This window comes from Sediminibacterium sp. KACHI17 (assembly GCF_040362915.1).
Lineage (GTDB): Bacteria > Bacteroidota > Bacteroidia > Chitinophagales > Chitinophagaceae > Sediminibacterium.
The window spans coordinates 1,672,470-1,787,812 of record NZ_AP029612.1 but is presented as its reverse complement, the minus strand read 5'-3'; the positions used below and the strand labels follow the sequence as shown (position 1 = coordinate 1,787,812).

Here is a 115,343-nt window from a genome sequence, read left to right as displayed (position 1 = left end):
TTCAAATCCAGATTCTGATCCAGCACTTTTGTTATCATTAATTTTCCCTCTATCAAGTCCCACTGAATGGGTAAATAAAAATCCGGGTAGAGGGTAGAAGAATAATACATGGTCATGTGGCTATCATTCAAATCCCTGACCATTTGAGTAAGTGTTTCACGATGATCTTCTATACTGTTATCGGTCAAACTTCTTTTGATAGCGTTTTTAAGTTTGACATCCCATTCCGCAGTTTGGAATGGATTATCAGGATGAAAATGTTGTAACCTGTTCCATAACAAAATAACGTTTGCAATTCTTGTATTAATAGAAACATTGGTGAGTGAAGTGTCGCTGATAGCCGCTAGTTCATTTTTTAAGAGTGCTAACTTTGATAAAGGAACTTGCGGAAAAGTATGTTCATTTTTAAGTTGTAGCACCAAGGGAAATCCAATTTGTAAATTTGTTCCGATATTCTTGATGAGGTATTGTTGTTCAGGAATAGAAATTTTAAACAAAGGCGGGTGTATTTGTAATGCGCCCGAACTCCGAGTGAATCGTATAACTTTTTGATTCTTTATATGTAAGACCTCAATATCTTGATTGGGACCAAATGGTTTCCATTCTGTAGATAGTTTTTCTTTTTCTACTTTATTAAAATCATAGCTATCTGTTAAAACCCATTTTTTGTCTATTTCGGTATCAATCTCAAGGTTATTTATCATAACTGATCCGGTCTGTAATATAGTGGTGATACCTACTTGACATTTTTCTGTGTTATCCGGGATATCTGTTATCAGTTCATGAGTCTCCCATTGGCCAACCGTTAATTTTTGACCTTGTGTTGTTATTGATCTGCTGTCGGCTCCTGATGGTTTATATGCAATAGTGAGATATGCGGCACCAATAAAAGAGCCATCTATCTGAAGATGAGTTCTCACCCTCACTTTTTTGCCCTTGTATTTTTCTGCAAGAAGTAGTTTGCTAATAGAGCCAAAATCGTTGCTGCTTTCAGGAAGTTTTTTGGCCAACCTGTTTACCCTCATACTTTTAAACGGATACCTGATGCTTTCTTTCCCATCTCCGAGATGTTGCCAGAAAACAATTGTAGAAGTGTCGTTGAACAGACGTGGGCTTGATTTTATAGAGCCAGTTGGTGCAAAAGAAATATTTGATCCTATTGAAGAGAAGAGTTCGGATAGTTCAAGTAATACAGGCAGCCGGCTATTTGTGATTTTACTAGCGCCATACCAAGCAAAACGATCCCAATCAATGAGGGATGATTCATCACTCGGATAGAAATATCTGATGTAGCCATATGCTTTCGCAAATGAAAAATAAGCTTCTGCTTTATCAGTTATTTTTTGCTGCTGAAACGGACGATCAGCGTCAATAAAAGAGGATACAACTAACAGGAAAGCAGTAATGGAAATGCATAAACTGAAGTATCGAAGGTTTACTAAACGCATGTATTACATTGGATTGATGAATCGATAATCACAATACGCAGAAAGAGGAAGTATGTTACCTCGATACAATAGACACCCTGCTGCAAATAATAAATGACCAGAATAGTGGGTCGATCGGATGGGATACAGGTAACAGCTAAAACTATCGGTTGTTAGTCTATTGTGATTTCCTTATCATGTTCAAATGCACTGAATTAATATCTTTACCGCATGTCTATTGAAGTTAGCGGTATTACCAAAATGTATGGCACACAGAAAGCGGTGAATGCTATTTCTTTTACAGCTCATAAAGGAGGAGTGGTTGGATTTCTTGGTCCAAATGGCGCAGGGAAGAGTACAACCATGAAAATGATCACCGGATATCTATCGCCCGATGCAGGTACTATTCAGGTTTGTGGGATGGATGTACAAAAAGATCCCGTAGCCACTAAAAGAAGAATTGGGTATCTGCCGGAAGCAAATCCTCTCTATTATGATATGTATGTAAAAGAATACCTGGCATTTATTGCAGGTGTTCATCAATTGGATCAGATTCCTAAAGCAGTAGCGCGCGCTATTCAATTAACAGGACTAGGTCCTGAAGCGCATAAGAAGACTGGACAATTATCCAAAGGCTATAAACAACGTGTTGGACTTGCAGCAGCATTGATCCATGATCCCGAAGTGTTGATCTTGGATGAACCGACCAGTGGATTGGATCCCAATCAGATCATTGAGATTCGAAATGTGATCAAAGAGCAGGGGAAGGGAAAGACGATTCTGTTTTCGTCGCATATTCTGCAGGAAGTACAAGCGATTTGTGAGCGGGTGATCATCATTCATAAAGGCAATATTGTGGCAGATGATCAGGTAAGTAACCTGCTGGGCAGTAAGGGAAACACACTAGAAGACGTGTTCCGTAGTCTTACAGCGACGCAACCAACCGCCTAATTCCGTAAATTGCAAATTCATTTATCAACCCTATTGATCATTTAAACAAGCAACCGAAATGAGCTACATTATTGAAGTACATGCCCGTCAGATACTCGACAGTCGTGGTAACCCCACTGTAGAAGTAGATGTATTAACTGATGACGGAGCCCTGGGCCGTGCCGCTGTTCCAAGTGGTGCAAGTACCGGTATTCACGAGGCGGTAGAACTCCGCGATAACGACAAAAAGAAATACGTAGGTAAAGGCGTTCTTAAAGCCGTAAAGAACGTGAATGATATCATTGCAGATGCCATTGTTGGTTTTGATGTGGCTGCACAAGCTGCTATTGATGATGCAATGATTGCATTGGATGGTACTGCCAATAAAAGCAAATTAGGTGCAAATGCAATGCTGGCCGTAAGTATGGCTGTTGCTAAAGCAGCTGCAGAGGAAGCAGGATTGCCACTGTACCGCTATATCGGTGGTACCAATGCAAAAACATTACCCATCCCGATGATGAATATCCTGAATGGGGGTGCGCATGCGGATAATAAGATCGACTTTCAGGAATTTATGATCATGCCTGTTGGAGCTTCTTCTTTCAGTGAGGGCTTACGTTGGGGCGTTGAGATTTTCCATACGCTGAAAAGTGTATTAAAGAAAAAAGGATATAGCACGAATGTGGGTGATGAAGGTGGTTTTGCTCCTAATATTCAAAGTAATGAAGAAGCGATCGAAACCGTATTGGAATCAATTCAAGCAGCAGGTTATAAAACAGGTTCACAGATTGTAATCGCAATGGATGCGGCGAATAGTGAATTGTGGGATGCCAAAAAGAAAAAATATGTATTCCATAAGAGCAATGGTAAGATCATGAGCAGCGATGAACTCGTGAAATACTGGGAAAAATGGGTAAAACAATATCCTATCGTGTCTATTGAAGATGGTATGGCGGAAGATGACTGGAATGGTTGGAAAGCCCTTACGCAAGCTATCGGCAGTAAATGTCAGCTGGTGGGTGATGATCTGTTTGTTACAAACGTAAATCGTTTACAAACAGGAATCGATAAAGGTATTGCAAATGGACTGCTGGTTAAAGTGAATCAGATCGGTACTTTGACAGAAACCATCAATGCCGTTACGCTGGCTCAACACAATGGATACAATACCATCATGAGTCACCGCAGTGGTGAAACTGAAGATACAACGATCGCAGACCTAGCTGTAGCCTTGAATTGCGGACAAATTAAGACAGGTTCCGCTTCACGTACCGATCGTATCGCTAAATACAACCAACTGATCCGTATTGAAGAGATGTTGGGAGAAACAGCAGTATATCCCAAGGGAAAAGTGAAGTTTGGGAAATAAAAAATTAGCTGCAAGCTGCAAGCTACAAGCTTCAAGTAAGGGAAATATTTCTACTTGTTGCTTGAAGCTTGCAGCTTGCAGCTTTTCTCCTAATTTTGATTTATGAAAAAATTCACTTCTGTCATCACAAACAAATACTTCCTGGCCGGAGGTTTTTTTGTGGTTTGGATGCTGTTCTTTGATCAGCGTGATTTTTTTCAGCAGCGAGAGCGAAATGCCGAACTGAAAAAACTGGAAGCCAAAAAGCAATACTATCTCGACGAGATCAATAAAACCAAACAGGAGCTGAACGATATACAAAGTAATCCTGCCGCACTTGAAAAATTCGCCCGCGAACGCTATCTCATGAAAAAAGACGGGGAAGATATTTTTATCATTGAAGATTCAGTGATATCAAAATAGACCGTAAGAGCAAAACTTGCTCCTAAGTTTTTTATAAAATCAAACTGTTGATTATCAATATTTTATTTACTTTTCTCAGTAATTCTTTGATTTGAATTACTAAATTACTGATTACAGAAAGGCTTCCCGCAATAATATCCTTTCGCCTCCCGTTTTAATACATACCGTATCCTCTCAGTTCAATTAATATAACCCTGTTATGAAAAAGTTCAAAGAAGAGGATTTGATATTGTACCTGTATAAAGAGTGTTCTCCTGCTATACAAAAAGCGGTAGACGAAGCGCTGGAAGAGGGAGATATTGAATTAACAGAACAATTAGCCGTTTTAGAAAGAAGCATTCGTCAGTTAGACCAACTGAAAATGAAATCACCTTCAAAAATTTCTATCAAAACGATTATGGATCATGCTCATGCAGCTGTAAAGAAGAAGTAAACTTCTTGCTTGCATGGATGTTAATAAAGCCGCAGATTCGCAGATAAAAATAAATATTTGTGTATCTGCGGCTTCCTCATTTACATACTTCGAACGCTTAATTTTGAAGCAGTTTATGACAAAAAAAGAACGATACGGTCAAGTCATCGATTACTTCAGCAAACAAATACCCGTTGCTGAAACAGAATTGATCTACGATAATCCTTTTCAATTATTGGTAGCAGTGATATTGTCTGCTCAGTGTACGGATAAGAGAGTCAATATGACCACTCCCGCAATCTTTGCCAGATATCCATCACCACAGGCCATGGCTCAAGCTAGTTTTGATGATCTGTTTCCTTTGATCAGAAGTATCTCTTACCCGAATAATAAAACCAAACACCTGATCGGTATGGCCAATATGTTGCTCGATCAGTTTCAAGGGGAAGTGCCGATGACTGTTGAAGCGTTGGTAAAACTTCCGGGCGTTGGAAGAAAAACAGCAAATGTCATTACTAGCGTGATCGATCAACAACCCAATATGGCTGTTGATACACATGTGTTTCGGGTGAGTAAACGACTAGGCTTGGTTCCGGAAAAAGCAAGTACACCCTTGGCTGTAGAAAAGGAACTGATCAAATATATTCCGGAGGAACTGGTTCACAAAGCACATCACTGGTTGATACTTCATGGAAGATATACTTGTCTTGCACGTAATCCGAAATGTGAATCATGTGGACTAACAGCGCTTTGCAGGTATTATGCAAAAGCAGCAAAAAAGAAAGTTTGATGTTTTGATCTTTGATTTCTTGATTCGGGCATTTATTTAAATCAAGAAATCAAAGATCGAAACATCAAACCTAACTGTAGGAAACAGGGATTAAAAATCGAATCCAATTGCAAAGTAATAAACAGGAGCACCTTTGAATATTCCTTTCATTGGCCAACCTGCATCAAACTTCATAAAGTAGCCGAGTAATGTACTGCGTGCTCCAAATCCGTAACCACCGGCAAAAGGTCCGAGTCCACCAGCATCAATACGCACAACTACAGGTGATGTAGGATCACTGATAACTTCACCCGGACGCTTGATACCATTGTATTTGCCATTCCAAGCAGTTCCCAGATCAAGGAATTGAACCAATTGGAAATTACGTAAGAATGCATTGTTGATCGGTCTGTTGATCAGTGTTGAGAACAATGGGAATCTGAATTCACTGTTGATCACAAAAGCATTATTTCCATTCGCAATATTTTGTCTGTAACCACGCATGTTCACAGCAAGTGATTGGAAAGCATAAGACTGATCTGGTGCAGGAGTATTCTGTCCATTGAATTTAGGTCCAATCCACCCATCTACACCACCGAGGTAGTAAATAAGTTTTTGTCCACCCCAAGAGAAATCTGCAGCAGCACGACCTGCCCAAATAAAGTTGCGATAGATTTTGTGATAGTATCTGCCATCAAAACCAAAATTGAAAGTACCTTTTCCGTTATTCAAAGAGGTTTTGAATGTAGGCATATTCACGTCGAAATAGACTTTATATCTCAACCCGTTCCAGATATTCTGAGTAGGATTGATGGTATTGTCATGTACATACTCAATTCTGGAAACAATATATCTACTGATGGTGTCTTTGAAAGCCAAAGCTCCCGGATCTGGTATTCCACTGGCATTATCAAACGAACGTAAAATACCTCGATCGGTTCTGAGTGCAACAGTAGCTCTCAAGCTCTTCACCTCATTAAAAGGATATGTAATATTACCCTGATACAAATTAGTGATCAGCATACTGTTGAATGGTGTATTAAAGAAGTTGGTGACATTGCTTCTGTAATAGGTCATTCCCCAGTCAAATCGTTTGCGTAAATTTTGATAAGAGAAGAATACATCCTTATCACTCAAGTTGGTTCCAAATCGGAAGCCACCTACAAATTTTTGGTCTTCAAATAAATCACTTACCCCTACACGGAAAGTGAAGTTGAAATCATTACCGTTATTCAGTTGGATAGGTCCTGAGCCTCCGCCATAAGGCTGATACCTGTTCACAAGTACATTGTTTGTGAATCCGCTGAGGATATAATCACTGCTGAACTTCAATCTGTAATCATACAGTCTTGATCTTTCTAAAACAGATTTCTTTTGCGGGATGATCTCAGTATCAAATCTGCGGGTAGTATCTACTTTTTCATTTGAAAATTCATTTTGGAAAAAGTCTTTCGCCGCACGGCTCGTAGTATCATTGGTTGCAACACCATTATTATAAATGATCGCTTTGCCTTCTATCGCTTTTTTCTCATCTATGATCCGCTTCATGTATTCTGTTGGGCGACTGTTGACATTTCGCTTATTCAATGCCTGTTCATCAACACGGAGTTTGTACAAGAATTTGAAATCACCTTCTCTTCTTACTTCACTTACTTGTCCGTTATCACCGGCAATCCTCGTTTCAAGTAATGAGCTTTGATAATTGGTGATTGGGAATGTATATGTAGAATCTTTGTACACCTGAAAATAACTAACGCTATCCGGCTCATCTTTTTGCCATGCTCTCAGCGTAGAGTCAAATTCTTTTGGTGAAGGATTTCTGAGTAGTTCTTCACCGATGTAATACAAAGTATCCAATCCATCTCTCTTGGTGGAGAAGAATCCTGCCCAACGGTTACCAATACCATTCTCATCTGCCACAAATGTGAAGTGATTGGTATTGTATTGCATCGGATAAGATGCATTGCCAAATTTCAAGTTGGTCAGCTGCGTGATCTGTTTTTGTTTACTTGTATTCAGGATGTCTACCATGAATACATTGAAACGATAGTTGCTCGGTAATATCGTATCAGCATTCAGTGCCTGTGGTGAAGGTCTGTTGGAACTAAAGATGATACCGGAACGATTAGGGAATGAAACAAAAGTTGGATTAAGATCATCGTACACATCATCCGTTATTTGCTCCAATTTGTTTTGCTCAATCTTATAAGTGAAGATATCTGTATGACCATTCTTCACAGCACTGAAAATAAGAGAGTTTGCATCCAGCATAAAACTCGCATCCAGTATTTGGTCTACACCTTCGATTTCCTGCTTATATCTTTTAATGCGAGCAATAAGATCATACACAAACATTTTGATCTTACCATCTTCCCAATAAGCAACCAATAATCGGGTTCCTTTTCCATCCCAAGCGAGAATCGGGTAATTCGGATTAATGTCTCCCTGATTGGTTCTCACACCACTTTTCAATAAAGTTTTTCCATCATAGAAGTTCTCCATCAGTTTCACACTATAAATACCCTTATTGAATTCTACGACTGCATAAGTTGTACTGCGTGGATTTGGATTGGCTTGGAAACGGAAGAAATCTTTCTTAGTGACTTCTTCTGAAACATTCAATTGTCCTCTTGGTGCATTTCTGCGCTGACGAATATCTCTGGAATAACGTTCTTGCTGAAATTGCATGAACTCTTCCAATACTTCTTTGAATTTCTTTTTACATACCCGCATACAAGCCTGGTTCAGGTTTTTGTAAATACGTGCGAGGTATAAGAGATAGGTAATATTTTCCTTACGATATTTCTCACCGATATACTGCCAGAATGAATGTCCGGCAAGAGTAGGTTTTTCAAATGCAAACTGATAGAAAGAGCGATAAGTGCCACTCAGCATAGCACTTTTTAGTTCATCATCTTTGGTGGTACTCCATGGTTCTGCTGCATACGAAACATAGCCATCTACCAACCATTTTGGTAGATCTAACAAAGCCTGATTACTGGCGAATTCACCAATATCATCTCCAAATAATAAATTATCTGTCAAAACCTTGGCAATTCCTTCTCTGATTTGTCTTTTCAGGTTAGCATGATTGCCATCAAAATACACAACGATCTTATTGTTGACCAGTTTGGTGAGTCCGCCTGAGTTTTGCCAGTCAATCCCTAAACCAATATTGCTGCTTTTATAATCATTGTAGTTGTTGTAGACAACAATATTTGCACGGCGTTGTAAGGAGTATTCAATGAAATTCTCCAAAGAGCGAAGCTCTTCTTCAGCAAGTTGGGCCGCAAATTTGCCAAGTTCAAAACCACCCTGACTGGTATATGTGTTGAAGTTGGGAGACTGATAGAACTTCCATACCAGTTTTTTATGTTGCACCCTGTTTTTCCCAAATTCAACTGAGTTTACCTGGGCCATGGAAAGGACTGGAAATAAAAAAATGGCTAAAACCCATCCTTTCATCATTCGATTCAATTGCATATCCGAACTTTAGTGTTTTAAAATTAGTCAATTACCCTGTAAAACCTTCATAAAAAACGTTATGCTCAAGGTAAAGGCCTTTATTTTCAGCCCTGTTCAAGAAAACACCTATGTGTTGTATAATGAACAAGGCAAAGCTATTATAATTGATCCCGGTTGTTACTTTTCCGCTGAACAGGAAACGTTAAAAAACTTTATAAAAGATACGCAGCTTGATCCTGTTCAGTTGCTTAATACACATTGTCATCTCGACCATGTTTTTGGTAACAAATGGGTGTATGATGAGTTCAATCTCGAGCTGTATTTACATCCTTTGGAAGAACAAGTATTGGCTCATGCTCCTCGCTCAGGAGAGCGTTGGGGGCTTCCTTTTGAAAACTACAATGGGCCTTTGCACTTTCTTCAGGATGGAGATACCGTAATGCTCGGAAATGATGCTTTGCAGGTGATATGGGCACCCGGACATTCACCGGGAAGCATTTGTTTTTACCATCAGGAGCAAAAAATACTGATTGGTGGCGATGTCTTGTTTCACCAAAGTATTGGCAGAACAGATCTTCCCGGAGGAGATCATCAGACCCTGCTTAACAGTATTCGGGAAAAATTATGGGTATTGCCGGATGAGGTCAAAGTTTACTCCGGTCATGGCATCACCACTACCATTGGGTATGAAAAAAGGAACAATCCATTCTTAGTTTAAAGGACTTTCTTTTTCCATGGCTTTATTGAAAGCCATTATGAATATGGCGCCAAGGTTTTTGTGTGGCGGTATATAATCTTCAAATTTTTCCTTGTAACCGCCTGTTACACGGGTTTGAAGCTTTTGCCAGATCTCCTCCCAAACCAGGTCTTTGTTGAGCCTGATCTGATCGGTGATCGCATCAATCAATGCCTGATTGAGGACACCTGCAGCTACTTGTTTTGAGGAGATGATGTGGGCTGTTGGACAAATATCCAATACCAGATTGAGTTTTTGGTATCCTCCGCAACTGCCTAATAACACTACTTTGGCGGATGGAGCCAACTGATCGATGGTTTGTTGGAGATAATAACTGTGTCCCCGATGTATCACCATTGTTGGTTGTAGCCCATTTGTTTCCAGATAATAGTTTAGACTGTCTTGGGCCATTGCGTCCAGATCTTTAGTTTCATCTAGGGGCAGGTTGGCATAAATGGTTACAGGCGTACCACGTGCAGAACTGATCTCAACCCAATAAGGTTTTCGAACAATACGCCAGTTGCTGTTACTGAAACGAGCTAAAAAAGCACCAAAATAACTTTCAGCATCCTTATCACCATAAGCGTATTGCTGTATGATAATTCTTCCCGAAGCATTTTGCAATTCCTTCAATGGCATATTGTATACCGTATTGATACCAAGTGAAGCAGAAAGATTTGTTTTGCCGGAAGAGTCTGCAGAAACGAAAATGGTATTCAGTAAATGATAAATGACTTCACCTCTTTTATCTTTTTGTGTCTTACTGTTTTTAAGATTTTGTTGTACCTGTGATAAGATAAGCTTTCTGATATCTTTATTATAAATGCTGGCATAAGAATCAGCCACATCAACGGCATCTTCTAATGAGCCTGTTTTTTCCAAACCATTCACAAAATTCCGCATCAATTTTTGAGCAGCAGGTTTGCTCATACGTTTTAGAAAATCATCAAGCGTGTTATATGCTGCTGACATTTTCAAAAACTTCCGATAAAAATCATAATGCAATGTTTGCAAAAGAGAGTCAGCATCTCCGCTTTTAAAACGTGCGAATATGCGCGGATAAACACCTGATACAAAACTGGAAGTATAGATCTCCTCTTCACCCAATACTGCGAGATAATAGAGCTCTTGAGGGTTCAAAGAATCTATTTTTTTGAAGCGAATATTGGGATTTGACTCATCATGCAATGCATTGATCTCATTGATATAGAGTTCTACAGCTTTGCCACGAAGCTTACCTACTAAGGTTTTGGCAGCCATAGGAGTATCACCCTTTCTCATTCTCTCTGCATAACCTATTCTTGTTTTGACCAGTAATTTGTAGTAACTGTCAGAAGATTCATTATCCAATATCGGTGCTATTTGACCGATGGTTATTTTGTTTTGATACAGGTCATCTAAAAAAGGAAAATACATTCTTCCATTCTTTGATCTTGCCAGTGTAGCGATCAGTTTTACCAAAGGATGTTCTACCTGTTGAATTTTTTGTCCAAGTGTATTTGGAGCTGCAGCATAATTGTATAACTCTTCTTGATTTCTGAATGCACTGATGGTGATCAAGCTATCTGCATAGCGGTTATTTGGATAGCGGGTAAGTATCTTAAGAATATTTGAAGGTTCTCGTTGACAGGTTTTTAATACCAGTACATCTTTCGCTGCTTCTATGCCGACGTTGTTTTTAAGACAATAATTTTGGATCAATACATTTCCGATCTCCAATTCATTTTGTTCGATGATAGGAAGAATGGATTTGCCTTCCAGTTCTAGTTGCATGCATTCATAAAAAGCTTTAATGAGCCCCGGATACATGATATTACGAATGATGCGAGCCTGCCATGCTGATTGAAAGCCGGTGAGTAAATCATTGATGCCTCTTAACCAGATGTATTTTTCGTTATCACTCAGTTTCGTGCTTGATTCTACGATCGCACGCATATTGTGGACATAGGTTCGAATGCTTTTATGGATCGATTGATTGAGTTTTGGGTCATTGGTGACCGGAAAGACAGAATCAGCGACACTGCTTAGTTTGGTAATATTGCGAAGACTGGTTTCTATATAGGAATGGTGCACTTCGCGCATCAATGGAATAGGAGGCATGGCCATTTCCTGCTGTGCAAAAGAAGCGATGGATACAGCCAATAACAGAACGATCAGGTAAAATTTCTTCATGCTCATACACTTATGCAAAAATACTGCCAAATGATCGAATCGAGGGATTTGCCCAAAAACGCCCAAAACTCCTTCATTTAGACAGCTTAAAAACAACTTAATCAGTTAACAATAACATAATAGTGCCAAAAACCTTTTATGCCAATGTTTAAAATTAATTTTGTGTAAACATAAGGTTAACAATGGAAGGCAAGCCGAAACAGATTTTGATCGCAGACGATGAGCAGGACATATTGGAGATTATCTCTTACAATCTCACCAAAGAAGGGTATGAGGTCTATACCGCCAAGGATGGAAATGAAGCAATCGAAAAAGCCAAACAAATTCATCCTGATCTGATCATTTTGGATATCATGATGCCCAAAAAGACGGGAGTAGAAGTTTGTCAGATACTCCGTTCACAACCTTTGTTTCAAGATACCTTGATCATCTTTCTCACTGCACTGAGTGACGAAGCATCCCAGATCAAAGGATTAGAAACCGGTGCTGATGATTATGTCAGCAAACCGATCAGTCCGAAAGTATTAGTGAGTCGCGTCAATGCCTTGTTCAGACGTCTCAACTCAAAAGATACAGGTAAAACCATCAAAATTGCGAATATTCAGATCGATCCGGTAAAGTTCAATGTTACCATTGATGATCAGGAAGTGATCTTGGCAAAAAAGGAATTCGAATTATTGTATCTGTTGGCTTCTCGTCCGGGACGTGTGTTCCTTCGTAATGAGATACTATCACAGATCTGGGGAAATGATGTGATCGTTGGTGACAGAACCATCGATGTTCATATTCGTAAAGTGCGTCAAAAATTGGGGGTTGATTGCATTACAACAGTGAAAGGGGTAGGATATAAGTTTGAGTTATAAGCAGCAGGCTACAAGCTTCAGGTTATAAGTCTTACAGCATTTTCTTGCTTTTTCATTTCTCATTTATGATTTCTTTTTTCTCTGTTCTTCATTCCTCTGTTTCCCTACCTTAGTGGTCATGTTCAAGACCAAAAATCTTTCGCCGCAACAACTATCGGCATTTACTGCATTGATTTTGTCGATGCCCATTTCATTGGGCATTTGGTTCATTCGGCCGGATTGGAAAATTGCTGTAGGCTCTTTGATACTTACTTTTTTAGGTAGTTATCTATTGATCAGAACGGTATTGGAATCTTTCATTTATCGCAAGATCAAACTGATCTATAAATTCATTTATCAAACCAAGGCTAGTAAAAGAGAGGAGACCTATTACAAATATATCTTACCGCAAAAGGGTATCGATGAAGTAAGGGAGGATGTTGAAAAATGGGCAGAGCAAAGAAGTGCAGAGATCGAGTTGCTTAAAAACAATGAAGCGTATCGAAAAGAATTTTTACAGAACCTTGCACATGAATTCAAGACGCCCATTTTTGCGATACAAGGTTATGTAGATACTTTGTTGAGTGGGGCCATGGACTCACCGGAAATCAGCAAACGTTTTCTTGAAAATACCGCTAGGAATGTGGATCGTATGGTGAATCTTGTAGAAGATCTGGATGAAATATCAAGACTGGAAAGCGGTGAACAACCTTTGTATAAAGAGAATTTTGTGATTCAGGAGTTGATCAGAGAAGTATATGAAACACTCTCGATCAAAACAACCGCCAAGAATATCAAGTGTTCCATCAAAAAAGGCTGTGAGTATCCGATCACTGTTTTTGCTGATCAGGAGAAGATCAGACAGGTCATAAATAACCTGTTGGAAAATGCAGTGAAATATGGAAAGCAGGATGGAACGATCGTAGCGAGTATTTATCGTACCGATGATGAACATGTATTGATCGAATTCAGTGATGATGGAATTGGTATCGCCGAAGAACATCTACCCCGCATATTTGAAAGATTTTATAGAACGGATAGGGGTAGAAGCAGAGATAAAGGAGGTACCGGACTTGGGCTAGCCATCTGCAAACACATTATTGAAGCCCATGGACAAACCATGCATGTACGTAGTAAATTGGATGTAGGAACTACGATCGGCTTTACCTTGGATGCGAGGCGCGAGTAATCAAAAACCAAGCCCCCTTTTCCTACCATGGACTATGGTCCATAATAAGGTTTCCCGCTATACAAAAGCCCCGATAGAAATCGGGGCTGACACATGAGAAAATCTACTTTCGTTGCTCAATTACGATAAACTGTGCTGCAAAATTGAAGGATGCGTGTTAACCGGATATGTCCTAATTAAGAAGAAACCGTTAACGATTGCATTGGTTACATATACAGAAATTAAGCAAATTTCAATGTTACCTAATTATTAATTCCTTGTTTTCCTTTCTACATCGGTACCGTAAGCCTATTTTTGCATAAATTTTAACCTATGGGTATCAATACTTTTGGTCGTTTGTTCATGCCAAAAAACAAAGTTTTCTATGAGTTATTCGAAGATGTAGCAGAAAAAGTGCACGAAATGGGCTTGAAACTCAAGGAGATGGTAAGCGAGCCCGACAATAATAAGCGTGCTGCAGTGCTGGCTCAGATCGAAGACCTTGAGCATAAAAACGATGATAATACCCACCGTATTTTTACCGAACTAGGCAGAAACTTCATCACGCCATTCGATCGTGAAGACATACACTATCTGGCAACAGCCTTGGATGATATTGCTGATTATATTTTTGCTTCTTCTAAGAAGATCAATTTCTACAGTGTTAACCCCAATGATACAGGAATCCAGAAAATGGCAGATCTTATTCTACAGGGTACAGTAGAGATCAAAAAAGCAGTGAATGGCTTACGTGATATGAAGAACCTGCGTGAAATGACCGAAGCCATGGTTAAAGTGAACAGCATCGAAAATCAGGCTGATGATGTATTTGATATGAGTATTGAAATGCTCTTCCAGCAAGAGAATGATTTCAAGGAAGTGATCAAGAAAAGAGAAATTTATCAGGTAATGGAAATCGCTACTGATAAATGTGAAGACGCTGCCAATGTCATTGAATCTATTATTATTAAGTATGCTTAGTGTGAAAAAGGAAAGGTCAAAACTGAAATCGTTTTATTTCAATTTTGACCTTTCGCCTTTCACTTTTTCTTCCCAGAAAAATTAACCCTATGTTCACCCTCCTGGTCATCATCATTGTTCTGGCTTTTATCTTTGATTATATCAACGGCTTCCATGACGCGGCAAACTCTATCGCTACTATTGTTTCAACAAAAGTATTGACGCCATTTCAGGCTGTACTTTGGGCTGCAGTATTCAACTTTGCTGCATTTTTTATTTCCAAGTACCTGATCGGTGAATTTAAAATCGGGAATACGATCGCAAAATCTGTCAACGAAAATTTTATCACACTTGAAGTGATCTTCGCAGGTTTATTAGCTGCTATCACATGGAATCTTGTTACCTGGTGGTTTGGGATTCCTTCAAGTTCGTCACATACTTTGCTGGGTGGTTTTATGGGAGCTGCATTAGCACATGCCGGCGGGTTTAGTGAGAATGGTATTGATGTGGTGAACTATGCAAAAGTGATTCCCACTTTCATGTTTATTTTTCTTGCTCCATTGATCGGTATGTTCATAGCATTTGCCATTACAATTCTGATCGTTCATCTGTGTAAGCGAGCCAATCCTTATAAAGCGGAGACTTGGTTCAAGAGGTTACAGCTGGTTTCTTCAGCTGCATTTAGTTTGGGTCATGGAGGTAATGATGCACAAAAAGTAATGGGGATCATTGGTGCTGCTATCATTTATTATGAAAGTTCTTTAGGGGTAGACATGTCTTTCAATCAGTTCGTAACAGAATACAGTTGGGTTCCTTTCTGTAGCTTTTTAGCCATTGGTTTGGGTACTTTAAGTGGTGGATGGAAGATCGTTAAAACGATGGGTACCCGTATCACCAAGGTAACACCACTGGAAGGTGTAAGCGCTGAAACAGCCGGTGCCATTACTTTATTCCTGACCGAAAAGCTTGGTATTCCTGTGAGTACGACACACACTATTACCGGTTCTATCATTGGTGTAGGTGCTACAAAGAGATTGAGTGCCGTTCGTTGGGGTGTTACGGTAAATCTTTTATGGGCATGGATCTTAACCATTCCGGTATCAGCAGCAATGGCAGCATTGTTTTACTATCTCGTTAAATTATTTATCTGATTTTACAGTAACGCATTGTATTTTGCCGTATCAATAAATAGGCATGACTAAAGTATTGGTTACGGGAGGATGCGGTTATATCGGTTCACATACGATTGTGGACCTGATCGAGAATGGTTATGAAGTGATCTCTATTGATGATCAGTCGCGCTCCACTCCTTATCCCCTTACCGGCATACAACTCATTACCGGCAAACGTATCAAGAACTATAAGGTTGATCTTAAAAATTTTGATGAAACACTGGCTGTTTTCCAGGAGAACCCGGATATCAGTGCTGTTATTCATTTCGCCGCTTATAAAGCTGTAGGTGAATCAGTTGAACAACCCTTATCATACTATGAAAATAATATGGGTTCACTGGTGAGTATTTTGAAGTGTGTAAAGGAATTTAATATTCAACATGTTGTATTCTCTTCTTCTTGTACTGTTTATGGTAATCCTGATCGTTTTCCTGTAACGGAAGCAACTGCTTTGCAACCTGCAGTTTCACCTTATGGGGCTACCAAACAAATGGGGGAACAGATACTTCGTGATTTTTCACTGGCTTCGAATACCAGAGTGATCTTATTACGCTATTTTAATCCGGTTGGAGCTCATCCTTCATGCTTGATCGGTGAATTGCCGTTGGGCAAACCACAAAATCTGTTTCCTGTAATTACACAAACAGCCATCGGAAAATTACCTAAGATGATGGTATACGGCAGCGATTACAAAACACGTGATGGCAGCTGTATCCGCGATTATATTCATGTATCAGATATTGCGCATGCACATACACTCGCTGTAGATTACCTGCGTGCCGACAAGATGCAAAATAAGTGTGAAGTATTTAATCTGGGCACCGGTAATGGTATTACTGTACTTGAAGCCATTCATATGTTTGAAAAAGTCAGTGGTCTGCAACTCAATTATGAGATCGGTCCGAGACGATCGGGTGATATTGAGGCTATATATGCCAATAATGAGAAAGCGATACAGCAACTTGGCTGGACAATTCGCTACGACTTAGAGCAGATGATGCAAACTGCCTGGGCCTGGGAACAAAAGATCAAGAAAGAAGAAGATAGTATCAGTAAGAACTGACGATTAGTTTGCTTTTTTAAGCGTGTTGTAATGCGCGAATAATTTGATCAGGTCAGCTTCTTTTTTAGCTTTCAGTTTGTGTTTGTTTGCAAATTCAGCCATTAATACTGCATCTTTCTCAAATAACCTTATCAGCGCCTCTGTTTCAGAAGGTAAGGCCATCAAGCCCTTTGAAGGGATATAAGAATAATACACTTCTTTTTTATTGTAAGTTCTTATGATATTCACTCCGTTATACGGTTGCTTGTCTTGAAAACTCACTGAAGTGTATTTCAATAAAACAGCCGCACCTGAGTCTATCATTTCATAGAGTGTAAACTCATTTTGTTTATCAATAGCAGGAAAACCACTTCTGAAGACATAGGTTTGTCCATCTTTTGTCAAAGCAACTCGTTGAAAAGGCTTGATCACACTCATTTCTTGTCCATCTTCAGTTTTAAACAAGAGCTCACCGGTGAGATAGTTGATCTTCACAGGAATACGATGATAGCTTTTGCCGTTCATTAACTGAATGGTACTTTCCAGATATTCGTTGGAAAAAAAAGGAGAACCTTCTTCTTCAAATCCACGTGTTGGCTTGAATGGTTGCCCATTACCATCACTCATGAACTGAATTGTTTCTTTGGCATGACGAAGGGGATCAATTCTTTCAAAGCTTTGAGCAGAAAGTAGATGACCTGTCAGACAGAAAGCAGCTGCTAACAAAAGATGTTTTCTCATATGCATACTTTATGATCACTTGACTGCGGAACGATTGTACAGGCTAATGATCTTGATCAAATCTGTTTCTTTTCTCAATTTCAGTTTTTCTTTATAGATAGCATCATTCAGTGTTTTTTGTTGGTCTGATAATAATGCAATCAGTTCCGTTTCATTGCTCGGCACCTTTAACATGTCCTTGCCGGGCATCCATAAATAATAGCTGGGTAGTTGGCGATAACTTCTTGTCATATCATTACTGTTGTACGCTTTTGAGTCTTTAAAACGAATCTCTGTATACTTCAAAAGCAATACTTTTCCTGAATCAAGTACTTGGTATAATGAGCGATCATTTTGTTTATCGATGGCAGTAAATCCCGATCTGAAAATTGTGGGTTGTGATGACGCATTACATCCCAACTCAACACGTGCAACCGGAATAGAGAGAACAAATGCTTTACCATCTTCCACTTCAAAGATGATCTTCTGATCTTCAAGGTTCAATTTGAGTTTAATACCGTTATAGGTTTTTCCATTAGGCAATTGAAGAGAACCCATGCAAAAAGAGGTATCATAGAATGGTGAGCCTTCTGTATTGTATAGAACAGGGTTGGACCAAGGGATGCCATATCCATCATTGTATAAGACATTAGATCCGCGGGAAAAAGAATAGGAGCCGAGCTGTGCCTGACTACTGTTGCTTAAACCGATCAATAAGCAGATGACTAAAAGGGTCCTTAGCATAACAGATTTTTTCTATATAAATATAGACAACCTCTGTTATAGAATCGTTGCAAAGGGGATAAAAGAGAAAACTTATTGCACCAGCATCTTTTCAGCGTTCTCCGCTACTTGTAATGCCTCAATGAATTCATCGATCTCTCCATTGATCACTGCATCTAAGTTATAGGATGTCAGTCCAATACGATGGTCGGTTACACGCCCTTGTGGCCAGTTATAGGTTCGGATCTTGGCGCTACGATCACCGGTGCTTACCAATGTTTTTCTATGACGGGCAATTTCTTCTTCTTGTTTACGTACTTGCTCTTCATATAACTTGGTACGCAACATCGCCATTGCTTTTTCACGGTTACCTAACTGTGAACGTTCTGTCTGGCAAACCACTACTACACCGGTAGGAATATGGGTCAAGAATACTTTGGTCTCTACTTTGTTTACGTTTTGTCCACCTGCACCACCACTTCGTGCAGTTTCCATCTTCACATCACTCTCTTTCAATTCAAAATCTACTTCTTCAGCTTCAGGCATTACGGCAACAGTGGCTGCAGAAGTATGTACACGGCCTTGTGTTTCTGTATCCGGTACACGTTGTACGCGGTGAACCCCGCTTTCAAATTTCAAAGTGCCATATACGTCTTCACCGGTTACTTCAACCACTACTTCTTTATATCCACCAACTGTTCCTTCACTTTCACTCACAACAGAGGCTTTCCATCCTTTCTTTGCGCAGTAACGTAAATACATGCCTAGAAGATCACCTGCAAATAAACTCGCTTCATCACCACCGGTACCCGCACGTATTTCCAGTATCGCATTTTTATCATCCTGAGGATCCTTTGGTATGAGTAGTTTGGTCAGTTCTTTTTCGAGGGCTTCTTTCTTCTCTTCCAGCTCGGGCAATTCCATCTTAGCCAGTTCACGCATATCCGGATCACTGCTATTCTGATTGTCTTTGGCAAAAGTATAATCAGCCATCACCTTTTGATATTCTTCATAAGGTTTCACGATCTTCTCCAGTGAGCGATACTCCTTACTGTAAGCACCAAACTGTTTTTGATCATTGATGATCTCAGGATTGGTAAGTGCTATACCTACTTGTTCAAATCTCGCTTTTATGGCGTCGAGCTTATCCAGCATATCCGTTTTTTTATGGAGTGCAAAATTACAGGTTTCAGACTGAGATTCAGCCGTTCATGTCACCTATCTTTAAATTCACCGGGTTGTATGATTCATGGCTTACGGCTTTCAATCTGCCTATAAACCAGTCTGTTAAGATTGCTTATCTTTCAGCATAATCTTTTTACATGCGTTTATCGGTCATTCTTCTTCTTTTGCTGACTTATTCCTCTCGTGCCCAACAGGCTGATCTATTGATCAAAAATGGCCGCATCTTGGATGGTACAGGCAATTCATGGTACTATGGTGATATAGCCATCAGTAATGGAAAAATATTGCGTATCGGACATCTAAAAGAATGGACTGCCAATCGTGTGATCGATGCACAAAAAAAAATCGTAGCACCCGGTTTTATCGATGTTCATACGCATATTGAAGACGATGAAAAGAAACATCCCGAAGCTGCAAACTTTATTTATGATGGTGTTACCACTGTGATCACCGGTAATTGCGGATTGTCAGAAGCAAATATCGATGCTTATCTGACTATGATCGATAGTCTACGTACTTCTGTAAATGTAGCGGCATTGATCGGGCACAATGATGTGCGCAAAGCTGTAATGGGCACTGTGAAAAGAGATCCTACTGAGCAGGAGATGTTACAAATGGAACAACTCGTGGAGAAAGCCATGAAGGGTGGTGCAGTTGGGATTTCTACCGGACTCATCTACATTCCCGGTACATATTCAAAAACAGAAGAAGTGGTTCGATTGGCAAAAATCGCAGCCAGGTATCAGGGCGTTTATGCGAGTCATATGCGTGATGAAGGAGATAGTGTATTGCAGGCGATTCAAGAAGCATTGTATATCGGAAAAGAAGCCGGTTTGCCGGTTCAGTTATCTCATTTCAAATTGAGTGGACAACAAAACTGGGGCAGAAGTAAGGAAACCATTCCGATGGTCATGAAAGCAAGAGAAGAAGGGTTGGATGTAACGATCGATCAATATCCTTATACAGCATCCAGTACTTCACTCAGTACATTATTGCCTGATTGGGTTTTGGCAGATGGTAAAGATTCGATCAATGCCAGACTGAAAAAAACAAAGATCCGCGAAGAAGTCAAACAATACATGTTGCAAAAACTTGCGAAAAGAAAACTGCAACATTTCAGTTATCCTGTCGTGGCTTATTTTGAGGCAGATACCACATTGAATGGAAAGAGTATTGAGCAAGTGAATATATTAAAGGGTAATCCACATACCGCTGCATCAGAAGCAGAAGTTATCATTCAAATGATGGAACAAGGGGGTGCAGGTATGGTGTTTCATGGAATGAGCGAAGAGGATGTGAAAAGCATCATGCAATACCCGTTCAACATGATAGCATCTGATGCCAGTATTCGTATTTATCAGCAAGGCAATCCACATCCGCGCGGATATGGAACCAATGCCAGGGTTTTGGGAAAATATGTTCGGGAAGAAAAAGTGATCGGCTTGGAAGAAGCCGTTCGCAGAATGACTTCTTTGCCTGCAACAAAATTCAAACTAAAAGATCGTGGATTATTATTGGAAGGAATGGCTGCGGATATTGTGGTCTTCGATGAACAGACAATCATCGATCGCTCTACTTTTGATAAACCCCATCAATATTCATCAGGCTTTAGTTATGTACTCGTGAATGGACAAATAACTGTAGATCAGGGCGAGCACACCGGAACACGTGCGGGTAAGGCGTTACGTAAAGCGATGGAATAAAATATCTTTACTTTAAGTTCATGCTATGAAAAAAATATACTTCCTTTCTATGTTCTTTGTGCCATTATTCTCGATGTCACAATCCTACCAAAAACTACACCAGCGATCCATCGTTATTGATACCCATAATGATTTTCCTACACAAGCAGCGGATAAAGGAGTGCTATTCGATCAAAACCTGAAAGGCAAAACACATTCTGATCTGTTGCGTATGAAAGAAGGCGGAATGGATATACAGGTTTTCTCTATTTTTTGTGATGGTGGTTTTGGTAAAGGGGCAGCATACAAACGAGCAAATCAGGAAATCGATTCGGTTTATGCATGGGTAACCAGAAACCCATCAGCAATGATGTTGGTGAAAAATCCTGCTGACCTACAGCGTGCGGTAAAAGATAAAAAGCTGGGTGCAATGATGGGCGTAGAAGGCGGACATATGATCGAAGATGATCTGCAGAAGTTAGATCAGCTTTTTGAAAGAGGTGTACGCTATATGACATTGACCTGGAATAATTCAACCTCTTGGGCTACTTCTGCGGCTGATGAAGTGAAAGATACCATTCCCATGGAAAAAAGAGGACTTACAGCATTGGGTAAACAGATCGTTCAGCGAATGAATCAGTTAGGGATGATTGTAGATGTGTCGCATGTAGGAGAACGCACGTTTTGGGATGCGATAGCTACAACTACAAAACCTGTGATCGCTTCGCATAGTTGTGTGCATGCAATTTGTCCGGTTTCACGTAACCTAAAAGATGATCAACTGAAGGCCATTGCTAAGAATAAAGGTGTGGTTCATTTGAATTTTTATTCCGGTTTTTTAGATAGTGGTTTCAATGCGCGAAACAATGCCTTTTTACAAGCGCATAAGGCAGAGCGCGATTCATTGCGAAAGATCAATCCTGAACCCTATTATGCTTCGCAGGTTTTGTTTGAAAAATATCCTGATGAAGTAAAAAGTTTGCGTCCACCATTATCGTTATTGTTAGATCATCTGGATTATATCGTACAACTGATCGGTGTAGATCATGTTGGATTGGGTTCTGATTTTGATGGTATCAGCTCTTCGCCACAACAGTTGGATGATGTAACAGGACTACCCTTGATCACGAAAGCATTAATGGAAAGAGGATATAAGAAACGTGAGATCCAAAAAATATTGGGAGGTAATTTTATCAGGGTCTTTAAAGCAAATATGAAATCTTAAACCATTAGCTTTACAAAAATCAAACACATGAGAGTTATAAGTCTGTTGGCATTCGCCCTTTTTGCAACTGCCTGTAACAGTAATGAAGGAGAGGGAAATGTAGAAATGAATACTGTAGCACCTCCACCGCAAACTGTGGCGATACCTGTTACCACTGATTCAGCTAATAAAGCACCTTCAGCAACTCAAGCACCTGTAGCCCTCAATCCTGCACATGGTTTGCCCGGACATCGTTGTGATATTGCTGTGGGAGCTCCTTTGAACAGTGCTCCAAATGCGAGTTCAGCACCTTCAGTACAAATGAATCCAGCCCCACAAACAGCTCCAATGATGCAGTCAGCGCCAAATGCCGGAGGTAAAATATTGATCAATCCACCACATGGTCAGCCTGGACATGATTGTTCTGTAGAAGTAGGAAAGCCATTACCGGTTCGTCAGTAACGAACAAGTGTAGTTGATTTTTTCTTTATCTCTTCAAAAGAGGAGCGGGCGATCTGTTCTAAAACTGTAATATCAATATCTGCTAGTTTATTGATGTACAAGCAACCCATGCCTGTTTTATGTTTGCCCAATTGTTTCAGTAATGATTCATATTGCTCAAAACCGGCCATGGTATAGATGCTGATGTTTGATTTGCGTGGAGAGAATCCTGCCAGAAACCATTCGCCTTTTTGTCCACCCTTTTGCTGATATTCATACTTGCCAAATCCAACAATGGCGCCGCCCCAGAGCTGAGGAGCTAGACCTGTGATCTTTTCAAAGAGTGCCAATAACTGAAAAGCGTCTTTCTTTTTATTTTCAGGTGTGATAGTATTCAGGAAATCGGTGATGTTTTCCTGTCCGGGTTTGGTTTTGATCTCGGCCATTGTAAGGGTTATTGATGAATTACCCTAAGTTAGAAATTAATTTGCGCTTGTAATCGAAGTAAATTCCCGCGTTGTAAATTATTCTGCAAAGTAAAATCTTCATACCTGCGGGAAGAGATTGTATACATCGCTACTAATTCAAACTGTTTTACAGGCTGCCATTCTACACCAATTTCCAGTTCTCTCACACGGTGACTGCGTGCATCTAACTCATGTTTCTTACCCCCGTTGTAGTATTGTGCACGGATAAAAGGGATATAGACCTGCTCTTTATTCTTCAGCATATAAGACAATGTGATATAGCCGCCATGTAAAGACCTTGTCTCAATAGAATCAGTAGCCGGATTGAATTCAGGTCCTTTACCGATCGTATATTCAGTAAGGATACCAAAGGGTTTCGGATACAATACAAATGTAGCTGCAGCACGCTGATCAAGGTAATTACGATCGGCTCTGAATTTAGTACCGGCAGAGATTTGATCTCTTGTTACTACATATTGGCCTGTATAAGCCTGAATGCCGGGTTCGATGATCTGGTCTCCAATTTTCATAGGATAGGAAAAACGGGTAACCACATGTAGTTTATCATTTTGTTCCGGTCTGTTGGCAGTTTGTCCATTGTACACACCAAACGCAAAAACACCGTAATCACCAGATCCTTTTAAACCATCTCTTACCAGTGAAGAGAACAGTTCTCTTTGTTCCGTAGGAGCCCAGTAAAAAAATGCACCAATATCACGCTCATTTGCTACAGCACTGTTCAATGCATCGTTTCGATCTAGTGGTAAACGGTTTTGACTTGATTGCATATTCTCAAAACCATAGGGGATCTTACTCTGTCCGATTCTGAAACGAAATTCATTTTTCTTATCTACACCCAAATCAAAATAAGCATCTCTTAACTGACCATAATGTAGGTTGGTAGAAGAAGCCGAACTCGCAAAGTCAGGTTGGATATAGAAGTAAACTTGTTTGCTGATTTGTCCAAAAAGTATCACGCGCATCCGGCGAAGAAAAAAACCGCCGCCTTTTCCCCAGCTACGGTCACCCTGTTCATTACCCAGATTGGGATTGGTTTCCAGTAAACGATTATAACGGGCTTGTACATAACCCCGGATCGAGAAATTCTCAAACCATTTCTTTTCAGTAGTTGGTTTGGAGGTCGACTTCACTGCTTCACTCAGTGATTGCGTAAAGCCAGTCTGGATCCATAGCAAGCAAATGATCGCCCCGTAAACTGGTTTCATATAAGAAGGTTTAACGCCGGCAAAACTACTCGTTAACTATTTAGTAACTATTTCATAATGATTTGGTAACTATTTGGTAACATTGATATAGTATCTGAGAATAGCCTATGGGTGATGGCTTATGGCTGGGTACATGGTCGATAGTTTATAGTCTATGAGGATGGGGTAAATAGGCCATAGCTGATAGTGAACCCTGTCTCCCCCAATCACCCAACACCCGGTACCTAGTGCCCAGTACCCAGCACCTAATAACAATCTCCCATACCCTTATCTTCCCCTTTGCACTCTTCTAATCCTAAAGTCCTGTATTTGGGCGGGATTGGTGGGCGTTAGGGTAAAGAAAATCTGGATGTCTCCATTTTCGCATTGCAGGGTCACCTGTCCACGTAGTTGATTCAGGGGAACGATATCATCTACATGGATGATATTACCGACAGCATTAAAGATCTGTCGGCACTCTTTGATCAAATCTTCAATCGGTTTATCGAGAAAGAAGTTTTCTGCAAAGAGGGGAGCGTTTTTTGCATTCTTCCAATCTGGTAAAAGCATGAGCAAGTCCTTTTGTGCTTTAAGAAGTAGATCGGAAGGTGGTAATACGCGTGGTTCTAGTTGAGCAGCTCTGATCAATGTATCTAATACTTGAATATTCGGATCTGCAGTAGGGGCATAAGTGACATTTGCAAAAAAAGCGACACCTATACCATACTCTGGTAACATAAGCCAATTACTGCCAAAGCCGGGTAAGCCGCCGCTATGTCCGACAGCCGTTCTGCCTTCGCAATCATTGGTCCATCGCAAACCATATGCATAGGCTGATGCAGTTGCACAGGCTCTTCCACTGGGGTAACGGTATTGCGCATTCAGTCCACTATAACGCCAGGGCTGGTGCATTTCTCTAACGGTACTCCGTTTTACCGGACCTTGTTCATCTAAATTAGAGGGGGGCCATGCATTTAAATGAAAAGCAATGTATTTGCTGAATGATTCCATGGAAGTGATCATGCCACCCATGGAACCATAGATGCCATCATGCAACAAGGGTTCATCGATCCATTGGTTATTGATCCAACGATGACCTTTTGCCAGTTGGGCAGGATCTACTTTACTATATTCCCATTCAGCCTGTGTCATACCCAATGGTTGCCAGATATTTTCTTTGATATAAGTGCTATAAGGTTTGCCGGATACTTTGTGAATGATATATCCCAACATGGTAAAACCAAGATTGCTGTATTCATAACGCAATCCGGGAACATTGGAAAAGTGTAATCCTTTTTTGATCACTTCCAATAACTCTTCTTCCGTATCGGCAAGTTGACGGTCACCCCATGGGTCATCTTGCGGAAAACCGGCTGAGTGGGTCATCAGATCTCTGATAGTAATAATAGGAGCATCTTTTGTAAGCTGCTGACCTTTCAATTCAGGGATATATTGTTCTACTGCATCATCTAATCTGAGTTTGCCTTCATCTCTTAATTTCAGAATGGCCATAGCGGTGAAACTCTTTGACATTGACGCAATACGAAACATGGTTTGCGCATTCACCGGATTTTTTGAACTCGCATCTGCCTGTCCACCATATCCTGAAAATACTAAAGCACCATCCATGACTACGCCAAAACTGTATCCCGGAAAGTGATTTTTTTCCGCATGTTCACGATAGATTTTTTCAATGATCGGGAAATAGGGTTTTATTTTTTCTAAACGATTATTGTCTTTAAAGGCTGGAGGTTGATAAGCTTGACGAGATTGAGCGAATCCGAGAAGTGGGATAAAGAAATAAGTCAGTATGAAATGTATCTTTTTCATATTAGATGGGTTCTTGTATTGGAAATATACTCTCTTTTCAAGAAAAAGTTACTAAGTCTATTTAAATCGGTTTCTATACAGTTGAATAGCTTTTTCGTAGACTTTCACAAATGGTTACTTGGAAGTCATAATAGCTTAGATAGTCATTAATAATTTTATCTATGAAATATTTTTCAAGGTTATTTCTTCTTGTTCTACTCTGTACCAACGGCCTTGCGCAAAAAGCAGATACCATTATTGTTGGACCAAAAGATATTGATACAAAAAAAATCAGGCTAGGGAAACACTATTGGATTAATTATAGTAGCAATGGAAAGGATAGTATTAAACGTAATCTAATTTCTTGGGAAATGGTTATTGAACCCGTATTGTACCAGCAGCAATCGGCTTTCAGTATTCGACAGTTTGTTACCGGACGTGATACTGTCATGATGTTTACACATACTATCTGCGATGGTCGAACTTTTGCTACACGTCAACATAAGTCGAGTTCTAACTTTTCCTCATCATTGGATATGGATTTTGATCAAAAAACCTATAGTATCAATGGTAAGTCAATTACATCTGAAGATACCGCCAGAAGTAATCAAATTCGATGGAGAAGATTTGATTCCTCTGCATCCAAATATGCTTTGAACTGGAATATTGATTTGGCAATTTTACCCATGCTTTCTTATAAAGCAAATAGAACTTTTTTGATCAATTTTTTTGAACCTGGTGCTGCTCCTTTCTTACAGGCATATACCGTTATTGGAACCGGTTTCTTGATCAGTTATGACCAGAAAGAGACTGAATGTTGGGTCTTACAAAGAAAGAGTTCGTTTTCGTTGCAAACGTTTTATGTCAGTAAAAAAACTGGAGATGTGCTTAAGATGGAAGAGGAGTTTCGCGGAACAAAAAGATACAAAGTGAAAGTAGGGTTTATATAATAAAATTACATTACTGCTCTTATAAAAAATCAGCTGAGGAATGAATGGCGGTATAAGAATAGATCGCTTAGCGATCTACCTACTATTAGGATGTTCGTATCATATGATAGGTATGGAATGGTGATAGTAGGAGCCATATGATCATACCTGATGGGTAATAGATGTATGACGCACCGGCAACGGACTTGTAGCAGACTAATAACGGGGTTATAACGCTTGTATAAAGAAACTATTTACCCAGTAAAGCGAACATTTCCTTATTCATTATTGTGCTTTGCTATATTCAATATTTCTCAAGTTTACGTACAAACTCATTTATTCTATTCTTTGCCATAAAATTCTTCTCAAGTTCCATATTGAAAGGCACTGGTGTATCTAATGATGCACAACGCATGACAGGAGCATCCAATAATTCAAAGCAATGCTCGCTGATCCATGCACTCACTTCACCACCAATACCTCCGGTGAGGGTATCTTCATGTAGTATCAATACTTTTCCGGTTTTCGCCACAGCTGCACGAATGCCTTCAAGATCTAATGGTAATAAGGTTCTTAGGTCTAGTATGTGTAGTGAAACATCCGGATGTTGTTCTTGGTATTCCAATGCCCAATGCACACCCGATCCATAAGTGATCACAGTAATATCGGTTCCTTCTTTTGTTACAGCGGCCTTCCCGATCGGAGTTTCATAATAGATCTCTGGCACCGCTCCACTCACACTTCTGTACAATGCTTTGTGTTCAAAAAACAATACCGGATTGGGATCATTGATCGCTGCGATCAATAATCCTTTTGCATCTTGGGGATTGGATGGGTACACTACTTTTAATCCGGGTACATGTGTAAACCAGGCTTCATTACTTTGTGAGTGAAAAGGTCCAGCGCCTACACCACCACCTGTGGGCATACGAATCACTACATCCGCATTTTGCCCCCAGCGATAATGTATCTTGGCAAGATTGTTTACGATCTGATTGAATCCCACACTCACAAAATCAGCAAACTGCATTTCCATCATACTCTTGAATCCTTCCAAACTCAATCCCAATGCTGTTCCCACAATAGCACTCTCGCATAATGGAGTGTTTCGTACACGAGCTTTGCCAAACTGCTGAACAAAACCTTCAGTTATTTTAAATGCTCCTCCATACTCGGCAATATCTTGTCCCATCAAAATCAGGTTCTCATGTTTTTCCATACTCATGCGTAATCCTTCCTGTATGGCATCAACGAAACGTTTTTCGGGTTTGACGAGTTGTGAGTAGTCGATAGTAAGTACAGGTCCTTCAATGTTTAAGTCCATGGTCGATGGTCCATGGGCCATAGACTTTTTTGCATAGACATCTTTCAATTCTTCTTCACTGTTCGGAACAATGGCTTCTGCTTCGAAGGCGGATTTGAGTTCAGATTCTATGTATTCTTTGAATTCATGTCTGATATCAGCTACTTGCATTTCATTCAGTACGCCTTCTGATATGAGGTATTGCTCATAATTTTTAACGGGATCTTTCTTACCCCATTCTTCAAATAGCTCTTGAGGTACATATTTGGTACCGCTGGCTTCTTCATGACCACGCATACGGAAGGTCATGCATTCTATCAGATAAGGCTTTTGATTTTGTATACAATAGTCTCGAACACCTCTGATGGTATCATACACTTCTAAAATATTATTGCCATCAATACGCACACCTTCCATGCCATAACCTGCAGCTTTATCAACCAGACTTTCACAACGGTACTGTTCATTCACCGGGGTACTCAACCCATATCCATTGTTCTCGATCACAAATATGACCGGCAGTTCCCACACAGCGGCTACATTGAGCGCTTCATGAAAATCTCCTTCACTTGTTCCTCCATCTCCTGAATAAGCAAGGGATACTTTATTGTCTTGTCTGAGTTTGTAAGCCAATGCAACACCATCTGCCAATGCCAACTGAGGTCCTAGGTGAGAGATCATGCCGCAGATATAGTGTGGCTTACTACCAAAATGAAAACTACGTTCACGACCATTGCTATAACCATCTTTATTGCCTTGCCATTGTTTGAATAATTTCTCCAGCCCCATTTGTCTGCTGGTGAAAACGCCTAGATTCCGATGCAATGGCATGATCCATTCATCTTTTTGTAAAGCAAGTGTACTTCCCACTGCGATCGCCTCCTGTCCAATGCCACTGAACCATTTACTGATCTTACCTTGTCGGAGTAATACCAGCATTTTTTCTTCGATCATGCGTGGAAGGAGAATATTACGGTAGATATAGATCAGTTCAGCGTCTGACAATGATTTGCGATGAAATTCCATGGTTTACACTTTACGATGCGACTAAGATACTTGTAATCAAGAAAAGGAGACGTATAAAAAAGCCATCCCGCTCAACGGGATGGCTTGAAAAATATAAATATAGAAGGACTAATCTCTACTGCCAAGTTTACTCAACAGACGCAGGATTTCGATGTACAGCCACACAATAGTGACCATCAAACCGAATGCGCCATACCATTCCATATGTTTTGGGGCACCCATTTCGGAGCCCTGTTCAATCATATCAAAATCCATGATCAGGTTCAGTGCCGCAATTGATACTACAAATAAGCTGATACCAATACTTAACCAACTGCTATCATACATGAAGCTTACATTCACACCAAATAAACGGAGTACCATCGTGATAAGATAAAAGATACCAATACCCAGTGTTGCACCGATAACCACTGATTTGAATTTCTGGGTAGCATTGATGATACGGAAATTATACAACAAGAACATTGCAATGGCCACACCGAAAGTGAGTCCCACGGCCTGCATGATCAATCCAGGATATTTATCAGCAAAAGCAGCATTCATCACAGCGGAAATACCACCGATGAAAAAGCCTTCTAGAATACCATATGCAGGCGCCAGAAAACGTGCCCAGGTAGGTTTAAAAGAAATGATCAAAGCAGTGATCAGTCCACCGATAGCACCTACGATCATTAAGGTGTACATCAGTCCTTCATTGAGTTGTTCGAACAGGTTCCACGTATAAGCGGCGCCTGCGATGACCATCAGCATCATGAAACCAAATTTGTTGATGGTGCCACGAACACTCATGGTTCCCTGCATATCGGCTTCCGCCTGCAGACTTTTGTTGAACATTTTTTCCGTAAGGGTAGGGTTACCCGATTTAAATAGAGCCATAGTTCTTAATATTTATCTTATTCAAATGTACTGAAACTATCGGTTTTTCCTCACTTCGGAAAGCTAACAAGACTTCAAGGATCTAATTTTAAGTTATTCTTTGTATTCCATTATTCTGTGTTTAGTGCTTACTGTTCATTGCATATTGTCTAATCATTCCTTGGCTATTTGCGAATGACTATGAACTATATGCTTGCCCCTAAACCGATGACTAAAAAACGACACGCAAACATCCCTGTAAACTGTAACTTTGCTGGAATAATCTAGGCAGATGGAAAGAAAAGAAGCGCTTTTACAAGATGTGGTCATCAAATTTGCGGGTGATAGTGGGGATGGTATGCAGTTGACCGGACAGCAGTTTACCAATAATACAGCCTTATTAGGGATTGATCTGGCAACCTTCCCTGATTTCCCTGCGGAGATACGTGCTCCGATCGGTACCCTGCCTGGTGTGAGTGGTTTCCAGTTGCGTTTTTCTAGTGATCGTGTATTTACGCCGGGTGATCTTTGTGATGTATTGGTGGCAATGAATGCTGCTGCTTTGAAAGTGAACTTGAAAAGTATCAAACCGGGTGGTAAGATCATTGCCAATATTGATGGTTTTGATGCCAAGAATCTTCGTCTGGCCAATTATCCTGATGGCGTAAATCCTTTGGAAGATGGTAGTCTGGATGGCTTTGAACTGACCAAAGTAGATGTTACCAAGCTTACCCGTGAAGCGTTGAAAGAATTCACAGAGTTAGGTACGAAAGAGAGAGATCGTGCTAAAAACATGTTTGTTCTCGGACTGCTGTATTGGATGTATAATCGCAGTCTCGATAATACCATCGATTTTCTCAAAGAGAAATTTGGAAAGAAGGATGTGATCCTGCAGAGTAATATCAAAGTATTACAAGCAGGCTATAATTATGGTGATACCACTGAAGCATTCACTACTCGTTATAAAGTGGAGAAGGCAAAGATGAAACCCGGTGTGTATCGTAGTATCATGGGTAATCAGGCATTGGCAATGGGATTGATCGCCGCGAGTGAGAAAAGTGGGTTATCTATTTTCCTTGGAACTTATCCAATCACACCTGCTTCAGATATTTTACATGAGCTGAGTAAATACAAGTCTTTTGGTGTTCGCACATTTCAGGCAGAAGATGAGATTGCAGGAATCACTGCAGCCATCGGTGCCAGCTATGGTGGATCATTAGGTGTAACAACAACATCCGGACCAGGCATGGCTTTGAAAACAGAAGCAATGGGTTTGGCCGTGATGCTTGAGATCCCTTTATTGATCGTGAATATTCAAAGAGGCGGACCATCAACTGGTTTACCAACGAAAACAGAACAGAGTGATCTGTTGCAAGCCTATTATGGCAGAAACGGGGAATGTCCCATGCCTGTGATCGCATCTTCCACACCGAGTGATTGTTTTGATGTTGCTTTTGAAGCAGTGCGTATTGCTGTACAACATATGACACCGGTGATCTTATTAAGTGATGGATATATCGCGAATGGCGCTGAACCATGGCGCTTCCCTACCAGTGCGGATCTGAAACCCATTGAAGTACAATTCAAGAAAGGATTGGCAGACGGAGAAGAAAAATTCATGCCGTATAAACGTGATGAAAAACTGGTTCGTCCGTGGGCTGTTCCCGGCACACCCGGATTAGAGCATCGTATCGGCGGATTAGAGAAGCAGGATGTTACAGGTAATGTAAACTACGAACCGGAGAATCACCAGCATATGGTGAAAACACGTCAGGCCAAAGTAGATAAGATCGCAGACTATATTCCTTTACAAACGTTAGATAGTGGTCCTGAAAAAGGAAAAATATTGGTGCTGGGTTGGGGTTCTACCTATGGTGCCATCAAAAGTGCTGTACAGGAATTACAAGCTGAGGGACATGCTATCAGTCATGCACATATTCGCTACTTACGTCCATTCCCTAAAAATCTGGGTGAGATGATCGGTAATTTTGAAAAAGTACTGATACCTGAGATCAATAACGGACAACTCATCAAGATCATCCGCGATCAATACTTGGTTGATGCCCAAGGATATAATAAGATCATGGGTGTACCTATTACAAAAGGTGAATTGGTGGATGCGCTGAAGAAGATGTTATAGTACATAGTTCATAGATCATGGTCTATGAACCAAAAAATATCTATGAACATTGAATCGCTACGAGACTTTGTCCTTTCTTTTGCTGATGTGGAAGAGACCACCCCTTTTGGTCCTGACACCTTGGTATATAAGGTGAATGGGAAAATATTTTTCTTGATGGGATTGGATAATGATCCACTTCAATTCAATGTAAAATGTGATCCGGATGAAGCGGTGGAATTAAGAGAAAGGTATCCTCAATCCGTACTTCCCGGTTATCATATGAATAAGAAACATTGGAATACCATAGTCATAGACGGAGTCTTATCATCAAAACAACTCAAAGGTTTTATAGAAGCTTCTTATCGATTGGTGAGGAAGTGAATGGTGAATAGTCAATTGTGAATAGTGAGTAGTCAGTTTTTTATTGACCATTGACCACTCACAAAGTCATCCCACTCACTATTGACCATTCCCTACTCACTATTCTGCTCCGTCTTCTTTAGCTCCTGCCGCGAAGATTTGATCAACAGCTCCACCTAACATTGGGAATTTCTCTTTTACAAAATTCGCGATCGTGGTCACTGCTTTCTGTGCCTGTTCAGGATTTAAACCTGCTTCTTTGGTTAATCTTTCAATAAGTTCGTTCATCTCTTTTGGTTTTTGATTGCTGATGGCTTATTGCATATAGATCATAGCTGATAGAAACACTTTCCTACTATATGCTATGAACCATTCGCTATAAGCTACCTGCAAGGTAATATGACGCAACAAAAAAGCGATGAGAAGTTATTCCCATCGCCTGATCATATCTTGAAACTTACTTGTTCTTTGTCTTCTTGAACTTTGGCTCTTTTCTTACGCTACTTTCAAGGCGCTCAACTTACTCTTACCAAACATTTGCTCTGCATATGCTTTGGTGACATGCAGTTGCTTTACATCACTGCCGGGTAGTTCAAACATGGCATCGGTGAGGATACCTTCGCAGATACTGCGTAAGCCACGCGCTCCCAATTTGTATTCGAGTGCTTTACTAACCATAAAATCGAGTACTTCTGTATCAATGATCAACTCAATACCTTCCAGTTCAAATAAACGGGTGTATTGTTTGATCAGCGAGTTTTTAGGTTCAGTAAGAATGCTTCTCAATGTTTCCTGATCCAGCGGATTGAGATGTGTTACTACCGGTAAACGTCCCAATAATTCAGGAATCAATCCGAATGTTTTCAAATCTTGAGCGTTTACAAATTGTAACAGGTTCTTACGTTGCATTTCCTGTTCTTCTTTATTCACGCTGAATCCGATAGCATTGGTGTTCACTCTTCGAGCGATCACTTTATCGATACCATCAAAAGCACCTCCGCATATAAAAAGAATATTCTTCGTATCTACTTTGATCATTTTTTGCTCCGGATGTTTTCTTCCGCCTTGTGGTGGTACCAATACTTCAGTGCCTTCGAGCATTTTGAGTAATCCTTGTTGAACACCTTCGCCGCTCACATCACGGGTAATAGAGGGGTTATCGCCTTTGCGGGCGATCTTATCCAACTCATCTACATATACAATACCTCGTTCTGCAGCAGCCACATCATAGTTGCAATTTTGAAGCAGACGGGTCAGCATACTCTCTACATCTTCACCCACATAACCCGCTTCGGTAAATACGGTTGCATCAACAATGGCGAAAGGAACGTTCAATAAACGCGCAATGGTTTTTGCCAATAAGGTTTTACCTGTACCCGTCTCACCAACCATGATGATATTGCTCTTCTCGATTTCAACATCATCCTGTTGCTGTTTTTGTGTAACACGTTTGAAGTGATTGTATACCGCTACCGATAATACTTTTTTAGCATCATCTTGTCCGATCACATATTCATCGAGAAACTTCTTGATCTCAGAGGGCTTGCGCACATTCAGTTTAAAGCCTGAGTTTCCGGAATTACTTTCAGATTTACTATTCAGTTCCTGTACAATGATCTCCTGTGCATGCTCTACACAATTCTCACAGATATGCCCTTCCTGTCCTGCTATGAGGATCTTCACTTCATCGCGGTTTCTGCCGCAGAAAGAACAATGTAAATGATTTGATTTTGCCATACGATTGTTGTCTGTACCGATACTATTGAGTAGACACGATTTATCGGTACTATGTTGCAAAGTTAACCCCGTTCAGGCGACTAAACGGGGTTAAAAAGGATAAATAAGGTGTATTTCGATTAAATTTTGGACAAAACAGCGTCTACAATGCCATATTCAACGGCTTCAGTAGCATTCATCCAATAATCACGGTCAAAATCTTTCATGATCTGATCCACCGTTTTTCCGCAATTATCAGCTAAGATCTTTGCACCCAGTTCCTTGGTTTTACGGATCTGCTCAGCATGAATTTCAATATCTGCACTGGTAGCCTGGAAATAACCACCAATACTTGGTTGATGGATCATTACTTCTCCATGCGGATAAATGAATCTTTTTCCTTTGGCTCCTGCACTCAATAAAATAGAACCCATACTTGCTGCCAATCCCATGCAAATGGTACTCACCGGACTCTGGATCATTTTGATGGTATCATAAATCACCATGCCACTGGTTACAACTCCGCCTGGGCTATTGATATAAAATTTGATCTCTTCACCAGGCTTATCGGCATCGAGTAACAATAACTTGCTAACGACATCACGTGCAGATTTGTCTTCAACAGGTCCCCACAAGTAAACAGCTCTTTTTTCAAAGAACAGTTTCTCCATTTTCTTCATCATAAATCCGGCCTGCTCTTGTTTATCCTCTTTCGGTTCATTCTCTTCCTCATCTTCCATGAGGTAGGGGTTAATGTATTTTGAGTGTATCATGTTTCCTTGTTTATACTGATTAATTTGTTGTAAATGGCTTATGGCAGATGGTTCATGGCAAATAGTAGGAATTCAAGGTATTGACCATAAGCTATGAACTATTAGCTATATACTACCTATTTCTTCTCCTTCCTAGGATTGGTCAACAACACTTCATCTACCAGTCCATACTCCTTGGCTTCCTGGGCGGTCATCCAGAAATCACGATCGCTGTCTTTTGCGATGGTCTCTACATCTTTTCCGGTATGATGAGCAGTGATGGAATACAATTCCTGTTTCAGTTTTTTGATCTCACGAGCAGTGATCTCAATATCGGTGGCTTGTCCGCCGATTGCGCCACTTGGCTGGTGCATCATGATACGGCTATGTTTTAAAGCTGTGCGCTTTCCTTTTACGCCGGCACATAATAGAATCTGTCCCATACTGGCAGCCATACCTGTACAGATGGTCGCAACATCCGGACCGATGAACTGCATGGTATCATAAATACCAAGACCTGCATAAACACTGCCACCTGGGCTATTGATATACATTTGGATATCACGACTACGGTCGGTACTTTCCAAAAATAATAACTGTGCTGTAACAATATTGGCTACATAATCATTGATACCCTCACCCATGAAGATGATACGGTCCATCATCAAACGGCTGAATACATCCATACTGGCTACATTCAGGGGGCGTTCTTCAATGATATAGGGGGTCAGGTTGGTAATATGATGTTGCTGATAATTATGCAAAGTTGCACTGCTGATACCACGGTGTTTCACCGCATATTGCTCAAACTCTTTTCCAAAATTCATAATGATTCGATTTTCGCTTTGAAGATAAGTGATTTGCTATTTCACCGCATAAAACCTTGTTCAAATACTGTGCAAAGCTTTGTTTAAGACAACAAGTCACACAGAATTTAGGATGTCAGATGGCTGATGTCTGATTTGTCATGTCAGATTTCAGATCGCAGATGTCAGATATGGATGGAATGCGCATAAAAAAGCCGGATACATGTATCCGGCCTCAAATTTTATATGATCAATCAGACCTAATAAATCTGAGATCTACCATCTGCCATCAAAAATTCTAGTGGTGGTGATGGTGCAGTTTTTCCGCAAAGGCCTCTGCGCTGATGCTCTCTTCTTTAGCGGTTACCTGCGTTTCCAATAAACCGAAGAGTTTCTCAGTGCTGATGCGGTGATAACTTTCCTCTACATATTTTCTGTCTTGCATCATGCGGTTCGCGTAATCATCAACCCACTGCTGGTTGTCACCCAATGCACCTAATTGTCCACCCATGTAGCTGAACAATTGTTGCTTGGCAAACTCACGGATATCATCAGGGTTTACTTCAATTTTATTATCGGCGATCAGTTTACTGCTCACCAATGTCCATTTCAATTGGCTGATGAAAGTTGGATATTCCTGTTCAGCTTCTTCTGATGTTTTTGGTTTCTCACCACCGGTCTGTAACCAACGCTTCAGGAAGCTTTCCGGAAACTCCATGTGCGTATGGTCTACCAGGTGATGGTAGATTTGATCTTGTACTTGATTGCGTGCCTGCTGTGCATAATAATTCTCAATTTCTTTCTTCACTTCAGCACGAAAATCTTCAGCAGTGGTAACAGCTGTGTTAGGATAAACAGCTGCAAAGAATTCAGCATTCATTTCTGCTCTTTCAACCAGTCCAACTTTAGTAATCAGCAACTTGAAATAACGGTTACCGTCAGCAGCAGTAAGACCCAAGTCAGCCAGAATGGCTTCTTTCTCTTTGTCTTCAAATGCTTTATCTAACTGTAATACAACGGTATCGTTGTTTTTCTTACCGATAAAATTTTTGCGGAATGATTCCTCAAAATATTTTACCAATAATGAGTTGTCTTTTGCGATTCCACCTTCTGTTTCGTTACCGTTCTCATCGCACTCGATGAATTTTACATTCAGCACATTGTCATCACCAGTAACTGTTTCAGGCTCGGTCATTTTTCCGTGACGGATCTGTAAACGTTCAACTTCTTGATCGATCATTTCATTGGTAACATCAATCACGTAACGAGTTACTTTGATCTTCTTGGCATCGATCTCAAAGCTGGGCTTTAAACCAATTTCAAAAGCAAAGCTCACGTCAGCCGGATTATTCATATCCAATGCACGAGCATCATTATCAAGTGGTAATGGCTGAGCGAAAATATCCAGCTGCTCATTGTTCAGGTAGGTATTCAATTCCTTTTCAACGGTACGCAATACTTCATCAGTGAAAACACTCTGTCCATACATCTTCTTAACCAATCCGGCAGGTACCATTCCCTTTCTGAATCCAGGAATATTCGCCGTTTTAGCATATTTCTTTAGACTCTGCTCAAAACCTGAGAAGTAATCTTCTTTATTGAGTGTAACGGTCAATTTGTCGGTCAGTAATCCAATGTTCTCTCTGGTAACGGTAGCCATGATATATATTTTATTGATATTTTATTGGTTGAGTCTCAAATCTTATCTTCAATCCTTGAGAATCTTTTTTCCAAATGGGCAGCAAAGGTAGGAGTTTAAGGCATAAAAACAGCTGCCCATAACTAAATAAAGCCTCTATGGGCAATGCTTTTCTCTTTTTTTTACTGGCTTTTCTCAGTGAGATTGTCGGAACCGTCGGTGGATTTGGTTCTTCGGTATTCTTTGTGCCACTAGCCGGGTTTTTCTTCGACTTTAAAACGGTATTGGGGCTTACCGGACTACTGCATGTATTTAGCAATATTGCCAAATTGTTCCTTTTCAGACAGGATATTCAATGGGGTTTGATCTGGAAAATAGGGGTGCCCAGTGTATTGCTTGTTATTGGGGGTGCATGGTTGAGTAATCAGGTTACTTTTCAATATGCAGAGCTTTTATTGGGGATGTTTTGTGTGGTCTTTGCCATTCTATTCTGGTGGAAGCCCGATATCAAAATGAAGGCAAATACGGGTAATGCGATCTTTGGGGGCGGACTGGCAGGTTTCTTGGCTGGATTTATCGGTACGGGAGGTGCTATTAGGGCCATTACATTAACCTCTTTTGCATTGGAGAAAAACGTATTCATCGCAACCTCTGCTGCTATTGATTTTGGCGTGGATTTAAGCAGGTCGGTAGTGTATGTGAATCAGGGGTATGTGCAGGGACAAAACTGGTGGTATTTACCCGGATTGATTTTGATTGCTTTTGTGGGTTCATATGTAGGTAAACTGGTGTTGAATAAAGTACCACAGGAAATATTCAGAAAGATCGTTTTACTCTTTGTTTTCGGCACAGGTATGGTAATGATCCTAAAAGTAGGCTTACGGATGTGGTGATTTGTAAACATTTGATTGTCAGTGAATAAAAGATTTTTTCACCTTCTTTTTTAATTTTTGGTGCATTCAATGTTGACAAATAGCGATTCTGATAAGCAACAAAAAAAGTGGGGCTTTGTATCTTACAAGTATGGAAAACACCTATTACACCTTACAGACTTTGTACAGGATTGTAAGAGAAGAACCCCATCCCGAGCAATACCTCTGTACACCGCGGGAGATGATCCTGCATTCTACATTTAGCTGGGAAACCATCCACAAACATTTGCTGGCATTGGCACAGCAGGGTTTGGTAATGCTACAGCAGTTGGATACACCACATTGTTATATTACCACACAAGGTATTGAAACTGTTAAGTCCTCCTTTGTCAACGAAGGTGCTGGTGAAACGCTGGGTTTCTTAGTGAAGCGAGAAGCGGTATAACCGTTCAATGATATCAAATAAAAAGGCCCTTTCAAAGGGCCTTTTTATTTGTGCGGATGATAGGAGTCGAACCTACACGCCTCGCGGCGCCAGATCCTAAGTCTGGTGCGTCTGCCAATTTCGCCACATCCGCTTTTCTGATACCGGGTGGCAAAAGTAGGGGATTTACTTAGAAAATAATCGTAAAACTCGTTCCTTTATCAGGTTCGCTACTAACAGAAATGGTTCCGCCGAATTCTTCTACCTGGTGCTGAACCAAATAAAGACCAATTCCCTTACTGTCATTTTCGAGTTCAGCATTTCGTTGAAAACGGAAAAGTGTGGCACCGAATTTTTCGAGATCGATGCCCTTGCCATTATCGGATATCGTTAGGCAAACCCGATCATTCTTCCTTGAACTGCTGAGCGTTATTTCGAGTGGGGTGCCTTCTCGTCCATATTTCAAGGCATTGCTCACCAAGTTATATATGATGCTATGGAGGTAAACTTGCACATACTCAAAATCGGGTACATCAAAATGACGGTGGATGGTCACTTGCTTTTGTTGGATCAGATGATCAAGTTGTATAACGACACTATCAGTGGTGGTATTGAAATTACAGGTTGTGAAAGGTGATTTTTTATCAAGATGCCACTGCAATAATTTGATCAGCTCATTCAAGTTGTTCAGCAGATCATTACCGGCCTGCTTCAGAAATTCAAATGCCTGTTGTCCGGCTGGTTCATTTTTCTTGCTTTCGTATAACTGAATGAGTTTCGTGATATTATTGGCGGGCCCACGAACATCATGTGTGATGATGCCAGCAAAATCTTTTAGCTGCGCAATTTTTTTCTCTAGTTCCTTTTGAATCTCTAGTTGTAGTTTGTTTTGTTCATTTAGACTTTTATTGAGCTCAATTAGTTGAGTGACATCAGTAAAAGCAGCTACAGCGAATTTTTGGTCATTGACATGAATGATTCTTGTATTGGTAGAAAGCCATTTTAATTGCTGATCACCAGTAGTGACACCCATGATCACATTTTTCTGTGGTTCTCCTGTACGTAGGGTGATAACAATCGGATGCTTCTCAGTTGGCACTTTGTCACCATTCAAATCAATTGATACCCATTTTTGATCACCAGAGTTAGTACCTAATAATTGTTCGAAAGAGAGTGCTAATATCTGAAGTGCTTTTTGATTGAAACCAACAATTTTTCCTTCACTATTCTGCACCACAACACCCTCGTCAAGGGTATCAATAACAGCATTCAAGAAAAGGTGATCGGTTGAATATTGGTTATTCGCATCAAACATGTGCTCAGGGTAAAATCAATACAATAGTATTGAATCCCTAATCTTAGGGGCTTAAAAACAACTTAAAAACAGACAATCTTATGACAATAACAGGCGTGATGACTACCTCATTGGTAAAGCCTCGAGTATTTTTTTGATTACACTATCCTGAGCTTTTCCATCTATCCAACGGATCACGGCTACCAGTTCATGCTCAGGATCTACATAAACGAGGTTATTACCGTTGCCTACATGCGTAAAAGCGGTGGCCGGAGCACTTGGTAAGAATTTGCGATCGGTATTTAGAAACCAATTCATATAACCATAATCGGTTTTGGCGGCAGTGGGTGTTAATGATCGTCTGATCCATTCCTCACTCAATAACTGTTTGCCATTCCATTTTCCCCTATTCAATGTTAACCATCCGAAACGCCCCATATCATAAGCATTGATGAACATGCCGCCACCCCAATGTCCACCGCCGCTAACAGATTGAACGGGTTGGCCATCCAATACGATCCATGCATTTCTATAGCCGGTCCAGCGCCAGGTATTGGATGCGCCGATCGGGTCCATAATAGTTTGTTTGAGTACTTGTGGTAATGACTTTCTCCAAACACTGGTTGCTGCCAATGCCAGTACATTCACCCTCACATCATTGTATTCATAAGTAGTACCGGGTTTATTCCGTGGTCGGTTCAGCCACTTATTGGCATCTGCATCTGGTCTGTCTGCCCAATCTGGTTTACCCCAAAGTGTTCCTTCCCAATCGCTGGTTTGTCTGAGCAGGTCATCCCAAGTAATCGTACGGTTGTGCGCTGACTCGAATGGAAACAACAGTTGTGGTTTACCAATATCTTCTGAAGGTCTGTTGATCGCTTCTTTAGGATTATACCATTCGATAGGTGGAACATAGTACGCAACAGTATCTTTTACATCTCTAATCAGTCTTTGATCAACAGCAACACCTACTACAGCCGATAAAAAACTTTTAGTAACACTATGTGTCATGTCGCAGCGCGAAGGCTCTCCCCATTGTGCTACTATGTATCCTTTATAAATGATCAAGCCGGTTGCTTCTCCACGGTCGGCAAATGGACCGATACCTTCACCAAAAGGTTCTTTACCAAAAGTCCGGTAATGATTGATCTCCATACTACGCGGATTTTTAGACTCGCCATTTTTTGCAAGTGTAATGGCTTCATCCAATACCGCTGCATTCAATCCCAATGCTGATGGCGAACGTTGTTCCCAAATACCGGCAGGAGGAAAATAAGTAGCAGATCTCTGTTGCGCCAACACAAACAAAGAAGGGAGCACTGTCAGTAAAAACAGACTTAGTAAATGTTTTGGTTTCATGTTACTAAGGTAGGGAATAGTAGATAGTTGATGGTCCATGGTCCATAGTAAAAAACTACCATGGACCATGGACCATCGACCATCAACTATATGTCACCTTATCTCTGCGACGCATATCGTCTGCTATCACCGCCTCTGAAGGATCTGCGTTGCGTATGACTGCGTTGCTGTTGGGGTTGTTTGGTAACAGGTCTGAAAGTGCTCAATGAAATATCATGCATAGCATATGGATGATCATTTACATGAGGTATCTGAATACCGATCAGTTTCTGGATATCTTTCAGGTTTACTTTATCTTCTGCATCACAGAAAGCAATAGCAATACCTGAAGCACCTGCACGCCCGGTTCTTCCGATACGGTGAACATAGGTTTCAGGAACATCCGGTAATTCATAATTGATCACATGTGATAACTGTTCTACATCAATACCACGTGCTGCAATATCTGTTGCCACCAATACACGCAGTGTGCCATTTTTGAAATCATTCAATGCACGCTGACGTGCATTCTGTGATTTATTTCCATGAATAGCTGCAGCGCCGATACCAGATTTGACAAGATCTTTCACCACTTTATCAGCACCATGTTTGGTTCTGGTAAATACCAATACTGTTTTAATATTTTGATCTGCTAATAAATGATGCAGTAAAGCACGCTTATCTTGCTTCTCAACAAAGTAAACAGATTGTTCGATCTTCTCCACCGTAGATGAGACGGGTGTTACTTCTACTTTTTTAGGGTTACGTAAAATACTATTGGCTAACCCTGCAATTTCCGGTGGCATGGTAGCAGAGAAAAATAATGTTTGTCTTTTTGCAGGCAACTTACTGATCACTTTTTTTACGTCATGAATAAAGCCCATGTCTAACATTCTATCAGCTTCATCCAACACAAAAAATTGTAATTGCTGTAAACTCACATAACCTTGTTGCATCAGGTCCAATAAACGACCGGGTGTTGCAATGAGAATATCAACTCCTCTTTTCAATGCTTGTGTTTGTGGTAGTTGAGATACACCGCCAAAAATAACGGCATGACTCAGGGCTGTATGTCTGCCATAAGCAGCAATACTTTCATCAATCTGAATAGCCAGTTCTCTGGTTGGCGTAAGGATCAATGCTTTAATACCTTTATGTGTACTTTTCTGCTGATACAATAGTTGTAATAATGGGATTGAGAAAGCAGCAGTCTTTCCAGTTCCTGTTTGGGCACAGCCCAGTAAATCATTTCCCTCCAATACAATTGGAATGGCTTGTTGTTGAATAGGTGTAGGTGTTGTGTAACCTTCTGTCTGAAGCGCACGTAAAATGGGCTCGATCAGACTCAATGAATCAAATGTCAATGGAATAAATTTTTATTAAAGCACAACTGAATTCGCTCAGCTGTTATATAACCTTCCTACCTGTAGATGCTAAAAGCGACCTGTAAAAGACTGATGAACTTTGTCACGGAAGGAAATCGAGTCGTGTAGAGAGAATATATGAATGGTGCAAAGATAAGGGAAATAAGTTAGATGAGGGGATATAGCCCATAGTCCATGGTCCATGGCAAATAGTAGTGGTCATTAGCTACTAATGGTCGTATACTCTTTTCACGCTTGACTAATCACCACTGATCAGTTCAACGATCATTTCCAAATAACGTTGATCCACAGTATCAAACTGGTCTAATTCACTGGCATCCACATCCAATACGCCTATGACTTCATTATTCCGAATAACAGGAACGACGATTTCTGATTTGGAGAGACTGCTACAAGCAATATGTCCGGGGAACTTTTCTACATCCGGAACAATCAATGTTCTTGCTTCAGCCCAACTAGTACCGCAAACTCCTCTTCCTTTCCTGATGCGTGTACAAGCCACAGGTCCCTGAAATGGTCCCAATACCAATTCATCATTCTTCACCCAATAAAACCCTACCCAAAACCAACCGAATTGTTCTTTTAATGCTGCTGCAATATTGGCAAGGTTTGCCACCAGATCATTCTCTCCTTCGATCAATGCCTTGATCTGTGGTATCAATGATTCGTATTGTGTTTGTTTATCTCCTTTAATAATACTTAGATCTTCTGCCATACAACAAAGATAACCATAAGTCCTGTTTTAAAAGACTGCGATCATATTGTGGTTAGAGGTGCACCAATAGCGGAAAGCGACGGGTTACCGAATGTATTTACCTATGACAGGTAACTTTTGAAATTCCTTTTTCTCCACCAAAAGAATAAACCAGGTATACACTCCGATCAACACCACTCCAAAAGCAGTACCCAGCCAAAGTGTACTAATGAAATAGATAAAAGCTTGATGAATCAGGAAGAGGATCGTTACAATAACAAGATAAGCGATCAGTTTTTTAGTGACATAAGGTATCGGGTAATGTTTTTGCCCGAGTTGATAACTGATGATCATCATAAATGCATAACAAACAAAAGTGGCCCACGCACTTCCATTATATCCGAATAAAGGAATCCACCAGATGTTTAATAGAATAGTGATAACTGCACCCACTAAAGTGATCCAGGCACCCGTAAGCGTTTTATTGGTGAGTTTATACCAAACACTGAGGTTGTAATAAATACCCAGAAATACACTACCCATCGCAAGAATTGGGATGATCGATAACCCCTCCTGGTACAATGCAGCATTTTCGCCATATCCGATATACTTGATCAAGGGAAGATTGACGACTATTCCCAACCAAATGAAGGAACAGGCGATCACAAAAAATTTCATTACCCTGGCATAAGTACGAGGTGCATTTTCTTCTTTGGATTGATTAAAGAAAAAAGGCTCGGCACCCATCCGAAATACTTGAATAAAAATGGTAATGAGTACAGCTAATTTATAATTGGCACCAAAAATCCCTAGTTGTCTTAATTCCTCTTCTCTTGGAAGATCCAGTACTCGGGTATAAACTAATCTGCTTAACATTTCATTGATCATTCCTCCTAATCCAACAATGATCAATGGATAAGAGTATTGCATCACTTGTTTCCATAGTTTCCAATTCACCGAAAAACGAAAACTCAATAACTCTTTTGAAAGTAAAAGCAGTGTAAGTATGCTGGAGATAATATTGGCAATAATGTAGTAACCAATATCGATCGTTGGATCATAAAAGAACAACCAGGCATTGGATGGATCTTCTTTGTAAAGTTTCGGGCAAACACCCACAAAGAATACGACCAATATCACATTTACTACGATGCTGAAGACCTTGATAAAAGCGTAAAAACGAGGTCTCCCTTCTTGCCTCAGCTTGGCAAAGGGGATTACTGATAGGGTATCAAAAAAAAGGATCCAGGCGATCCAACGAATATATTCCGGATGATCTGGAAAGTCAATAGCCGCTGCCAGTGTTTGCGTGTTCAGTAATACAATCGCAGTGAATAATAGGGTACTGATTAAGATCGAACTGAACAATGTATTGAATACAGTATGCTTATCATGATCCTGAACAAAACGAAAATAGCTGGTCTCTAAACCATAGGTAAATAGAATATTCAAGAAAGGAATGACCGCATATACTTGTGTGATACTGGCAGTACTCGCAGGTTCATACAACCAAAAAAGTAGCAGACTCAGCGCATATCCTAAAAATCGGCTGGCAATAGTAGGTACTCCATACCACAATGTTTGTCCTGCTAATTTTTTGATGCTGCTCATAGAGTAAAAGTGAGTGAATAGTGAATGGTGAATTGTCAATTAGAAATCAAAAATCATGAATAGTACAACTCATTCACAATTGACCATTCATCATTCACACCCTGAAACTGCAAAATACACGATTAATTATGAATATCAACAGGTGCTGTGGTGCTTACACCCTTTCCCGGTGCTGCTAAATTGGGGTTTTTCAAAAAGCTACTATCGGTTAGTGTGTGTAAAAAAGCAGTAAGCTGTCCGATCTCAAAATTGGATAATGGTAACCTATTGCGTAGCATGCTATCTGTTCTCAAATCAGGTACCATGTTCTTTCTGTAATGCTCCATGACACTCATCACTGAAAAAAATCGTCCATCATGCCCATAAGGAAAACTGCGCATGACATTTCTTAAACTGGGTACTTTAAATTTTAATGAGTCTACTGGGTCGTTTGTGATCTTCATTCTACCCAGATCTTTTAAAAATGGATCGACAGGCATTCCGATATTCCTGTAACTGAAATCAGTAAACATCGGTTCTGTATGACAACTCGCACATTTTTTCTTGAATATCTCATAACCTAATTTTTCCGGAAGGATGAATGTATCCACGCCTCTCATCACCCGATCATACTTGCTGTTGCTGCTTACAAAAGTGAGTACAAACTGACTGATGGCTTTGGTCAGTTTTTGGGTAGTGATGGTTTCATCTCCAAAAGCAGCCTTGAATAATCGACGGTATTCTTTTTCGGCCTGTAGTTTTGAGAGTACATTTTGAATACTTTCTGCCATTTCATTTTCTGCAGTGATCGGCGCTAAAGGCTGTAGATCCAAATGATTGATACCACCATCCCACATGAATTCTTTTTGCCATGCCAGATTGAATAGTCCGGGTGCATTGCGTGTAGTAAGCGAGTTGTTATATCCATGACTCAAACTATGGTCATAGGTATTAAAAGCTCCAAATTGCTGATGACAGGTGCCGCAAGAAATCGTTCCGTCTTTACTCAATCGGGTATCGTAAAATAATTGTCTTCCCAATTCAATACCCTCTCTGGTAAGTGGATTCGATTTGAAGTCATACACAGGTTGAGGCCATCCTTTGGGTACCATGAACTGAACAGGAGCAGGTTTGAAAAAGTCACTGCTTACTATCCAGCCACTGCATATGATGCAGATGGTCATGATGATCGCTATGGTTTTCCGGTGCTTCATTTCTCAGGAGATAGAATTGAAAACATATGCGCATAGTTATTGGCAATGCGCACTGCTAGTGTTCCCGGACTATGACAAATAGGTTCTTTTGCGATCATGAGTTCATAAGAACCCACAAACCACTTTTTTGCATCAGCAATGATCGTAAAAGTGTCGCTCGATGAAGGAAGTGTTAATGCAATATTTCGAGTAGTATTATTGTGGCTTCTGAATCCACCAATATGGTAAGTGAATTGCTTGCCTGCAATTTGAGAACTCGATGCTGTTCCCTCCAGTTTTGCCATGATATAACCACTGTTCCATGTCCAGAACATGCCATGTAAAGGATCCAACGCACCGGCTTGAACACCGGATACATTTTTTGCACTATCTACCCCTAATAAAAACTGAATCGATCGATACTGGCCTTTGGGAATATTCAGTCGGATAGTAGTTGAATTCGTATCTGCAGCATCTATTAAATAATATTGAACAGGAAGCTTTACTTTTTTTTCTTGTATATCTGTTAGTTGAAAGTGCGAGATATAATATTTGAAACGATTGATGGTGAGTGTATCTCGATTCATGATATAGGATTGCTCAGGTATGAGCATCTCATTCCCAAAATGATTTTGAAAATGAAGGATCATCTGTTGGGTCTTTTGCGACTGAACAGAAACGGTGAATAATAGAGAGAAAATAAGTACGAATGATTTCACTGGTTATAGATAATCGTTTTTATTGACCTTTTTTCTTTGTTGTTTATTTTGTGTATGCTTCTTCTTTGATTCTATTCTCTTTTCTTTGGATGCTTTGGTAGGTTGTGTGGCTTTTCTGATCTTTCTTTTGATGAGTGAAGTAATGAGTAACTGCATCATTTTTTTGATGACGGCTTGTTTATTTCCCAATTGACTTCTCTCTGTTTGTGATTTTACCAATAAAACACCTTCATCCGTAATTCTGTTTTGCAAACGTTCTTTGATCAGTTGCTTTTGTTCATCCGTAAATAAAGTAGATGCCTGAATATCCCAACGACCTTCAACCATCGTCTCAACCTTGTTCACGTTTTGCCCGCCTTTGCCACCACTTCGGGCTGTTTGGAATTTTATTTCAGGGGTAATATCTATCTTCATCGCACTAAAGTTCGGATAAAAACGGTTAAGGAAATATGAGAATTGTAATTCAAAGGGTGAGTGAAGCTGCTGTTCGTGTAGACGGGAAAATCACCGGCAGTATAGCCCATGGATTATTGGTATTGATGGGGGTTGAAGATGCGGATAGGATGGAAGACATTGAATGGTTAAGTAATAAGATCGTTCATATTCGTTTATTCAATGATGCAGAAGGTGTCATGAACCTGTCTGTAAAAGATATTGATGGAGAAATTTTATTGGTGAGCCAGTTTACTTTACATGCGAGTACCAAGAAAGGAAACCGGCCTTCCTATATAAAAGCATCCAAGGGGGAGTTTGCTATTCCAATGTATGAAAAAATGATTCGTCAACTTACGCATGACCTTGGAAAACCTGTTCAGACAGGGGTTTTTGGGGCTGATATGAAAGTGTCTTTATTGAATGACGGTCCGGTAACCATTGTTATTGACTCTAAAAACAAAGAGTAATGGATATTGAAAACAGGGATGATATCGAACAACTCATGCGCGCATTTTATGCCAAAGCCATTCCTGATCCTGTTATCGGACATTATTTTACAGAAGTGATTCAAATGGACCTGGAGAAACATTTACCCGTCATCATCGACTTTTGGGAAACGGTATTATTCGGTATCGCAAAATATAAATCCAATGCCATTGCTGTGCATCAGCATCTACATACAAAGTCGGCATTTGAAGACAAACATTTTGAACGTTGGGTGAGTTTATTTCAGGCAACTGTTGATGATTTATTTGAAGGTGAGAAAGCCACTCTTGCCAAACAAAGAGCTTTATCCATCGCTACTGTTATGAAAATCAAAACCATCCACGGAACTTCGCCCATCGGGCATTAAAATTATTTACCATGACCATTCAAGAAGCACAAAACCAAGTAGACACCTGGATCAATACCACTGGTGTGAGATATTTCAATGAACTCACGAACCTGGGTATTCTAATGGAAGAAGTAGGAGAGCTCAGTCGATTGATGGTTCGCACATATGGAGAACAGTCCTTCAAAGCTTCCGATAAAGGGAAAGAATTATCGGATGAAATGGCGGATGTATTGTGGGTCTTGATCTGTCTGGCCAATCAAACAGGTGTCAATCTTACTGATGCATTGGAGAAAAATTTTGCCAAGAAAAATCTCAGAGATCAGGATAGACATAAGAACAATGAAAAACTTCTATAGAAGATTCAAGAATAAAGGTGCAAGATATAGGTAAGAAAAAAGGCACAAGGTTCAAGATCATGGTAAATGAATTCTTGAATCCTGTGCCTTTTTTGGCTCTTAATTCTTAGGGCTTCTAATTTTTATCAAAAATACTCTTCTGCTTCGCCATCTTTTCTATCTCAGCTACAGTACGCGGAGAAGACGCGGAGAGGTTGCGATGTCCGTCTTTTGTGATCAGGATATCATCTTCAATACGAACACCAATGCTCCACCATTTTTTATCGCATTTGCTTCCCGGTGGGATATAGATACCCGGTTCAACGGTCAGGCAAACACCTTCTTGTAAAGTACGGGGTCCCATATCGTGTACATCCAGACCTAAATGGTGTGATGTTCCATGTGGGAAATACTGACGTGCTTCCTGCTCATTAGCAGCGATGCCCAACTTGATCAATCCACGGTTGATGACACGACGTGCAGCAGCATCTACAGCGCCAAAAGGGTTACCAGGCTTACATGCAGCAAAACCTGAATCTTGCGCTTCGAGCACCAATTCATAAATGATCTTTTGCTCAGGAGTGAATTTGCCATTTACAGGTACCGTTCTTGTAACATCAGCAGTGTAACCATGGTATTCTGCAGCACAATCACTCAACAACAGATCTCCATCTTTCATCAGACGCAGATTGGTGATATAATGTAATACGCAGGCATTTTCTGATGAGCCATTGATACTTGGATAACCCGGATATTCAGAGCCATTCTTTTTAAAATGATACTCCATGATGGCCTGTGCCTGATACTCTGTCATACCCGGCTTAATTGCGCGCATTACATCGTTGTGACCATCACAACTCATCTTAGCCGCCTTTTCAAGCAATGCGATCTCTTCTGCTTGTTTGATACCGCGTAATGTTGAAAGGATCATATTGGTAGTACGTCCCGCAATTGGTTTATTATGGGTAATGATTAAACTGTCAACGATACCTGCCATACGTGATAAAGGATCAGGACTTCTTTTATATTTCGAGAAAATATCTTCATTACGGAAAGCTGTCAGTACAGAATCCACAGATTTGAAATCGAAAGTATTCGCAGTGAATTTATCATTCGTGAATACGTTTGCGATCTTGTATTTATTCTTGACACCTTCAGCTCCCAGAATTTTACCTGTCCAGAGTTCTCTTTGTGGATCACGATTCTGAACGAAAATAAATTCTGTTCCGGTTGTGCCTAAGATGGTTACCGGCTGTTTGAAAAGCAGCAGTAAAGCATTGGGCTCTTCCAATCCGGTGAAATAATAAAAATTCTTGCTTTGAGCATACTGATAGTCTACGTCATTATTCCTTACCCTTACTTGAGAGGCAAAGAAGACACCCACAGAATTATTGGGCATCATTTCCCTGAATGCTGCTCGTCTGCCGGCATGGAATTCAGGACTTAAATAATCATTCGGATACTCTGTTGTTTGTTGGGCCCAGCTAAGTGCAGGTAACACCAAAAACAGGAGTTGTAAACATTTGTTTCTAAGCATGAGATGTTTTTTTGAGCGCATTAAAACTATAGGTTTTCAGCGAGTAAGGCGAAAAAAAGTGAGGAAAGGTGGGAGACGATAGCCGCAAGCTACAAGCTGCAAGCCTCAAGGAGTCGGAACTTGTTGCTTATGGCTTGCGGCTTGTAGCCCAAAAATCTTACTTTTGCCGCGTTATGAGCATACAGCAAGACAATCGTTTTCAGGCTATTATTTCCCATGCCAAAGAATATGGATTTGTATTTCCAAGTAGTGAGATCTATGACGGTTTAAGTGCCGTGTATGATTATGGTCCTTATGGAAGTGAATTAAAAAAGAATATCCGCGATTATTGGTGGAGAAGTATGACGCAAATGCATGATAATATCGTCGGTATCGATGCCGCTATCTTCATGCACCCTACAACATGGAAAGCCAGCGGTCACGTAGATAATTTCAGTGATCCGATGATCGATAATAAAGACAGCAAAAAAAGATACAGGGTCGATCATTTGCTTGAAGCCAAAGCAGATCAGTTAAGAGAGAATGGGCAGGCTCAGGAAGCAGATGCTTTATTGGCTGAGATGGATCGTTTGTTGGCAGCAGAGGATTTTGCAGGATTAAAACAACTGATGAATGATCAGAAGATCGTTTGTAGTGTGAGCGGCACAGCTAACTGGACCGATATCCGTCAGTTCAACCTCATGTTCTCCACGCAGCTGGGTTCTGTCGCAGAAGATGCAGATACCATCTATCTGCGCCCTGAAACAGCACAAGGTATTTTTGTGAACTTCTTGAACGTGCAGAAAACAGCGCGTATGAAAATTCCTTTTGGTATTGCTCAAACAGGAAAAGCATTTCGTAATGAAATTGTAGCGCGACAATTCATTTTCCGCATGCGTGAATTTGAACAAATGGAAATGCAGTTTTTTGTTCGTCCCGGCACACAGATGGAATGGTATAACTATTGGAAACAAGAGCGACTGAAATGGCATACAAGTTTAGGTATACCAGCAGAAAAATATCGTTATCATGATCATGTGAAGCTGGCGCATTATGCTGATGCGGCACTTGATATTGAATATGAATTTCCTTTCGGCTTCAAAGAAGTGGAAGGAATTCATAGCAGAACTGATTTCGATTTGAAAAGTCATCAGGAATACAGCAAAAAGAAACAACAATATTTCGATGCAGATGTAGACCCCGCAACCGGTAAGCCTTATGGCAACTATATCCCTTATGTGGTGGAAACTTCGATCGGACTAGATCGTATGTTCTTATTGGTATTGAGTCATGCTTATGAAGAAGAGACCATTGCCAAAGAAGATGGCAGCACAGATAGCAGGGTAGTGATGCGTATTCCGGCTAAGATCGCTCCGAATAAACTGGCAATATTACCGTTGATGAAGAAAGATGGATTGCCTGAGATCGCAAGACAATTGTTAGATGAGTGTAAGCCACACTTCAAATGTTTTTATGAAGAAAAAGATGCGATCGGGAAACGCTATCGCAGACAAGATGCTATCGGCACTCCATTCTGTGTAACCATCGATCATCAAACCAAAGAAGACGGAACCGTAACGATCAGACATAGAGATAGTATGCAACAAGAGCGTGTGAAAATGGAAGACGTTAAATCCATCGTTCTATCTTCTTTAACTTGATCGATATGATAAAAAGATCAGGAGTTAAATGGCGCTTGGCACAATGGCTGGAATACAAATGGTGGCAGCATTATCTGAAGAAAAAGAATGTAACAGCCTACTTGGAATGGAAATCATCTTATTGGAATAAAATACTTGATGCGATTAACTCTTTTGTTGTTCTAAAGGAAGATCAGCAGATACTAGATGCAGGTTGTGGGCCGGCAGGGATTTTCATGGTATTGAAAAAGAACCAAGTGATTGCCGTAGATCCATTGCTGGATAAGTATAAAAACTTGCCTCATTTTAATGAACTTGCTTATCCTTGGGTAACTTTTTTAAATCAACCGATAGAAGATTTAGATCAGCAAGCATGCTTTGATGTCATTTTTTGCATGAATGCCATTAATCATGTGAAAGATATTGAACGATGTTATGATCGCCTTATGAGTGCATTAAAACCCGGCGGACTTATCGTGATCTCAACAGATTGTCATCGTAATGATGTAGTTAAAAAGGTATTCCAATTATTACCGGGAGATGTATTACATCCCATTCAGCTCAATTTGAAAGAATACAATGAGCAGCTTACCAAGCGTGGAATGGAAGTGTTGAGTAATATTCGCCTGAAGCGTGAAATGATTTTTGATTATTATCTCACGATCGCTCAGAAAAGCTAGCGTAGAGACATATCATAGATGACTTGCTATGTCTGGTGAAAGATGTCAACCTTAACTGATCAGTGTTATCCATACAGTTCTAAGTGCACATCTTTTTTATCATATCCCATGGCTATGATTCTTTGTTTGGCTTCATCGATCATATTTTTCCAACCGCAGAGATAAAAATAAGCCGGTGTTTTTTGGATGCGTAATAATTCTTCATATACACCGTGAACATAACCTTTGTAAGCACCTTTATGAACAGATTCTTCGCGGGAGAAAACAGGGTGGTAATAAAAACCGGGTTCATCTTTCTCCAACTGTTTCAGTTCAGGTCCATATAAACAATCACCATGTTTACGGCAACCGAATATGATATGAATATTCTGGTGCGGAATTTTGTGTTGATGTATATGATGTGCCATAGAACGGAATGGTGCGATACCGGTTCCGGTACAGATCAGGAAGAGATCTTTATCTAAATGCTCAGGCAATGTAAAAACGCCTTGTGGGCCACGGAGGGTTAGTTCTGTTCCTTCTTTAACTTCTTTGAAAAGATAATTGGTACCTGCGCCATCTTCCAACAAAACAATGACCAGCTCAATGATATTCGTGCCATCCGGTGCTGAAGCTATTGAATAACTACGCCAGCGTTTATTCTTCTTTTCATGAATAGGAAGATCAAGGGTCACGAATTGTCCGGGTTTGAAATCAAAAGAGGATAGTTCCGGAATCTCGATCCAGAAGCGTCGGGTAGACTCAGTGGCATCTTCTATTTTGATCACCTTACCGGTGCGCCATGGTTCAAGCATGGGATTGGTTTTACACAATGTAAGATAATTTGAAAATGTGGCAATTTGAAAATTTGAAACAGGTTACTATCCCTTGCATTAAAAAAGGCGCAGTATTTCGATACTGCGCCTTTTTATGACAAAGAGGATGAGATTATTTAGGATCTAAAGCTCTTTTGATTTTTTCCGCCAGATCTTGCAAGTGGATCTTGCTCATTCTGTCAGGGTTGGTTGCAGCAGCAGCCGCAACTTGCGCGCGCAATTGAGTTAACTGAGCACGAGCAATACTGTAAACATCACTGCGGCTGTTAGCGCCTGACGCATAAGGATTGTTGAATCCGCCACCACCTAATGTGATGGTAATGGTAGCTGTCGGAGGATTCAATAATGTATTCAGTTTATCAATATAGCTTTTCTGCAGCATTCTGCGGTAGTTATCGATGGCTTTGTTAGATTTCAATTCACTGAACAGATCAGATTGCAGATCATTCATCATTTCCAAAGCACTGTATGCTTTATCAGCACCAAAACGATCAGCGCAATATTGCATACGGTTCAATCTGTCAAGTGTCAGCAATCCAGCCAAAGCACCTTCCTGAGCTGAAGCCAATGGATCAGCAGTACCTGGAGGATTGATCTTGTTCCAGATCTTCTTATCGATCAACCATGTTGGCGTCTGGAATACCTGACGATTCAGGTAGCCCAATGCATCACGCTGCATAGCTTTTGGTGTAACCTCGTATACTGGCTCATCTTGCTCAGCTACTTTGAAGGTTTCATATACACCACCGATATTACGAGTCACATGTCCGATGTAACGACGGTATTGTCCTAATAACTGTCCGTACATGGTAGCAATATTCTCATTCAGATCACCTTCTTCTTTGGTCCACTCAGGTAAACCTGCTAACAAACGCTGTAGGTTTTTGATACCATACTCACTTGCTTTAACAGCATTATCACTCAGGTCTTCGCTCTGACTTCTTGGGTCAGCCTGATTACCTGATTCATAAGTACCAAACCATGTGCGAGGGTTAGCTTTCAATGTTTCAGTGATCAGTTTATTGCTGTTCTTTTTAACTTCTTCTTCATTGTTACCTGCGATGTATCCATAACCCCAACGGATAGCCCACTGATCATAATCACCAATGCGAGGATATAAACCTGCTTTGCTGATATTGTCTTCAGGTTGTGCTACATAGTTGAAACGTGCATAGTCCATGATAGAAGCAGTGTGTCCATTTGCTTCAACCCAAGCTTTATCACGCAGTTTTTCAACCGGTGTTTTACTACTGCTACCCATGTTATGGCGCAGACCGAGGGTATGTCCAACTTCATGTGAAGACACAAAACGGATCAGATCACCCATCAGGTCATCATCAAATTTCATGCTGCGGGCACGTGGATCTGTAGCAGCTGCTTGTACCATATACCAGTCGTGTACCAGTTTCATAACGTTGTGGTACCAGCCGATATGGCTTTCCAGGATCTCACCACTTCTTGGGTCATGTACATTCGGACCGTAAGCATTCTCAGTAGGAGAAGCGAAGTAGCGGATCACAGAATAACGTGCGTCTTCCAAGCTCATGGTGGTGTCATTTTCAGGCCACTCTTTACCCATGATGGCATTTTTGAAACCAGCTTTTTCAAAAGCTTTCTGCCAATCGTTCACACCCAGGATCAGGTGTTTTCTCCACTGTTTTGGAGTAGCTGGATCGATATAGTAAATGATTGGTTTTTTAGGTTCAACGAGTTCACCTCTTTTCCATTTTTCAACATCTTCATCTTTTGGTTCGAGTCTCCAACGAACAGCGAATTCTTTGTTTTCTACTTTTTGTTGATCGTCGCCAAAGAGAACATAATCATCTGTGAAGAAACCGACACGCTTATCAGCGATTCTTGGTGTCATTGGTTTTTCAGGCAATAACAACATAGAAGTGTTTAGTTCGATGGTTACTGCACCCGCAGCATTTGCAGCAGGGATAGTGGCGCCACCGCCTTGTCCACCAAAACCTGCTGGAGCAGCGGCTCCGGCAGCGCTGAAAGTTTTTACACTTCTGATCTCTGTGTTGATAGGGTAAGTGCTGATCTTTTGGATATAAGATCTGTCAGCTGCAATAGGACCTAAGCCTAATGAACGCTTGATGTTTGCATTGATGCTAACAACCTGATTGTCTCCTTTGAAATAATCGGTAACATCTAATACAACAGAAGCACTGTCTTTACCAAATGCTGCGATCGGGAAAGCAGCTGCGATGGCATTCAGGTTAGAGTTAGAAACAGCCTTGTAGATATCATCATTCGGATCTGCTGCATTCACCAGGGTGATGGTACGCAGGAAAACATTGTTGCTAGGTCCTTTTTCAAACGCAAGGGTTTGCTGATTCGCAACTTCACCGCCATAAGCGCCTCTGCCGTTTCCGGAAATGGCGGGTACTTTGATGTAACGGGTAACAGCAAGGATCTCACGTCCTAGAATATTGTTGGGAACTTCAAAGTAGAATTTATCATCTACTCTGTGTACAGTGATCATCCCTTTTTGAGAGATGGCCTTATTGGTAATAACATCCTTGTAAGCACGAGGCCCCTGACGTTGAGCACCACCACCAAAGCCGCCTGCGGCCTGTAGATTGTTCAACTGAGGTGCACCGGCAGGTCGGGTTGTATCCCGGTTCTGAGCAGTCGACACGGTCGCTGCCAGCATTGCTGCTGCGATAAAATAATTTCTCATTGTTTCAGTGTAAAATGGTTTTGAATAATCGTTAAAGATAGGTTCGTAAAGGAATCAACAATTTTTTTTAGGATAGTGTTGGATGAATGGTAAAATCTTTAATTTGGGTCGGTGAAAAGGTCGGGGAGGATTTGATTATTCCCCTATCTTGCCGACCCTGAAATAGCGGATAAATGCGGTTTTTTGCTGAATCAAATTTGCCGCTTTCAGGAAATTACCTATTTTGTAACCCCTTTCGGACTGATGAAATGGTGTTTGAGTGACTTCAAAGATTTTTCATTAGCATTGCGAGGATAATTTTTTAAATCAACTGTTATTTTAAAAAACAAAAATCAATCGAATCATGGCTGAGACAAAACCAACTGCAACAGCTGCAAAAAGCTCAACGTCTGTTCAACCAAAGAAGAGCAGTAATTTAGTTGCAACCCTTGCCCCCGTTTTATGTATCCTGGGTGGTTATTTCATCTGGCGCGTAGTATTAGGTAGTGCAGGTAACTTCACAAATCCAGATCCTGATCCAAGCCATTGGTTCTGGCCTTCACATGCTGGTCCTAAGGGTACATTCACTAAGATGTATGAAGGTGGTATCGTTGTACCTATCCTGATCGGTACATTCCTTACTGCGGTTACTTTCAGTATTGAAAGATTGTTGACAGTATCTAAAGCAACTGGTGCTGGTAACATTGCTGAGTTCATCCGTAAAGTACAGTTCCACTTAGCTAACAAAGAAGTTGATAAGGCTTTGGCTGAGTGCGATAAGCAAAAAGGATCTGTTGGTAATGTAATGAAAGCAGGTCTGCGTAAGTATAAAGAAATGATCACCAATACTGAACTCGCTACTGAGCAGAAAGTATTGAATATTCAAAAAGAAATCGAAGAAGCTACTGCATTGGAATTACCAATGTTGGAGAAGAACCTTGTGTTCCTTTCTACGATCGCTTCTGTAGCAACCCTGTTAGGTCTGTTCGGTACCGTATTAGGTATGATCCGTTCATTCTCTAAGTTAGGTGATGAAGGTGGTGGAGAAGCTGCTCGTGAACTTTCTCAAGGTATCTCTGAGGCCCTGTATAACACTGCACTGGGTATCGGTACATCTGCTATCGCGATCGTGATGTATAACGTATTTACTACACGTATCGATGGTATCACTTATGGTATCGATGAGTCTGGATTCACTTTAACTCAAAGCTTTGCTGCTAACTATAAATAATCGCTGATTATTTATATGGAAAATCAAATGTTTTGAATCTAATTAGTGAATGCATTTAAATAATTAACAATGGGAAGAGCCAAATTACCTCGTAAAAGTACCAACATCGACATGACAGCCATGTGTGATGTGGCCTTTCTCCTGTTGTCATTCTTTATCTTAACGACAAAGTTCAAACCGGCTGAAGCGATCGCGGTAACCACTCCTAACTCTGTGGCTGCTAAAGTTGCTCCCGATAAAGACATTGTAATGATAACGATTGACAAGGATGGTAAGGTGTTTATTACGATGGATGATGAACAAAAGAAAGAAGCGGTATGTACCTATCTGAATACCAATCTGAACCTCAACATGAATGTTGCAGCGTTTAAAAAAGCTGGTTTCTATGGTGCGCCGTTCAACAGTATGGCCTCTTTTCTCTCTTTACCTGAAGAACAGCGTAAAGGCGATAAACTCCCCGGAATTCCTGTGTTGGATTCAACCGACAATCAGATGAATGTCTGGATGAGAGCTATTAAAGACGCATATCTTGGTGGTAAAATGAACCTGTTGGTGAAAGGCGATAATGCCGCTAAATTCCCTTCATTCAAAGCTGTTATCGATGCTTTCAAGAAAAATGATGAACTGAAGTTTCAGATGATCACCAATCCTGAGAGTGTACCGGCCGGAACTGAACTGTGGAAGAAAACCATGGCAGGAGAAAAAAGAGACGAATAAGCACTGTTGAATCAGTAAACAAAATACTCACGAAAACTAAATTCTACCGTTATGGCAGAAATGGATACCTCGAGTAGCGGGGGCCACAAAAAGGGCCCCGGGGTCAAGAAAGGTAAGAAACTCTCTACCCGCGTTGACCTGACGCCCATGGTGGACCTGGGCTTCCTGCTCATCACATTCTTTATCTTCACCACAACGATGAGTCAACCTACGGCTATGAAGCTCTTTTTACCAAAAGATGCCGATAATCCGGAGGATCAGAACAAGGCGAAAGAATCTGGTGTTATCACCCTTCTGTTAGGAAAAGACAATAACGTCTTCTATTATGAAGGTCAATTGGCACCTGATGGTTCTAACTTCAAGTCTTCTACTTTCAAGGAAATTCGTACCGTACTGCTCGACAAAAAAGCACGTACCAATGAGAAAGACCTGGTTGTAGTATTGAAGCCTTCATCTGAAAGCACTTACAAAAATGTGGTGGACATTCTGGATGAAATGACCATTAATGTGTTAAAGCGTTATGCGCTCGTGGATATTTCACCTGTGGAAGAACAACTGGTTAAATTGTCAGATGCTGCCGGTGCAGCTGCTGCCTCTAACTAATCAGATTTTCACTTGTGGAAAAAGCCACACAATGAATCATACTATTTAAAGACCTAACAATGGACGTAAATAAAATTTTAACCGCGGATATCCTTGATATCGTTTTCGAGGGTAGAAACAAAGAGTACGGCGCGTACCAACTCCGCAGAACCTACAACAAGCGTATCACTTACGCTATCATAGGAACTGTATTGGTGTGCCTGCTTTTCCTCGTAGGTTCATTGGTTGCTAACTCCGGCGACAAAGAAAAGACTCAGATCTTCGTTGAAGATGTGAACTTGGAAGATGTTAAGCAGGATGAGAAAAAGCCTGAACCTCCGCCTCCGCCTCCACCTCCGAAGCAGGAGCCACCAAAAGTGGAGATCACTAAATTCACCCCTCCTAAAATTGTGAAGGATGAAGAAGTGAAGCCTGAAGAAGAGATCAAGGAAGTGGAAAAACTGGAAGATACCAAGATCGGTACCATCAATCAGGAAGGTATCAAAGATGAAGGTATCGTTGCCCCTCCGGTAGAAGTAAAAGGTACCGGTGTGGTAGAAGCTCCTAAACAAGAAGAAGATTACGATAAGGTATTTACCGTGGTACAGATCCCTGCAGAATTCCCTGGTGGTTTGCCTGCTTGGACCAAATATCTCGAGCGTAACCTGAACAGAGATCTTCCTGTTGAAAATGGTGCTCCTCCGGGTAAATACACGGTGATCGTTTCATTCATCGTAGATAAAAACGGTGGTATCAGTGAAGTAAAAGCTGAGAACGATCCCGGATACGGAACCAAAGACGAAGCAGTTCGCGTTATCAAAAGAGGTCCTAACTGGAAACCCGCCGTTCAAAACGGACGTAACGTAATCTATCGTCACAAGCAAAGTATCACTTTCATGGTATCTGAAGAGTAATCTTTCAACTGATAATTTTTCAAAAAAGCCATCTGCATTCGCGGGTGGCTTTTTTTGTTAGTAGTGAATAGTCAGTAGTGAGTAGTCAGTGGTGAGTGTGAATGGTGAATGGTGAATTGTCAATGGTGAATAAAGGCACTCACTACTCACCATTGACAATTCACCATTCACTATTTACTTCTCACGTATGGAATTTCTCTCCTCGCGTATCTCACTAATAAACCAAACGCCATGGAAAAGAAATTCACTTCGCGAAATGATATCCTCGATATTCTCTTCGCTAATCGTAACAAAGCTTATGGTGCTTATGAACTGCGTATCAGTTATAACAAACGGATGAAAATAGCAGTGACATTGATGTTCATCGTGTGTTTACTTTTTTCTGTAGGTTCTATTCTTGCAAAAAATAAAAACAATAAAAATGCGCTCGTGTATGTGGGCCCAGAAATAGAATTGAGTAATGTAGAAGAACCACCTATAGAAGAAGTAAAACCTCCCGAACCAGCAATCAAACAACCGGAAGTAGCACAGGAAATTCTAACAGCTCCAAAAATTGTAGATGATGAATTGGTGAAAGAAGATGAAGTAATGCTTGCCGTAGATGAATATGAATCTGTAAAAATTGGTACTGAAAAAATTGAAGGGACAGATGATATAGGTATCGTAACACCTCCGGTAGAAAAATCGATCCAAGCAACCAAGATCATACAATCAAATGAAGATGAACTAACCAATGGTTTCGTTAATGTTCAAATACCTGCTGAGTTTCCCGGCGGAATACAAGGTTGGACACGCTATCTAGAAAGAAATCTAAACAGTGATATTCCGGTCGACAATGGTGCTCCGGCAAATCTGTATACTGTCTATGTAACATTTATTGTAGACAAAGAAGGGAAAGTAAGTGATGTAAAAGCAGAGAATGATCCGGGTTATGGCACCAAAGAAGAAGCGGTTCGCGTAATTAAAAAAGGTCCTAATTGGATTCCTGCTAACCAAAATGGTAAAGCTGTAGTGTACAGACATAAGCAAGCGATCACATTTAAAGTGACGGAGTAGTGAGGTGGGGTAGTGAGTGGTCAGTAGTGAGTTGGGCATGTTTTTTCAAGGTGAATGGTGAATTGTCAATTGTGAATATAGCGGGCTTTACCACTCATTCACAATTGACAATTCACCATTCACACTCACTACTCACTACTGACAACTCACTATTAACTTATCTTTGCCAAAACACTACACATGTCCATACACTTATCAGGCTGGGATGATACGATCGTTGCATTGGCTACGCCACAAGGGATTGGTGCAATTGGTGTGATAAGGGTAAGTGGTAAAAATACCTTTTCTATTCTCAATGAATTATTTCCTTCTAAAGACCTATCTGTTCAAGCTTCTCATACTTTGCATGTTGGTTATTTGAAAGATGGTGATCAGGTTCTGGATGAAGTGGTATTATCTCTTTTTAAAGGTCCGAAATCTTATACGGGTGAAGATGTGATCGAGATCAGTTGTCATGGTTCGCCTTTTATTCAAGAACAAGTGATGGCGGCTATCACCAAACGTGGAGCAAGGTTGGCTAAGCCGGGAGAATTTACACAGCGTGCTTTTTTAAATGGCAAGTTAGATCTGGCACAGGCAGAATCAGTAGCTGATCTGATCGCAAGTAATACAGAAGCCAGCAGGAAGACAGCACTCAACAATATGCGCGGCGGATTTTCTTCAGACCTCAAACAGTTGCGTGAACAACTGATCCGCTTTTCAGCCATGATAGAATTGGAGTTGGATTTTTCTCAGGAAGATGTGGAGTTTGCAGACCGAAAAGAATTGAAGGCCTTGATCGCAGAACTGAATCATTCAACACAACAACTGATTCGATCTTTTTCATTGGGTAATGTTATTCGCAATGGAGTACAAGTGGCCATCATTGGTAAACCCAATGCCGGTAAGTCTACTTTGCTGAATGCCTTGCTGAATGAAAATCGTGCCATCGTTAGTGATATCGCGGGCACCACACGTGATACCATTGAAGAAGTCATCAATATCAATGGTATTCTGTTTCGCTTGGTTGATACTGCCGGTATCCGCGAGCATACATCAGATGTCATAGAACAAATCGGAGTAGAGAAAAGTCTGGAGAAAATGAATGCTTCAGATATTGTACTGTATCTTTTTGATATCAATGATACTTCAGCAGACGAATTGAAAGTTTTTGAAAAAAGTCTGCAAGAAAAAAATATACAATACCTGTTGGTAGCCAATAAAATTGATACAGCTGAATCTGGTAAGGTGCAAGCCATCAGCCATTTCCCATCTGCTATTTTTATCTCGGCTAAGTCGAATACGGGTATCGAAATCCTGAAACAAGCACTTACGCAAAAAGCGATCAGTGGGGAAGTGAACACAGAAGCTACGATTGTCACCAATGCTCGTCACCATGATGCATTACTGAAATTGTCTCAGTCACTGGAAGAAGTACAATCGGGTATTGACAACCAGATACCCGGTGATCTGTTAGCATTGGATATTCGACAGTGTTTGCATTATCTGGGATTGATCACTGGTGAGATCACCAATGAAGACCAGCTGGATTTTATATTTAGTAAGTTTTGTATCGGTAAGTAGCAGAATTTTAAACCATCGCATGTATCATGTATCTCAATTCCTTAAATTAGATACATGAATAATCAACTCCAGCTAACTGACATCCTCGTCATTCTTGTTTATTTTATCATCGTTCTTGCATATGGTTTGTGGGTTTACCGCAGAAAGAAATCAACAACTGCCAGTACCAAAGATTATTTCCTGGCAGAGGGATCACTCACCTGGTGGGCTATCGGAGCCTCACTGATCGCTTCTAATATTTCTGCAGAACATTTTGTGGGGATGAGTGGAGAAGGTTTTTTCGCAGGTATCGCAGTAGCTGCCTATGAATGGATAGCAGCTGTGGCACTCATTATTGTTGCGATCTGGTTCATTCCGGTATACCTTAAGAATAAGATCTACACCATGCCGCAATTCCTGAAACAGCGGTACAATGAAACGGTATCTGTGATCATGGCGGTATTTTGGTTGTTCCTGTACATTTTTGTGAACCTCACTTCTATTTTATATCTCGGCTCCAAAGCCATTAGTGGATTGATCGGTAACGAATTCTTTCACATCATACTGATCGTTCTTGCATTATTTGCTTTCTGTATCACCATCGGTGGTATGAAAGTGATCGGATATACCGATGTGATACAAGTAGCAGTATTGATCATTGGCGGTTGTGTAGCGGTTTACTTATCATTGGTAGCAGTAGATGAAGTCGTGAATCAAGGAAATAGTGCGATCAGTGGATTGGGTGCGCTGATGAAAGAAGCGCCTGATCATTTTCACATGATCTTTGATAAACCCACAGCAGCAAGCAGCGCTGAATATGTACAGAAATACATTGCCCTGCCGGGTATTACTATGTATTTCGCCGGACAGTGGATCTCGAATCTGAATTATTGGGGATGTAATCAGTATATCACTCAACGTGCACTAGGAGCAGATCTGCAAACAGCCCGTAATGGAATTTTATTCGCAGGATTCTTAAAACTCTTTATGCCGGTGATCGTTATGTTGCCGGGTATTGCTGCATTTGTATTGTATCAAAACGGATATTTTGACGCCAGTGTTTTCGATGGTAAAAAAGATGGAGCCTATGCAGCCATTCTTAGCTTATTACCTGTGGGCATGAAAGGATTATCTGTTGCCGCATTAACTGCCGCTATCGTTGCGTCATTGGCTGGAAAGGCTAACAGCATCTCTACCATTTTCACTTTAGACATCTACCAGAAATATTTTGATACAAAAGCAAATGAAGCTAAACTGGTGAGAATCGGTCGTGTCTCCATCTTGGTGGCAATGCTCATTGCGGTATTCTGTACTTGGGAAGATCTGCTGGGTATTGGTGGAGAAGGAGGATATACTTTCATTCAGAAGTATACAGGCTTTATTAGTCCGGGTGTATTCGCCATGTTCCTGCTAGGTATGTTCTGGAAGAGAACCACCGGTGCAGCTGCAGTTGCAGGGGTGTTATCCGGATTCATTTTATCTGTGGTCTTTAATAATTATGCTCCTTCTTGGTTTGGGTCTGAAACGATCTTGTATACCGCTTATCTCAACGCCGCAGGCGAATATGAAATTCCATTCATGGTGAACATGGGCTGGACTTTCTTCTTTACGGTATTGATCATGGTACTGATCAGTTTAGGTGGTCCGAAAGTGAATCCGAAAGCATTTGATATTGATCGGAGTATGTTCAAGCTAAAGCCTTCGAGTATTGCAATGATCACAATGTTACTCATGATCGTATTGGCACTGTATGTAAAGTTCTGGTAGTAGGAGTATGCATGATAAATAAGTAATTTCAGGTCATTCATTCTTACTATATGAAAAGAGCTGTTTACTGTTTACTGTTTTTTTATTGCTTATCCTGTCAAGAAAAATTATCTGTGACCGAAGAAGAATTGTATCGTCCGGACATTCATTTTACACCTCCAAAAGCATGGATGAATGATCCGAATGGAATGGTTTATTACAAGGGCGTTTATCATCTTTTTTATCAGCATAATCCGGATTCATCTGTTTGGGGACCGATGCATTGGGGACATGCGACAAGTAAAAACCTTATTGAATGGCAGCATGAACCAATTGCGTTGTTTCCGGATAGTTTAGGAACGATCTTTTCAGGCAGTGCCGTAGTGGATAGTAATAATACTGCTGGTTTTGCAAAACCCGGGGAGACAGCGCTGGTCGCCATTTTTACACAACATGATGCAGCAGGCGAGAAAGAAGGTCGTTCAGATTTTCAAACTCAAGGACTTGCTTATAGTGTGGATGATGGGAAAACATGGATCAAGTATGATCATAATCCGGTAATCAAGAACCCCGGCATAAGGGATTTCCGTGATCCGAAAGTGATCTGGTATGCACCGCAAAAAAAGTGGATTATGTCACTTGCAGCGCAAAATAAAATATTGATTTATTCATCACCGGATCTGAAACATTGGACAGCAGAAAGTTCTTTTGGAGAAAATATAGGTGCACATGGCGGCGTGTGGGAATGTCCTGATCTTTTTCCTATGCAATATGAGGGAAAGACCGTCTGGGTATTGATCGTAAACTTGAATCCCGGTGCTCCTAACAAGGGATCAGGTACACAGTACTTTGTTGGTGATTTTGATGGACATCGTTTCAAAGCTTACAATGATCAAACATTATGGCTGGATTATGGTCCGGATAACTATGCCGGAGTCACTTGGTCTAATACCGGAGATCAAAAAATACTCATCGGATGGATGAGTAATTGGATGTATGCAAATCAGGTGCCTACACAGTCATGGAGAAGTGCAATGACCATTCCTCGCGAATTGAAGCTTGTAAAACTTGGAGAAGAATGGCGACTGACATCGCTACCTGTTGCTTCACTTACTGCATCCGGCAACAATACTTTTAATAAAAAAGCGATCAAGAAAGTAGAGAAGATAAAATTATCCGGTTCAACAGTTATTACTTTTGAAGCAGATGCAACAAAAGATTTTACTGTTACCTGTATGAATGATCAACAGGAAAAAATAGTGATTGCATATGATCCGGGTAAAAAGGAATTCTCTATTGATCGAAGAGCATCGGGACAAACAGCATTTCATCCCGATTTTGCTGGTATACATACAGCACCAAGATTTCATAAAGACCGGTCGATCAAAATAAAAATAGTATTGGATAAAACATCGCTAGAGTTATTTACTGATGATGGGTTGACGGTAATGACGGATATTTTCTTTCCCAGTAAGGCATATCAAGACTGCTGGGTAGATCCGAAAGAGGGTCAGATCACCCATCTTTCATCGCTACAGGTGCCTATCAAAAAATAAAACCCAAAGGGTCATGTAACCTTTTGTAATACGCTCAGTTTATAATTCAAAGCAAACATTAACTGACCCGAAATTGACGAACGAAGCCATTGATAATCAGCTCATGTTCAGGGTAAAAGAAGGCAACTTGGATCAGATGGCACTGTTATTCGACAGACACCATCGTCCCTTATATGGCTTTTTTTATCATCAGACAGGTGCGAAACAAGAGAGTGAGGATCTGGTGCAGACTGTCTTTATGAATATGATTCGTTCAAGATCAACTTTTACCGGTACCCATAAGTTTGAAACCTGGATGTATACCATTGCCAGAAATGCATTAAAGGATCATTACAGGAAGCATAAGAAAACAGGTATTACGGTTGATACCGATGAGGCAGAGAACAATGTACGTGAATCGACATCAGCTGATACTCGGCTAAATAGAAAGGAGGAAGAGTTGATCTTAAAAAAGGCGTTGGCCAGACTAAGTGAAACAGATCGAGAACTGATCGTTCTTTCCAGATACCGTGAAATGAAATATCATGAAATAGCCAATATCCTGAAATTATCAGAAGGAGCGATCAAAGTAAGAATACACCGAGCTGTAAAACAGCTGAGAGAAATATATCTTGAAATCAGTCAACAAACAATGAGCGTATGAAATGTGCATTTGATAAAGAGAAATTATGGTCACTGGCTTTGAATGAACTAACAGATGCAGAAAAAGCAGAAGTAAATAGCCATGTATCAACTTGTTCTGAATGTACAGAAGAGTTGAACAGCATCATGACATTTTGGAATATTACTGCTGCCTTACCGGAACCAGAGCCCTCTGCTGATATTAAAAGTAGTTTCATTCAGCAGCTTGAAACATATAAACAAGAGCAACTTGCTAAGACCAGTGCATCCTATCAGGTAAAAGAGATCTTTTCAAAATTCATAACAATACTGTTCACTCCTCGTGTTGCATATGGATTGGGGATGTTAGTGATAGGAGTCGTAGCTACATCATTGTATTTCCAACAAAAAGGAACAGGCAAGTCAGAAGTATCCATGCTTTCTTCACAAGTGAAAGAAATGCGAGAATTGCTTGCACTTAGTTTACTTGAACATCCATCGGCATCAGAGAGATTGAGAGCTGTCAGTTATGTGAATGAAATTGATACAGTAGATGGACGTCTTCAAGATGCTTTACTGACCACTTTGAATAATGATGAGAATGTGAATGTGCGTTTAACGGCCTTAGAAGCTTTATCGAATATGACAGCGGATCCGAAAGTCAGGGAAGGATTGATACAGTCAATTCAACATCAGGAATCACCATTGGTACAATCAGCGCTTGCGGATCTGATGTTGAAAATGCAGGAGAAAAAGTCTGTACGTTCCTTGCAAAACCTGCTGAAGAAACCGGAAACCAATGAAGCCATCAAAACAAAAATACAGGCAACCATTCATCAGTTAAATACCTAAACCCCTCATATATGAAAACGTATATTAACCTGCTAGCAGCAGGAATGCTATCTCTTTGTGCCTGCATGAGTCTATCTGCGCAGGAAGCAAAAGAGCATATCTCAAAGCAATTCAATGTTAATCCGAATAGTACGAATGCCGTATTAGCGATCTATAATATTTTCGGGTCCATAAAAGTAGAAGGTTATAATGGTGATAAAGTCTTGTTAGAGATCGATAAGAATATCACATCAAAATATCCTGAAGAAGTAACGAAGGGGAAACAAGAATTTCGTTTTGAGATGGAACAACAGGGTGATAGTATTATTGTATATATCGCAGCTCCCCATGATTCCAGACCTAATCAGCAATGGAGTAGAAATGAAGACAGTAAATCGATTCGTTATAAATATCAATTAGACTTCGTAGTAAAAGTGCCACATCAAATGCGATTACGTGTATCTACGATCAATGAAGGAAATGTCTATGTAAAAGAAGTGCATGGAGCATTGTTTGTATCCAATGTAAACGGTAAGATAGATGTAGAACATGCAAAGGGAGTCACTAAAGCAACAACCGTTAATGGGGATGTTACAGTGAGTTATCTTACCAATCCACCAGCTGCATCCAACTATAAAACGATCAATGGTGATATTACCGTGAAATACCAAAATGGACTCAATGCTGATCTCTATTTTAAAAGTATGAATGGAAAATATTTTACAGACTTTGAAAATGTTGAACCGATCAGTAATACGTTGGAGAAAAATACAGAAACCAAGTCCAATAGTACTTTGTATAAGATCAGCAAAGGAAATGCGGTAAGGATCGGAACCGGAGGTAATCGATTCAATTTTGAAACGCTCAATGGAAATGTTTATATCAAGAAATCATAAATCAAAAAACATGAAAACAATAAAATATACCCTCGCTCTGTTGTGTATTCTTTTTTCGACAGGGTTGATCGCACAGGGAGTTGAAAAAGAACAATTGACAGTGGCGTTAAGTAGTCCGGGTAAGCCGTATAAACTTGTGGTAGGATTACTCAGTGGTTCTATCAAAGTGACTGGTCATAGCGGAGATAACATGATCATCAATGTTGAGGTAGAAGAAGATAAAAAATCTAAAAAGAACGATCAAAAAGTATCTGGATTAAAGCGGATCGGGGCATCATCAGGTTATGAGATCAATGCCGTTGAAAAGAATAATGAGGTCACTATCAGCAATCATAGCATGATGAGGAAGATCGATCTTGATATCAAAGTTCCTGTGAATGGTACACTGGTCTTGAATACTTTGAATGAAGGAGATATTATCGTGAGCAATATCAAAGGAGAACTTGAGCTGAACAATGTGAATGGAGACATCAAAGTATCCGGTATTTCAGGTACAGCGGTAGCAAATACGGTGAATGGTGATATCACAGCAGCATTTACGAATGTAACAGAAGGGAAGCCGATGGCATTCTCTACATTTAATGGAGATGTAAATCTCAATTTTCCCGCGTCTATAAAAGCTAACCTAAAAATGAAAACCGATCAGGGTGAGATCTTCAGTGATTTTGAAGTGGCGATGGATAAATCTTCTGCAGCTCCTGTGAAAAGTAATTCAGGAGGTACTTATAAAATCACAAAAGATGCGTGGATAACAGGAAAGATCAATGGTGGTGGAACAGAAGTAATGGTGAAATCCTGGAGTGGTGATCTTTTCATTCGTAAGAACAAATAGGCTATACTCAGCAAAAAATATAGCAGCATTTATTGTTGCAAGCAGTAAATGGATAGTGGCATCTGAAAAGGTGCCATTATTTTTTTATCTCAGCGATCCAAACAGGAATCAATTAAGTTTGTTTATTCGTTTATTATAATGTAATTGAACTGTATGCAAAGTATCAGCATCATCATACCTACTTATAACGAAGCAAATGGAATCAACAGATTAATCTCCTATTTACAAAAGCATGGAGGGGATTCTATTAAAGAGATCATCGTTTCTGATGGTGGCAGCGTTGATGATACTATATCAATTGCAGCAGCAGCCGGCGCAATAACGACTTTATCTCCGTATCAAGGAAGGGCAGCTCAAATGAATCATGGAGCGACGCTTGCGACAGGTTCTGTTTTTTATTTTGTACATGCAGATACCTTTCCGCCTGTTACTTACGCTTCCGATATTCTTTCGGCGATCAATAAGGGCTATGCATTTGGACGTTATCGTACAAAGTTTGATTCCAATAAAAAGATTTTACTTTTCAATGCGTGGTTTACCCGGTTTGATCTATTCATATGTTATGGAGGAGATCAGACGCTTTTCATGCAACGATCGCTTTTTGATCAGATCAGTGGGTTTAATGGTAGTATGCGTATCATGGAAGATTATGATATTGTTACACGTGCAAAAGCTACAGGAGCACGATATAAAATATTTTCATCTACTGCACTGATATCTGCCAGAAAATATGATACCAATAGCTGGTTAAGGGTACAGACAGCGAATTATGAAATTATCCGTATGTATAAAAAAGGAGCAACGCAAGAAGCGATGGCAAAACGATACAAGAAATTGCTTAATTATCGTTGAGTTTTGAAAGATGTTGTTTCCAGTCTTCTTCTGTATCGATATCGTTCAGTATCGGAAGTTGCTTATAACTGATCTGATGCATTTCTAGTTGTTCAATGGTACTGCTGTAAACTGTATCACTACTCCATGTTTTCTCTTCAAAAAGAAAAGGATAAAATTGACGCATGCCAAGTAAATAGTAGCCGCCATCTGCGGAAGGGCCGATAACTGTTTCATAATTCTGTAAAGCAGTAAATGCGTGTTGAAGGATGTCTTCTGTTAGTTCAAAACAATCCGTGCCGATAATGATCATTTGATCATACGACTCTTGAAACAAAGTATCAAAAGCATGATGCATGCGAGTGCCGAGATCACCGTCAGCTTGATTCCTTTTCACGTACACATTATCCAGCCAGTGATCATTCAAAGAAATACCATCTGCATAAAAAACATATCGGTCGCAAAATAGTTGTTGTGTGATCTTGACCGTATGTTCAAGCAATGTGCAATAGATCGATAACGCTTTTTCTTCTCCCATGGTGGCAGCTAAACGAGTCTTTACCTTTCCGCGAATCGGATTCCTTGCAAAAATGATCAGCGCTTGTTTCAATCGATCTTAGTTTATGTAACAGCACCGCCACAGCTAGATCCTGATCCGGCAGTACAACCATAACAGTGTTGGTTGAGAATGATCTCGCGTTGACGAATAGCTGATGATGAATAATTGGATAAATGATCTGCGCCTGAACAGCCCACTTTTAAATCAAGCATCTGATTGAAATCACAGTCGTATAAATAACCATCCCATCCAACAGAGAGTGTATTCCTACACATCACATTGGCAGCTGCAGCTGGATTAAAAGCCTGTATCAGTTTTTCCATATAAGCGCTGTAGTTACCACTCACCAAAAGATAATCCAGATAACGACTGATGGGCATATTGGTGATCACATACAACTGATTGAAATGAATATTGTATCGTTCCAATAAAGCATCTTTATATTCCTTTTCTAATGCAGTTTGTGAAGGCGGAAGAAAAGCGCCAGCCGGATTGTATACCAGGTTTAAGGATAATCCGGTACCGTCAATACCATAACCCACAGCATTCAACATTTGTAGTGCTTTGATCGAATCTTCAAAAACACCATTACCTCTTTGTCTGTCTGTCCTATCTTGAGTGTAAAAGGGAAGTGAAGACACAACTTCGATATCATGTTGTTTAAAGAATTCTGGAAGGTCGTGGTATTTTTTATTGGCCAGAATGATGGTAAGGTTACAGCGAACAATGATATGTCTGTTTAGTTTTTTGATCTCAGATACAAACCATCTGAAATCAGGATTCATTTCAGGAGCTCCACCTGTTAGGTCCACTGTTGTGAAAGAAGGATTTTTTTCCAGAACACTTAAGCAAAGCATCATGGTTTCTTTGGTCATGATCTCTTTTCTGTCTGGACCGGCATCTACATGACAATGTTTGCAAACCTGGTTACACATTTTTCCAACGTTGACCTGAAAGATCTCAGGTTCTTTAGGGAGCAACGGAAATAAACCCACTGCTTTCATTTTATCCGTGAAAAGCGGTAAGTTTTTTTCGTGTTCTAAAATATCGATCTGATGTCCTGCATCCGCTAAAGCGTGTTGCAAAGCTTTTAATGATTTCATGTGTATGTATTTCTGCTTTGTTCAAGCATTACATGGAAATGGATTTCACCTTATTCATCATTTGAACACCATGTACCAATGCTGCTCCTCCTTTAATAGCAGATGCTACGTGAACAGCTTCCATCATTTGTGCTTCACTCCATCCTTTTTCATAAGCATCACTGCTGTAAGCGTCAATACAATATGGACATTGTACTGCATGTGCAACAGCAAGTGCGATCAATGATTTTTCGCGTGCGCTCAGTGCACTGTCTTTGAATACTTCGCCATACCATGCAAAGAATTTATCCGCCATTTCTTTTTGATACTCACCAATAGCACCAAATTTTCCAAGATCTTCAGCATTGTAATAATGATTAGCCATGTTAGTCGGTTTTGTAATTATCTAAATAAAGATTCCAGTCGTATTTTTTAAAAGAGATCGAAGGGTTTGACTCATTAGGGATAACACTGATCTTCTTTAATAGTTCTTTCATTTTTTTCTTTCCTCCGAAATCAGCTCTGAACCATCCCATGATGGCGGGTAATTTCAACTTATTATGGGCAGTGTCATATACTGCTTCATTCCTTAAGTATACACGCGTTGCCAAATCCAATTGCTGATTTAGTTGTTCTGGTCGATAGAAGGCAATGGGAGGGCAACTTTTTGCGCCACAATTCAACGCAAAATGAATTCGGTAATCAACAGTGTCAACCCGATGTTTCTTTTCAAAAGAGGAAGGGAATAAACGATTAACATAACCCAAACTCCATTTCGTTTTTGAACGACGCAATAATCCATGTTCAATACGATCAAGACTTAATTTCTCTCCGGCGATCACAATATTTTTTTGTCCGAAGAATTGTCCGCGTTTTTTATACTTTTCCGGATTCTTTGTTAATGATAATTGGGTAAATGCATTATAGATATTTAACCAAAAAGCTTTTTTCTGATCATCCGTATTAAGTGCTTGATGCAGTTCTTCAGCTGAAATCTGTTGTAAGAGTTGGACCAAAGAATCCGGTGATTCTCTTCTTTTTACCTGAAGTAATAGTTGCTGGGATACTTTTGTGAATGATATCTTTTCTATCGGTTGCATTGTTTGAGCACTGGAAGGAATAGTAGTTCCCATCAATGGTATGATACTCATTATAAAGAGGAACAATCTTTGCATATAATAAATACGTTCATTGAACGCAGATAGTTTTAATTTACAGATTGAAAAATTACTGGTTATTATGGAGAATATGTTGCAAAAGGTTGACGAATGCGCGTCTTTTTTAAGAGAAAAAGGGTTTCAAAATCCGGAAGTAGCGGTTGTATTGGGAACTGGTTTGGGCTCTTTTATACAACACATTGATATCAGTCTTACCATTCCTTATCACGAGATTCCTCACTTTCCGACAGCTACCGTAGAATTTCATAAAGGACAATTGATCTATGGTACGGTTCAAGGAAAAAAAGTGATGGCCATGCAAGGGCGCTTTCATTATTATGAAGGATACAGTATGCAGCAAATTACTTTTCCGATCAGAGTCATGAAAGCATTGGGTATTCAGTTTTTATTATTGAGTAATGCGGCAGGAGGCATGAATCCATTGTTTAAGAAAGGAGATATGGTATTGATCAATGATCATATCAATTTATTACCCGAAAATCCATTGCGTGGATTGAATGATCCAGCATTTGGGAATCGCTTTGTAGACATGTGTAAACCTTATGATGATGGAATTGGTCAACAACTCATCAAAGCAGCACATGCTACACAAAAAGAATTGTTACATGGTGTGTATGTAGCAGTGCAGGGACCTAATCTGGAAACAAGGGCTGAGTATCGTTATTTACGTGCAGCAGGAGCAGATATGGTGGGCATGAGTACTGTTCCGGAAGTGATCGTGGCCAATCATATAGGCTTGCGTTGTGCTGCTGTGAGTGTGATCACCGATGAGTGTGATCCGGATCACCTACAGCCCGTAAACATTTCAGAGATCATAGAAGTAGCAGGCAGAGCCGATGAAGGACTGAGTGCGATTTTTGCAAAAGCAATCGGCACATTGAAATGATGGACATAGCGTACTGAATGGTGAAGTATTTTTCTATAGTTCATCATGTTACATTCATGATTCTTTGTTTATGATGTTTAAAGTGATCCACCATTGATCAGCACTGCATCGACCAATAATTCAGTTGGTGCATGTTTGGTTTGTATGCAATTGAGCATATGTGCAAAAGCAGCTTTACCAAGTTTTTCGCCACTAGTTTCAATGTAGGTGATCTGTGGATGAAAGAGCCTGGGAATGGTACCATTGCTGATGGTGAGTAAAGCAATATTATCAGGATAACGAAGTCCTTTCTCCTGAATGGTTTTTAATACACCGATCAACACTTCATCACTCATACAGAAAATAATATCCGGAAGATGTTTATTGAGCATCTCATGACAAATGTTTTTTGCTTCATCAGAGCTATTGGCATGTTCGATCAGTAAGGAAATATGTGGATGTGATTGGAACGCATTTTTCAATGCGGCTTCCCTTTTTTTAGTGATCGATAATGCCGGATTGCCAAAGATGGCGAGAATTGATTGATAGGGATGTTGTAAAATCAGTTCAGCCGCTAACTGAGCACTTTTTTTATCTGCCAGGCAAATCTTATGTACCCCTGATTCCTGGGGAACATTATCAAAAAAGAGAACGGGTATTTCTAGCTCATACATTTTTTCAAAGCTGCTCATGTCTTTTGTATTCGAGCTTAGGCAAACAAATACACCGGATACCCGATTTTGTCTGAAGAGTTTCAGGTTTTCAGCTTCGATCAATGGGTCATTACCGGATTGAAGGATCATAACTGCGTAGCCATTTTTTCTGGCATCCTCTTCTACGGCAGCGATAAAGGTTTCGTAAAAGTAATTGGAGATCGTCGGCACCATTAATCCCAGGAGTCTACTGTTCTTCGTTCTCAGTTGAACAGCATTGGCATTAGGTTCATAATCCAGTGTACGCGCCAGTTCGATGACCTTTTCGCGGGTCTTTACGGATATATCCGGATGGTGTTTCAGCGCACGTGAGACGGTTGAGATACTAATACCGAGTATCTCTGATATTTTTTTCAGCGTGGTATTGGTCATGCGATTGCCTAATTAAAAGGGAAAAGTAAAGAAAATTTCCACAGCAAACCTTTGCGGAAATGCTGTAAATACACCTAAATGACTGATTATCTATCGATTAATCGAGTTTAAAATCTTTTGAAGCCCTTAAAATTCCTGAATTGTGCATCTTTTTTAGGGATAATACGGTCTTGGAAATGGAGTGCATTTTACACGTTGGCTCAGATTCACAAAATTTTAAGAAAATATTTTGTTTCTGAAAAAAATGTGTACTTTGTACACGCTTAATAACCAATAAACTGCCATTTATGAATCTTTCGAAGCTTGTCAGGCCTGCTTTAGTGGGTTTACTCGCTTGCGTATTTACCCTATTCGCGCAGGCACAAACAAAAACGGTTACCGGTAAAGTAACCGATTCAAAGGACGGATCGCCTCTTGCAGGTGCTTCTGTGTTAGTAAAAGGATCAACGACTGGTGCTCAAACCGGTGCAGATGGTACTTTTAAAATTACTGTTCCTTCATCGGCAAGAACGCTAACAGTATCTTATGCTGGATACGCTTCTGCTGACGTGAACATTTCAGCCTCCAATACTGCTAATGTATCGCTTACCGCTTCTGCGGATGCGCTTGCTGATGTAGTAGTAGTAGGTTACGGTACCAGAAAGTCAAAAGACGTGACTGGTTCTGTTTCTCGTGTTACTGAAAAAGATTTCAACAAAGGCCAGATCGCTTCTCCTGAGCAATTGTTACAGGGTCGTACAGCAGGTGTGCTTGTTACACCTTCTACGGGTGAGCCCGGAGCTGCTGCAACCATTAACATCAGAGGTACTGGTTCTATCAGTGGTGCACAGGAACCATTGTACGTTATTGATGGTGTGCCCCTGATTCAAGGTGGTACATTGGGAACCAACGGAAGTGGTGTTGAAGGTGGTACAACCGCTAAAAACCCATTGATCTTTTTGAACCCAACAGATATCGAAAGCATTACAGTGCTGAAAGATGCATCTGCTGCTGCTATTTACGGTTCAAGAGGTGCGAATGGTGTAATCTTGATCACTACCAAGCAAGGTAAAGGTGGTAAAGGTGGCGTGTTTTCTTACGGTGCTTCTACTACACTTGCACAAACTGCTCGTCGTTATGACTTGATGAATGCACAAGATTTCTTATTGGCAGCTAAAAAAGCCAATATCGACGGAGGTGCTTCACCTGACGCTGCTGCTGCTGCTGTAGTAGGTATCGACAGAGGTGCCAATACTGATTGGCAAGATGTGATCTTCAGAACAGCTATTTCTCAGAACCACAACTTAAGCTGGTCAATGAGCAACAAAGGTACTTCTGTACGTTTGAGCGGTTCTTATGACAATCAGGAAGGTATCATTAAGAATACTGGTCTTGAGAGATTAACTGGTCGCGCAAACATTAGCCAAAAATTATTCAACGATAAGTTGAAGTTGGAAGCTAACATGACCATGTCAAGAACAGAAAACTCTTATGCGCCACTTTCTAATAACGCAGGTTATCAGGGTAGTTTGTTAGGTGCTGCATTGCAGTTCAACCCAACCAACCCTATCTATAATTCAGATGGTACTTTCTACCAGCCAGGTGATCAGCGTAACCCTGCACAGATGCTGGCTTACTTCACTGATAACGATTATATCAATCGTTTCCTGGGTAACTTCTCTGCAAGCTACCAGATCACAAAAGACCTCAGCTATAAAGTAGTATTAGGTTTAGATAATTCTAAATCTCAAAGAACTTCTTTTGCTGATCCTCGTTTGGGTTCTAACGCTTATGGCGGTACTATCAACGTATTCGGTAAAGATTATGGTAATGGTATTCAAGGTAACGGTCGTACAACCAGACAAAATCTGGAGACCAAATCAACCTTGGTTGAGCATTATTTGACTTATGATAAAACTTTCAATGAGAAGCATGCTATCAATGCTATAGCAGGTTATTCTTATCAGAGTTTTGAAAACCGTTACAATGCCTCATTTGGTTGGGGACTGAAAACTCCGGTTACTGGTCCTAACGATGTATTCGTAAAAGATTACAATGCATTTACCAATTATGCAAACTTTGTTCCGGGATATGACAAAAACGAATTACAATCTGTATTCGGTCGTTTGAACTACACTTACAACGACAAATACTTCTTGACTGTAACAGTAAGATCTGATGGATCTTCGAAATTCGGTTCTAACAACCGTTATGCAACATTCCCTGCCTTTGCCTTCAAATGGAGAGCATTGGAAGAGTCTTGGATGCAGAACATCTTCGGAGGTTTCCTTAGCGATCTGAGCTTCAGAGCGAACTATGGTAAACTGGGTAGCCAGGATAACTTAGGTTCTTATGCAGCCCTTAACTTACAGCAGACATTTGATGTAGGTTCTGGTCCTGTTACTCGTTTCATCCAGCAGGGTAATCCTGACCTGAAATGGGAAGAAGTAGCTACTACAGGCTTTGGAGTTGATTTCACTACCAAAGACAAAAGATTATCGGTAACCTTGGATTACTACAATAACAAGCGTACCAACATGTTGTTCTTTGCTCCAACACCGGGAGGTTTTGCTCCGACTGCTAACTGGTGGATTAATTTAGATGGTAAAGTAATCAACAAAGGATGGGAAGCAAGTGTTAACTATCGTGCTATCCAAGGCAAGAAGTTCAGCTGGGATATCAGCTATAACATGACAACCGTAAATAACAATATCGAAGGTCTTCCAACACCAATCAATACTGGTGCGGTGAGTGGACAGGGTCTGACTGGTGCCTTTGCACAAACCCTGACCAACGGATCTTCTATCTTTACTTGGTCAATGCCAGTATTCAATGGCTTTGACGGTAACGGTAACGCTCGTTATGGTAATGGTGCTGCCAACAGACTGGTTGGTTCTGCATTGCCTACATTCTTCGCCGGTTTGACCAATAATTTCTCATATGGCAGATGGAATTTGAGCGTGTTCTTGAACGCTATCACAGGTTTCCACGTATATAACAATACAGCAAACGCATTATTCCTGAAAGGTAGCTTGCGTAACGCTCGTAACGTAACATATGAAGTGGGTAACGGACCTGAGAATCCATTTAACCCTGGATCAGTTTCAACTCGTTTCTTAGAGAAGGGTGATTTCATCCGTCTTGCAAACGTGAATCTGAGCTATGCATTTAACCTGAAGAAAAACAGCCTCTTCAAGTCTATGTCAGTATTCGCATCAGGTCAGAACCTGGCGTTGATTACCGGATACTCTGGCATCGATCCTGAAGTGAATGTTGACAAAAACATCAATGGTATTCCTTCTCGCGGATTTGACTACACTCAATATCCAAGACCAAGGATCATTACAGTAGGTTTAAATGTTGGATTTTAAATAATAAATACTGAAAGCAATGAAAAATATTCTAAAAAGTAGGTTTGTACCGGTTGTCGCTGCTGTTGCTGCACTTACCGTATCCTGCTCCAAGCTTGATCCAAAGCTGGAAGCACCGAACTCAATTGCACCAAATAGCGGTAGCGGAGCTCCAACTCCACCATCTATCGCAGCGGTGTATGAACAATTAAACCAATTAACCGGTGGCCAGGGTAACTGGTTTGGCTTGCAAGAGCACTCTACCGATGAAATCATGGGCCCAACACGTGGTACTGACTGGGATGACTTCGGTACATGGCGTCGTCTGCACCTGCATACCTGGGGTCCTGATCATAACCAGATCAATGATACTTGGAATGGTTTGAACGGAGCACTTTTCCAAACAACTTTGGTGGCTGAAACTGCTACTGGCTTGACAAAAGCTGAAGGTCAGTTCCTGCGTGCTTTCTTCCGTCTCCTGGTATGTGATATTTATGGTCAAGTTCAAACACGTCCTGCAACTGCAGCTGCAAACGCAATTCCTGATGTGTTAACAAGATCAGCTGCTATCGATGCGGTGATCGCTGAACTTGAAGCTGCAGTACCAAACCTGCCAGCTTATGACAGAAACAACAGAGGTCAGGCTACTAAAGAAGCAGCTTGGGCTTTATTGGCTAAAGCATACCTGAACAAAGCAGTTTACAAACAAGATCCGGCTTCACCTGCAGGTCCATTCACTTTTGCACCAGCAGATATGAACAAGGTGATTGAATATTGTAATCTGGTTGCAGCTAACGTTAACCTGAGCTTAGACCCTCAATACTGGGATAACTTCAAATGGAACAACGGTACTGCTTCTTCTGAAAACATCTTTGTACGTAAAGCTGGAAGTGATGCGAGAGCTGGTAACGGTGCTAACCTGGTTTGGCAGACTTGCCAAAGCTGGCACTACAACCAACGTCCATCAAGCTGGAATGGTTTCGTAACACTGTCTCAATTCTATGATAGCTTTGAAGATGTTGACGTTCGTAAATCAACTCCGCTGGCTGGTTATACTAACTTAGTAGGTTCTAACGCTGGTTTCCTTGTTGGACAAGCACGTGGTCCTGTTAAGCCTAGCAATCCTAAAGAGCCAGGTGTGATCGGTGATCCAATCGGTGATCTGTATGACAGAAGTGGTAACCCACTTGTCTTCACTCGTACTGCATCTATTTTCTTCAACGGAGAAGCAAGCGGTATTCGTGTAAATAAATTCCCTCTGGATCCAGCAACAATCAATGATGGTGCATGGGGCAGCCAGAATGAGTTTCCTTTCCTTCGCTTTGCAGACGTTCGTCTGATGAAAGCTGAAGCGTTACTGAGAGGCGGCACAACAGGTGCAAATGGTGAAACACCATTGACCATTGTAAACAGCATCCGTACATTGAGAGGAGCTTCTCCACTTACAGCTGTAACATTGACTTCATTATTGGCTGAAAGAGGTCGTGAACTTTACCTCGAAGGTCACAGAAGAACAGATATGATTCGTTTCGGAAGATTCAACGCTCCTGTTGAAGAAAGACCAAACGCATCAGAAGCTTACAAAGCAGTATATCCAATTCCAACTACTGCCTTAGCATCTAATCCTAATCTGAAGCAGAACGTAGGTTACTAATTCAGTTAGAACGTATAATTTCCAAAAGCCGGTTCAATTTGAACCGGCTTTTTTATGTTTAGATTATCCAATACTTCAACAATACCAGCCGGTATTTATACTATTTTAGCATACTATGATACGCTATAGAATCTGGTTATTAATTATTTGTTGCGCTTGCATTACAGCCTGTAAGAATGATCGTAAAAAGACATTGTACTCACTTGTGTCTGATTCGAATATCAATTTTAAAAACACACTTACAGAATCGGAGTCTTTTAATGTATTTAAGTACCGTAATTTTTATAACGGCGGTGGAGTAGCTACCGGAGATTTAAATAATGATGGGTTGCCTGAAGTTTTCTTTACGGCCAATCAAAGCAGTAATAAACTATATCTCAATAAAGGCGACTTCAAGTTTGAAGATATTACTACAAAAGCCGGAATAACATACAACAATGAATGGAGTACAGGGGTCGTCTTCGTTGATATTAACGCAGATGGATGGCTTGATATTTATGTATGTAACGCCGGAAATATGCTTAATAAAGCATTGAGAAAAAATAAACTGTACATCAATAACAAGAACCTCACTTTTACCGAAAAGGCAGCTGAATATGGTCTTGACAATGATGGTTATACGACCCATGCATCTTTCTTTGATTATGATTTAGATGGTGACCTGGATTGCTTCCTGGTAAATAACAGTCCCATTCCCGTCAACTCACTGAACTATGCAAACATGCGTAGCATCCCTGATGCAGAAGCGCCTTATGCTGAATTTCTAAAAGGCGGTGGCGATCACTTACTGCGAAACGACAATCATAAGTTTACCGACGTTACTAAAGAAGCAGGTATTTATGGTAGTATCATCAGTTTCGGTTTAGGAGTGACCGTGGGTGATGTAAACCTGGACGGATATCCGGATGTATATGTATCCAATGACTTTTTTGAAAAAGACTACTTATACATCAATCAACAAAATGGAACTTTTAAAGATGAAATAGAAAATCGCACACAACATATCAGTTTTTCATCGATGGGTGCAGATCTGCAAGACATCAACAATGATGGTAAACCTGATATTTTCACTACCGATATGTTACCGGGAGATGATTATCGATTGAAAACAAATACTTCTTTCGAAAATTATGATGTATTCAAATTAAAACAAGATCAGGGTTTTTATAATCAATACACTCAAAATGCATTACAAGTCAACAATGGGGAAGGACGGTTTTTGGAAACCGGTTTTTTCAGTGGCGTAGCTGCCAGTGACTGGAGTTGGGGTGCATTGATGTTTGATGCAGATAATGATGGGTTGTCTGATATCCTGGTATGTAACGGTATCTATCGTGATGTCACCGATCAGGATTTTATCGACTTTTTTGCCAATGATGTGGTGAATCAAATGGTATTGAAAGGGAAGAAAGAAGAAGTTAATACAGTCATTGATAAAATGCCTTCTGTTCCTATTCCCAATAAAGCATTTAAGAATCTCGGTAACCTTAAATTCAAAGATGCCGAACAGGAATGGGGGCTTGATCAACCAACATTTTCAAACGGGGCTTCTTATGCAGATCTTGATAATGATGGAGATCTCGACCTCATCATTAACAATGTAAATCAGGAAGCACTTGTATATAGAAATACGAGTAATGATGATTCTGCAAACAAGTACATCGCTTTGCAATTACACTACAAAGACAATAATCCCTTTGCAATAGGCAGTAAGATCAAAGTGTTTGCAGGCGATCAATTGATCACCAGAGAGCTGATCCCGAGTAAAGGATTTCAATCATCAATAGAATACAAACAAACTATTGGAATAGGCAAAAACCGTATCGATTCTATTCAGATACAATGGCCTAATAATACCATTTATACGTTTACCAATGCTGCTGTCAATAGCTTACAGCATATTCACTATGACAGTGCTAAAGTAAGACCTTGGCAGCCACAACAGGCTGTTGTAAACGAGACACTGCTTTCTCTGTCTGCTCTCTCATTCGATGCGCATAAGGAAGATGAACATATTGATTTCTATCAAGAAAGAAATATTCCGTTCATGCTCTCGAAACAAGGCCCAAAAACAGCAGTGGCTGATGTGAACAAAGACGGACTGGAAGACCTATTTATTGGAGGAGCTGTTGGTCAACCATCGCAATTGTATCTACAGACATCGCAAGGTTTTTTAAAAAAGAAAATACCTGATTTTGAGAAATTTACTTTCAATGATGTAACTGCTGCACTTTTCTTTGATGCGGATCAAGATGGAGATATGGATCTGTTTACTGGTGGTGGCGGCAACTTTGTACCTGCTTCTTCTGAAAAATACCAACACCAGCTTTACATGAATGATGGAGCCGGCAATTTCGTATTGCAGTCCGGTACTTTTCCGCTAAGCCATACGAATGCGGGTATTGCAGTAGCATTGGATTATGATTCGGATGGTAAAACCGATCTTTTTATCGGTAGCAGAAGTGAACCACAGAATTATGGCATCTCCCCCAAAAGCTATCTATACCATAATGATGGAGGAGGTAAATTCACTGATGTTACAGGAAAGGCCGCTCCTTTTATGGATCAGTTAGGTATGGTAACAGATGCTGCATGGGTGGATATAGATAGCGATAATAAAAATGAATTGATCATTACAGGAGAATGGATGTCTCCTAAAATCTTTACTTTCTCAAATGGTACATTTCAAGAGCGATCTACCGGACTGGAAAAGGAATTGGGATGGTGGCAGTCTTTATCCGTTGGCGATTTAAATGGAGATGGACATCTTGATCTGGTATTGGGAAATATTGGGCAGAATTTTTACATGAGACCAACTTCTGAAGAACCTGTTTCTCTTTGGATCAAAGATTTTGACCAAAATGCGACTATTGATAAAATTTTCAGTCATAGTATTCAGAAAAAAGATGTTCCTGTATTTCTGAAAAAAGATATTACAGATCAGATCCCATCACTGAAAAAATCAAATCTCAAGCACTCTGATTTTGCGGATAAAACCATTGAACAGATCTTCAAAGATGGGTTGAAAGATGTTAAACGCTTAACAGTAAACAATGCAGCTAATTCAATTGCGATCAATAACGGTAAGGGACAATTTAAACTGATGACCTTACCCTATATGGTACAATTATCTTCTGTTCATGCATCTGTGATCACAGACCTTAACCAAGATGGTAAAAATGATATTGTATTAGCAGGTAATTTCTTTGATCTGTTGCCTCAGTTTTGTAGTGTTGATGCTTCTTATGGGCATGTTTTGATCAATAAAGGAAATAATGTTTTCGAACCTCAGACAGCATCAGTATCTGGTTTATCAGTAAAGGGACAGGTGAGAGACATCTCAATGATTCAACAAAAAAATAGAAACATCATTTTGTTCGCACGTAATAATGATACACCTGTGTGTTATTATATCAATCATCAGTCGGATAAAAAACAAGTACCACAGGTAAAATGAAAGGAATGAATATGAGATCTATATATACAGGTATTTTCCTGCTGATTATTGTAGGTATTGGCTGTAAAGGAAAAAAGGATGCACCCTTGTTTGAAATAGCTGATCATGAACGCACAGGTATTCATTTCAGTAATACCTTGCATCCGTCTACCTCGTTTAACCTGTTTTCTTACATGTACTATTATAATGGAGCAGGAGTTGGAGCAGGTGATTTTAATAATGATGGATTGATCGATTTATTTTTTGCAGCCAATCAAGAAAACAACAGGTTATATCTCAATACCGGAAATCTTCAGTTCAAAGATGTTACCAAAGAAGCGCGTATACCTGTGGATGGAGCATGGAGCACAGGTGTATCTGTTGTAGATATTAATAATGACGGACTGCTGGATATTTATGTTTGTAGAGTAGGTAATTACAAAACACTGAAGGGAAAGAATCAACTGCTGGTATGTACCGCAATTGGTAAAGATGGAATACCTGTATACGAAGATCAGGCAACCATGTATGGACTCGATTTTTCAGGTTTTAGTACCCAATCTGCTTTTTTGGATTATGATGGTGATGGTGATTTGGATATGTTCTTACTCAATCACTCAGTGAATCATGATGGTAATTATGCACCACGGGCTAACTTTTTAAATACGTATGATTCACTTGCAGGACAGAGACTCTACCGTAATGACCAGCGTAAAGATGAAAAAGGGAATCACATACCACAATTCACGAATGTCACCAAAGAAGCCGGTATCAATGGAACGAAGATCGGATATGGATTGGGAGTAGTAGTAGCAGATATTAATCTGGATGGTTGGCCAGACATCTATGTGGGGAATGATTTTCATGAGAATGATTATCTCTACATCAATCAAACAAATGGAACTTTTTCAGAACAAGGGGCAAGTCAGTTAATGCATACAAGTCAATTCAGTATGGGTGTTGATGTGGCTGATATCAATAACGACGCTTATCCGGAAATCATCTCCATGGATATGCTACCTTATGATCAGTATATGCTGAAAAGATCCATGGCTGAAGATGATTACAATATATTTCAGCAAAAACTTCAGTACGGATATACACATCAGTATGCAAGGAATAACCTTCAATACAATCGGAAAAATGGAAACTTTAGTGAAGTAGGACAGTACTCAGGTGTACATGCAACTGACTGGAGTTGGGCATCTTTATGGATGGATTTTGATAATGACGGACTTAAGGATCTGTTTGTATCCAATGGTATTCCCAAGCGAATGAATGATATTGATTACATCAATTATGTCTCCGGCGGTGAGCTCCAGGAAAAACTTAAAAACAATACGATTCAGGATAAAGACCTCGCTCTGATAAGTAAATTCCCCGAGATCAAATTACCGAATCAGTTTTTCAGAAATCGCGGTGCATTCCAGTTTAATAATATCACCGATAGTATACAAAATAATCTCCCAACTTTTTCGAATGGGTCTGTTTATGCTGATCTTGATAATGATGGAGATCTGGATGTTGTTGTCAATAATATCAATGATCCTGTTTTGATCTATGAGAATAAAACCAATACCGATACATTATCTCAGAATTATATTCGATTAGAACTGACCGGAGACTCGATCAACAAACGAGCGATCGGAGCTAAACTTTTGATCTATGCAAAGGATCAGTGCTACAGTTATGAACAGTATCCTGTACGAGGTTTTCAATCCAGTATGTTGGGTCCATTGCATGCCGGACTAAAGGATATTCAACCTGATTCTGCCCTCTTGATATGGCCAGACAGAACATATCAATCTGTTACAATATCAAAAAAGGGATCATTATCTCTTACCTATAAGAAGGGCTTACCTGAGTTCGATTTTGTACAAAGACTACAGTCGCCTCATACAGCTACATCCATTTTACAAGATATTACTGCCAGTACAGGGCTGGATTTCAAACATGAGGAAAATGTATTCAATGATTTTGACAGAGAGCCGCTGATCCCGCATATGCTTTCTATGGAAGGGCCTGCATTGGCAGTAGCTGATATCAATAAAGATGGATTAGAAGATGTGTTTATTGGAGCTTCTAAAGGAAATAAGAATGCATTATTCATTCAAACGAAACAGGGTCGTTTTCAGCGGTCGGAGCAGCCCGCATTAACGAAAGACTCGATATGGGAAAATGTGGATGCCATTTGGGTTGATGTCAATAATGATCAGGCGATCGATCTTGTGATCGCAACCGGTGGTAATGAATATTATGGAGAAGATGAACACCTGCAACCACTCTTGTACCTCAATGATGGACGCGGAAATCTTCGTAAGAAAGATTTTGCTTTTCCTAGTGGTATGAACACGCAAAGTAAAGTTGTTGCCAATGATATCAATGGGGATGGATTTGTGGATCTGTTTTTTGCAGGTCGTTCCATCACATGGGCCTATGGTATGCCTCCGCGTTCTTATCTCTTACTCAATGATGGTTACGGAAATTTTCAGGATGTAACAGTGACTTATAGTAAAGAGCTCTTAAACCCCGGAATGGTCACATCCGCCCAATGGGTAGATATGAATAAGGATCAACAAAAAGATTTGTTACTGGCATATAACTGGGGAGGTATTGATGTGTTCATCAAAAAAGATCGACAGTTCGTCCGACAAAATATCATTGCCGAAAAAGGATGGTGGCAAACGGTTCATGCCGATGATATAGATGGTGATGGTGATATAGATCTACTAGCAGGAAACTTTGGGCAGAACAGTCGGGTTAAAGCCTCTCTGAATGCTCCTGTTAAAATGTATATCAATGACTTTGATGATAATGGCAGGGTAGAACAGATTATGACCTATTTTGTAGGTGGTAAAGAAATACCACTGGCAAGTAAATTACAATTGGAGAAATCCATTCCTGCGATCAGAAAAAAATTCTTGTATGCTGCAGATTTTGCAAAAGCTGATTTAAAAGAATTATTTGCACCACAGAAATTTGAAAAAGCATTTCAACTCGAGGCCAATAATTTTGATCATTTGATGGTCATCAACAATGGTGATCTGACATTTACCGCAACTCCATTGCCATTTGAAACACAACTGAGTCAAATCAGATCCATTCAAAAAATACAAACTGAACAAGGAACTTTTTGGCTGACCTCAGGTAATTTCTACGGTAATAACATAGAGATCGGAAGACAAGATGCTGATTTCGGTACCCTACTTCAATACCAAAAAGGAAAGGGTATGATAGTAGCAAAAGTTGAACCCGTACGAGTTAAAGGACAAGTAAGAAATGTAAGACCGATCATGATTGGCGGGAAACAATCTTACATCCTCGCGCGTAACAATGAAACAGCAGTTGTCTTAGGTAGAAACTAATTGCTTTATTGGAAAACAGGATAATTCACAGTAGTGATCCATTTTGAACTGTCCTTTTCCTGTAATCTGTTAGTGATCAATCTTTCAAAAGCGATTGCAGGAGATATTTTTCTGAAGTCATTCACATAAAATTGAACGGCTTCTTTACATTTTTCGATCGTACTGTTTCCACCTTGTACTTCAGCAACTACAATATTGCCGAGCATCATATTTTTCTGTAAAAACTTTCCCTGAGAAGGAATTTCACGATCAGATGCTACAGCTACCATCAAAAGATATTGATTTTCACCTTCTTTAAAAACATTGAAAATCGGATAATTTACAACCTTGCTTTTTTGGGATAGGATAAAATTTTTAGCTTCCTCAATACTCGCATAAACTTCCTCTATCGTAGGATAATGGTTTAGATAGTTTTTTATTGATACATAATAAGCATTAGGTACTTTTTCCATTCGTATATCAAACCCATATACCCTTTTTACATTCGAAAAAGAAAGGGTTAAATTCTTGAACAGTTCTTCGTATTGTTTTTGTTGGGAAGAATACGATAGGTACTGATATAGTTTGGTCAATGGATTTGTTGAAAAATTAAACTGTACGTTTAATGTTAAAGCAGTTTCCGCATTGTAAGTAGCAATGGTTTGCAACTCAACAGATGTTGGTATGCTTTCATTCAATACACTTGCTTTGAAGCCATTGAGCAATAGCATATCGATATGTAGTTCTGTATCTCCAAATGCCAAAGTGCTATCATTTTTAACGTTGCCGGGCCACCATTTTTCCCAGTATTGTTTGTTTACAATAACCCTTGAAATTCCATCAAAAGGTATGGTAGCATTTCCAGTGAAACTCTTTAATCGATTGGATGGTAAGAAAAAGCCAATGCCCACTACTAAAACCACTAATACAATAACTCCGTACAAAAAACGCTTCATAATAACGCTCAATTTTTACTAAATAAAAATACTGATCAGGTTACAACAAAATTAAGTAGAGACTGTTCTCCGTGGAATGGTAATTATTTATTGTAAAAAGTACGGTTAAAATAATCTCCAATTTGTTGCCCTTGTTTTTGTCCATTCATAACAGCAGAACGATAGTGGATTCCTCCGTACATCCTGCTCATGCTTACTTCATCAGAAGCAGCACTTAGTGAAGTGAAATTTCTTTCCAATCCAAGATAGGGTAATTCAGTGGTATCTCGGAAAGCAGTGTTATTGCCAAAAACGGCTGAAAGAACAGTTGCTGCTGCAGCAGAGATCACGCTATGCCCACTGGTATATTCCGGAAAAGGAGGTGTTTGTAAGAGTGAATTCCATTCAGAAGCAATATGTTCACGTATAACCGTTACAGGGCGTACAGTTTTACTGGTATATTTCTCCTCCCAGGTTGAGATAAAACCATCAAAAATAGCAGCAGCAGTTAATGCATATACTCTTGCGATCTCAAGGGTAGACTTCTTTGATTGACTGCCCAAAAGCCCTGTAATGCACATCCAGTGACCTACTGGCGTCATCTTTTTATTGGCATAGGTCAAATGTCCTTTGTGTTCCGATACAAAGGGATTGTCGTCCCAAAAACGCGCGATCAGTTTTTGTTCATCCGTAAGATTTTTACTCAGGTCATATACTTCCTTCACTTCTTTATAATACTGACTAGATGGATTGATGCTGTAAGCAGGGGGTCTCACAGGTTTGAACTGTGACGCAGAGTCCAATAATAGCGGTTGGATCAATCGCCAGTTGGGTTCAACTGCTTCTTCATAATCAGGAGGTGTTTGCTGCCATATTCCGGTTTCTTTCAATACACTAAATTTTGGCATGCCTCGGGTAAGCTTATATCCATCTTTAGATGCTCTCTTCAAAATATGATCTGCCACTGCTTCTCCCCAGACAACAGAATTAGTATACACTTCTTTATCCAGATCACTGAAGTGATCTACCAATACTTCTCTCCCTGTTTTGATACTGTCTTTTGAAAAGACCAATGCTTCTGCCACTTTCATGAATGCGATCACCGCCGATAGCCTGAAATCATGTCGCTGTGTGGTATCAGGAGAAGCGAGTTCCGTAAAGCCATGCAGTTTTGGCAATAAACTTGAATAGGTAGAGTTTGTTGGTCGAAGTGCTTCATAATATGCGAGATTACTGTATGCATACATTCTGCTGGCGACAGGCGGATTCACAATATCATAAACAATCACATCGGTGAGCCGCTGCACACACTCATACTGAAGCTCATGAAGCTTTGAATGGTCTTTTTCTTTAGAAGAACTACAACTGCTGATAACAGCTGCGATCAGCAAAAAGGGGGCCCAAAACCGATAACGACTTTTCATAAAGATCAGGGTTTAACTGTTCTGCTTTTTTTATTGCCTGTAAATATTTCAACTGAAGCCACCGATGAATTCAAATGAATAAAGTTGACCGATTGTGAAAGGAATCCATGACCCGAACTGAATTCTTCTTTTCTTTTTGTACCGTCTTTTAAATAAACGATCGCATGTGTTTCAGCAGGTGTTGTTTTTACAAATGAAGCACTGTCTTTGGCCAAACTGAATATCTTCAACAGATCTCTATTTTGTCCGGCTACCACGCTTAAACGATCTTGTATTACCAGTTCAACCAACCCTCTGCCATTGGCAGGAGTATAAAAACCTGATGCTGCAATCGACATGGATTCAAACTCATTGTTTTTCTTATTGAGTAACACCAAACCATTCAGCGCATCTTGTCTTCCGAGGTAGGGAGCCATTGAATATTCATTACCGGTAAAGATCAAATCCGTTCTGCCATCCATATTAAGATCACGTGCAATGATTCCATATATAGGTCCCATTTGAGCAGGGGCTGGCAGTGCATGTACCTCAAAGTTCAAAGATCCTTTATTCTCGATCCAACAGCTTTGTAAATAATTGGCGCTTAGTTGATATGCGTCCTTAGCTATTTCCGGCGGGAATAATTGACTCATTTCTGTTTTGGCATATCCTGCATAATTCGGGAAACGTTCTTTCAAAACACTCATTTCTCTTAAGATCAAATCTCTTCCTGCTACAGGATATTCTTTTTTCTCACCGTAAATAGAGCCCGGTAACCAATGACTGAATACCACATCTAAGCTGGAGTTGTTATCAAAGTCTTTGGCATATACTTTTAGTGGATGCTGATCAGAAGCTTGTAGAAAACCATTCAGTCCATAATTACCGGCAACATAATCTATATCACCATCATTATCCATATCAGCTGCTATAAGACTATTCCACCATCCGGTAAAATTTGTCAAAGAAGTTGCTGTTTTCTTAAATGTATTACCGCTATTTTTCAAAAGCTGTATGCTTCCCCAATCAGTAGTTAATAAAAGATCGGTTTTGCCATCTGCATCTGCATCGGTCCATAATGCAGCAGTGATCATTCCAATATTCAAGAGATCAGGTGCTACTTTGGAAGTGACATCGGTGAATACTATTTTCCCATTTTTTGAATCATTCCTGTAAATAAAACTATTGGTAGGCATAGGATATCTTCCAGGTATTACCCTGCCACCAATAAACAGATCCAGGTCATTATCCTGATCATAATCAAAAGCACTGATACAACTTTTTGTTGTGCGATTATTGGTAAAGTCAGCGGTCAGTTCAGTAAAATTTCCTTTGCCATCATTGAGATAGAAATGATCGGTATAAGCTTTTGTTTGCGGCTGGTTTTCTGCACCACCAGAAACAATAAAAATATCCAGATCACCATCACTGTCTGCATCTATTAAGTTGATGCCTGCATCATCCTGGTATTGTGGACTTTTATATCCAGGTAAATAGTTCCTGGTAAAACGACCATTTGCTCCTTGTATAAAAGTAGAAGCATGAAACGGAGAACCACCTCCGACCACCAGATCATCTTTCCCATCTCCATTCAGGTCACCTGCTGCAAGAGAAGGACCATACTGTGTGAGTTTATGTAGTAACAAACGTTGAATATCAAAGTCAATAAAATCAACTTCTGAAAATCCATAATCTACTCCACTTATAGCAGTGATATCCTCTAACAATGGTCTGTTTATTGTTGGTATTGGTTGCTGATAAACTGTGGCATTTTTTGCAGAGAAGAGGATCGTTTGATTAGCAGATACATTTGTTTTACGTTCCGATCTTCCATCCGGCCATATCACGCGAATAGAATCGATCATTGTATTTGTGCCAATTCCAAAATGCAGGATATTTTCTGTAGTAGACAAATAACCACGATAAGGAGAATGTTCGGTTACCTGATGCATCCCTTTTGCATAGACATGCACCCAGGCACCCAGTCCGGAAATATTTTGAGCGGTACCAGCTAAGCCAATACGAATGAAGTTGGAGGATTCTTTTTGCTGACGTTCCTTATTCTCCAATAAGGTCGCAGGCATATTGGTATTGTTGATCACAACATCCAGGTCGCCATCTTTATCAAGATCAGCATAGGCCATACCCGCTGAGAAAGTAGGGAAATCAATACCCCATTCTTTGGTTCGGTCAGTAAAACTCAAGTCTCCATTATTCTGAAAAACGTAGTTGCTGATCTTTACAACCGGCAATTGTTTCAGCACTTCTTCTAGAGGTGCATTGGCAACAGCGTTAGTTCTATACGACATGAAATCTTTATCAGACATGTCTTTGGGTAGTCCATTGGTGACAAACAGATCTCTCCATCCATCATTGTTGACATCAAAAAGTAGAGGGGCCCAACTCCAGTCAGTATGCGCTACTCCACTGAAATAAGCGATCTCGCTAAATGCGGGTCTGTGTAAGGAATCAATATTCGTTGAGATCGTTCCTTGATTCAGTTGTAAAGTATTTCTCGGATACTGATACATGTATCCATAGCGATCACTGTTTTGAAAAGTCTGATAGCTGATATCCGAATGCATCATTTTCTGTCGGTAGTTATCAGCAGGCATCATATCTGTTTCAATGATATCAGCGAAGCCATCGTTGTTGATATCAGCGATATCATTCCCCATCGCATTTTTACTCGTATGTTTCAGGTAAGTCGCACATTGATCAGAGAATGTTCCGTTTTTGTTATTGATGTAAAGAATATTATTTGATAAGTAATCATTACTGATATAAATATCTTTCCATCCATCTTGGTTGATATCGGCAATACTTATACCCAAGCCATGACCTTCGATCAGGATACCGGCTTTAGCGGAAACGTCTGTGTACACGGGATGATGAAGGCTTGAATCAAACCGGTTCTCCAATAGTTTGTCTGTATTGGGCCAGCTTCCGTCTTTACGTATGGGGCGAAATTCATTGGGATAAGTGCCATCGAGGTCGTTGACCAATAGATAAACATCCAGATCCCCATCATTATCATAATCAAAAAAAGCAGCCATATGGGTATTCGACATATCATCTAACCCATATTCTTTTGCCATTTCTTTAAATACAGGGATGCCGGTATTTTTATTCACTCCTTGATTTACATACAGGAGATTACGTCTTGCATTGCTATCAGCTAATACGGCTGCACAAACATAAATATCCGAGAGTCCATCATTGTTGATATCAACAATGCTTGCCCCTTTACTCCATTTTCCATTTCCAATGACGCCGGCCTGCTCAGTAATATCCTCAAATTTCAGATGGCCTTTATTGAGAAAAAGTTTATTGGCAGTTCTGTTTCCAGTGAAATAGATATCGGGTAAGCTGTCATTATTGAAGTCTCCGATGCCTACGCCGCCACCGTTGTAGATGTATTCATAATTCAGGACATTCAGTTCCTGATTTTCAATGATTGTATTTGAAAATTTTAATCCTGATTTTTCAGGATCAACCTCTTCCAGCAGTTTGGATGATCTGGAACAAGCTAAACCAAAGACGCAAACGATTGCGATAATAAAAATATATTTCATACAGGGTTTTAGAATAAATTTGAGCAGACGTCAGTACTTGCAAAATAAGCATTATGAAACGATTGCACTTGTTTTACCTGCTAATCTTTTTTATTGGAATCTCACCAGTAAAATCGCAGGATCCATGGAAACTTACAGTCCCTTCTGTCAATCCATCCAACTACTATGGAGTTACCGTCGCAAACGGTATGATTGGTATTGTATCGTCTCCTGAACCTTTTAAAGTAAAAGAGGTCGTTCTGGCAGGTGCGTATGATCAATATGGTCGTGGAAGGGTTAGTAATTTTCTGCGAAGTTTCAATTTATTGAACATGCAGTTAGGGATTGATGGTAGAAATATCACCGGATCCGAAGTACGTAACATGAAACAGGAACTGGATATGAGAAAAGCGTCATTTACCTGTTCCTTCGATTACATGGATAAAGCTACGATCACCTATTCTTATTATTCTTTGCGTCATCTTCCATTTACGGTATTAATGGATGTTACCATACAAGCTAAAAAAGATATACTTGTCAATGCCGCAAGTGTAATGGAAGCTCCTGATGCTTTGAAAGATGTTCAGAATTATTACAATGAAATCGATCGCCCGCATGTGACCATCAGCCTGCTTACTTCATCAGCAAAAAGTCCGACTGGTAAACTACTGATGTGTGCATCCAATACTTTTCTTTTTTCTGAAAAGCATGAAGAAGAGCCGCGTGTGATACATGAAATGTGGGATAATAACATGCATCTGATGAAATTCAATAAAACACTGAAGGCCGGAAATACCTATAGCTATTCGGTTGCAGGGTCTTCTATCACCAGTGCACATCATGATGATCCATTGAATGAGGCAGAGCGTATGACCATTTTTGCAAAACTGGAAGGTCGTGATCGATTATTGTCATTTCATGGAAAATCCTGGGAAGAGCTTTGGAAAAGTGATATCCAGATCGATGGTGATCCACAAGCGCAACAGGATATTCATAGTATGATGTATCACTTGTATTCCTTTGTACGTGAAGGAACTGATTATAGTCCTTCTCCTATGGGATTAAGTGGCCTGGGTTATAATGGACATGTATTCTGGGATACGGAATTATGGATGTATCCGGCATTATTGGTGTTGCAACCTGCCATGGCAAAGAGTATGGTCGAATATCGTTTCAATCGATTGGCTGCCGCAAAAAAGAATGCATTCAGTCATGGTTATAAAGGCGCTATGTTCCCTTGGGAAAGTGCTGCTACCGGCGTAGAGGAAACACCTGTGTGGGCATTGAGTGGTCCTTTTGAACACCATATCACAGCTTGTGTGGGGATCGCTGCATGGAACTATTATTGTGTGACACAGGATAAAGAGTGGTTGAAAGAAAGAGGCTGGCCTATCTTAAAAGAAACCGCCGATTTCTGGGCGAGTAGGGTAGAACGGAATGGTCCGGGTAAATATGATATCAAAAATGTAGTGGCCGCAGATGAATGGGCTGAGAATGTAGACAACAATGCATGGACCAATGCAGCTGCAAAAGCGGTATTGAACTATGCCACAGAAGCTGCGGCATTGATAGGTGTTAAAGCAGATGCTGACTGGCTTCATGTAGCACAGAATATCCCTATTCTGAAAATGGAGAATGGTGTTACCCGAGAACATGCTACTTATCAGGGAGAAGGGATCAAGCAAGGGGATGTGAATCTGTTAGCCTATCCGTTAAAAGAAGTGTCAGATCCCAAACAAGTATTAAAAGACCTCGAATATTATGAAACTAGGGTTCCTAATGAAGGTACGCCGGCGATGACGCAGGCTATATTCACTTTACTCTATGCCAGACTTGGTAATGGCGATAAGGCATTGAAATTTTTCAAGGAATCATATGAGCCGAATCTCAATCCTCCATTCAGGGTCATTGCAGAAACCAAAGGGGGAACCAATCCATATTTTGCAACAGGTGCCGGAGGCATTTTGCAGAGTGTACTCATGGGTTTTGGGGGAATCGACATCACTTCCAAGGGGATAACACAGGTTAAATCTGTATTACCTAAGCACTGGAAAAAACTAACACTTACTGGTATCGGGCCCGACAAAAAAACCTTGGTGGTTCAGTAAAAACAATTATTTTTAGTGAGTTGAAAAGACTTGCTACGATAGTATCCCTTAGTTTACTACTCTTTAGTTTGGGTGGCTACAGAATGCTGTTGAATTATATGGAAACGGCTTCTGACAAGGCATTTCAGGCAAATCTTTATGAAGATATCTACGATGAAGCGATGTTATTGCACATAAAAGTTCCTGCAAGTACACCTTATGGTACTAATTCGGAACAATATGAAAATGCATCGGGTGAAGTTGATATCAATGGTGTGACCTATCATTTTGTAAAGAGACGTTTCTATAAAGACTCTCTGGAATTACTCTGTGTACCGAATATTCAAAAGATCGGTATCCGAAATGCACGCGATGACTTTTTTCGCTTAGCCGGAGATTACACCAGTACAAACACAACCCAAAAATCTTCCAATCAGCATACGGTTCTGAAATTCTCTATTCTGGACTTTACCGGGGATCATTCTTTTTCCTGGCAGTTTAGGGATGCTGACCTGCGTCAGGTTCATTATGTGAATCAAGAAACCACGTATTTGTCTGATTATAAAAATCGTTTAGAGCGCCCGCCACAAGCTTAATGCTGGTTCATTAAGCATTCACTTTTCTTATCTGTTTCTATTTATAAACCGTTTTATGAAAAAGCTTTTAGGTGGGCTCGTGCTACTTATATGTATTCAGTCATGTAAGCAGTCTAATGAGTACAAGAATTTCCTACATGATCCTGCCCTTTTTAGTCATACTGTTCACGAATTGAATACCGTAGTGATGGGAAATAATTTCCCTCCCATGGTTGCATCACGCAATTATGCGTATGCTGCGATCGCTGCTTATGAAGTGATAGCAGTAGCTTATCCGGATCAGTATACTTCTTTGGGTGGACAATTGAAGGGACTTCAAAAACCTAATATCTCTGCCATTGATGCGGATGCAGATATTGAGTTAGCCACTTTAATGGCGTATATGAAAGTAGGAGAGTCGGTTACTTTTCCGGAAGGAAGTATGAAACTGTATGAAGACAGTATCCTACAGGTAGCGCGAGAGAAAGGGTTGAATAAAAAAATAGAAGACGCATCACGCAAACTGGCCGATAGTATCAGTATGCATATTATCAGATGGAGTAAGAAAGATAATTATCTGGAAACCCGTGGAGCTGAAAAATATGCAGTAAAAAAGATACCTGGTCGTTGGGTGCCTACGCCTCCTATGTATGCCACTGCAGTAGAACCTCATTGGCATGAAATAAGACCTTTGGTGATCGATAGTGCAGGCATATTTGATCCACCGCCGCCTCCGGTTTTTAATATGTCAGATAAGAAGAGTAAGTACTATCAGGAAGTGATAGCCATAAAAAATGCCATAGACAGTTTAACACCAGAACAGAAACATATCGCAGAATTTTGGGATGATAATCCGTTTAAAATGAATGTTACCGGACATGTGATGTTCGGTAGTAAAAAATTCTCACCTCCGGGTCACTGGATGAGTATTGTGGGAATAGCAAGTAAAAAAGCCAATGCAGATTTTCCAACGCATGTATATGCAGTTGCTAAAACAGCCATCGCTTTATTTGACGCATTTATTCAGTCTTGGTATGTAAAGTATAAATACAATACTGCACGCCCGGAAACGATTATCAATGAATATATTGATCCCAACTGGCGACCTTATTTGCAAACACCAGCATTCCCGGAATATACTTGTGGACACTCAACCATTTCATCAGCAGCTGCAGAAGCGCTGACAAGTGTATTCGGAGATAATTTTGCTTATACTGATTCTACTGAACTCGAATTTGGCATACCCAATCGTTCGTTCAAGTCTTTTAGACATGCAGCGGATGAGAACAACTGGGCAAGGTTTTATGGCGGAATTCATTATCACAGCTCCTGTATTGTTAGTACAGATCTAGGTCAACGTGTCGGCAGACTCATCGTTGACAGACTCAAAATGAAGAAATAACGATAACAGACAAGCAGCTATCAGACTGATGTGACTTTCAAGGCTCATCGTATAGCACTGTGCCTAAAACCAAAACAATGAGATCTTTAATCTTTATACTGTTCTTTTCACTACTTGCATATACCCAAGCAAAATCACAAGGCTGTGTAGCCATACGTGGTGTGGGTGGATTATGCACCATTGATCATAAGGGAACAGATACGGTTCCTTCTAAATGGACCTTAAATACGAATACGCGCTATTTCAATTCATTCAGACATTTTGTTGGCACTGAAGAGCAAAAACAAAGAATTGCGAACAATACACAAGTGATCAATAATAATGTGACCATAGACATGAGTCTGATCAGAATATTGGATCAGCGCTGGTCATTGGCCTTTAGTATTCCTTTGATTTCTAATACCCGTACCTCACTGTATGAGCATGGCGGAGCTTCAAGACATATGACTTCCTCATTTGGATTGGGAGATGCACGTGTATCTGCCTACTACTGGCTTACCAATCCGTCAAAAGGTAAAAAGTTCGCTTTACAGGCAGGGCTTGGTATCAAATTGCCAACAGGTGATTATCGCGTAATGGATCATTTTTATACAAATACAGGTACAAGAGTATTGGGTCCTGTAGATCAGTCGATACAGTTGGGTGATGGCGGTACAGGATTTACTACTGAGCTCAATGCTTTTCAAACCATCAACAGACAACTTAGTTTGTATGGTAATTTCTTTTATCTCATAAATCCAAGAGAACACAATGGTGTTTCTACAGCAAGAGGAGGTACTCCTTCCGCAACTGCTTTACAATATGGTAGTGATGTGATGAGCGTTCCTGATCAGTATATGATTCGTTTTGGAGCTAATTATACAATCAACAGATTTACTCTTTCAGCGGGATACAGACATGAGGCAGTTCCTTCCTCAGACCTCATTGGCGGTAGCTATGGATTTCGCAGACCCGGTTATGTCAATTCCATTGAGCCGGGAATTACTTATTCTGTAAAGAAGTTAAATCTCTACGCTTATGTTCCTGTAGCGGTGGTTAGAAGCCGTACACAAAGCTATGCAGACAAGCAAAGAACAAAGATCACCGGTGTGTATGCACAGGGAGATGCGGCATTTGCAGATCTGGCAGTGAATGTGGGAATGAGCCTTCGATTTTAGTTTAGTTGATAGTTATTAGTTGACAGTTGGCAGGGAAAACAAAAAACTAGTTTCTCTTCTGGCAACTATCAACTGACAGCTGTCAACCATCACAAAACCTCTTTATCAACTAAACTATTCAATATGCAATTTATAAAAACAGGTTTATGTCGTTGGGCATTCCTGATTATAGTAATAGTATCGGGGACCTCGCTAAAAGCGCAGACTGAGATAGATGGTATCATGATGGCAAAAAATAATTACTGTAGTGGTCTCATGTACAACTATAGTAGCTGGGATCAATATTGGGAGGGCACTTTGAAAAGAAATAATCTCAACCTAGGTACCGTGTCTACCAGTATGATCGCTTATATGGGTAACTATGGTGTATCAGATAAACTGAATGTTTTATTCGGATTACCTTATGTCAAAACAAAAGCATCTGCCGGTACATTACATGGTATGCAAGGTCTGCAAGACCTATCTCTTTGGGTGAAATGGATGCCTTATGAAAAAGAGTTCGGCAAAAGCACTTTATCTTTTTATGCTATTGGCGGTGTATCGGTTCCCGTATCTGATTACACACCGGATCTGTTGCCATTGTCTATCGGCTTACGCAGCAAAACATTGTCATTGAGAGCTATGGCTGATTACCAGATTGGTGCATGGTTTACCACTGTTTCGGCTACTTATGTTGTGAGAGATAAAGTAACATTGGACAGAGAACTCTATTACACAACACAGTTACATCAAACGAATGAAGTGGCCATGCCTGATGCTTCTTCTATGAATATTCGTGCCGGTTACAGAACGGGTAGACTTATTGCTGAAGCTGTATGGAACAAATGGACAACACTCGGTGGTTTTGATATCACTAGAAATAATATGCCTTTTGTCAGCAATAGAATGAATGCGACTATGCTGGGAGTGAATTTCAAGTATAATCTAAAAGGGGTAGATGGATTGTCACTCATTGCCAATGCGAATGCAACATTGAGTGGTAGGAATATGGGGCAGGCTTCCAATATTGGAGGCGGTGTTTTTTATATCCTCGACTTCTCTCCTAAAAAGAAAAAAGAAAAAAAAGCTGACACTTCAAAAAAATAAGTCATGAAAAAGAATTTATCCTTTTTACTAATGGTCATCTTTTTGACGGTGCAGATGTCATGCTCAAAAGATGCTCCTAATACAACCGATAATGCGCCACTATTGGCGCCGACAAAAATGGATATTGATGCCGGACTTTGGAGACCTGTTTTATTGACTGGTCCGACAGAGTTTCCTGTGGCGGCACCGGCTGCAGTTACTACTCCGGGCTATGTTGCAGAGTTGAATGAAATAAAAGGCTATCAGCGTGATCTTACAAGATCACAAGAAGCATCCATCAAATATTGGGGAGCAGGAGGTGTTTTGCGATGGAATGAACTGATGAGAGAACTTGTAGCAAAATACAATTTACCTCCTTATCAAAATGCTGATGGAACTTATCCTTTCCCGAGTGCGAATAATCCATTTGCTTATCCTTTATTTCCATTTGCCAATCCACCATATGCAGCAAGAGCGTATGCGTATGTAAGTGCTGCACAGTATGATGCTTTAGTGGCTGCATGGCATTATAAGAAGTTGTACAACAGACCTGCACCTTATAAAACAGATGCGTCTATCAAAGCAAAACTTCCTACAAGTGATCTGCCTTCTTATCCGTCTGAAGATGCCGTACTTGCAGGTGTTACTGCTGAGATGATGAAACTTCTTTTCCCGGGAGAGATCGCTTTCATACAACAGAAAGCAGATGAACAAAAACTTTCCAAGATCATGGCAGGTGTTGCTACCAGAAGTGATATCGAGGCGGGAGAAGCATTGGGAAGATTGGTGGCGCAAAAATTTACTGCTCGCGCCAGAGCAGACAGGGCCGGTGCTGCAGCAGGCAATCAGGCAAGCTGGACTGCTTTGGAAACCAATACCATCGCACGCGGTGAGATCCCTTGGATCAGTTTGGAATCGCCTAAGCGTCCACCCATGTTACCAGGCTTTGGTAATGTCAGACCTTTTCTTTTTGATGAAACAACCACACCAACCTTAAGACCGGGTCCACCACCCTCAACTTCCAGCGAGCAAATGAAAAAAGAATTGGCAGAGATCCTAGACTTTGTAAAAAATCCGACCGCTGAAAGAATTCGCATCACTCATTTTTGGGCTGATGGTATTGCAACTCCAACGCCTCCCGGACATTGGGGTGCGATTGCTGATGCAGATTTTATCAAACAAGGATTTAGTGAAGTGCGTTGGGCAAGAAATATGGCATTACTGAATATGGCGATGATGGATGCTGCGATCGTATGTTGGGATACCAAATATTTTTATTTCAATCCCAGACCTAGTCAACTCAATCCGGCTATAAAAACACTTACGGGCTTGCCTAACTTCCCGGCATATATTTCAGGTCACTCAACTTTCAGTGCAGCTGCGGCTACAATACTGGGTCATATTGTACCATCCCGTGCAAAAGACTATGATGCCATGGCAAAAGAAGCATCTATCTCCAGAATGTACGGAGGTATTCACTATCGTAGTGATTGTGAGAAAGGATTGGAAACCGGTAATAAAGTTGGTGCCTATGCTGTGAATAGAGCAAAGACAGATGGAGCAGATTAGCCTATTGCTAATAGGTCATAGCAAATAGTGATGTGTTCATCTCGCTAACAAGCTATTAGCCATTTGCTATAATCTATTAGCGATTTGTCAACAAACAAAACGAATACGGCTCAATAACAAGGTACTCATAGTCTTCACCTACTGAGTACCTTTTTTCATTCCAATGATCATAAAGATTTTCAATAGCATGTCCCTGCTCTTTGAAAGCATACCAGGTCAGATAAGCAGCTTTGTTGCTGTAATTGAATAGACAATACAAATGATCATCATCCATGGATCGTATGAATCCTGATACATGAATATTATGTGGAGTGATCCAGCGCAGGTTCTTATGATCTGCTGTCACCGATAATTGCTTTCTTAGTTTCAATAGTTTTTGTGTGCCACTGAAGATGCGATGTTCTATGGTTCCCGCTTCTTTTGTTTTTTTATTTTTCTCCCAGTCTATCAATGGCCGATGCATCCATCGGTTATCATAGCTTTTACCCGGATCATTCAAATAACTGTAATCATTGGTATAAGCAGCTTCATCACCATAAAATAACATCGGGATGCCGCCTACAAAAAAGCTTTGTGCCTGCATCAATAAAATCTTCTTTGCTGCTGTATCAATCCATGAAGTGTTACCGGACTCCAATGCTTTTTCCAATCCACATAAAGAAGCCAGTGATCCACTGATACGTGCATCCTGTGTTTTAGGATTCACAGAAAATAAGGCACCGGATGCAGGAGAACCCGGATGGGCACCAGAATAATAATCTTTCAAAAATTTCCGATGTTCATATGCATTGAAACCTGCAGCAGTAATTGAACTGTCTTCAAATCCTAAACCAATATCATCATGACAACGGGTATAGCTGATCCAGGTACAGCCAAGTGGTTTTTGCAAGAGGTCATTTTGTGCTGCTAACATCACTCTTGTATCACCTGTTGCCAAGGCATCCCATTGTAAAGCCATTTGTGTGGCATTATAAGCTACATCACATTCACGAGCGATATAAAGATCGGTACCAAAATACTTCATGATCTCTTTTGGGGCCACAATGGCTTCACCTAAAAGGGCCATGCCAGGAGCACTCACTTCTACACATTGACGAATCAGTCTGAGTATATCATGCGCTTGTGGTAGATTCTGACAAGTAGTACCCAATTGTTTCCAGATAAATGCAGGAGCATCAATACGTAAAATATCAACCCCCAAATTTGCATAGAATAAAATGTTATCCAACATATCAATGAATACAGCGGGGTTGGTATAGTTTAGATCCCACTGATATTGATGAAATACGGTCATCACCCATTTGTTGGCTTCCTTGCACCAGGTAAAACTACCGGGCGCACTCTCGGGAAATATTTCAGGCATCGTAGCATCAAACTGATCGGGTAGAGTACGATCATCGTACATGTAGAAATAGTCCTGATATACAGGATCACCTTTTCTCGCTTTTACTGCCCATTCGTGATGATGTGAAGTGTGGTTTAATACAATATCCAACATGAGATACATGTCTTTGTTCAACATGATTTGCTGAACAGCACGCAGATCTTCGAGTGAACCAAACCGTGCATCTACTTTTCTGAAATCCGACACAGCATAGCCACCATCACTTTCTCCTTCCGGACTTTCAAACACAGGCATTAAATGTAAAAAGTTGATGCCGAGTGATTCGAGGTAGGGTAATTTTTTCGGTAATTGCTGTAGGGTGCCACAAAAACGATCTACATACAAACTCATCCCACAGATCTCATTACTCAAAAACCAGGAACCCTTTGAAGCTTTATCCAGATCTCTCTTGCGCAAAGCTTCCGTACGGTTTTGGTGATTATGAATGAGGGTCAATAATAATTTCTCAAATAATGCATCTGCCATCAAATGGTTACTGTACAATGACTGATAAAGACCATGAATAGCAGCGGCATTAGCCGATAAGCGCGTATAGAAATGCAGATCATCTCCTGACACAGAAAGTCCTTCCTGAGTGCATATGCGGGAGATACGTTGGTGGAGAGAAAATGAATACATCTTAGTTGCAAGCTTCAGGCTGCACGCCACAAGCTTTTTTAATGGTTATTATACGATATTTTCCTTGTCAATTTTGTGAAAGGCTTGAAGCCTGTTACTTGCGGATTGCCGCTTCAAAGCTTATTCAAAAATGTTACTACTCAAATGCTTGAACGCTTCCATCGCCCCGAGATACTCGCAAGTTCTGGCGCCGGCTTTGTTGGCATTTTGTATGATGTGTTTCCATTCTTGATGTGATAATTGTATGATACTTCTCAAATCCTTTTCGCGTAATTGATACAATACTGCACCCACAAAGGCATCACCGGCACCAGTGGTATCTACCGGCTGAACGGGAATACTGGGAATGATCTCTGTTTTACCTTTTAACCCGAGCAAAGTACCTTCTTTCCCTAAAGTGATGGTGAATACAGCATTGGTTTTATCTAATAGTATCTGTGCGGCATCAGTCACTGAATACGTATTTGTGATCAGCATTGCTTCTTCATCACTCAGTTTAAAAAAGTGGCAAGATTGCAAGAAATTCCAGGACTGATCAATGAAGGTCTGGGTTTCATTTGGGAATAAAAGATGGCGATAATTTGGGTCAAAGCTGATGAAGATATCATCCTGCATCAAAGCCTTTTGTAACATACCTTGATAGGCAGCTTGTAAAGGCCCGGGTAGAAAGCCTGTAGCAGATCCAAAATGAATAATGCTGACTTCATCTAAAGGAATTGCATCTGTTTCTTCTCGACTGAGTTGACCATCAGCTCCGCGGTTAAAAACAAAATCACGCTCACCATCTTCCATTAATGATACAAAGGCGAATGTTGTAAACGCTGTTGGGTCTTGCAACATCCATCGGGTAGATACACCGAATTCTTGCATCACATCGATCAATTGTTTTCCGAATGGATCGTTGCCCACTTTAGCTGCCAGTTCAACATTTCCGCCTAAAGCAGCAATTGCAGCAGCTACATTGGTAGGTGCTCCACCGGGTTTCTTTAAAAAATGTTGGCCCTTGGACAAAGAACTGCCTTTATCAGTACAGATCATGTCGATCAGTGCTTCTCCGATACAAAGTATTTTCATATTGTGAATTGTGAATGGTCAATCGTCAATTGTGAATCGTCAATTGTGAAAGGTGGGTATCAAGCTAATAATTCACCATTCACAATTGACAATTCACGATTTAGCCTCAATGTCCTCCTCCCGTCGAAACCTCTGCCTCTTCCTCTGTTTTCTCAACGCGCATACGCAATGTAGCTAATGCAGCGATGAGAAGAAGTGCACCTGCAAAAAGAATAGCATTCGCAGGATTACTTCCCAAGAAGTGTTGATAGATATATCCGAAGGAAAGTGTTTGAATAATCATTGGTACAACAATCATCATATTGATGATACCCATGTACACGCCATATTTCTCTTTAGGGATGCTGCCAACAACCATGATATAGGGTACTCCCATCATGCTCGCCCATGCAATACCAAAACCTATCATAGGAACGAAGAGTAAATATTTATTCTCTATAAAGGGCAAAATGAATAGTGCAAGCGATGCCATGGCCAAACAAATGATATGCACTTTTTTGGCGCCTATTTTTTTCGCCATCCATACCAATCCGAATGCAGATAAGAAAGTGATAATGTTGTAGAACCCATTGACAAGGCCGGTCCAACCAACGGCTTCTTCATATAGCTTAGAGTTTTCTTCTGCACTGGTATTCCATACAGAGCGAGCAATACTATGTGAGATGAATTGCCAATAACAAAACATGGCATACCATTGAAACAAATAGATCAGTGCTAGTTGCCATAATGCTTTTGGCATATGTGCGATCGAGGCAAATATTTCTTTAAAAGGAGTTAAGAAACTTTTATGCTCAGCTCTTAGTGCAGCAAGTTCTTCTTCTGTTGGTGGTATCTCTGGTGTTTTTATGACTGACCATGCTACCGATACTATTGAACATATCGCACCCACAAAGAAAGATCCATACACCCAATAAGGGATACCGCTTTGTCCATCAGAAGTGGTGGATTCGCCCGTGATGACTCTTTGAAAAAAGAATAAGGACAGGTTGGCGAGTGTGATGCCAAGTCCGGTAAAAAAACTTTGTGTTAGAAAACCCAGCGCTCGTTGACTGGCAGGTAATTTATCGGCGATAAAGGCGCGATAGGGCTCCATCGCCGTGTTATTAGCCGCGTCTAGTATCCAAAGTAATCCTACAGCCATCCATAATGCGCGACTGAATGGGAATGCAAATAAGCAAAGACTGCAAAAAATTGCACCAATTAAAAAATAAGGTTTACGACGCCCCCAACGTGGATGCCAGGTTTTATCACTCAATGCGCCAATGATCGGTTGAATCAGCAGACCGGTCATTGGACCGGCAAGGTTGAGTAGTGGCAGATCTTCCGGTTTAGCATGTAAAAAACTGTAGAGTGGATTCACAGCTGTTTGTTGCAATCCAAAACTGTATTGGATACCAAAGAAACCGACATTCATGTTGATGATCTGCCAGAAACTCAAACGTGGTTTAGTAATGTGCATGGCAAGCAGTTAGTTAGTCTTGTAAATTAACTGCTTTCAGTGAGCCTTACTAGCGTTGTGCTCAAGTATTTTTTCCGAAAACGATTGCGAAGACAATGATAAACAGTAGAATGGTGATTCATGAATAGTATAGCAATAGGTTGCTGTCAGATTTTCTCAGATCATACCTTTTGAATATGAGTGTAACTACTTGTACTGATCATCATAATCAAAAAAACGATCGCTGTTAAAGTGTATTTGATTTAATCCAAAATATAATATTGCCATTTGTCATTGCCTGCCGGGAAGACTTGATTTGCTTCATCATCAGAAGAGTAATGATATCTCGGATCGTAGCTGACTATTTCTTTATTGAATCCGAGTATTACATTCTGTGAAAAGATTATGGCAAAGCTGTTCTCTCGTCTTTCATACTCATATGTTGAAATGCCCATGATACCGGTAGCAGGGATCTTTGATAAGAAACCAGGTACTAATTCCGATAATTGATTAGGATATTTTTTGTGTACTTGATAATATCCCTCAATAGCTTCAATAACAGGAGTAGCATGATCAATAGCGATCTTTCTGCTGAAGTTCCTTGCAGGATAAGAACCATATATGCTCACACAAAAAATAATGATGGGGATGATCCAGGATAATAGCATGTATAAAGAGATCTTTTGTTTTCTGATGCCTTTACGAATCGTGATAATGATGCTTACTGGTATAGTAATAATTGTTACAATACCTATGAGCTGAGCGATCGTATGTATAGTGTTGGTAATTTTGCTAAAAGAGTTGGGTCCTGGTAGAAACGGAGATAGGATTATCAGCGTAATAAATACATTGATTAGAATGATTTGAATCCATTGCTTCCTTGACATACAACTTTATTGTAACGCTTCCGAGAATTTACTATAACTGAATATGAAGACTTATTCTTATACCTGATCGTACTTTTTTATTTGCGTAGCCAACCAAGCAGAGAAGGGGCTGTTTAATTTAAACGATAAGATCTTGTCACTACTCACAAGGGATCTGAACGCATAGGAGAAACGAATACCTTCACCTCTTTTCTGTATCAATTCAAAATACTGACAGAATAAACGTATGCCATTTTTGAAAGCAGTGATTGGAAATGTCGGAGTTGGATTGGCTGCACTGTATGCAGTTGGATTCATCAGTTTGATTTGTTGGTTGATGATGGGTAGTTCACCATTGCCACCATCAATAATAGTCCAATTGACGGCTCCCTTTTGCAGAAACAGAAAAAGCGTTTGCCCTATTTTGTGTTTCGCAAAACGGATGTCACAGGTCCATTCTTCAAATTTTTCAACGCTGATCAAGCCGCCTGCAGATCCTTTGAGGGTCTCCGTTATTTTAAAGATGTAGGATTTCTCTTGCACTTCCATGATCTTACCTGTCACGATTAAGTCTGCTTTTCCTGCAATGATCTCTAGTGGTAAATGCGTTTTTTTAGCATAGAGACCAAAGCTGCATAAAACAGATAAAAAAAGAAGGATCATTTTCTTCATGGGTATAAAATTACCTTTAAGGAACTACATAGCTAAGTTCACATTAAGTTACAGAGAAATATGTGAAAGATATAGACTGGTGTAAGGTATTATCATTAGCGATTGTTAAATATTGTTTTCATGGTCACAGGTTTATACCAGCATATCCCACTAATGATTGTCAATAAAAGTATATGGTTGATCGTTGAAATGTTGCAATTGCCGGAATAAATCGAACCTGAATATTCTTTATAATGCCATGGAAAAATCTTATCCAATATGGGTAAGTTCCATCCTAATTGTTTATTGATGATAGCTGGCGATAGGTCTATTAGATCGGGTATGATGCAACCGATAAAAGAAGATAATACAATGAGTCGATATTTCTTGTTGCTAAACCAACTGGCTATCAGGATCATGAATAGTCCAAGCAAAACATCCAGTTTAGAAGGAATAGGGTAGCAGTGGGGGATAGTATCTAAAATGCCATGAGAAAGAATGCCGGCTATGCATACACAGACACAAGTAACAATTGGATATTTAGAACGTTCAATTTTTTTGATATTGGTTAATAAGACAACAATACCAATACCCGTTGTTGTATGCAATAAAACATTCATTGATTTTTGCTTGAAAACTACAAAGGTTTCATCTTTTATATTTATTCAGCATCAGCATTAAAACTACTCACCTTTACTTTAGATCTATCTTTCTTGATCAATTGTATGTACTCGTTTTGTACTTTAAAATAAGCTGTTTCTGACCACTCCCATTCTTTTTGTTCACGCAAGTGAATTCCATTTGCTTTAAAGGATATCAAAATGTCATTTCCCTTAGTTGTTACAACAATCTCGTCAAAAGTATCTTGGATGGTGGATGTATTGGGAGTAGTTGGACAAATTTTTATTTCCTCTAAAACTGTTGTATCATTTTTGAACCACTTTTTTAGGAATCCAAGGTGTTGTTCAGAACATTGATAGCCAAGGTTTAATGCGGTCAGAATTTCGCATTTTAAATTGGATCTGTCTTTTGTTGGTTTACCATCCCACTCACATTCATTGCCAATAAAAGTAGCAACATAACCCAATGCTGCTTTTTCAGCATCAGTTATCGTTTTGCAAAAGTCTTGATTGATCAAAAGAGTACCACTTGTATCACGCCATAGAAATTGTACAGTCTTATCTTTTATTGATACACTTTTAGCGTTTTCATTTGTAGCAGCGTCTGTTGCTTGTGGAGCTTTGTTTCCTTCTCTGCAAGAACCAAAAAGAAATAGGATAGCTATGTATACATACTTCATCATAGCTACAATTTAAGTCAAACTATTGATTTTAAATCATGACTCGACATTTAGGTTTTTTGACGATTTTCTGAGGCAATATTCTAAGTGATCAGCGTTTACTGAGCTGGCGTTGTGGCAATATGGAGTATGTATTGTTGCGTATTTCGGATCATAAATCTCCTAGAAGTTTCACACGATATCCCATTTCTTCAAGGTACTTTTTAATTGGATATACATGTATGTTGCCGTACACAACGATCATTTTTTTTGCTTTTGATTTTGTAGCTGCTTCAGCAATTCTTCTGGCAAGGTTTTTATTACGGAAGTACCAGATATTAACATAGTCTCTGGCATGGGTATTATGGGTCGCATATAAAATTCTTGCTTGTCCAATATCAGTGCTATCGATCCATGAAGGTTGATTGATACGCTCAATAACATTTCCTTTTCTAATCAAAGTAGCTTCGTTTTGACTATATGCTTGCCAGAAGGATTCAAATTGTTTGAGTTCTTCTGTTCCTTTCAATGCATTGGAGAGTCTTCCATACGCATCGCTTTGATATGAAAAAGTACTGTTGTCATCTGTTGGATACAGATAGTTGATGTGTAGCTGTTTGGCCAATGGGAATACAAGATTGTGATGCTCAGTGTTTTTTAATCGGGTGGCTGATCTGCGTAAACTTCTAAGAAAAGCTTTGGCAGGATAACTTGAGCTGTCAAAATGCGAGAACCAGCTTTGATCGCCATGCATGATTTGAAACAACTGGTATTCTGCATTACCCATATCAATATTTAGGTAATAGTATTGCCAAAGTTTATACCGGTAAAACGCCTCTTTTTTTTGTTGGAGAAGGGTTGTGTATCGGACTATGCTATCTGATGGATTGATGAGTTTACCTTACCATTTTAGCATAACAGAATCAAAACGGTGTCGGTAGTTGGCGTCAAAATATTTTACATGACTCAATGGGTCATCGGGCTGCAACCATTCAACTGCAATAGCATCTGCTTTATACTGTAATAGTTTTTGATATGCCTTAGACCAATTGTTCGAAAAACTATCTGGCATCTGATGAACGATACCTACTAATACGATCTCTGTTTTTTGAGCAGATACGTTTGTTAAGTGTAGTAATAGAAATCCGAGTATAATAATTCCAGAGCGCATGGATAGATGTTTTTCGATCCATACAAATTAGAAAACCTGTTGAGTTAGAAAATAAAATTCAACTAACTGCAATTTACGATGTATCAAATTCAATTATCTGCAGTTTCTCAATATGCGAATCCATTATTCTTGGCCATATTTGAGATACTTTATCCTTTGTCTGTTTAATCATTTCATTTTGTTACATGTAGTTTGATAAAAAAACGCCCTCAGCGAGGGCGTTTTGAAATCGGTATACATTGTTTTAGTTCTTAGGCTTAGCAGGCGTTGGATATGCGGGTACTTTGATATCCGGTACAGATTTATTTCCCAGTATCTGCAATAATTCTTTTACTGCTCTTTCCAATTGAGGGTCTTTACCGGCTTGTAGTGATTGTGCATCTTGTCTCACATCAATATCCGGTGCCACACCTTCATTCTCTGCTACCCATTTTCTGTTGATCGGATCAAACACAGCGTTATCCGGTGCGGTAAGTGTACCTCCATCTACCATGGCATAGTGAACACTCGATTTTACGAGTCCACCCCAGGTTCTTGCGCCGATCAATGGACCTACTTTTTGTTGACGGAAAGCCCATGGGAAATAATCACCTCCCGAACCTGCCAGCTCATTGATGAGTAACACTTTTGGCCCTTTGATACCAGCGGGTAATTGCATGGGTTTACCATTGGGAACTTCATTGGTTAGTGCAGCACGTAAAGAACGATTCATCAAATCAACCATATAATCATCCAATAAGCCACCGCCATTGTAACGTTCATCGATGACTGCACCAAGTTTATCCTGTTGTGCAAAATAGTAACGGTTGAAACTTACAAAGCCAGGCTGACCTGTATTGGGAACCCAAACATAAGCTAGCTTACCTCCGCTTAAACTATCTACTATTCTTCTATTGTCTTCAACCCATACTCTTTGTCTTAGAGCTGTTTCATTACGAATGGGTTTTACAATTTCTGTCCAATGGTTTTCGAACTCAGCGGTTTTGTTGATGTGTAATACGGTTTGAACATCTGCTGTACCATCCAAGAATCGATAAGGGTCATCATTAGCGGTGAGTTCCTTACCATTGATACCTACGATATAATCACCTTCAGCTACTTTTATACCGGGTCTGTCTAGTGGACTACTCAATCCAGGATTCCAGCTCTCTGTTGTGTAGATACGTGCAATTTTCCAGCGTCCTTTATCGATCACCAGATCAGCACCTAATAATCCAACACTGGCGTTATCAGTTGCCGGATAATCACCGCCACCTACAAAACTGTGACCTACACTCAATTCACCGTTTACTTGGTCAAGGATATAGCGCAGGTCATCTCTGTGTTTTACAAAAGGAACGAGTGGTGCATAGCGTTTGTATACTTCATCCCAATCGCGTCCATGGATGTTAGGATCATAGAAGAAATCTCTTTCATAACGCCAGGCTTCATTGAAGATCTGCTGCCATTCTTCACCACGATTCAAGTACATGCGTAAGTCTGTTTTCAAAGCTTTGGCATCGGCACCTGTTGGACCACCCGTTGAAATGATCTTCCAACTACCTTGTTGAAAGGCTAACATTTTTTTACCATCCGCAGAAATAGTGATACCACCGGCACCAGTTGTAAATTCTTTTGCCTCTTTACTTTCGAGTGTGAACTTGTGTAAAACGGCGGGTCTGTTTGGTACAAATTCATTGATGAAAATACTACCACTTGGACCGGCATAAATAGCACCATAATTTCTTTTAGGTAATGGTAGAGGAATGGTTCTGCGATCAATATGTTCAAGATCGATCACCACATCTTTATCTTCTTTGGGTTTTGCATCTGTCTTTGGTTTTTCTTCTGGCTTATCTGTTTTTGGTTTCTCCTCTGCTTTCACTTCTTCTTCATCGCTATTGGGTTTGAAAGGAGAGAGATCGCTTTTGCGTAAGTTGATGACATAGGCTTCATATTCCGGTCTCGCATTTTGAGAACTGGTATTGGCCCATCCGCTTGCCAGTGCAACATCAGTACTGGCGAGGAAATAGAGATGTTTATTATCTCTGTCCCAGGCAGGAGAAAAAGCATCTGCAAATGGATCTGTAAGATTCAGGATGCTTTTTGTTTTTACATTCCACGCTTTGATGCCACGTAACATATTGTTGCCGGTTTTAGCGTAAGCCAACCATTGTGCATCCGGACTCCAGGTAATTCCCATACCACCACGTTCAATATTGATACCGCCTATATCAGCAGTAGTAATAGTACCGGTGGCAAGTTCTACAACTTGAATACGCACATCATCATCTACAAAAGCAATGTATTTGCCATCCGGACTCCAGGTAGGTGTCCATGCCATTTTAGATTCGCCAATAGGAATACTACGTGGTTTACCCATTCCATCTTGCGGGGCGATCATTAAGGCATAACCTTTACCATTGGCATCACTGAACCATGCAATTTCATTGCCTTTGGGTGACCAGATCGGAGCTCTGTCTGCGGTATTGCTACTTTGAGTGAGATTACGCACATCACCATTTTCAACCGGTACGGTGAAGATCTCACCACGGGCTTCCATAACTGCTCTTTTGCCGGTAGGACTTAAGCTTGCACGTGAAATGCGGTTGCCAACATTTTCCCAGCGAGGTGCTGACCATGGGAAATCACCCACAACAGATACCGTGAGTTGTTGGCTATTAGCTCCATTCAGATCGATCTGGTATAACCATCCTTCGCGTTCGTAGATTAGTTTTTTTGCATTACCTGACAACCATTTTACATCCGCACCCTTGAATGAAGTCAGTTGGGTCAATGCTTTGGTTGTAGTGTGATAGCTCCAGATGTTCGCCACACCGCCATTTCTATCGCTCAGAAAATAAATTTGATCTCCGATCCAGATCGGTTGTATATCGATCGTACGATCATTGGGCAACAAGGTTTCTGTTTGTGTAGCCAGATCTAAAATGATCAAAGGTGTGTTTTGTCCGCCACGATAGGCTCTCCATTCAACATCCCATCGATCCATTTTATCGATCACAAGTTTAGAGCCATCAGGACTATATGCGCCGTCATTTCCCCATTGACGGGAAAGTAATTTGCTGGGTCCACCCGTTGCAGGTACTGACCATAAACGCATATGAGGAGTGGGTGCAGTTTCTCTTTCAGAAGAGTAAAGAATATTTTTTCCATCCTTACTCCAGCCGCGTGCGATAGCATTCGCGGGATGCCAAGTAACACGAGTGGCCTCGCCTCCTTTTGCGGATACTACATACACTGCATTACTGCCGCTACGGTCGCTGGTAAAAGCGACCCATTGTCCGTCAGGAGAAAAATGAGGTTCACTTTCAACAGCAGGTGTACTGGTTAAACGCAAAACATTTTGTCCGTTCAGATCGGCTATCCAAAGATCTGAACCATAGACGAAGGCAACTTGTGAAGCACTGATATCCGGTTGGCGGAGTAATCTAGTGCCTTGTGCCTGAACCATCAATGAGGTTGTCAGCAGAACAAGACTTCCATAAAAGCGTATTCCTCCTGTTAGAGAAAGCAGCTTTGCAAAGGTTGATTTCATGCAAGATGTTTTTTGGGATTGAAAATGTGGATGAACAATATAAGAAAAATAGAGGAGATCGTGTGCGGGTTATAGGTTATAGCGAATAGCATATAGTAAATAGCTTATAGCTTATGGTTGATCGTGATATTTCTTTCTAGAGCTATTCCCATCAACTATAAGCTATTTGTTATGAACCATAAGCTATTCACCATCCCCCTATCTTTGTGGCATGCAAGTCAGTTTTTCCTACGATAAGAAGAAAGTGATACAGGCACTGCGTTATCATTTTGTACAGAAGCCGGAGATCAGGGTGTTGATGGTATTGGTGAATGTATTTGCGATTGCCGCGGCAGTATTGTTTTATTTGAAAAAGATCAGGCCTGAGCCGTTTTTATTGGGTTCTTTTATATGGATCATGCTGATGGCTTCTTTTTGGTATATCCTCCCTAATAATATTTATAAAAAGGCGCAAACCTTTAAAGACGATTTCATCATTGATTTTACGGATGACCATATCCGTCTAGAAAATGAGCGGGGTTATGTTGACTGGGAATGGAAGAAGTTTTATCGCTATTTTGAAAGTCCGCATTTCTTTCATCTTTATTTCGATAGTAAATCCTTCTTTCTGGTTCCCAAAGAAAATATGGGAGAAGAATTCCGGCATGATCTGCGAGGGATGTTAAAAAGAAAAATAACGGAGAAATAAGAAGGGGTAGGAAAAGAAACAAGAAAGTATACGGCTACTTTATCATTGCTGAATCTTATAAGTTTTTCTCCATGATATAGTGAGGGATGGTTACTTCAAAGAATTCGTCGCTGCAGATATTGTATCCTAATTTTTCATAGAAACCAACCGCTGTTCCACGGGCGTGCATGGTAAGACGCTTATAACCTCGATCGCGGGCAATGTTTTCAGCGAACATCATCAGTACCCTACCAATACCTTTTCCTTGTAATCCTGATAAAACGGCCATTTGTCGCAAACGAACGGTTTTATCCCCTTCATCTTTGAGCATACAACAACCTTCCAGCTTTTCTTCATCGAAACAACCGATCAGGATCTCATTTTTTTCCTTTTCCAGTTCTTCCATGGTAAAAGCAAGTCCGAGCGGTTTACGCAGGATATGATAGCGTAGTTCTACCATTTGCTGGTATTCTTTGGAGCCGTGGTCAATGAGTTTTAATGCCATAATAAAGGGGGAAGGGGATACAAGATAAGAATCATTTTAATATAAAGAATGCCTGAAAAGCAATAAAAAGGGGAGAAAACGGGCATTTTCGGTTGTGGAAACAAATATGCCGGAAAAGATTGCTTATTTGACAAAAAGTATATTTTTGCGGCTGTAACAAAAACTTTTTACAATGTCAGACATCGCAACAAGAGTAAAGAAAATCATAGTTGACAAGTTAGGGGTTGACGAGGCCGAAGTTACCAATGAGGCTTCTTTCACTAACGACCTCGGTGCAGACTCTCTGGATACCGTGGAGTTGATTATGGAATTCGAGAAAGAATTCAATATCTCTATTCCTGATGAGCAGGCAGAAACCATCACTACTGTTGGTCAGGCCGTTGCTTACCTGGAAGAGCACGCTAAGTAAGAGCATATTTTTATTGAAGGAATAATTTCATGCATCCGCCTTTCTGCGGCTTCGGGCCACAAAAGGCGGATGCTCACTTAAACAGGTTTTGAACATGGAATTAAAGCGCGTAGTTGTTACCGGCATAGGAACCCTTACCCCTCTTGGAAATGACCTGAACGCTTATTGGACGGGTCTGATCAATGGCGTATCAGGCGCAGATAACATTACTTTATTCGACGCTTCCAAATTCAAAACCCGTTTTGCCTGCGAGATCAAAGGGTTCGATCCTACTCAGTTCATGGATAAGAAAGAGGCCCGTAAAACAGACCGCTTTGCTCAGCTGGCACTCGCCGCAAGTGAAATGGCTGTAACCGATGCAGGTATCTCCAAAGACAATGTAGACATCGACCGTGTTGGTGTCATCTTCGCCAGTGGTATTGGGGGGTTGACTACCTTCCAGGAAGAAGTGATCAATTTCGCCAAAGGTGATGGAACTCCTCGTTTCAATCCTTTCTTCATCCCTAAAATGATTTTGGACATCGCTGCCGGACTCATCTCTATGCGTCATGGATTTCGTGGTCCGAACTATGCAGTGGTGAGCGCTTGTGCTTCCAGTACCAATGCCATCATCAGTGCAGTAGATACCATTCGTTTAGGGAAAGCTGATATCATTATTTCAGGTGGTGCTGAAGCGGTGATCAGTGAAGCCGGTTTGGGTGGTTTCAATGCTATGAAAGCCATGAGCGAACGCAATGATGATCCTAAAACAGCTAGCCGTCCTTATGATAAAGACCGTGATGGTTTTGTAATGGGAGAAGCTGCGGGTGCATTGATTCTCGAAGATTATGATCACGCCATCAAACGTGGAGCTAAGATTTATTGTGAAGTAGCAGGTGGTGGCGCTACAGCAGATGCTTATCATTTAACAGCTCCACATCCTGAAGGATTGGGGGCACGTAATGTGATGTTAGCTGCATTGAAAGACGCAGGTATGCGCCCGGAAGAGATTGATTATATCAATACCCATGGTACTTCTACACCATTAGGTGATGGCGCAGAAGCCAAAGCCATTACAGAAGTATTTGGTGAACATGCCTATAACCTCAATATCAGTGCTACCAAGTCTATGACAGGTCACTGTCTGGGAGCTGCTGGTGTGATTGAGGCTATCGCTTGTATTCAGAGCGTGATCCATGATATCATCCCTCCAACGATCAATCACTTTACAGATGATCCGGAGCTGGACCCGAAACTGAATTTCACTTTTAATCAGGCACAGAAAAAAACAGTTCGTGCAGCATTGAGTAATACCTTTGGTTTTGGTGGACACAATGCCTGTGTGATCGTCAAAAAATATTCAGCATAAATTGTGCAGTTTTTCAAAAAACTTTTCGCTTCAACCTCACCCGATGCCTCATTTGAGGCACAACTAAAGAATGTATTGGGGTTAAAACCTGGTAATCTTTTGTTGTATCGTACTGCACTTAGCCATCGTTCTGTTAAAGACACGCCGGAAGAAAACAATGAACGCCTTGAATATTTAGGTGATGCCGTACTCAGTGCAGTGGTAGCTGATTATTTATTCAAACGCTATCCCTACAAAGGCGAGGGCTTCCTGACAGAGATGCGCAGTAAAATGGTGAACCGTCAGCAATTGAATGATATTGCTTTGAAGATGGGATTACGTAAACTCACTTTCTACAATAAATTTGATAGTTCTCTTAAAGGCAGTCAGATCTTTGGTAATACTTTGGAAGCAGTGGTAGGTGCAGTTTACCTCGACAAGGGCTATGAAAAAACACAACACTGGGTATTAAAACAGATCGTAATACCACACATGTTTGTGGATGATCTGGAATCAGTAGATATCAATCTGAAAAACAAACT

Annotated in this window: 97 protein-coding genes, 1 tRNA gene and 1 pseudogene (2 of these 99 cut by a window edge); 52 read left to right on the top strand and 47 right to left on the bottom strand. The window is 40.3% G+C overall.

Going from position 1 to position 115,343, the window contains the following annotated elements:
* Nucleotides 1–1,448 carry the 5' portion of a S41 family peptidase gene (locus tag ABXG83_RS07845; protein WP_353548300.1) on the bottom strand. 856 nt of this gene lie to the left of the window's left edge, so 1,448 of the gene's 2,304 nt are visible here — the first part of the coding sequence; its start codon is at nt 1,446–1,448; its stop codon lies off the left edge, out of view.
* A gap of 210 nt (nt 1,449–1,658) precedes the next feature.
* Here ABXG83_RS07845 and ABXG83_RS07840 point away from each other — a divergent pair, with 210 nt between their 5' ends.
* The 5 genes from ABXG83_RS07840 to nth all read left to right on the top strand — a co-directional run bounded on the left by ABXG83_RS07840 (nt 1,659) and on the right by nth (nt 5,330).
* Nucleotides 1,659–2,378 (top strand): ATP-binding cassette domain-containing protein, encoded by a 720-nt coding sequence (locus ABXG83_RS07840; protein ID WP_353548299.1) that lies wholly within the window; start codon nt 1,659–1,661, stop codon nt 2,376–2,378.
* Between the two features lie 58 nt (nt 2,379–2,436).
* Nucleotides 2,437–3,726 carry a phosphopyruvate hydratase gene (gene eno, locus ABXG83_RS07835; RefSeq protein WP_353548298.1) on the top strand — a complete coding sequence of 430 codons (1,290 nt, stop codon included), beginning with the start codon at nt 2,437–2,439 and terminating at the stop codon, nt 3,724–3,726.
* A 102-nt stretch (nt 3,727–3,828) separates the two neighbouring features.
* Nucleotides 3,829–4,128 (top strand): septum formation initiator family protein, encoded by a 300-nt coding sequence (locus ABXG83_RS07830; protein ID WP_353548297.1) that lies wholly within the window; start codon nt 3,829–3,831, stop codon nt 4,126–4,128.
* Between the two features lie 199 nt (nt 4,129–4,327).
* Nucleotides 4,328–4,561 carry a hypothetical protein gene (locus ABXG83_RS07825; RefSeq protein ID WP_353548296.1) on the top strand — a complete coding sequence of 78 codons (234 nt, stop codon included), beginning with the start codon at nt 4,328–4,330 and terminating at the stop codon, nt 4,559–4,561.
* A gap of 115 nt (nt 4,562–4,676) precedes the next feature.
* Nucleotides 4,677–5,330, top strand: a complete 654-nt coding sequence (gene nth, locus ABXG83_RS07820; protein ID WP_353548295.1) for an endonuclease III — start codon at nt 4,677–4,679, stop codon at nt 5,328–5,330.
* Between the two features lie 90 nt (nt 5,331–5,420).
* Here the strand turns inward: nth and ABXG83_RS07815 are convergent, their stop codons facing one another.
* Nucleotides 5,421–8,792, bottom strand: coding sequence for a hypothetical protein (locus ABXG83_RS07815; RefSeq protein ID WP_353548294.1), 3,372 nt, complete (start codon nt 8,790–8,792; stop codon nt 5,421–5,423).
* Nucleotides 8,793–8,853: 61 nt separating this feature from the next.
* Here ABXG83_RS07815 and ABXG83_RS07810 point away from each other — a divergent pair, with 61 nt between their 5' ends.
* Nucleotides 8,854–9,492: an MBL fold metallo-hydrolase gene (locus tag ABXG83_RS07810; RefSeq protein WP_353548293.1), complete on the top strand. Its 639-nt coding sequence runs from the start codon at nt 8,854–8,856 to the stop codon at nt 9,490–9,492.
* Here ABXG83_RS07810 and ABXG83_RS07805 read toward each other — a convergent pair.
* Nucleotides 9,484–11,682, bottom strand: a complete 2,199-nt coding sequence (locus ABXG83_RS07805) for a hypothetical protein (protein WP_353548292.1) — start codon at nt 11,680–11,682, stop codon at nt 9,484–9,486. The genes ABXG83_RS07810 and ABXG83_RS07805 overlap by 9 nt on opposite strands.
* A 182-nt stretch (nt 11,683–11,864) precedes the next feature.
* Here ABXG83_RS07805 and ABXG83_RS07800 point away from each other — a divergent pair, with 182 nt between their 5' ends.
* From ABXG83_RS07800 to galE, 5 genes are all read left to right on the top strand, one after another.
* A complete protein-coding gene (locus ABXG83_RS07800; RefSeq protein WP_353548291.1) occupies nt 11,865–12,545 on the top strand; it encodes a response regulator in 681 nt (226 codons plus the stop codon).
* Nucleotides 12,546–12,663: 118 nt separating this feature from the next.
* Nucleotides 12,664–13,713, top strand: a complete 1,050-nt coding sequence (locus ABXG83_RS07795; protein ID WP_353548290.1) for an ATP-binding protein — start codon at nt 12,664–12,666, stop codon at nt 13,711–13,713.
* A 312-nt stretch (nt 13,714–14,025) separates the two neighbouring features.
* Nucleotides 14,026–14,673: a DUF47 family protein gene (locus ABXG83_RS07790; protein ID WP_133473527.1), complete on the top strand. Its 648-nt coding sequence runs from the start codon at nt 14,026–14,028 to the stop codon at nt 14,671–14,673.
* An 89-nt stretch (nt 14,674–14,762) separates the two neighbouring features.
* A complete protein-coding gene (locus ABXG83_RS07785) occupies nt 14,763–15,803 on the top strand; it encodes an inorganic phosphate transporter (RefSeq protein ID WP_353548289.1) in 1,041 nt (346 codons plus the stop codon).
* A 43-nt stretch (nt 15,804–15,846) separates the two neighbouring features.
* Nucleotides 15,847–16,887, top strand: coding sequence for a UDP-glucose 4-epimerase GalE (gene galE / locus ABXG83_RS07780; RefSeq protein WP_353548288.1), 1,041 nt, complete (start codon nt 15,847–15,849; stop codon nt 16,885–16,887).
* 3 nt (nt 16,888–16,890) lie between these two features.
* Here galE and ABXG83_RS07775 read toward each other — a convergent pair whose 3' ends face one another.
* The 3 genes from ABXG83_RS07775 to prfA form a co-directional block, all read right to left on the bottom strand.
* Nucleotides 16,891–17,607 (bottom strand): hypothetical protein, encoded by a 717-nt coding sequence (locus ABXG83_RS07775; RefSeq protein WP_353548287.1) that lies wholly within the window; start codon nt 17,605–17,607, stop codon nt 16,891–16,893.
* 15 nt (nt 17,608–17,622) lie between these two features.
* Nucleotides 17,623–18,330: a hypothetical protein gene (locus ABXG83_RS07770; protein ID WP_353548286.1), complete on the bottom strand. Its 708-nt coding sequence runs from the start codon at nt 18,328–18,330 to the stop codon at nt 17,623–17,625.
* A 72-nt stretch (nt 18,331–18,402) separates the two neighbouring features.
* Nucleotides 18,403–19,464 carry a peptide chain release factor 1 gene (prfA, locus tag ABXG83_RS07765; RefSeq protein WP_353548285.1) on the bottom strand — a complete coding sequence of 354 codons (1,062 nt, stop codon included), beginning with the start codon at nt 19,462–19,464 and terminating at the stop codon, nt 18,403–18,405.
* Between the two features lie 167 nt (nt 19,465–19,631).
* Between prfA and ABXG83_RS07760 the strand changes: the two genes are divergently transcribed.
* From ABXG83_RS07760 to ABXG83_RS07750, 3 genes are read left to right on the top strand one after another with little or no spacing between them, the layout of a single operon-like run.
* Nucleotides 19,632–21,197, top strand: a complete 1,566-nt coding sequence (locus tag ABXG83_RS07760; RefSeq protein ID WP_353548284.1) for a D-aminoacylase — start codon at nt 19,632–19,634, stop codon at nt 21,195–21,197.
* Between the two features lie 25 nt (nt 21,198–21,222).
* Nucleotides 21,223–22,401 (top strand): dipeptidase, encoded by a 1,179-nt coding sequence (locus ABXG83_RS07755; RefSeq protein WP_353548283.1) that lies wholly within the window; start codon nt 21,223–21,225, stop codon nt 22,399–22,401.
* Between the two features lie 27 nt (nt 22,402–22,428).
* Nucleotides 22,429–22,842, top strand: a complete 414-nt coding sequence (locus ABXG83_RS07750) for a hypothetical protein (protein WP_353548282.1) — start codon at nt 22,429–22,431, stop codon at nt 22,840–22,842.
* Here ABXG83_RS07750 and ABXG83_RS07745 read toward each other — a convergent pair.
* From ABXG83_RS07745 to ABXG83_RS07735, 3 genes are all read right to left on the bottom strand, one after another.
* Entirely contained in the window at nt 22,836–23,267 is a 432-nt protein-coding gene (locus ABXG83_RS07745; protein ID WP_353548281.1) for a DUF1801 domain-containing protein, read from the bottom strand. The genes ABXG83_RS07750 and ABXG83_RS07745 overlap by 7 nt on opposite strands.
* A 29-nt stretch (nt 23,268–23,296) precedes the next feature.
* Complete coding sequence (locus ABXG83_RS07740; RefSeq protein WP_353548280.1) at nt 23,297–24,514, bottom strand: porin; 1,218 nt, start codon at nt 24,512–24,514, stop codon at nt 23,297–23,299.
* Nucleotides 24,515–24,781: 267 nt separating this feature from the next.
* Nucleotides 24,782–26,323 (bottom strand): serine hydrolase domain-containing protein, encoded by a 1,542-nt coding sequence (locus ABXG83_RS07735; protein ID WP_353548279.1) that lies wholly within the window; start codon nt 26,321–26,323, stop codon nt 24,782–24,784.
* A 161-nt stretch (nt 26,324–26,484) separates the two neighbouring features.
* Between ABXG83_RS07735 and ABXG83_RS07730 the strand changes: the two genes are divergently transcribed.
* A complete protein-coding gene (locus tag ABXG83_RS07730; protein WP_353548278.1) occupies nt 26,485–27,252 on the top strand; it encodes a hypothetical protein in 768 nt (255 codons plus the stop codon).
* A gap of 283 nt (nt 27,253–27,535) precedes the next feature.
* Here the strand turns inward: ABXG83_RS07730 and ABXG83_RS07725 are convergent, their stop codons facing one another.
* Nucleotides 27,536–29,560 carry a dehydrogenase E1 component subunit alpha/beta gene (locus tag ABXG83_RS07725; RefSeq protein ID WP_353548277.1) on the bottom strand — a complete coding sequence of 675 codons (2,025 nt, stop codon included), beginning with the start codon at nt 29,558–29,560 and terminating at the stop codon, nt 27,536–27,538.
* A 108-nt stretch (nt 29,561–29,668) separates the two neighbouring features.
* The gene (locus ABXG83_RS07720) at nt 29,669–30,436 is read right to left on the bottom strand and encodes a Bax inhibitor-1/YccA family protein (protein WP_353548276.1); all 768 of its coding nucleotides are present in this window, start codon (nt 30,434–30,436) and stop codon (nt 29,669–29,671) included.
* A gap of 271 nt (nt 30,437–30,707) precedes the next feature.
* Here ABXG83_RS07720 and ABXG83_RS07715 point away from each other — a divergent pair, with 271 nt between their 5' ends.
* Complete coding sequence (locus tag ABXG83_RS07715) at nt 30,708–32,555, top strand: 2-oxoacid:acceptor oxidoreductase subunit alpha (RefSeq protein WP_353548275.1); 1,848 nt, start codon at nt 30,708–30,710, stop codon at nt 32,553–32,555.
* A 42-nt stretch (nt 32,556–32,597) separates the two neighbouring features.
* The gene (locus ABXG83_RS07710) at nt 32,598–32,918 is read left to right on the top strand and encodes an MmcQ/YjbR family DNA-binding protein (protein ID WP_353548274.1); all 321 of its coding nucleotides are present in this window, start codon (nt 32,598–32,600) and stop codon (nt 32,916–32,918) included.
* A gap of 99 nt (nt 32,919–33,017) precedes the next feature.
* Here the strand turns inward: ABXG83_RS07710 and ABXG83_RS07705 are convergent, their stop codons facing one another.
* The 5 genes from ABXG83_RS07705 to tig form a co-directional block, all read right to left on the bottom strand.
* Nucleotides 33,018–33,185: a hypothetical protein gene (locus ABXG83_RS07705; RefSeq protein ID WP_353548273.1), complete on the bottom strand. Its 168-nt coding sequence runs from the start codon at nt 33,183–33,185 to the stop codon at nt 33,018–33,020.
* A 207-nt stretch (nt 33,186–33,392) separates the two neighbouring features.
* Nucleotides 33,393–34,634 carry an ATP-dependent Clp protease ATP-binding subunit ClpX gene (gene clpX / locus ABXG83_RS07700; protein WP_353548272.1) on the bottom strand — a complete coding sequence of 414 codons (1,242 nt, stop codon included), beginning with the start codon at nt 34,632–34,634 and terminating at the stop codon, nt 33,393–33,395.
* A gap of 119 nt (nt 34,635–34,753) precedes the next feature.
* A complete protein-coding gene (locus tag ABXG83_RS07695) occupies nt 34,754–35,386 on the bottom strand; it encodes an ATP-dependent Clp protease proteolytic subunit (RefSeq protein WP_353548271.1) in 633 nt (210 codons plus the stop codon).
* Between the two features lie 116 nt (nt 35,387–35,502).
* Complete coding sequence (locus ABXG83_RS07690; RefSeq protein ID WP_353548270.1) at nt 35,503–36,192, bottom strand: ATP-dependent Clp protease proteolytic subunit; 690 nt, start codon at nt 36,190–36,192, stop codon at nt 35,503–35,505.
* A 277-nt stretch (nt 36,193–36,469) separates the two neighbouring features.
* On the bottom strand, nt 36,470–37,831 hold the full coding sequence (gene tig / locus ABXG83_RS07685) for a trigger factor (protein WP_353548269.1): 1,362 nt from the start codon (nt 37,829–37,831) through the stop codon (nt 36,470–36,472).
* A 137-nt stretch (nt 37,832–37,968) separates the two neighbouring features.
* Between tig and ABXG83_RS07680 the strand changes: the two genes are divergently transcribed.
* Entirely contained in the window at nt 37,969–38,703 is a 735-nt protein-coding gene (locus tag ABXG83_RS07680; protein WP_353548268.1) for a sulfite exporter TauE/SafE family protein, read from the top strand.
* A gap of 130 nt (nt 38,704–38,833) precedes the next feature.
* Nucleotides 38,834–39,127, top strand: a complete 294-nt coding sequence (locus ABXG83_RS07675; RefSeq protein WP_353548267.1) for a hypothetical protein — start codon at nt 38,834–38,836, stop codon at nt 39,125–39,127.
* 51 nt (nt 39,128–39,178) lie between these two features.
* On the opposite strand, the gene ABXG83_RS07670 is transcribed toward ABXG83_RS07675, so the two are convergent.
* The 9 genes and pseudogenes from ABXG83_RS07670 to arfB all read right to left on the bottom strand — a co-directional run.
* Nucleotides 39,179–39,260 (bottom strand) — tRNA-Leu (locus ABXG83_RS07670).
* A 36-nt stretch (nt 39,261–39,296) separates the two neighbouring features.
* A complete protein-coding gene (locus ABXG83_RS07665) occupies nt 39,297–40,421 on the bottom strand; it encodes an ATP-binding protein (protein WP_353548266.1) in 1,125 nt (374 codons plus the stop codon).
* A gap of 102 nt (nt 40,422–40,523) precedes the next feature.
* Nucleotides 40,524–41,759, bottom strand: a complete 1,236-nt coding sequence (locus ABXG83_RS07660) for a serine hydrolase (protein ID WP_353548265.1) — start codon at nt 41,757–41,759, stop codon at nt 40,524–40,526.
* Nucleotides 41,760–41,857: 98 nt separating this feature from the next.
* Complete coding sequence (locus ABXG83_RS07655; RefSeq protein ID WP_353548264.1) at nt 41,858–43,102, bottom strand: DEAD/DEAH box helicase; 1,245 nt, start codon at nt 43,100–43,102, stop codon at nt 41,858–41,860.
* A gap of 259 nt (nt 43,103–43,361) precedes the next feature.
* The gene (locus ABXG83_RS07650) at nt 43,362–43,838 is read right to left on the bottom strand and encodes a GAF domain-containing protein (protein ID WP_353548263.1); all 477 of its coding nucleotides are present in this window, start codon (nt 43,836–43,838) and stop codon (nt 43,362–43,364) included.
* A gap of 84 nt (nt 43,839–43,922) precedes the next feature.
* Nucleotides 43,923–45,428 carry a polysaccharide biosynthesis C-terminal domain-containing protein gene (locus ABXG83_RS07645; protein WP_353548262.1) on the bottom strand — a complete coding sequence of 502 codons (1,506 nt, stop codon included), beginning with the start codon at nt 45,426–45,428 and terminating at the stop codon, nt 43,923–43,925.
* A gap of 122 nt (nt 45,429–45,550) precedes the next feature.
* A complete protein-coding gene (locus ABXG83_RS07640; RefSeq protein ID WP_353548261.1) occupies nt 45,551–46,621 on the bottom strand; it encodes a cytochrome c peroxidase in 1,071 nt (356 codons plus the stop codon).
* Complete coding sequence (locus tag ABXG83_RS07635) at nt 46,618–47,319, bottom strand: MbnP family protein (RefSeq protein WP_353548260.1); 702 nt, start codon at nt 47,317–47,319, stop codon at nt 46,618–46,620. Before ABXG83_RS07635 ends, ABXG83_RS07640 begins: the two co-directional genes overlap by 4 nt.
* Before the next feature lie 3 nt (nt 47,320–47,322).
* Nucleotides 47,323–47,733, bottom strand: a pseudogene (gene arfB, locus ABXG83_RS07630) (alternative ribosome rescue aminoacyl-tRNA hydrolase ArfB); the annotation flags it as partial.
* A 35-nt stretch (nt 47,734–47,768) separates the two neighbouring features.
* Here arfB and dtd point away from each other — a divergent pair.
* The 3 genes from dtd to ABXG83_RS07615 are packed head-to-tail and all read left to right on the top strand — an operon-like array spanning nt 47,769 to nt 48,945.
* Complete coding sequence (gene dtd / locus ABXG83_RS07625) at nt 47,769–48,221, top strand: D-aminoacyl-tRNA deacylase (protein ID WP_353548259.1); 453 nt, start codon at nt 47,769–47,771, stop codon at nt 48,219–48,221.
* The gene (locus ABXG83_RS07620) at nt 48,221–48,607 is read left to right on the top strand and encodes a group III truncated hemoglobin (RefSeq protein ID WP_353548258.1); all 387 of its coding nucleotides are present in this window, start codon (nt 48,221–48,223) and stop codon (nt 48,605–48,607) included. The genes dtd and ABXG83_RS07620 overlap by 1 nt, the downstream gene beginning before the upstream one ends.
* A gap of 11 nt (nt 48,608–48,618) precedes the next feature.
* The gene (locus ABXG83_RS07615) at nt 48,619–48,945 is read left to right on the top strand and encodes a nucleotide pyrophosphohydrolase (RefSeq protein WP_353548257.1); all 327 of its coding nucleotides are present in this window, start codon (nt 48,619–48,621) and stop codon (nt 48,943–48,945) included.
* 115 nt (nt 48,946–49,060) lie between these two features.
* Here the strand turns inward: ABXG83_RS07615 and ABXG83_RS07610 are convergent, their stop codons facing one another.
* Nucleotides 49,061–50,461 (bottom strand): aminopeptidase P family protein, encoded by a 1,401-nt coding sequence (locus tag ABXG83_RS07610; RefSeq protein WP_353548256.1) that lies wholly within the window; start codon nt 50,459–50,461, stop codon nt 49,061–49,063.
* 173 nt (nt 50,462–50,634) lie between these two features.
* Here ABXG83_RS07610 and ABXG83_RS07605 point away from each other — a divergent pair, with 173 nt between their 5' ends.
* The gene (locus ABXG83_RS07605; RefSeq protein ID WP_353548255.1) at nt 50,635–52,101 is read left to right on the top strand and encodes a glycine--tRNA ligase; all 1,467 of its coding nucleotides are present in this window, start codon (nt 50,635–50,637) and stop codon (nt 52,099–52,101) included.
* Between the two features lie 5 nt (nt 52,102–52,106).
* Nucleotides 52,107–52,760 (top strand): class I SAM-dependent methyltransferase, encoded by a 654-nt coding sequence (locus tag ABXG83_RS07600; protein ID WP_353548254.1) that lies wholly within the window; start codon nt 52,107–52,109, stop codon nt 52,758–52,760.
* Nucleotides 52,761–52,825: 65 nt separating this feature from the next.
* Here ABXG83_RS07600 and ABXG83_RS07595 read toward each other — a convergent pair whose 3' ends face one another.
* Nucleotides 52,826–53,554, bottom strand: a complete 729-nt coding sequence (locus ABXG83_RS07595) for an FAD-dependent oxidoreductase (protein WP_353548253.1) — start codon at nt 53,552–53,554, stop codon at nt 52,826–52,828.
* 133 nt (nt 53,555–53,687) lie between these two features.
* A complete protein-coding gene (locus tag ABXG83_RS07590; protein ID WP_353548252.1) occupies nt 53,688–56,264 on the bottom strand; it encodes a zinc-dependent metalloprotease in 2,577 nt (858 codons plus the stop codon).
* 343 nt (nt 56,265–56,607) lie between these two features.
* Here ABXG83_RS07590 and ABXG83_RS07585 point away from each other — a divergent pair, with 343 nt between their 5' ends.
* From ABXG83_RS07585 to ABXG83_RS07525, 13 genes are all read left to right on the top strand, one after another.
* Nucleotides 56,608–57,474, top strand: a complete 867-nt coding sequence (locus tag ABXG83_RS07585) for a MotA/TolQ/ExbB proton channel family protein (protein ID WP_353548251.1) — start codon at nt 56,608–56,610, stop codon at nt 57,472–57,474.
* Nucleotides 57,475–57,543: 69 nt separating this feature from the next.
* Entirely contained in the window at nt 57,544–58,191 is a 648-nt protein-coding gene (locus ABXG83_RS07580) for a biopolymer transporter ExbD (RefSeq protein ID WP_353548250.1), read from the top strand.
* 51 nt (nt 58,192–58,242) lie between these two features.
* Complete coding sequence (locus tag ABXG83_RS07575; protein ID WP_353548249.1) at nt 58,243–58,794, top strand: biopolymer transporter ExbD; 552 nt, start codon at nt 58,243–58,245, stop codon at nt 58,792–58,794.
* 59 nt (nt 58,795–58,853) lie between these two features.
* A complete protein-coding gene (locus ABXG83_RS07570; protein ID WP_353548248.1) occupies nt 58,854–59,687 on the top strand; it encodes an energy transducer TonB in 834 nt (277 codons plus the stop codon).
* Between the two features lie 231 nt (nt 59,688–59,918).
* Nucleotides 59,919–60,743 (top strand): energy transducer TonB, encoded by an 825-nt coding sequence (locus ABXG83_RS07565; protein ID WP_353548247.1) that lies wholly within the window; start codon nt 59,919–59,921, stop codon nt 60,741–60,743.
* A 180-nt stretch (nt 60,744–60,923) separates the two neighbouring features.
* Complete coding sequence (gene mnmE / locus ABXG83_RS07560; RefSeq protein ID WP_353548246.1) at nt 60,924–62,306, top strand: tRNA uridine-5-carboxymethylaminomethyl(34) synthesis GTPase MnmE; 1,383 nt, start codon at nt 60,924–60,926, stop codon at nt 62,304–62,306.
* 54 nt (nt 62,307–62,360) lie between these two features.
* Entirely contained in the window at nt 62,361–64,052 is a 1,692-nt protein-coding gene (locus ABXG83_RS07555; protein ID WP_353548245.1) for a sodium/solute symporter, read from the top strand.
* A gap of 50 nt (nt 64,053–64,102) precedes the next feature.
* On the top strand, nt 64,103–65,587 hold the full coding sequence (locus ABXG83_RS07550) for a glycoside hydrolase family 32 protein (protein WP_353548244.1): 1,485 nt from the start codon (nt 64,103–64,105) through the stop codon (nt 65,585–65,587).
* Nucleotides 65,588–65,660: 73 nt separating this feature from the next.
* Nucleotides 65,661–66,230 (top strand): RNA polymerase sigma factor, encoded by a 570-nt coding sequence (locus ABXG83_RS07545; protein ID WP_353548243.1) that lies wholly within the window; start codon nt 65,661–65,663, stop codon nt 66,228–66,230.
* Nucleotides 66,227–67,039 (top strand): HEAT repeat domain-containing protein, encoded by an 813-nt coding sequence (locus ABXG83_RS07540; protein ID WP_353548242.1) that lies wholly within the window; start codon nt 66,227–66,229, stop codon nt 67,037–67,039. The genes ABXG83_RS07545 and ABXG83_RS07540 overlap by 4 nt, the downstream gene beginning before the upstream one ends.
* An 11-nt stretch (nt 67,040–67,050) precedes the next feature.
* A complete protein-coding gene (locus ABXG83_RS07535; RefSeq protein WP_353548241.1) occupies nt 67,051–67,914 on the top strand; it encodes a hypothetical protein in 864 nt (287 codons plus the stop codon).
* Nucleotides 67,915–67,924: 10 nt separating this feature from the next.
* On the top strand, nt 67,925–68,746 hold the full coding sequence (locus ABXG83_RS07530; protein ID WP_353548240.1) for a DUF4097 family beta strand repeat-containing protein: 822 nt from the start codon (nt 67,925–67,927) through the stop codon (nt 68,744–68,746).
* Nucleotides 68,747–68,899: 153 nt separating this feature from the next.
* Nucleotides 68,900–69,598, top strand: coding sequence for a TIGR04283 family arsenosugar biosynthesis glycosyltransferase (locus tag ABXG83_RS07525; RefSeq protein WP_353548239.1), 699 nt, complete (start codon nt 68,900–68,902; stop codon nt 69,596–69,598).
* Here the strand turns inward: ABXG83_RS07525 and ABXG83_RS07520 are convergent.
* Genes ABXG83_RS07520 through ABXG83_RS07505 form a run of 4 tightly spaced genes read right to left on the bottom strand, consistent with a single transcriptional unit; the run spans nt 69,585 to nt 72,393 of the window.
* A complete protein-coding gene (locus tag ABXG83_RS07520; protein WP_353548238.1) occupies nt 69,585–70,187 on the bottom strand; it encodes a TIGR04282 family arsenosugar biosynthesis glycosyltransferase in 603 nt (200 codons plus the stop codon). The two genes, ABXG83_RS07525 and ABXG83_RS07520, sit on opposite strands and share 14 nt — an antisense overlap.
* 11 nt (nt 70,188–70,198) lie before the next feature.
* Entirely contained in the window at nt 70,199–71,239 is a 1,041-nt protein-coding gene (gene arsS, locus ABXG83_RS07515; protein WP_353548237.1) for an arsenosugar biosynthesis radical SAM (seleno)protein ArsS, read from the bottom strand.
* A 28-nt stretch (nt 71,240–71,267) separates the two neighbouring features.
* Nucleotides 71,268–71,603: an arsenosugar biosynthesis-associated peroxidase-like protein gene (locus ABXG83_RS07510; RefSeq protein WP_353548236.1), complete on the bottom strand. Its 336-nt coding sequence runs from the start codon at nt 71,601–71,603 to the stop codon at nt 71,268–71,270.
* Between the two features lies 1 nt (nt 71,604).
* On the bottom strand, nt 71,605–72,393 hold the full coding sequence (locus tag ABXG83_RS07505; RefSeq protein ID WP_353548235.1) for a DUF547 domain-containing protein: 789 nt from the start codon (nt 72,391–72,393) through the stop codon (nt 71,605–71,607).
* 64 nt (nt 72,394–72,457) lie between these two features.
* Here ABXG83_RS07505 and ABXG83_RS07500 point away from each other — a divergent pair, with 64 nt between their 5' ends.
* Nucleotides 72,458–73,282 carry a purine-nucleoside phosphorylase gene (locus ABXG83_RS07500; RefSeq protein WP_353548234.1) on the top strand — a complete coding sequence of 275 codons (825 nt, stop codon included), beginning with the start codon at nt 72,458–72,460 and terminating at the stop codon, nt 73,280–73,282.
* A 77-nt stretch (nt 73,283–73,359) separates the two neighbouring features.
* Here the strand turns inward: ABXG83_RS07500 and ABXG83_RS07495 are convergent, their stop codons facing one another.
* The gene (locus ABXG83_RS07495) at nt 73,360–74,346 is read right to left on the bottom strand and encodes a LacI family DNA-binding transcriptional regulator (protein ID WP_353548233.1); all 987 of its coding nucleotides are present in this window, start codon (nt 74,344–74,346) and stop codon (nt 73,360–73,362) included.
* A 287-nt stretch (nt 74,347–74,633) separates the two neighbouring features.
* Here ABXG83_RS07495 and ABXG83_RS07490 point away from each other — a divergent pair, with 287 nt between their 5' ends.
* From ABXG83_RS07490 to ABXG83_RS07475, 4 genes are all read left to right on the top strand, one after another.
* A complete protein-coding gene (locus tag ABXG83_RS07490; RefSeq protein WP_353548232.1) occupies nt 74,634–77,696 on the top strand; it encodes a SusC/RagA family TonB-linked outer membrane protein in 3,063 nt (1,020 codons plus the stop codon).
* A 19-nt stretch (nt 77,697–77,715) separates the two neighbouring features.
* On the top strand, nt 77,716–79,329 hold the full coding sequence (locus ABXG83_RS07485) for a RagB/SusD family nutrient uptake outer membrane protein (protein WP_353548231.1): 1,614 nt from the start codon (nt 77,716–77,718) through the stop codon (nt 79,327–79,329).
* A gap of 205 nt (nt 79,330–79,534) precedes the next feature.
* Nucleotides 79,535–82,786 carry a VCBS repeat-containing protein gene (locus tag ABXG83_RS07480; protein WP_353548230.1) on the top strand — a complete coding sequence of 1,084 codons (3,252 nt, stop codon included), beginning with the start codon at nt 79,535–79,537 and terminating at the stop codon, nt 82,784–82,786.
* Between the two features lie 11 nt (nt 82,787–82,797).
* Nucleotides 82,798–86,130: a VCBS repeat-containing protein gene (locus tag ABXG83_RS07475; protein ID WP_353548229.1), complete on the top strand. Its 3,333-nt coding sequence runs from the start codon at nt 82,798–82,800 to the stop codon at nt 86,128–86,130.
* A gap of 5 nt (nt 86,131–86,135) precedes the next feature.
* Here ABXG83_RS07475 and ABXG83_RS07470 read toward each other — a convergent pair whose 3' ends face one another.
* The 3 genes from ABXG83_RS07470 to ABXG83_RS07460 all read right to left on the bottom strand — a co-directional run bounded on the left by ABXG83_RS07470 (nt 86,136) and on the right by ABXG83_RS07460 (nt 92,022).
* Nucleotides 86,136–87,065 carry a hypothetical protein gene (locus ABXG83_RS07470; RefSeq protein WP_353548228.1) on the bottom strand — a complete coding sequence of 310 codons (930 nt, stop codon included), beginning with the start codon at nt 87,063–87,065 and terminating at the stop codon, nt 86,136–86,138.
* Between the two features lie 83 nt (nt 87,066–87,148).
* The gene (locus ABXG83_RS07465; RefSeq protein ID WP_353548227.1) at nt 87,149–88,468 is read right to left on the bottom strand and encodes a vanadium-dependent haloperoxidase; all 1,320 of its coding nucleotides are present in this window, start codon (nt 88,466–88,468) and stop codon (nt 87,149–87,151) included.
* Between the two features lie 5 nt (nt 88,469–88,473).
* On the bottom strand, nt 88,474–92,022 hold the full coding sequence (locus tag ABXG83_RS07460; protein ID WP_353548226.1) for a VCBS repeat-containing protein: 3,549 nt from the start codon (nt 92,020–92,022) through the stop codon (nt 88,474–88,476).
* A gap of 53 nt (nt 92,023–92,075) precedes the next feature.
* Between ABXG83_RS07460 and ABXG83_RS07455 the strand changes: the two genes are divergently transcribed.
* The 6 genes from ABXG83_RS07455 (at nt 92,076) to ABXG83_RS07430 (ending at nt 99,856) form a co-directional block, all read left to right on the top strand.
* Entirely contained in the window at nt 92,076–94,109 is a 2,034-nt protein-coding gene (locus ABXG83_RS07455) for a glycoside hydrolase family 65 protein (protein ID WP_353548225.1), read from the top strand.
* A 20-nt stretch (nt 94,110–94,129) separates the two neighbouring features.
* A complete protein-coding gene (locus ABXG83_RS07450) occupies nt 94,130–94,684 on the top strand; it encodes a hypothetical protein (RefSeq protein WP_353548224.1) in 555 nt (184 codons plus the stop codon).
* A 55-nt stretch (nt 94,685–94,739) separates the two neighbouring features.
* Nucleotides 94,740–96,065 (top strand): vanadium-dependent haloperoxidase, encoded by a 1,326-nt coding sequence (locus ABXG83_RS07445; RefSeq protein ID WP_353548223.1) that lies wholly within the window; start codon nt 94,740–94,742, stop codon nt 96,063–96,065.
* A 77-nt stretch (nt 96,066–96,142) separates the two neighbouring features.
* Entirely contained in the window at nt 96,143–97,222 is a 1,080-nt protein-coding gene (locus ABXG83_RS07440) for a hypothetical protein (RefSeq protein ID WP_353548222.1), read from the top strand.
* A gap of 123 nt (nt 97,223–97,345) precedes the next feature.
* Nucleotides 97,346–98,308 (top strand): hypothetical protein, encoded by a 963-nt coding sequence (locus ABXG83_RS07435; protein ID WP_353548221.1) that lies wholly within the window; start codon nt 97,346–97,348, stop codon nt 98,306–98,308.
* A gap of 3 nt (nt 98,309–98,311) precedes the next feature.
* Nucleotides 98,312–99,856 (top strand): phosphatase PAP2 family protein, encoded by a 1,545-nt coding sequence (locus ABXG83_RS07430; RefSeq protein WP_353548220.1) that lies wholly within the window; start codon nt 98,312–98,314, stop codon nt 99,854–99,856.
* Nucleotides 99,857–99,932: 76 nt separating this feature from the next.
* Here ABXG83_RS07430 and ABXG83_RS07425 read toward each other — a convergent pair whose 3' ends face one another.
* The 10 genes from ABXG83_RS07425 to ABXG83_RS07380 all read right to left on the bottom strand — a co-directional run bounded on the left by ABXG83_RS07425 (nt 99,933) and on the right by ABXG83_RS07380 (nt 111,893).
* Nucleotides 99,933–101,879 (bottom strand): alpha-amylase family protein, encoded by a 1,947-nt coding sequence (locus ABXG83_RS07425; RefSeq protein ID WP_353548219.1) that lies wholly within the window; start codon nt 101,877–101,879, stop codon nt 99,933–99,935.
* Between the two features lie 120 nt (nt 101,880–101,999).
* Nucleotides 102,000–102,953: a carbohydrate kinase gene (locus ABXG83_RS07420; RefSeq protein WP_353548218.1), complete on the bottom strand. Its 954-nt coding sequence runs from the start codon at nt 102,951–102,953 to the stop codon at nt 102,000–102,002.
* A 106-nt stretch (nt 102,954–103,059) separates the two neighbouring features.
* Nucleotides 103,060–104,412, bottom strand: coding sequence for an MFS transporter (locus tag ABXG83_RS07415; RefSeq protein WP_353548217.1), 1,353 nt, complete (start codon nt 104,410–104,412; stop codon nt 103,060–103,062).
* 242 nt (nt 104,413–104,654) lie between these two features.
* Complete coding sequence (locus ABXG83_RS07410; RefSeq protein ID WP_353548216.1) at nt 104,655–105,278, bottom strand: hypothetical protein; 624 nt, start codon at nt 105,276–105,278, stop codon at nt 104,655–104,657.
* 57 nt (nt 105,279–105,335) lie between these two features.
* Nucleotides 105,336–105,929 (bottom strand): hypothetical protein, encoded by a 594-nt coding sequence (locus tag ABXG83_RS07405; protein ID WP_353548215.1) that lies wholly within the window; start codon nt 105,927–105,929, stop codon nt 105,336–105,338.
* Between the two features lie 95 nt (nt 105,930–106,024).
* On the bottom strand, nt 106,025–106,528 hold the full coding sequence (locus tag ABXG83_RS07400; RefSeq protein ID WP_353548214.1) for a hypothetical protein: 504 nt from the start codon (nt 106,526–106,528) through the stop codon (nt 106,025–106,027).
* Between the two features lie 41 nt (nt 106,529–106,569).
* A complete protein-coding gene (locus ABXG83_RS07395) occupies nt 106,570–107,211 on the bottom strand; it encodes a hypothetical protein (protein ID WP_353548213.1) in 642 nt (213 codons plus the stop codon).
* A gap of 148 nt (nt 107,212–107,359) precedes the next feature.
* Nucleotides 107,360–107,974 carry a DUF5694 domain-containing protein gene (locus tag ABXG83_RS07390; protein ID WP_353548212.1) on the bottom strand — a complete coding sequence of 205 codons (615 nt, stop codon included), beginning with the start codon at nt 107,972–107,974 and terminating at the stop codon, nt 107,360–107,362.
* A gap of 114 nt (nt 107,975–108,088) precedes the next feature.
* A complete protein-coding gene (locus tag ABXG83_RS07385) occupies nt 108,089–108,358 on the bottom strand; it encodes a hypothetical protein (protein WP_353548211.1) in 270 nt (89 codons plus the stop codon).
* A 244-nt stretch (nt 108,359–108,602) separates the two neighbouring features.
* Nucleotides 108,603–111,893 (bottom strand): PDZ domain-containing protein, encoded by a 3,291-nt coding sequence (locus ABXG83_RS07380; protein ID WP_353548210.1) that lies wholly within the window; start codon nt 111,891–111,893, stop codon nt 108,603–108,605.
* Nucleotides 111,894–112,104: 211 nt separating this feature from the next.
* Between ABXG83_RS07380 and ABXG83_RS07375 the strand changes: the two genes are divergently transcribed.
* Nucleotides 112,105–112,581: a YcxB family protein gene (locus ABXG83_RS07375; protein ID WP_353548209.1), complete on the top strand. Its 477-nt coding sequence runs from the start codon at nt 112,105–112,107 to the stop codon at nt 112,579–112,581.
* A gap of 55 nt (nt 112,582–112,636) precedes the next feature.
* Here the strand turns inward: ABXG83_RS07375 and ABXG83_RS07370 are convergent, their stop codons facing one another.
* On the bottom strand, nt 112,637–113,065 hold the full coding sequence (locus tag ABXG83_RS07370) for a GNAT family N-acetyltransferase (protein ID WP_353548208.1): 429 nt from the start codon (nt 113,063–113,065) through the stop codon (nt 112,637–112,639).
* A 172-nt stretch (nt 113,066–113,237) separates the two neighbouring features.
* Between ABXG83_RS07370 and ABXG83_RS07365 the strand changes: the two genes are divergently transcribed.
* From ABXG83_RS07365 to rnc, 3 genes are all read left to right on the top strand, one after another.
* Complete coding sequence (locus tag ABXG83_RS07365) at nt 113,238–113,474, top strand: acyl carrier protein (protein WP_026751146.1); 237 nt, start codon at nt 113,238–113,240, stop codon at nt 113,472–113,474.
* Between the two features lie 94 nt (nt 113,475–113,568).
* Nucleotides 113,569–114,822, top strand: coding sequence for a beta-ketoacyl-ACP synthase II (gene fabF, locus ABXG83_RS07360; RefSeq protein WP_353548207.1), 1,254 nt, complete (start codon nt 113,569–113,571; stop codon nt 114,820–114,822).
* Nucleotides 114,823–114,825: 3 nt separating this feature from the next.
* A protein-coding gene (gene rnc, locus ABXG83_RS07355; RefSeq protein WP_353548206.1) for a ribonuclease III crosses the window boundary here: on the top strand, nt 114,826–115,343 show its 5' portion. Its footprint extends 196 nt past the window's final position; 518 of the gene's 714 nt are visible here — the first part of the coding sequence; it begins with the start codon at nt 114,826–114,828; its stop codon lies off the right edge, out of view.

Bases quoted from the DNA above. Each gene is read 5' to 3' on its own strand.
- ABXG83_RS07840 (WP_353548299.1), top strand. From the start codon at position 1,659: ATGTCTATTGAAGTTAGCGGTATTACCAAAATGTATGGCACACAGAAA.
- eno (WP_353548298.1), top strand. From the start codon at position 2,437: ATGAGCTACATTATTGAAGTACATGCCCGTCAGATACTCGACAGTCGT.
- ABXG83_RS07830 (WP_353548297.1), top strand. From the start codon at position 3,829: ATGAAAAAATTCACTTCTGTCATCACAAACAAATACTTCCTGGCCGGA.
- ABXG83_RS07825 (WP_353548296.1), top strand. From the start codon at position 4,328: ATGAAAAAGTTCAAAGAAGAGGATTTGATATTGTACCTGTATAAAGAG.
- nth (WP_353548295.1), top strand. From the start codon at position 4,677: ATGACAAAAAAAGAACGATACGGTCAAGTCATCGATTACTTCAGCAAA.
- ABXG83_RS07815 (WP_353548294.1), bottom strand. From the start codon at position 8,792: ATGCAATTGAATCGAATGATGAAAGGATGGGTTTTAGCCATTTTTTTA.
- ABXG83_RS07810 (WP_353548293.1), top strand. From the start codon at position 8,854: ATGCTCAAGGTAAAGGCCTTTATTTTCAGCCCTGTTCAAGAAAACACC.
- ABXG83_RS07805 (WP_353548292.1), bottom strand. From the start codon at position 11,682: ATGAAGAAATTTTACCTGATCGTTCTGTTATTGGCTGTATCCATCGCT.
- ABXG83_RS07800 (WP_353548291.1), top strand. From the start codon at position 11,865: ATGGAAGGCAAGCCGAAACAGATTTTGATCGCAGACGATGAGCAGGAC.
- ABXG83_RS07795 (WP_353548290.1), top strand. From the start codon at position 12,664: ATGTTCAAGACCAAAAATCTTTCGCCGCAACAACTATCGGCATTTACT.
- ABXG83_RS07790 (WP_133473527.1), top strand. From the start codon at position 14,026: ATGGGTATCAATACTTTTGGTCGTTTGTTCATGCCAAAAAACAAAGTT.
- ABXG83_RS07785 (WP_353548289.1), top strand. From the start codon at position 14,763: ATGTTCACCCTCCTGGTCATCATCATTGTTCTGGCTTTTATCTTTGAT.
- galE (WP_353548288.1), top strand. From the start codon at position 15,847: ATGACTAAAGTATTGGTTACGGGAGGATGCGGTTATATCGGTTCACAT.
- ABXG83_RS07775 (WP_353548287.1), bottom strand. From the start codon at position 17,607: ATGAGAAAACATCTTTTGTTAGCAGCTGCTTTCTGTCTGACAGGTCAT.
- ABXG83_RS07770 (WP_353548286.1), bottom strand. From the start codon at position 18,330: ATGCTAAGGACCCTTTTAGTCATCTGCTTATTGATCGGTTTAAGCAAC.
- prfA (WP_353548285.1), bottom strand. From the start codon at position 19,464: ATGCTGGATAAGCTCGACGCCATAAAAGCGAGATTTGAACAAGTAGGT.
- ABXG83_RS07760 (WP_353548284.1), top strand. From the start codon at position 19,632: ATGCGTTTATCGGTCATTCTTCTTCTTTTGCTGACTTATTCCTCTCGT.
- ABXG83_RS07755 (WP_353548283.1), top strand. From the start codon at position 21,223: ATGAAAAAAATATACTTCCTTTCTATGTTCTTTGTGCCATTATTCTCG.
- ABXG83_RS07750 (WP_353548282.1), top strand. From the start codon at position 22,429: ATGAGAGTTATAAGTCTGTTGGCATTCGCCCTTTTTGCAACTGCCTGT.
- ABXG83_RS07745 (WP_353548281.1), bottom strand. From the start codon at position 23,267: ATGGCCGAGATCAAAACCAAACCCGGACAGGAAAACATCACCGATTTC.
- ABXG83_RS07740 (WP_353548280.1), bottom strand. From the start codon at position 24,514: ATGAAACCAGTTTACGGGGCGATCATTTGCTTGCTATGGATCCAGACT.
- ABXG83_RS07735 (WP_353548279.1), bottom strand. From the start codon at position 26,323: ATGAAAAAGATACATTTCATACTGACTTATTTCTTTATCCCACTTCTC.
- ABXG83_RS07730 (WP_353548278.1), top strand. From the start codon at position 26,485: ATGAAATATTTTTCAAGGTTATTTCTTCTTGTTCTACTCTGTACCAAC.
- ABXG83_RS07725 (WP_353548277.1), bottom strand. From the start codon at position 29,560: ATGGAATTTCATCGCAAATCATTGTCAGACGCTGAACTGATCTATATC.
- ABXG83_RS07720 (WP_353548276.1), bottom strand. From the start codon at position 30,436: ATGGCTCTATTTAAATCGGGTAACCCTACCCTTACGGAAAAAATGTTC.
- ABXG83_RS07715 (WP_353548275.1), top strand. From the start codon at position 30,708: ATGGAAAGAAAAGAAGCGCTTTTACAAGATGTGGTCATCAAATTTGCG.
- ABXG83_RS07710 (WP_353548274.1), top strand. From the start codon at position 32,598: ATGAACATTGAATCGCTACGAGACTTTGTCCTTTCTTTTGCTGATGTG.
- ABXG83_RS07705 (WP_353548273.1), bottom strand. From the start codon at position 33,185: ATGAACGAACTTATTGAAAGATTAACCAAAGAAGCAGGTTTAAATCCT.
- clpX (WP_353548272.1), bottom strand. From the start codon at position 34,634: ATGGCAAAATCAAATCATTTACATTGTTCTTTCTGCGGCAGAAACCGC.
- ABXG83_RS07695 (WP_353548271.1), bottom strand. From the start codon at position 35,386: ATGATACACTCAAAATACATTAACCCCTACCTCATGGAAGATGAGGAA.
- ABXG83_RS07690 (WP_353548270.1), bottom strand. From the start codon at position 36,192: ATGAATTTTGGAAAAGAGTTTGAGCAATATGCGGTGAAACACCGTGGT.
- tig (WP_353548269.1), bottom strand. From the start codon at position 37,831: ATGGCTACCGTTACCAGAGAGAACATTGGATTACTGACCGACAAATTG.
- ABXG83_RS07680 (WP_353548268.1), top strand. From the start codon at position 37,969: ATGGGCAATGCTTTTCTCTTTTTTTTACTGGCTTTTCTCAGTGAGATT.
- ABXG83_RS07675 (WP_353548267.1), top strand. From the start codon at position 38,834: ATGGAAAACACCTATTACACCTTACAGACTTTGTACAGGATTGTAAGA.
- ABXG83_RS07665 (WP_353548266.1), bottom strand. From the start codon at position 40,421: ATGTTTGATGCGAATAACCAATATTCAACCGATCACCTTTTCTTGAAT.
- ABXG83_RS07660 (WP_353548265.1), bottom strand. From the start codon at position 41,759: ATGAAACCAAAACATTTACTAAGTCTGTTTTTACTGACAGTGCTCCCT.
- ABXG83_RS07650 (WP_353548263.1), bottom strand. From the start codon at position 43,838: ATGGCAGAAGATCTAAGTATTATTAAAGGAGATAAACAAACACAATAC.
- ABXG83_RS07645 (WP_353548262.1), bottom strand. From the start codon at position 45,428: ATGAGCAGCATCAAAAAATTAGCAGGACAAACATTGTGGTATGGAGTA.
- ABXG83_RS07640 (WP_353548261.1), bottom strand. From the start codon at position 46,621: ATGAAGCACCGGAAAACCATAGCGATCATCATGACCATCTGCATCATA.
- dtd (WP_353548259.1), top strand. From the start codon at position 47,769: ATGAGAATTGTAATTCAAAGGGTGAGTGAAGCTGCTGTTCGTGTAGAC.
- ABXG83_RS07620 (WP_353548258.1), top strand. From the start codon at position 48,221: ATGGATATTGAAAACAGGGATGATATCGAACAACTCATGCGCGCATTT.
- ABXG83_RS07615 (WP_353548257.1), top strand. From the start codon at position 48,619: ATGACCATTCAAGAAGCACAAAACCAAGTAGACACCTGGATCAATACC.
- ABXG83_RS07610 (WP_353548256.1), bottom strand. From the start codon at position 50,461: ATGCTTAGAAACAAATGTTTACAACTCCTGTTTTTGGTGTTACCTGCA.
- ABXG83_RS07605 (WP_353548255.1), top strand. From the start codon at position 50,635: ATGAGCATACAGCAAGACAATCGTTTTCAGGCTATTATTTCCCATGCC.
- ABXG83_RS07600 (WP_353548254.1), top strand. From the start codon at position 52,107: ATGATAAAAAGATCAGGAGTTAAATGGCGCTTGGCACAATGGCTGGAA.
- ABXG83_RS07595 (WP_353548253.1), bottom strand. From the start codon at position 53,554: ATGCTTGAACCATGGCGCACCGGTAAGGTGATCAAAATAGAAGATGCC.
- ABXG83_RS07590 (WP_353548252.1), bottom strand. From the start codon at position 56,264: ATGAGAAATTATTTTATCGCAGCAGCAATGCTGGCAGCGACCGTGTCG.
- ABXG83_RS07585 (WP_353548251.1), top strand. From the start codon at position 56,608: ATGGCTGAGACAAAACCAACTGCAACAGCTGCAAAAAGCTCAACGTCT.
- ABXG83_RS07580 (WP_353548250.1), top strand. From the start codon at position 57,544: ATGGGAAGAGCCAAATTACCTCGTAAAAGTACCAACATCGACATGACA.
- ABXG83_RS07575 (WP_353548249.1), top strand. From the start codon at position 58,243: ATGGCAGAAATGGATACCTCGAGTAGCGGGGGCCACAAAAAGGGCCCC.
- ABXG83_RS07570 (WP_353548248.1), top strand. From the start codon at position 58,854: ATGGACGTAAATAAAATTTTAACCGCGGATATCCTTGATATCGTTTTC.
- ABXG83_RS07565 (WP_353548247.1), top strand. From the start codon at position 59,919: ATGGAAAAGAAATTCACTTCGCGAAATGATATCCTCGATATTCTCTTC.
- mnmE (WP_353548246.1), top strand. From the start codon at position 60,924: ATGTCCATACACTTATCAGGCTGGGATGATACGATCGTTGCATTGGCT.
- ABXG83_RS07555 (WP_353548245.1), top strand. From the start codon at position 62,361: ATGAATAATCAACTCCAGCTAACTGACATCCTCGTCATTCTTGTTTAT.
- ABXG83_RS07550 (WP_353548244.1), top strand. From the start codon at position 64,103: ATGAAAAGAGCTGTTTACTGTTTACTGTTTTTTTATTGCTTATCCTGT.
- ABXG83_RS07540 (WP_353548242.1), top strand. From the start codon at position 66,227: ATGAAATGTGCATTTGATAAAGAGAAATTATGGTCACTGGCTTTGAAT.
- ABXG83_RS07535 (WP_353548241.1), top strand. From the start codon at position 67,051: ATGAAAACGTATATTAACCTGCTAGCAGCAGGAATGCTATCTCTTTGT.
- ABXG83_RS07530 (WP_353548240.1), top strand. From the start codon at position 67,925: ATGAAAACAATAAAATATACCCTCGCTCTGTTGTGTATTCTTTTTTCG.
- ABXG83_RS07525 (WP_353548239.1), top strand. From the start codon at position 68,900: ATGCAAAGTATCAGCATCATCATACCTACTTATAACGAAGCAAATGGA.
- arsS (WP_353548237.1), bottom strand. From the start codon at position 71,239: ATGAAATCATTAAAAGCTTTGCAACACGCTTTAGCGGATGCAGGACAT.
- ABXG83_RS07510 (WP_353548236.1), bottom strand. From the start codon at position 71,603: ATGGCTAATCATTATTACAATGCTGAAGATCTTGGAAAATTTGGTGCT.
- ABXG83_RS07505 (WP_353548235.1), bottom strand. From the start codon at position 72,393: ATGCAAAGATTGTTCCTCTTTATAATGAGTATCATACCATTGATGGGA.
- ABXG83_RS07500 (WP_353548234.1), top strand. From the start codon at position 72,458: ATGGAGAATATGTTGCAAAAGGTTGACGAATGCGCGTCTTTTTTAAGA.
- ABXG83_RS07495 (WP_353548233.1), bottom strand. From the start codon at position 74,346: ATGACCAATACCACGCTGAAAAAAATATCAGAGATACTCGGTATTAGT.
- ABXG83_RS07490 (WP_353548232.1), top strand. From the start codon at position 74,634: ATGAATCTTTCGAAGCTTGTCAGGCCTGCTTTAGTGGGTTTACTCGCT.
- ABXG83_RS07485 (WP_353548231.1), top strand. From the start codon at position 77,716: ATGAAAAATATTCTAAAAAGTAGGTTTGTACCGGTTGTCGCTGCTGTT.
- ABXG83_RS07475 (WP_353548229.1), top strand. From the start codon at position 82,798: ATGAGATCTATATATACAGGTATTTTCCTGCTGATTATTGTAGGTATT.
- ABXG83_RS07470 (WP_353548228.1), bottom strand. From the start codon at position 87,065: ATGAAGCGTTTTTTGTACGGAGTTATTGTATTAGTGGTTTTAGTAGTG.
- ABXG83_RS07465 (WP_353548227.1), bottom strand. From the start codon at position 88,468: ATGAAAAGTCGTTATCGGTTTTGGGCCCCCTTTTTGCTGATCGCAGCT.
- ABXG83_RS07460 (WP_353548226.1), bottom strand. From the start codon at position 92,022: ATGAAATATATTTTTATTATCGCAATCGTTTGCGTCTTTGGTTTAGCT.
- ABXG83_RS07455 (WP_353548225.1), top strand. From the start codon at position 92,076: ATGAAACGATTGCACTTGTTTTACCTGCTAATCTTTTTTATTGGAATC.
- ABXG83_RS07445 (WP_353548223.1), top strand. From the start codon at position 94,740: ATGAAAAAGCTTTTAGGTGGGCTCGTGCTACTTATATGTATTCAGTCA.
- ABXG83_RS07440 (WP_353548222.1), top strand. From the start codon at position 96,143: ATGAGATCTTTAATCTTTATACTGTTCTTTTCACTACTTGCATATACC.
- ABXG83_RS07435 (WP_353548221.1), top strand. From the start codon at position 97,346: ATGCAATTTATAAAAACAGGTTTATGTCGTTGGGCATTCCTGATTATA.
- ABXG83_RS07430 (WP_353548220.1), top strand. From the start codon at position 98,312: ATGAAAAAGAATTTATCCTTTTTACTAATGGTCATCTTTTTGACGGTG.
- ABXG83_RS07425 (WP_353548219.1), bottom strand. From the start codon at position 101,879: ATGTATTCATTTTCTCTCCACCAACGTATCTCCCGCATATGCACTCAG.
- ABXG83_RS07420 (WP_353548218.1), bottom strand. From the start codon at position 102,953: ATGAAAATACTTTGTATCGGAGAAGCACTGATCGACATGATCTGTACT.
- ABXG83_RS07415 (WP_353548217.1), bottom strand. From the start codon at position 104,412: ATGCACATTACTAAACCACGTTTGAGTTTCTGGCAGATCATCAACATG.
- ABXG83_RS07410 (WP_353548216.1), bottom strand. From the start codon at position 105,278: ATGTCAAGGAAGCAATGGATTCAAATCATTCTAATCAATGTATTTATT.
- ABXG83_RS07405 (WP_353548215.1), bottom strand. From the start codon at position 105,929: ATGAAGAAAATGATCCTTCTTTTTTTATCTGTTTTATGCAGCTTTGGT.
- ABXG83_RS07400 (WP_353548214.1), bottom strand. From the start codon at position 106,528: ATGAATGTTTTATTGCATACAACAACGGGTATTGGTATTGTTGTCTTA.
- ABXG83_RS07395 (WP_353548213.1), bottom strand. From the start codon at position 107,211: ATGATGAAGTATGTATACATAGCTATCCTATTTCTTTTTGGTTCTTGC.
- ABXG83_RS07390 (WP_353548212.1), bottom strand. From the start codon at position 107,974: ATGGGTAATGCAGAATACCAGTTGTTTCAAATCATGCATGGCGATCAA.
- ABXG83_RS07385 (WP_353548211.1), bottom strand. From the start codon at position 108,358: ATGCGCTCTGGAATTATTATACTCGGATTTCTATTACTACACTTAACA.
- ABXG83_RS07380 (WP_353548210.1), bottom strand. From the start codon at position 111,893: ATGAAATCAACCTTTGCAAAGCTGCTTTCTCTAACAGGAGGAATACGC.
- ABXG83_RS07375 (WP_353548209.1), top strand. From the start codon at position 112,105: ATGCAAGTCAGTTTTTCCTACGATAAGAAGAAAGTGATACAGGCACTG.
- ABXG83_RS07370 (WP_353548208.1), bottom strand. From the start codon at position 113,065: ATGGCATTAAAACTCATTGACCACGGCTCCAAAGAATACCAGCAAATG.
- ABXG83_RS07365 (WP_026751146.1), top strand. From the start codon at position 113,238: ATGTCAGACATCGCAACAAGAGTAAAGAAAATCATAGTTGACAAGTTA.
- fabF (WP_353548207.1), top strand. From the start codon at position 113,569: ATGGAATTAAAGCGCGTAGTTGTTACCGGCATAGGAACCCTTACCCCT.